The following is a 109,117-nucleotide window of genomic DNA, read 5'->3' on the forward strand; positions in this document are numbered from 1 at the left end:
AAAAGAAAAAATATGGCATTGAAGATGATAACAAATAAAATTTTTTCAATCGAAAAAATTTATTTTGATTATTCAATTTTGAAAAACTGAATACCTCAAAATCAGAAAGAGAGCGGCCAAGCACTTTGAGGGATTGGCCGCCTTGTCCACCCATCCAGCGGGACAGCGGGCGGAGGTCAAGGCCGGGTGTAAACCCGTTCATTTCAGCCTTGACGGTTGCCCGTTGTCCTGCTACTTTTCCGGGAGTGTGGCCACAACTTCGGGACACTTTGTCCACAAGTTGGAGCGTAGGACGAGGAACTGGGGCTTTCATATACGCCCTGTCTGCTGATGAGTCCAGACCTGCGCTTGCGGCTCCACGCCACGCAAGCACAGCCCTGTTTTCCTGCCGCTTCAAATGCCCTTGCCCTCCCCGGCGGCAACGGCATTTTCACGGCAACGCCGGCAGAGCGTATAACACACTACACTTTGCTTCGCAAAGTCGTGTGCCAAATGGGGGCGTTGCCCCCTTTGGAAACCCCCACAAGAAAAGGCGGTACGCTACCCCTCCACGGGGCGCATACCGCCTTTTCTTGTTATCCAGCCCTCCGGCTGTATCGGTTGAGCAAAAGTCCGCGTGGGATTGATGTGGTATCTTTAACTTTGGGAAACTCCAGATTCCCATTTTGAAACGGACTGCCTTGAAACATTAATCTTTTCTGCTAACTGCTCCTGCGTCAGGTCCATTCCTTTCCTTAATGTCAATAATCTTTCTGAAAATTCCATACCCATATCCTCCTTAGATTTGATACCGTAACTGTACCAAACTTCCTGGTTGCATTCTATATAGTCGGCTGTATGACTGCGCAACCAGTGGTTGATATCTGCGGAACCGGGCCTGCACGGCTAAATAGTTACTGATTTTCTGACTGTATTGGCTGTCCGTATTGTAATCTTATCTTTTACACCTGCACTGGCTGTCTTTGACCACCAGTTTGTCTTTTGATAACACTTTCGGTCAAATGACCAGAAGACAACATTTTTATAATGATAGACTTTCTCATATTCCTCTTTAGGATTTCCAATCTCATCATAAAATTCCTCATAAGATAAAGGAGGCATCAGAAATATAATATTATCGTATATTTCTTTATTACCAGTTCCCCACCAGCTAGGAGCGTGATTTAATCGTTCATTTAATTCTTCCTGCAGAATAACAAAAACAGGAATATCTAAACTGAAGTTTTCCTTTATCATTATGGCGATTTTATCCGCAAACACATTTTGCTCTTCAATAACACTTGAAAAAGCAATATTGCCACTATTAAGATATGTCACGACCTCTGCAAATCCAAGTTCTGCAAGTCCCTTTTTTAACTCAGCCATAGATATCTTGTTTTTCCCACTTACATTAATTCCTCTTAAAAAGGCGACATATCTTTTCATAGAACGTTTTCTCCTTAAATTGTTAATACAAATATTAGTCGGGATTCAGATGCAGCCAAACAGTCTGTCGTCTTCATATGGAGTAATTCGCCGGTCTATTCTTCCCAACTATCAAATATATACCCTATTCTATCACAAATCACATCGGAAAGTCATTGTATTTATTCTGCAGCAGTTCACCCTTCCCGTTTGAATCCTGATAATGAGATTAGGCTGCTATTGAGATATATGAACTTGAAGAAGCTCCTCTTGACAGGCTGATTTACTACTTAAGAAATGGGAATAACAAGAATACAATGACTCAGGACTTTTTTCGTCATTATCATCTCATTCTTTTTCCATAATAAAGTTTGTAAGCATAATTCCCTGGCGCGCTACCTGCTGTTCTTTGATTACCTTATATCCTCTTTTTTCAAAGAAAGGTCTTGCTGTGATTGAGGCATGGGTTATTATTTTCCCTTGAACCGCCTGTTCCAACTTATTACAAAGAGCAGTTGCCACACCCTTATTCTGATAATCCTTATGAACGTATAACCGATCAAGGTATCCCGTATTATTCATATCCCCAAAGCCTATAATTCTTTCATCTTCAACTGCTACAACGGTATCATGTTCCTGGAATGACTGATTCCACTTTCCCAAATCCACTCTGCCTGTTGCCCATACATCTAATTGTTCTTTTGTATAATCTTTTGCATTCACTGTATGAACTGTATTATAAAACAGCTCTGCCATCTCTTCACAATCCGATGGCTGGTATGCTCTGATCCTCATCTTCTATCTCCTACAGTACTGATTTTTCAAATTCATACCCGTATTTTAAGAGTATATTAATTAAATTTTATCATAATCATATTGTAAAGTCATTTCTTTTCTGTCTGCAGGAGCGTACTTTTAATTAATTGAAGTAATTTTAAAATTTTCCTACTATTCTTCATTTAGAATTACATAGATAAATGCAAGATATTATATAATATACCGATATTATTGCTAGTAGGCTTGTTTGTAAAGAAGTAATATTCAGAACACTTCCATTTATCAGGATTATATATCAACACTCTCCCGGTGCAATTATGAAATATTAATGAAAAATCCAAAGACTTCATATGTGTTGCGGGTAAGATTTCTTTTTCAATTTCAATAACATATTTAGAGTTTATAAAATCATTTTCTAATATACATATTAGAGGGATACTTATCTTTATATTTTGCCATCCAAATGAATCTAATATATTGTTGTAAAAGCCATCAAAAATAAACTTATTCATACCAATACTGTCTTTCCATAAATATAAAGGTGAATACTGATTGTGGCTGCCTTTTTCCTCACTCTTATTTTCAGTTATGAGATAAGCCTTAAATAATAAATCCTGAAATCCATCTGTTTTCTTTCCATTAACAGCAACTCTTTTTCTAATAGTATTCATATCATAATCTTCTGGTAATAAAATTTTATACTGCATTGCAATCATTTGTCACTCCCTCTTTCTGAAACAATTTTAGTTTTCTTCCAAATATAATTATACATTTCCTTTTTATGAGTGTATAATAGTTGCTGATGATAATTGCTATCATTTTAAATGATGGAGGTGTTGATTGTGGAAAGTTTAGAATTAAGGATATTTCGAGAAGTTGCCTACGTAAAATCTATTACCAAAGCTGCTGAGAATATGGGATATGTACAATCAAATATTACTGCTCACATCAAAAAACTTGAAACTGAATTAAACACAACTCTATTGATACGTAACAATAAAGGAGTCACACTGACACATGACGGGGAAAGGCTATTACTTCAAGCAGAAAAGATAATCTCTTTATTGGATGAGACTTCCCGTTCCTTTAAAAGCAGTGAAAAATCTTTAAAAATCGGTGCTACACAAACAGTAGCAGGTTATCTGCTGCCACAATGTTTAATGAAATATAAAAATAAATTTCCAGATGTATCTATTTCAGTTTATACACTTAATCAAAATATTTTAAGTGCACAATTAGGGAAAGGACAACTGGATTGTCTTATAACTAATCGTTCACAAGATATTATACAGGGGAAACAAGTTTTTCAATATCCAGAAGAATTATTACTTATTGCACCTATCTCATGTCAATACCTTGATGAAGTACTAAGATACCCTATTATAACGAACGGTATTGAATCTTGCCCATACAGAAAAATTCTTTTGAATTGGTGGTATTTACATCAATCCAATTTGCCAGACATAATAGAACTAGACACTGTAGAAGCAATCCTGAAGTTGGTTTCTAACGGTGGTGGTTTTTCTTTGTTGCCTAAAAATGTTCTATGTGGCAGACAGGATATTAGTACTTTTATTATTGAAGAATTGCAATCCACATCAATTCATATGTGGGTTGCAAAAGATAAACATCCCTCTGAATACACTGCACTGAAAGATATTCTGGAAGAAGAATTAGAATCTGGTTAACCCATGCTCAAACTTCCTGCCCTTGTTCCATTCATTTGATATAAAGATTTTCGATATCTCCATCTACAAATCCGATTCCAACCCCACTTCTGCTTTTCAAAATATCCGCATATTCACCATGCTTAAGATATTCCTCTATTATTGAAATCATTTCTTTCAGAACCCTCTCCCATCTACCAGGCTGGTTCCAGGTAAAGGGCATCTCTCTTGTATTAAAATCAGTGATTTCATCGCAAGGCCAGTCATCGTCTTCAATATCAAACTTTCCCGAACCGATTAACTCCATCGACCAGTTTCCATCACCATCATCGTATAAATTAAGACAAAACGCAGCGGTTTCCTCAGGAATCTCCTGTCTCAGAGCATTATTTAACCAAATTGATACTTCATCATACATAACCAATCCCTCACTTTTGTTTTCCAAACCCCATTGCAGCTAAATAGACACCGACCAGCATTTCAGCAATAGACACTCCCATTAGAATCCCCGCGAATATATCCTTTACATTACTTCCCCCTATCAAATAATGAAGAATCAATAATGCGAACCCCATAATAATCAGTATTAAGCCATATAATGACGTCCTCTGATTTTCAAGGGCCTGTGTTCTTTTTATCAGGTCAAGTATTTGAGAATCATCGTAAGTGCGGATGCTGCTCTCTGCTGCTTCCTCGCCATCTAAAAGTTCGGCTATGGTAATATCTAATTCGGCACATAACGATTCAATTACGCTGTAATCCGGCATACATTTTCCAGTTTCCCTTAGTTAAAAATATCACTCATATTTATTTAATCAACCTTACCAATAAAGCGGTAATATATTTCAATTTCCTGTGTACGTTCCCCATTTTCATCTGCCTGGGGCGCATGAATGAGTATCTTCTCAATCATGGCATTCAATAATGGTGCAGTCAGTTCTTTTGGTACAGAATATTCCTTGAATAGCTCAATCCATTTCTCCGCACCCACCATTTCCTGCTCCATCTTCTGTAATTCATCTCTCAGACTTGTTATCTGCTCTTCCAACTCCATCTGTTCCTGCTGATATCGCTGGACAGCATGACGAAGTTCCGTTATCTTCTCATTTGCCCTGTCCTCATACATTTTCATAAACAGACGGTCAACTTCTTTCTGGCGGTTCTCAGCCTTTTTCAGTGCAGATACGGCTTTCTTCTTCGCATGGATTCTTTCTACATTTCCAGCCTTTTGTATCTTCTTCAAGACCTTTTCCTCGTCCTGACGGACAGCTTTCGCCCAGTATTGCAATCGTTCCAGTACCGCTTGATACAACACATCATAGCGAATGTAATGCATAGAACAGTAGCCTTTCCCGAACTGCCCGTAAAAGCTACAGGCAAAATAGCTGTATGGGTTCTTGTTCGCCTTATTTGTGCCATACCGCATTGACCAGCCACAGTCCGCACATTTCACAAGCCCTGCAAATATCTGTGTGGTGCTGTCTTTCCGCTTCCTGCGTCTTGCTTTTATCTGTTCCTGTACTTGATAGAAGACTTCTTTTTCTATGATAGGTTCATGGGTATCCTCTACCCGGAACCATTCACTTTCCGGCTTCCGCACCTTTTTCTTACTCTTGAAAGAAACGGTAGACTGCTTATAATGCACACTGTTTCCGATATAGACCTCATTTTTCAATATGGTCTTGACCTGTGCGATTGTCCATGCGTACCGCTTGCTTTCGGGTTCATCCGCAAAGATATGGGCAAACGTGCCGTATTTCTGGAAATTAATCCATGACGGGGTAGGGACTTCCTCTGAAATCAGTTGCTTTGCGATTTTTGCACCGCCACAGCCCTGTGAGGCAAGCTGGAAAATCTTTTCCACTATCCACCTTGTTTCTTCATCAATCAGAAGTTTTCCTTTGTTTTCAGGGTCTTTCCTATAGCCTAGTGGAGCATAAGCACCATAGTAAGCACCCTCCGCAAATTTGACCTTGAATGCGGATTTGACCTTACGGCTGGTGTCCCTTGCCACCCATTCATTGATGATGTTCTTAAACGGCGCAATCTCACTGTCGCCTTTCTCACTGTCTACACCGTCATCAATGGCAATATAGCGCACATTATGGCTGGGGAAATACAGTTCCGTATACTGACCTGTCAGAATATAGTTCCTGCCGAGCTGGGAAAGGTCTTTCGTAACTACGCAGTTGATTTTTCCTGCTTCAATGTCCGCTATCATGCGCTGGAAATCGGGTCTTTCAAAATTCGTCCCCGACCATCCATCGTCTATGTATTCATCTATGACATTCAGATGATGTTCCCTTGCGTAAGAGCGAAGCATACTCCTTTGTGTGGTGATACTGGAGCTTTCCCCCTGTAACTCATCATCACGGCTCAGTCTGAGATAAAGTGCAGTATTGTAAATCATTTGTTTCATTGTCAGTTATCCTCCTAATCATAACCAACCCATGCTTACAATACCTGCTTGCAGATAAAGTATAACATGGGTCAATTTCAACATTCAATCTATTTCATTGCTATCTGCACAATTTCTTATGTCGCCCGCTTCGCCTTTTCCAGCATGACATCTGTCAGCAGTTCATCCAGCATCTTTCCTTGTTTTGGGAAATGCTCTTTCACGATGATGTGGGTTTTCCCACAGGCAATACGCTTTGTTACAGGGCTTTTTTCCTCTGTGCGCTCTGCTTTCTCTAAGACATCCTCAATAACACAGCCCTCCTTTCGCTTTTGGTGTTCTCAGGCAGTCAGACGGCTTGTGTCAAAAGCCCACGGCATGAAAGCCCTGTATGGTTCTCATACAGCCGTACCCATTGTGTGCGACGCTTCTAACGCTCGGACTGTGGCTGTACGGGAGTATCATTACCTGACAGGACAGGTCATGGCGGGAAAATGGACAAATTTCCCTGTGGACATGATAAGGGGAAACGCTCGCTTACCAGAATAAGGTCATGGCGTATCACTCCAACGGCTCACTGTCTGTCAAAGGTATCTGACTGCTGTATTCAACTATCAAAGGACATGGAAAAGGAACTTCTCCTTTTCATACCGTAACTTCCCACAGAATGCTGTTTTGTTGCGCTTTTAAAGCAGATTTTCTTTTTTCCTTTTCCACTATTAATACGGTTTGCAGGTACGCATTTGGCAATCTTGCAAGAAGAAATTAAAAAATACCGTCATTCTCTTTTTGAGGAACAGCGGTATCAATCATATCTTCTACGGCAGTTGTCATCTGCCTTATGCGTATTCTGTGGGCTTCCTTTAGTTTTGCCTGTTTTAATATATCTTCCAGCAGGTGGGTGCCGTTTTGTTCTTCTATCCTGTGGATGGTTACAAGGCTGGGTGCCGCCTGACGTTTCAGCCATTCCACAGTTCGCTCCATTGTATAGGGTTCTGCCCTCATTTCCAGCCCTATGGGCTTCCTGTCCTTTCCGGTGAACCATTCCCATATAGGGTCTATGGTATCTGTTTTGCAGTCAATAAAACGTATCTGCCTGTTAATGATCGTGAACACCACCTGTTCGGGACTGCGTGTTTCCAGCAGGTCACGGACTGCCTTTTCCGCTTTCTTATCAGTCAGGCGTATCTCAAAGCGGTTCTTGATGTCTGTCTGGATGTGTTTGTTTTTCTGTTCCTTGTCTTTTTGATACAGGCAGAAATACTGGGAACTGCCCCGAGAACCGATATACAGGGTACTTCCTTTGTCCCTGTCTCTTTTTACCTTACTGCTGAGTGCGCCAGCGTGCATGGCTTCCCATTTGCGAGAACGTGTGAGTAGCTCCCCGTTACTGCATTTCTCAATCAGCAGGGGGACATCCAATAACCCCGCCACATCATTGACCGCTAAGTCCAGCCGTTTGATGATACCACCAGCATTGATACAGGCTTGTAGGGAGTCATACCAATCCCTGTTTTGAACCTGTAGGAATGTTTCCAACTGTCGGCATCCCTTTCCCTTTAATTCCAGCAGAAGCCCTTTTGTATCGTCCTGTGAAACCATCAGGGTAATATCTCCGTAAGAATACTGTTCCTTGTAGCCGTAAAAGGCATAGTCCTCATGGAGCAGATAATCCGGTTTGATTTGCAGGATATTTCTTATGGTTTCCCCTGCGTCAGTGGTGGGGAAGCGGACACGGAGATAATCAATCAGGAGGAACAGAGGGGTATCATAGGAAAACAGGAGCAGTGTCGCAAGTAGTTTTTCCTTTAGACTGTCACTGGCATGGGATTTGCCTGTTTCAAGTTCATTGAGGTACTGTCTTGTAATGCCGGACAGATAGGCAAGCCGACCTTGTGAAATGCCATAGGACAGACGTTCTTTTTTTAGATGTTCTTTAAATTCAATATCGTTCATTCTGTATTCCCTCCAATCAAAAAAGCATATGCCATTTTGACATATGCTTTTTTGATTATTTATTTTGTTGTTATCCATAAACTGGATTTTATTGCTTTACATTTTAATATTTTTATTGAATAGTATCGTATACTTTTATAAATGCACTTAATATATATATTAAAAATATGTAATCTAAATCATCTTTACTTTCAATTCTATCCCCTAAATTGCACATTACATCTAACATATGATGAAAATATGAATGATGTTCTAATTCTGCTTTCAAACTAAAAATTTCATAAAGTGCGATTTTGTCATCATCAGACACCTTTTCATCTACTGCTTTAGCCATTGCACTAACACTTTCACGCTTTTTAAATCTTGCTGCACCTGTAATTTTCATACCGTCAAACAGATTTTTCCCATCCCAGTCATCATTCAACCTTTCCCCAAAATATTCCTTTATTAATCTAGGATTTTTCATTATATAGAGATACTCAATTACTTGTTCAGACATATTCCTAATTGTAAAATCAATATATCTATTACTAAATCCATTGTTCTCCAATTTATAAATTGTTTCTATATCTTCCATCAAGCATTCTGATACTACAAACGATAACATCTCTTTTGAATCAAATGATAGTTGTGATTTTACTAGCATCTCTCGAAAGCGTTCGTTTTTTTCTCCAGCTCTTTTTACAAAATTATTATATAGTTCATAAAAATCTTTTTTCATTTTCACACCGCCTTTGTTTTCATTAAAACCACTAATTACATTATAAATTCTAAAGTGCTATCACTTCATCTTCATAAACTATCATTCAAAAAAATGCCTTTCACTTATGACTCGGCCAATTCAAATTTGCTTATCAGATATATTTTATCATAAGCATACCATAAAATCATTTCTTTTCTGCTTGCAGGAGCATACTCGTCAGCCCATAGTTCATCAAGGGTGCTGGCGCATTGCAAAGCAACAAGCCCTTGACAAACCATGCTCTGACAAGTCTTTGATAATCAAGCAGATAAAGGAAATGTATGCTGTAGTTTACAGCAAAACTTTAATTTATCATCAACGTATAAGTTTTGAATAAAAAACAGGTGTCAACTCAACCGTATCAGTTAACACCCATTTTTCATCATCTAAAGTAGCGTTTTACCCCGTAAATTCAAGGGATTTTGTACTTACTGTTACTTGTTTCCAGTTTCCTAGTGCCCCCCTGTTAGATACCGGGGGCTGTCGTGCGGGGCAAGCCCGCACGAAAAGGCGGAACTTGCGGTTTGTGACCGCAAAACCCGCCAGTCGTGTCTTTCCCTGATACGCCAGACACTCTTTATGTACGCTCTGAATAGCTGGCATTGAACCGATAACCGATACCACGGACGGTCAAAATATATCGGGGGTGCTTCGTATCCTTTTCTATCTTTGCCCTCACTCCGCTTACCAAAGACGTAATACTGCTGTTGGTTTCCTGCATGTAATGGTCGCCCCATAAAATCTCATACAGATAGCCATATTTGAACACCATACCTTTATGGCTGGCTAAGAGATAGAGCAGACTAAACTCTCTGTAATTGAAATCTAAAAGTCTGCCGTCCTTTTTAACAGATAACTCCTGTGGATCGACCACAAAATCATCAAAAGTAAGAACAGGTTGATATTTAATTTCTTTTCTAGGTTGAAATTCGTATTGTTTCAACAGATTAACGACTTCATGGAATGCCTTTTCATCTTTATTATCCTTGAATGAGATAACGAGCATTTTCCCCATTTACATCAACCCCTTTTAATTATAAATCTATTCGCACTTTATTAACGTTATGGCTTATTTTCATTGAATTTATAGCCAATACCCCAGACAGTTAAAACATATATGGGTTTATCAGGGTCAGGCTCGATTTTTTTGCGTAGCTTTCTGATGAATGAGGTTAGATTCCTTGTATCTGTAATATAATCATTCCCCCACACATTGTCATAGAGCTGTTCTTTGGTAAATACTTGTCCTTTATGGGAATATAGAAAATATAACAGGTCAAATTCTTTAGCGGTTAAGTACAATGGTGTCCCCGAACAATCTTTGAAAGTTCTTGTGTATGGATTGAGTTGAATTTCATTTGTATCTGTCGTTATCATTCTAGGTTTAATTACAGTTTCTGTAGTTAGCCATTCAAGTGTTTTTTGAAATATCTGTTCTTCTTTATCTGTAAATTCTAGAATTATTATTTTCTCATTATTACCACTCCTTTATATAGATTTATTTTGCGAAAAATTCATTATATGCTCTCTCTTTTATACCCTATTTCCCAAACATTTTATCTGAAAAACAAAAAGCACTAATAGACTTATCGTTATACTGAACAGTGTTATCAATTTTGGAATTCCAAGAGTACCATCAATAATAGGGAATATATTGAGGACGCTGCTCTCACTAATAATTTCAAGTTGACAAAACGTCCAATACCCCAAAACAGACAAATACCCGATAACGTCACTATTTCCTGCCTGTGAAAAAACAAGCCCAAGAGACCCCATAAAAATAGCATATAGCACTGTTACTGAAATGTATTTCCAAAATGGAAATACGCAGTGATATGTTTTCATTACAAAAGCAAATACAAAAATCATAACAGCGGTCAATAGAATACTGCATATCAGACGAATGCTTACACTTTTCATATATGACCATGATTTTGTATAAATAATTTCTTTGATACCTGTTTCTAATTCTCGTTTTGTTACTGGTATCAAAATAATCGCTCCAACCAGAGCAAGAGACTGCCCCAACACTTCCGCTGACTGTATGTTATCTAAGTTTGAAATACCCCTTATGATCGGAATGATGAATAAATAGGCGATACCCAACAATAAACTATTTTTGAAAGTGAGAAGAAAATCTATTCTTAAAAAATCTAAAATGTTTTTGCAGAAAATGTTCATAATTGAATTCTCCACCTCTTTTCTTGCTATATATTAGGATCGACAATCCTACCAGTATCAAAGAAATGACAGCATACAGCCCCCTATTCAAACAAATAAGAGTAAAATCCCGACTTATTATTTCAGAGCCGCCTAATACATTATGGCGTATCATCAATGTGAAGATACTGGTATCTCCGGATAGCCCTGTAACAGCCCCGTCAACGAACCACCATACAAATTGTATTAAAATTGCGACGGGTGTTGATGTTAAAATTGTGAGAAACATTCCCAATGATGTAACAATCATTGCCGTAGGCAACAGCCACCATATCATATATTTAAAAAAGGCAAACAGATCGATTGCAATACTCGTATCCGCTGAATACCTCATTAATGGAATTAAGGACTCAAAGCTCAAAAGAACCACTGGTAACATAACAGCCGTAAGCAAAGCTAAAAACCGAATAGAAATAAATCTTGCTGTTCCTGTTGGTTTACAGTCTATCAATTCATTCATACAATTCCTTCTATCTTTTAACCAGAAAATAACAGCTACAAAAACAGGGTACAGCCCTAATGCTCTTGTTATGTAATCACAAAACAATCTGGCAAAAGCATTACTTACTTTATCGTCATAAATTGTTTTGTTGTATTCATCCATTGCTTCCTCATAGGTCATTTCAGACAAACCATAATATTGTGTCAGATTTTTCATGGAGTAGTTAGAACCTTTCCCAATAATATTTTCTGCTTTCTCCATTAGCGTCTGAAATCTTTCATAAGACACTTGAGGTACGAACTGTTCTGTATCATCCTGTCCAGTATCTATGCCGTCACTGTCCCCCATTTTAAAAGTAAAATTTCCGTTCCCATCCTGATTCGCATTTTCTCCAAAATGTATAATACTACCATTTACAGCGGGGAAGTAATTTTCTGGAAGATGATTGATCTGCTGTTCATTCAATCCTGTTATCTCTGTAATAATATCTAAGATTTCTTTTTGTTCTTTGTCGCTCAAAACAACCTCTTTGTAGTAAGTGAACGGGTAGGTGGAGTAAGAATTTTTTAGATACTCTACTATTAAAATATCTGTACCACCACACATAATTTTTTCTGGTACTTCTTTCTTTTTCATTCCATAACTTTCTGCTCCTCTTTCTGGCTTTTTCAAGAAAGAACCACCTGCTATTTCAGAATAAATAGAAGTATCACTTTCTTTAGCCGAAGATATTTCTTTATTTGTTACCCCATAGAAATTGTCATACCAGCTAAACAACAGAGGCCCAATAAATAAGAGATACACGAAGCTGAAACAAATTCTTTTCAATTCCTTTAAGAAATACATTTATTTCACCCCCTGTTTATAATTCGATATCAAAAAGATATAACTGTCCTCAAGCGTAGGCTCACAAGCAATCCAATCTTTCTGCGGAGTACCACCAGATAAAAATCTACAGGATATATCCGTTCCATTTTGATGAACATTGATAATATGGTACATCTGCTTAAACTTTTCTAATTCATTTTGCATAAGCGTAGTGGTATATACTTTTCTTTCTCCCAATTTTATCAAGTTACCAATCTGTCCCTCAAAGATCACTTCTCCAGAACATAAAACCGCTGTATTAGAACAGGTCGCTTCTATATCGCCCGCTATATGCGTAGATATTAAAATGATTCTGTCCATAGCAAGCTCTGAAAGAAGATTATAAAAACGTAATCTTTCTTCGGGGTCTAGTCCAGCAGTTGGTTCATCGATAATTAAAATCTGGGGATTATTTAACAAAGCCTGCGCAATTCCAAAACGCCGTTTCATACCACCAGATAAATTCTTAAACCGTTTATTTTTTTCCTGTTCCAAATGAACTTGTTCTAATAACTCATTAATACGCCGCCTGCGGATATTTTGGGGGAGTTCTGATAAGACTGCAAGATACTCCAATGCAGAATACACGCTCATATTTGGATATACCGAAAATTCTTGTGGGAGATATCCTATCATTTTACGAACTTCTTTCTTGTCTTTAATATCAATCCCATTCATTTGGATTGTTCCTGATGATGGATTCAACATGGTTGCCAGTATACGCATCAGCGTTGTTTTTCCAGCTCCATTTTCTCCTAACAATCCATACATACCAACTGGAATATGTAATGAAATATCCTTTAACACACTTTGTTTTCCATATTTTTTATTCAAGTGTTTGATTTTGATTTCCATAAAAAAACCTCCTTATATGTTCTATAAGGAGATTATTTCATATGAAAGTCAATTTTTAGAAAAGTTCCAACTATTTTTTTATGTTTATTGTAACGATTGCACCGTGATTGGGGGTATTTTCCAAATATAAACCGCCTCCCAGTTTTTCACAAAGTATTTTACTGATAGAAAGCCCAATACCAAAATTTCCGCCATTCACAGGAGAACTGTAAAAGAAAGACGTTGCAGAGTTTAGTTCTTCCGTTGTAAATCCAATCCCATCGTCTTGTACCTGAAAAGAAAAACAATCTTTTGTTTCCTCTATTGTCAATATGATTTTATCAACAGAAAAACGGAGTGCATTATCAAAAATGTTTTCCATAACTTTTAATAACATATCCTTATCCGTTTCAATGAGCAAAGTTTTAGATAAATCATGTGTTTCAAGCCGTTTGTTATGTTCCGTCGCAAGTATAGAAAATTCTCTTGTGATATCTGTAATCAGTTCTTTGAAATCATAAAATTCTTTTCTGATTTCAATATCTTCCATTTTCTGTATATCTCTGACACACTCCACATATCTTTCTAATCTATTCACTGCTCCTGTCATGTTTTTGACTGTTGTTTGTAAAACTTCGCTTGTAAGACTCTCTCTCTCGATTGATTTCTCTAAATAATCCAGATAACCGTTGATTACAGTAATCGGCGTTCTTAAATCATGGGAAATAGAAGCCGTCAAAGTCTTTCTTTCCTGGAGCATATCCCACGTTTTTCGATTACTTTTATAAATCTCATTTTTCATAAATTCAAACGTGTCACATAATTCACCCAGTTCATCATCAGACGTGTATTGTAACTGAAAATCCAAGTCTTGTTCTGAAATATGAGATATCCCATTTTTTAGATTTTCAAGAGGTGCTTGTAACTTTAACTTGTAATACAATTTTGCAACCAATACAGAAGCGGCTATGACATAGAGAACAGGTAATACTGCCATAAAGATTGTCACGATCCAATAATAGATCTTGTTTTCTTTTGAGAGTTCACCATGTGTATATTCTCGTGGAATGACGGTAATCTCATTATTTGTTTGATATTCACTTGTGTAATCAGTGACTACAATCGGTCTGGTATCTAATATTTTCTGCCGGATATTTGAAAATGTTAATACAGTAATAATTGAAAATACACTTACAACACCAAGACAAATCAGAGCTAACAACACCAGTGATTTTTTTAGTGACATTTTTTGAAATACTTTTTTTATTTTATCCATTTATACCCGACTCCCCATACTGTGGAAATATAGGATTTATCTGTAAATTCAGCAAACTTCAATCTTATTTTTCGTATATGCTCTTTGATAACCGTACTGTCACCGTTGCCATCAATGCCCCAGATGATTTCATATATCTTTTCTCTGTCAAAGACCTGACCTGCATTTATTGACAATAACTTTATAATTTCAAATTCTTTGTTTGATAATTCAACCCGATTGCCTTTAATAAAGAGGCTTCTATCTGAGTAATCAATCATTAACTCTTCTGAAAATTTGCCTTTTGTCTTATTATGATTTCTTTTTTCACGCCGTAAATGCGCTGAAATTCTTGCTAATAATTCATTTATAGAAAAAGGCTTTGTAATATAATCATCTCCACCAACCATAAGCCCGTTTATCTTGTCCTGTTCGGATACCCTTGCAGTGAGAAAGAGTATAGGGCATGATACAAAATTCCGAATGGATGAGCATAAATCAAATCCGTTCATGCCCGCCATATTAATATCTAGTAAAATAATATCTGGACTATGAGATAATTTATCCAGTGCCTCTTTTGCGTTGATTGCGGAATAGACAATGTAACCTTCCAGTTCTAATTGTAACTTTAATATATCCAGTATAGATTGTTCATCATCAACGATTAGTATTTTATATTTTTCACCCACTACATTCACTCCTTATTTGACAATTCGACTATATAGGACTTATAACATATGAAAGTCAATTTTTAGTCAAATGTCGAACATATTATTTCTTTAATAATTATAGCAACAATCCTTGTATAGTGGTATCTTTTTAATCATTGTAAAATTTTACCTACGGCTTAATAACCGAATCATCTTTTGGAATAGAAATCCTAATAAAACATGACAGTTTTGTTAAGTTATCTTACATCAATCAATTTTGTATTATAAACGGATTAAATAATATATTGGTATGCTTATTGGTTTTATACTTAGCAAGCAGGTAATCATGGGTTGTTTTATCAATATCCTTAACTATGTGAAACTCCTGTTTCCCATTTTGAAATCGTTTTGTCCGAGACCCCCAGTTTCTCTGCCAGCCGGGCTTGCGTCATATTTTTCTCTTTCCGTTTTTTAGCCATAAAATTTCCAATCATGATCTGATCCATAAGTAAACTCCTTTTCTATCTGAATGACCCTATTCTAAAATATCAGCCTCAATAATAACACCCCTCCAAAGGAGAATTTGGGTTGAAAAGGGGATTTCTTTATTATAGACAGCGGCTTTTGATGCTTATATCCGTACCTGATTTATTCTTACTCATATTTCTCAATTACTTCACGACCAATTTGAGTAACTAGGATATTGGCCGATGATGTTTCAGCTGGCCGTTCATTGCTATTATATAAAATAGCTTCTGTACTATCTAATGGATATTTTCCCCAAATGGCACTGCATGGTACATACCAGTTATCATCTTCCGAATAGTCTAGGAAAAGCATATACTCTTTTCCGATGCCCATTTTCTTATAACCAGCAACATGATATATTACATTCTTTTCCGCATCATAAGCTTCATTTTCGAAGATGGAGATTGTACTGCCTATTTTAATATCCTGATTACTTTCGTCTTTATATATATTGCTAATCTTTACATTACCAATCATACCCACAAAATAGACATTCCCCTGCCCATCACGCCAGATGACTGGTTCCTCTTCACTCACTTTTTCTGCTTTAACAATAATTCCAATGCTATTTTCTATAGCTTCTAAAGAGTGGTATTCATCAACTTTCGCTTCTACACTCATGTCCATCGGCGCCTCTTCGAACGTTTTATTTTTTTGTGCAATAGGATATACAACATATGCCCAAATGAGCAAAAGTACCACTACGATTATTCCTGCAGTCAGCATTCCTTTTTTCATTCAGTTCCCCTCTTGCTATTTCTATAAGTGCATATACATCGTAATTCTTCTCAACATAATACTCTGTAATGCTCTGTTTATAAATAGAATCACTTATTTTATGCGATATTTTTCAAACGCCTTTTCTCTATCCCAATGTACATCCTTACAAAACAAAACCAGCCAAATAATATATGCCACAATTGCAAGATATTGTGTAATGAACACTGAAACTATCGCCCCAGCCAACATGACCGCGGACCATATGAAGCAGGAATTTCTTATATCCCGGGCAATATATGCCTTATCATACAGCATCTGCTCTTCTTTCGAGAACATATTGAATCCAGAAACAAACTTTGCAGATTTTTCTTTGAATATAGCAAACAGTAAACCGATTACAACAAAAGCAGGCACCATGACAATGCAGCACCAGAAACCAATATTTGTAATAATATTATCTAAAGCCATAATTCCCCTCCCGGACAGATTTTCTATTGTCTTCATAATAATCAAAGCTGTAGATTAGGCCAATTAAATAATCGCCATATTAAACCGATACAGCTTCATCCACACTGATTTTATCCATTTTATACTTCCAGTGATAAACCACGGGCTCACGATTGACCTCGTCAAAGTACTTGTAAATTCGTTCTGTCAGTTCCTGCTTGGTGTTAACACGAATTCCCCTAAGCATCTGTTTCGTCATCTTACTGAAAAAGCTTTTACATCAATTTCACACATCCACATAGGCTTTATCTACATCATGTTCTTATCAATGTAATCAAAATAGGTGGTTCTATTCACTTTTTCTGTATTGCTTTTATACCATTCAAATGACTCTTCTAATCCTGCTGACATCGGTTTTACTTCCTGCATAAGTTTATATTGTTCAGAAACATCAAGATAATATTCGTAGTTATCAAAGCAGAAATACTTCCTTTGTTCCATATCTCCATAGACATATTCGAATTCGGCTTGACTTCCAACAATACGATAACAAAGTTCAACCCATTCACGAATTGATATAGTGTCTCTATTTCCTACATTAAAAATATGTTGAGAGGGTTTATATCTTAATAGTATGTCTATAAATCTGCATAAATCATGAACATGAAAAAACTGTAACCTCATTTCACCATCTTTTGGTAAATAAAACTTTCTACCTGCCAAAGCACAGTCAAATACAAATGCTTCTCGATATACATTGTTCATTGGACCATATAAATATGGTGGTCTGAGAATGTATGCATTTGGATTTCTTTGCAACAAAGCCGCTTCTGCATCAATTTTATCAGTTCCATAACTGCCACAATATTTATTAAAAGCTAATAGAGAATCTTCTTTAAAAGGCTGCATGGTATTCTCTGAATAGACAGCACCTGAGCTGATTAAAATATAATCTTCATAACTGCCTAAAGCATCTAGTAACTTTTCAACATCATTGGAAGTATATGCCGTATCAATAACAATATCAAAATGATAATCACGAAGAACATCACCTAAATCATGTCTGTCTGCCTGGATAAGTTTTACCCCTCTTGATTGTTCCTTACTATTTCTATTAAGTACATATACATCGTAATTCTTCTCAACATAATACTCTGCAATATATCTGCTTATAAATACTGTTCCACCAGTTACAAGTATCGTTTTCATACTCTCCTCCGTCTCCTTGAATAACTATCTTGCTTTTAAGTCCATATTTACCTCAAATGTACATCCACCTGTCCACCAACTAATGCTCTAAATACCCAAGTTGGGAATCACTCATTTAGGGGATTTTAGGCTGAAAAGAAGGCAGCTTTTACTATGAGCCACAATATGAGTATCCATATCATAACTATCGGTATTGCATAGTACCAGTGTCTGGGTCTTCCATCCTGCCACATTCCCCTGGAGGCTTTTCTGTATTTCTCAAAGGTTTCTTTTGGTATCATCTTAATTATCAGTGCAATTAATGCAGGAATAATTATAATATCATCAAGATACCCCAAAACTGGAATACAATCAGGGATCAAATCAATTGGCGAAAGTGCATACCCTATTGTTATTCCAGCCAATCTTTTTACGGCAAACGGAGTTTCCCGGTCTTTCAGACACAAAAATACGGCCGGGATATCTGTTTTCAATTCCGCTGCTTTTTCACTCAATTTCATATATATTCCCCTTCAAATTATAAAGCTATACTATTGATAAGTGTTCTTGAATCATTTGCGCTTACTTGCTTTCTCTGCGAATCCGAATCAATTCGAGTGTATCCTCATAGATCTGGTTTTTCTCTTTTAGATCAATCATAAGCCACCTCTGGCCGTTTCCTTCCTTTGTCGTATGATAGATTTCCTGTATTTCTTCTGATAGCTGTGGTAATATATTTTCGACGCTCTCCTTCTCCTTATTACCAACAACGACTAAAACTGTAAAATATTGTTCCTTGGGATAGATTACGCACAGGCCTTTTCCTGCTTTTCTTAGCTTTATATTCCATCCGCGGGCCCAGACATCCTTGCTATATTCAATTTTGCATAATGCTTTATATTCCTTTTGCATATACTGATAAAACTGTCCAAACAAAGGATTTCCTATATACTCACTTATTTCATGTATATCTGGCGTATAATCAATGTTTTTTATGTCTATCATAACGGTGTCTCTCTCCATTATTTCCCCAAATTCTCTTCTTTCCTAAAAAATGCCGATTCTAACAGCCGATACTCTTCCTCTATACATACATCCAGACATTTTGCTTTATAGAGATCCGAACGTCTCAGCATACTGCATATTTTTTCGCATGGATAATCCGGGCATTGATTACATTTATCAACCTCATGCTCTTTTATACAATCGACCAGCTGGTATGCACACTGCTTATGTGAGGAACATCCTGTGCATTTTATTTCTTCATTTGATACAACGTGGTCTCTCCATCCAACTTTGTGCCATAACTCGGCAGCCTTTTGCAGAGCCTCGTCTGTTTTGGCAAGATACCTTGGGCAGCATAGACAATTGTCTCCGCATAATGTGAACTTTCTAGTGTATGTAACATAGGTATAAGGGATATCCCCCTCAAAATATTGATTGATTTCTTTCTCAAATAATTCCTCGTCAAACTCTGGAAAATACGTATCCCCTTCAACTTCAAGGTCAATTTCCGTAATATACATCTTGTCTGCTAAAGGCAGAGCCTCCTCATAGAGCCTGGCACCTCCAGAGATATAGATATCCTTTCCTTCTGCCATAATAAGTGCTTCATCTAACGATTTAGCTGTCATACAATTCTCTGCATCAAAGTTTTTAGACGCAGATATCACAATTGTTGTTCTATTGGGAAGCGGTCTTTCTATTTCCTCATAAGAACGTCTGCCCATAATCACGACATTTCCAGTTGTCAGCTCTTTGAAACGTTGCTGCTCTCCTTTGATTTTCCAGGGAATGCGGCCCTTGTTCCCTATGACACGATTTTTAGCATATGCAACAACTATATTGATCATTTTTCCTCCACTCAGAACGCTCATGGTATTTTCATACTAATTTTTATTTAAGAAAAGTTTACAGATAATAATGTCTGAACATCTCCTAATCATAACAACCCCATGTTTATAAACTTGCTTATAGGTAAAGTATAACATGGGTCAATTTTAACATTCAATCAAAAAGGCATATGACGTTTTTTACATATGCCTGTAGATTATATATTTTCTTCTTATCTATAAATTGAAATTTATTTCTATTTTTTCATGTACTCGGACTTTACTTTGTCTATTGTTTTCCCACCAATACCAAAATTTTTATCTGGTAATTCTTTAATCGTGATTGAGAAAAATTCTTGTGGTACATGCATTATTTCAGATGATACTTCTGTTAAACGACTAATTAAATTTTCTTTTTGTTCATCTGATAAAACTCCGCTTTCGATTGTTATATATGGCATTTTAATCCTCCTTTCAAATAATGGGACACCGATTATAGTAGTTCCATTATACAGTGCCTTCCTGACAATTACCAGTACTTCATACACTCAGATTACGATGAACACCACACACTCTGCCACTAAAACTCCACCCATTATACAGATGACCCACGGTGCCGTCCCCACCAGCACTGCGGACAGGAGCATCACCGCTGGCACCACATATTTCCTTGGATGGTGCCACAGGTCACTCTCGATTTTCCAATGGCGAAGAGGCCGGAACCATTCCAGGAGGACAGAACCAATGGCACTCTGCAGTGCAAAGATGACTGCGCATAAGATGGTCTCACTGCTTATTTCTCCCCCCTGAATCTTCCAGCTGCATATAAAGATCAGATCTGCCAGGATATTAGAAGTAAAAATGAAAAGGCAATATGGAATACAAAAATGCTTCCTCTGCCCCGGCAGAAAGCGCACCGCCTGTTCCAGGGCCGGATCACAGGAAAGCAGAATACATAAAGGGGTATTCAGAGAAAGGATAGCAAACCCCATGGGCAGGACAGACAGCCCGTTCATCTGTCGGAAAAAGACTGGAAGCAGACAGGCTATAACGCACATTGCTACTGTATTGACCAGGTAATTTTTATGGTCCGTCATATATCTGAAGAAATATTTCCATATAAAATGTCTGCGTCCAGCTTTCCAGCGCTGTCCCGCAATATGCTTTTCTGCGTAAAAACAATAAACATCTGCGCCTTTCAGACAGTAGAACAGACATGCCGCCGTCAGAACTGCCGCCAGAGCACATAGGATGCTCCAGATGATTTCTACAGCCCCCATCTTCGAAATGGAAAATACAACTGCCAGCAGGATGCATGTCTTGGTCACCAGTGTATAACATCCCAATGCCCCAATATACGCGCATATGAACTTCTTGCTTTCAAATGGGAGCATCATCATGTTTTTCAGATATGCCCTGTTGTCAATAGAGGACAGAGCCTGCCACATTACACCTGCAGTAAATGTGGCAGTCATCAGGTACAATATAAGAGGTGCGATTTGAATCTGTATACTGGAAATCGAAAGAGCCCAGAAAATGATAAGGCTGCCTATAAGTGACCTTAAGATCCGCTCATATTTCACACCAAACAGTTTTTTTGCAAATACGTTATACATGTTTTTCATCATGCAGCGCCTCCCGAATCTGTGCAGCCTCTATGTCCTTGTGTTCAAAACATTTACTGATCTTCCCGCCCTCTAACACCAGCACCCGGTCACAGGTAAGCGTAATGCTCTCTAAAATGTGGGAGGAAAATAGGATTGTTCCATACTTCTTATAATCTGCAATCAGTTGATACAGAAACTCCGTACTCGTAAAATCCAGCCCGTTGACCGGTTCATCTAACAAAAGCAGCTCAGGCTTTAATGCAAATGCTGTGATCAGATATGCCTTTTTCTTATTTCCCGTTGACAAATCTTTCAGGAGCATATCTGTATACTCTTCAAAATGAAAACCCGAAATAAGCTCTGAAACATCACACTTTTCTCTGTGATAAGCACAAAATACATAGGACAGATATTCCCGGAATGTAAAATACTGAAAAGAATGATCCTCATCAAAAACGGTATAACGGCGGAGTTTAAAATCTTTATCCCGAAATTTTACAGGACTTACGTTCATCCAGATTCCATCGACCTTATACTGCCCCATCAGACCGGAAAGAATATTGATAAATGTGGTCTTTCCAGCGCCATTTAGGCCAATCAGCCCCACGGATTCATGAGATTTCAAATCGATAGAAAGACCATCCAGGACCGTTTTTTCCCGGCTGTACCATGCCCGCAGATTTTTGACTGTTAATAAAGACGCTTCCATACAAAGTTCCTCCTTTCCGGTATCTTCACCGCTTGTTGAGTCATAGCGGCACTGTGTTTTCATTATGATTTTCGGGGACTATTTCCCTTTACCATTCTGTTCTGTCTTCCACGTTGCATAGGCTGAATATAGGAATACAACGCCAACAACAGCGTAGAGACCAGCCATTGGAAGCATACCGGAAATACCAGATACCATTGCAACAATCAGCCAGACCAAACCTAAAATACTTCGAATATGTACGTGACGCATATCCATACCTCCTTCTATTTACTGTTCTTTGTTTGTTGTTGTCTTTATCATAACTAAAAAAAATGACCAAAACAGAAATGTCCGCAAACGGCAGGTTTTTGTCCACGAAAAACCGCAGGGGTCCATGAAACCGGATTTCCTGCGGTAAAGAAAGCTTTTATGCCGATACTATTCTTTTGTTACTCCATGATAAGACAGTGTCGCCACTGCTCTGAACAGACCGTCTTCATAATCGGTACTCACGGTGCCATCATACTTTGCGGCGGCCGCCTGTGCACTTTTCAGGCCCCATCCATGCAGTCCTTTCTGAGTTTTAGTTGTCTTTAACTGACCATGCTCTGCCTGAATTGTTTCTGCAAAATGGTTTTCTACTTTAATGACCAGCATCTGATGGATGCGCCGTATTGTGAGGGAAATTGTCCGCTGCTCAGGAGGATTAACCTTCTCCGCTGCTTCCAGCGCGTTGTCCAGCAGATTTCCAAGGATGGCACTGAGGTCAGCACTGCGGATATTGGTGTGTCTTGGAAATTCCACCTCTGCCTGCAGACTGATCTGCCGGTCAGCCGCAGCAGCCATCTTACTGTTGATCAGATAATCGATGGTCTCATCCCCAGTCCATACAGTATCTGTCATCTCACGCAAAGGCTCCTGCAGCTCGTCCAGATATGCTGCAGCCTCCTGATACTTTTCGTTTTTCAAAAATTGTCGCAGCACACCGATATGATTATGAAAATCATGAAAGAGCTTGGCATTTACCGAATACGCCTGATTTAATGTGGTGTAATCCCTCTCCAGGAGCTCAGCCTGCTCCGACTTCAGCCTTGCCAGCTCTTTTTCTGCCTCATACTGACGGCTGATATTCAGGACCAGCACCGCCATCATCAGAATGACAGACAGTATCATCCACATGAACATCGTATCCTCTGGAATATCCAGTACTGTTTGGCTGTTCAGAGTAATCACTGCGATAAAACCAGCCATAACTACGGAAGAAACCAGGCGGAATACTTCTTTGTAGGTCAGATCAGGATGTTTGAACACAAACAATGCCAAAACGGCCAGGAACAAATTTAACAGCCACCCTCCTGCCTGTCCAGATAAGGCTGTCTTATCCAGAAAAACTCCAGACCCCCAAGCAACTCCAAGACCTGCGGAAAGCAGAAACTCCCAGAAGGAAACTGCAATCTCATAAAAAATACTAATGCAAAGGCACATTCTGAGCTTTTCTTTCTGACTCTGTCCGGTACAAAATGCAATCACGAAAGCCATCAAGATTCCCTGGTAAAATGGTGTGATATTCATCAATCCTGTGCAGATTACAACTACTATTGTTCCCACAACGCAGAGAACGCCGGCTCTGAGACAGGGCTTTTCTAATTTCAGGCTTCGGCAGATGAGGAACAGACAGATTACGGAGCGCAGAACATAAGCTAAGATATCCAAAAACAGAATCATCCACTTTATCATATGTGTGCCCCCCAATACCCGTTGATCTGATTCTTCACATCCTGCAGATGAGACCGGCTGATGGGAAGCGATCCTCCTTCATCCAGGACTGCCATTGCATCCTTCACCTGCATAATATGTATGATATTGACGATGCAGCCCCGGTCAATAAAAATAAATTCCTCAGATGACAACTCCTCAAATACCTGCTGCAGAGTCTTACGCACTTTAGATTCCCCATGAACTGTCTGTATCCTTGCATATTTTCCATCACGTTCAATATAGAGGATTTCCTTGTAAGGAATCTTCTCGAGTCTTCTGGTGGTCTGAATCGTATAGACCTTTCCTTCCTCTAACTGAAGAAGTTTGACTGCATCTAAAACTGCGGTAGGAAGTCGTCTCTGAATATCATTCTTAGGTACATAACGGAAAATGGACAGTTCAAATGCATCGATTGCATACTCTATGTGGGAGGTAATAAAGATGATCTTCACATTCGGAAGATAGGGCTTGATTTTCTCTGCAAGTTCCATCCCGGTCTTCCCCGGCATCTCAATATCTAACAGAATCAGATCATAAAAAAGCTGATCCTCTGCGATATCCGAAAAAAGGTTGTCGCTCCTTGTATAGGCCGTAATTTTGCCGATAGCTCCTGCTTTCTTTAAACACTCTTCTGTAATCTTAATATTTGCGGAGACAACATCTCTCTCGTCATCACATACTGCTATCTTAAGCATCCTGTTATCACCTCTTCTTCCTTTCGCAACAATTAGCCAGAGGGCTTGCATCCTGTGCACTGCCTGCTGCTCATACTGCTTCCATATTGTCTTTCATTATAAGGCATTTTCCTCTTATACTCAACTTAAGAACGAGAATCCGCCATGCAAGCTCGATTTCGCGGCATTGCCGCTGCATCTCGCTTCGGCTAAACGCCGTATGGTAATTTTTGCACAGTTTGTGCTTAGTGAGCAAGCTCCCACGCATAAACTGTACAAAAATTACCGCATGGCTAAATAGTAACAAAATCTTCAGAAAGATTAAATCATTTTCCACAGTCTGATTCGTTACAGTTATATAGGGGACGCCCTTAGGAGGAATGAATCTTGACGCGTGAAGATGAATTAATACACAGAATTGAACAGGGAGATCCTGATGCAGTTGAGGAATTGGTAAAAATATATTATCCAGAAATCCTGCGTTATTGTCTTTGGCATGCTCCTGACCGTTCTCTTGCAGAGGACGCGGCACAGGAAACATTTTTTAAAGCAGTGCGCTATTTTAACCACTATGTCCACAAAGGAAAGTTCAAGGCATTTTTATATCAGATTGCTGCAAATACCTGTGTTGATATGCGGCGGAAAAGATGGCTTAGCGATTTTTCTTATGAGGAACTGGCACTTGATTTTGCCTGCGCTGAGACAGGATTCGAGGAAATCCATTCCAATCTGTTTTTAAAGCAGGTCGTCTGCCGCCTGCCTGATGACCTGCGTGAGATTGTAATCCTTAGGTTCGGACAGGACCTGACATTAAAGGAAATTGCAAATATCGTCGGTCTACCGCTTCGGACAGTACAATCAAGACTAAATTCGGCTTTAAAACGGCTGAGAAAAGAGTTTGAGAAGGGAGGATTTTATGAATCATAAAACATTTGAAATGCATCTGGAAGCAGCACTGCATCGTTCCACGGACATACCGGCGGATCAGACGCCGGGGCCTGATTTAATAAATTCCAGGAATCAGGGACATATGGATGCTGTAATTTGGGAACTGAAAAAAGAAGTTGTGAAAAAGCGCAGCAGAAAACGAATCGGATTTTCTGACTTTTTACTTTTACAAATAAAAATGACGGGATGGAAAATATGGTTGTTGCAGGGGATGATGTTCCTTGGATTTGTCTTCTTGATCACCGCAATATTGGGACCATATATCTGGCTGGATCATAGGTATACAACAAAACTGTTGTGTTACTTTTCCATCTTGATCTCCATGACTGCACTGCCCTTTCTCCACAGATCAGTCCATTATAAAATGCAGGAGGTGGAGGCAGCGACACGTTTTTCTTCCATGCGCCTGCTGCTGGCAAAAATGCTCCTCCTTGGAATCGGGGATGTTTTTCTGCTGAATATGGTCCTGATTACTGCAGCCTTAAGAACCTCTATTTATACAGGCAGCCTTGTATTATATCTGCTGTTCCCATTTTTACTGGCAAACGGCGGTGCATTGTTCCTGATTGGACATTTGAATGCTGGACATTTTTTACAGGGCAGTCTTGCATTCTATACACTATTGATTACGCTGGTCACTGTGGTGAGATATTTCTCCCCTGCATTTTTCCAGCAGACACTTTCGTCTGGCTGGCTGGCTGCATGTGCCGGGATGACTGTCTTCTGTATCTGGCAGTTACGGTATATTATATATCGCTCTTCCTATTCCGAAATGCAGCTAAACTGACGATAAAACATGATTATAAAAGAAAGGATGGCACAAATGGAATTATACGTAAACAATGTTTCGAAACAATTTAAAGATAAAAGAGCAGTGGATCACGTCACCCTGAACATCACGCCTGGTGTATGGGGATTATTGGGGGCGAACGGTGCCGGAAAGACCACCCTGATGCGCATGATCGCCGGAATCATGAAACCGACATCCGGGCGGATCGAGTACGACGGCATCCCCATCGACAGACTCAAGGATGAATACCGGGATATTTTCGGATATCTGCCCCAGGAATTCGGATTCTATCCGGAATTCACGGTAAAAAATTACCTGGAATATGTCTCTGCCTTAAAGGGGCTTACCGCCAAAGAAAGCAGACGGAGGATTTCCGATCTGTTGGAACAGTTAACCTTAACAAATGTATGTAACAAAAAAATTGCAAAACTGTCCGGTGGAATGAAACGGCGGGTAGGCATTGCCCAGGCACTGTTAAATGACCCGGAAGTCCTGATCCTGGATGAGCCGACCAGCGGCCTTGACCCGGCAGAGCGGGTACGCTTCCGAAACCTGCTTTCTGAATTTGCCAGGGACCATATCGTATTGATTTCCACGCACATTGTGCCCGATGTAGAATATATCGCTACCCGCAACGCTGTCATGAAAGATGGCAGGCTGATTTCCACAGGTACCACAGAGGAACTGGTTAAGCTTGTCGATGGAAAGGTCTGGAGCGCGATGATACCGACCAAATATCTGCCGGAATATGAACAGAAACTCAGAATCGTAAATCTGCGGAATGAGGGCGATGATCAGGTTTCCATCCGTTATCTCTCAGAGCGGCCGCGCACCGAGGATTCTGTCCCTGCTGTCCCGCGTCTGGAAGATTTATATTTATGGCTGTTCCCACAGGACACGTTAGAAAGAGAGGGATAACATTATGAGGATTTTAAAACTGGAATTAAAAAGAATCTTGACGACCAGGACAACATGGATCTTATTGGGAATTGCTTTAATCCTATCTGTGTGCATGGCCTATATTCCGACGACCTTTTACGCAAGTGAATATACCGATGAGAATGGAAATCAGGTCAGGCTGTCAGGGCTTAAGGCCTTTCAGTATCAGAAGTCACAGAAGGCTGGTCTGGAAGGAGAAGTAACCCCCAAAAAAGTCCGGGATGCTCTGGAGGCATACCAGAATTGTTTGAATGAGTATGGGGTAAAGGACACTTATGACTTGCCGGAGGGTGTCTATGGAGAAAGAATTGCACCTTATACGTCGCTGATCCATGGGCTAAAGGAAGCCTTCGCTGACCCGAAGACAGGAATGGCGCCTTCTCTTATGGAAATCGACCTGGAAAAAGCAGAAGACTTTTATTCCAAATGTGACGAACGGATTGTCACCTTGATGGAAGCGGAACAAAGAGACCATCCCGCCGCCCAGGAAAAAGCGGTTTCCATGTATCATAAGGTGGAAAAGCCCTTTACCTTCTACCTTGCCGGGAGTGACTCAAATAGAATGGACTATCAACTGCTGCTTTCTTTCATGATCCTGCTTTTCTGTACCGTAATTGCTGCACCTGTCTTTTCCTCCGAGTATCAGACCGGGGCGGATGATATTCTGCGCTGCACGAAGCACGGGCGTGGACGGCTGGGCATGCTAAAGATCATCTCCGCCATGTGTATCTGCGGAACTGCATTCGCACTCTGTTCTGCTGTATATATTATCATCTCCAACTGCCTGTTTGGATGGGAAGCGGTCAAAACTTCCATACAGATGATTTTTTCCGCCATGAACCTGGCTGATATAAATATGGGACAATTGCAGACTGCCACAGCACTTGCCGGTCTGTTGTGTGTTCTGGCATCTGTCAGCCTGACCCTGTTTCTTTCCTCAAGGACAAAAAATATGGTCATGTCCATCGCCGTGTCACTGCTGTTCTGTTTTCTGCCGGTCATTATTTACGTCGCCATGCCAAATGACCTCGGGACATGGCTCAACTGCATCATTCCTACTGGTGGCTTAGGCATGCAGAGCAGTTTCCTCTATGCGATGGCTGATTTCGAGTTCCTGAATGTGGGGGATTTCGCCTTGTGGACGCCTGATGCATACCTATTCTTCGAAGCGGTGGCAATCCCGTTGCTTATTGGATTGACGATTCATTCATATTCTACACATAAGATAAAATAGGGGGGGATCCAAAAAAGTAAAATAAAGACAGCGAATCTAATCTGTGCCTCTATATGGGGGCGATAAGATTCGCTGTCTCTATTTTAGGAATATCGCGAACGATATATTGACGAACATAATATCTCATAGATTCCTCGTATACCTTATTCTTCTCGCTGATTTCTATCCTCCAGCTGATAAAGATACACATCTTCCATCCCCGGCACGACTTCCCGATACTCATACTCTCCCGGCACCTCATCCGATAGGATCCTCACAACCACATTTTCCCCGGACCGATAGATGTTGCTGACCCGGTATTCCTGTTTTACCTGCTTCAGCTTTTCTGAGGGAATGCTCACTTCGAACACCTTCCCAGCTATTTTCTTCTGTAATTCCTCCGATGGCGCCATATCCAGCAGCCTGCCGTCCTTCATAAGAAGGATTTCTTTTGATATAAATTCAATATCCGAGACAACATGAGTTGCAATCAGAATGATCTTATCCCGACTTAAGTCCGCGATAAAGTTCCTGAGCCTGATGCGTTCCCGCGGGTCCAGGCCGGCAGTCGGCTCGTCCAGTATCAGAACCTTTGGATTATGCAGAAGCGCCTGGAGCAGCAGTACCCTCTGTTTCATGCCGCCGGATAATTCCTTTAGTTTTGTATAACGCATATCCTCTAAGTTCAACAGATGTAACAGTCTGGTCATATTTCCCAGGATCCGTTTTCTGCTCATGCCGCGCAGTGCACCGATATACAGTAGAAACTGCTGTACGGTAAAGGTATCATACAACTGTTGCTGCTGAGGCATATATCCCATGATTTCACGATATTTCTCTTTCATATCCAGGATTTCTTCCCCGTCCAGCAGAATTCGTCCACTGTCCCTCAGCAGATTATCCGTCAGTATGTTCATCAATGTGCTCTTGCCTGCACCATTTGGACCCAGAATCCCGTAGATTCCATTCTCAAATAGAGCGGTAAAATCTGACAGTGCCTGCTTTTCCCCATAGCTTTTATTCAGGTCCTCAATCCAAATCTCCATATGCTCTCCTACCTGCTTCCCCTGCACATCTTATAGAACTGCCTTATACAAAATGCAGGGAGTGCCAGAACAAATATCACGACATAACAAATTATAACAGCAGGACCACTTTGAAGCAGCCGCTGTGTTTCCAGTATTCCATTAAGCGTAAAAAAATGAATTTTGGCAAATCCATACCACTCCAAAATCAATGGGAAAATCACAAGTACTGATGATATAACCATTGTCATAACCGTATCCTTCACCCACATCGAGAGTGCCATGACCGCCAGAATTACAATCATCATTCCCAGAAACTGCCCTGCCTGGATGAAGAGAACATATTCTGCTATCGAGAAATCCCCTGTTATCCAGGACATTGCACTGATTGATTGTATCCTTACATTCCACATATTCATGGGATACCGCTTCTCAATTTCCAGAAATACAGGAATCCGAATTAATACCGCTGTCACGACTGCAAAGAGGCCGGCTGTTAACAGCTTGTTTCCAAGCAGGCTTAAGCGCCCCCGGCTGGTACTGCGCAGCAGTTTCATGACCTTTAAGTCATATTCTCCTCCCAGTGTGACGGAAGCTGCATAGACGGCCGCGATGACACACAGCAGAATCATACTGATTGTATAGCCGGGAGCTGCTTCTCCCAACAGAATCTCATAACCCGTCCCGTAGAGTAATGGCAGGCCTTTGTCAGGATTCTTCTGGTTCCATTCCTGCACATACTCTGCCTGCTGGTATGCCTTCATAAATCCGGAGTAAGTATACATGGCATTGCTCTGTTTTGTCCGTATTTCATCTTCTGTCAAATCACTGCTTTCCGGTGTCATGTGGAAAATACTTTCATATTCCGTCTTTTTATCCTCGAAGTACTGCATTTTTTCTACTGTCAGTCTTCCCTCCTGCTCCAACAGAAAAGAGCGGTAAGTATCCTCCACAAAATCAAATTCTCCAATCCGTCCCCTGCTTAAAAGAACTGCACCACCCAGCAACAGGAAAGCCAGCCACACCGCTTTCTGGCCAATACACAATTTCCAAAGTTCACAGAAAGGCAGTGCGGGCACAATCGTTTTCTGTATTCTGAACCTTTGAAACAGACCACCTTGCTCTTGTTCAGCCCTCTCCCTGGCAGTCCGGCAGAACCGCCTCTGATTTCCTGCATATAACCCAAAAGCTGTTATCAGAATCACTACTGCAAATATGAAAACCGCATTGACCGGATAGTCAAAAAAGTTCAGATTGTGATATTTTTCCACCAGAGGATACACCTTGATGTATTCTGCCAGATTGACAGATCGAAAGAAGTCCAGATAAGAATGTTCCGGCAGAAAGGCTGTCAGTCCATATTGGACCACCCCGAAACCAACTGTCGCAGCCAGGAAGCCTGCAGAACTCTTTACAGACTGTGCCAGAAGCATCGTCAGCAGCGAAATCACAAAGCATACGAGAAATTTTGCCAGCAGATAGACAAGAAGGTATGCACCCACTGTCATTCTATAGGGGCTTTCATAAAACATGGTCACAGATTGGACTGGCCTTGATAAATCGCCGAATCCATACTTCGCAAAACCATAAAGAAAATCCGTACCATAATAAAGCACAACCAGAAAACAGGTGACCACAGCTGCGCTTTGAAGCTTTGCTCTGATTAAGTTCTTCCGTCCCCGGCTGGTTGATCTTAAAAGGATATTCAGCCTGTTTTTCCGTTCCTGAAACACCAGAAAGTACGACAAGGCTATCACAGCAAAGAGCATGCACAGGTCTGTAAATTCTGCTCTGGAAGCAGTTTCTACTCCCTCTGACACCTCCGCCTTTAATTCCAGTCCACGCAGCTTTTCAAACACTGCCGGAGTTTTCCGGGCATTCCTGTAAGCAAAAGTGTGCTCATTGGAAAAGATTACGACTGTCATCTGGTCTGCTTTTTCCTGCATCTCATCCAGATACTCCTCGTACTTCTGGATCTGCTGAAACTCTGACTCCATCCCTTTTAACAGTTCTATCTCCGCAAAAGAGTTCCCCGTATATTCCGGTTCTCTTCCGACCTTTTCCTTCTTCTCCGCCAGCCATGCTTCCTGTTCCTGCACAGGTACGTTTGAGAAATCCTGATATGCAGCCCTGACACTCTCCGCCGCTGGGAAATCCGTTCTCACCCTTTCACGGATCGTCCAGAGATTCAAAAGGAACAGAAGGCTGCAGAAACACCAAAAGAAACGGTTCCCGGCCAGTTTCTTAAGCTCGAACTTTAAAAGCTCCAATCTCCTGCCCCCTTTCTGACTCATAACGGAATTTAGCATTTTTCTTTCCAGGCAGTTAATGCTGTATGTTTCCATCCTTATCCACAGGATTTCCCATAGCGGATATCTGTGGAGCGATTACATCCTTCACTTCATACCGTCCGGCAAGCAGCGCATCCTTGTCAATATAAGCATACCACCTTGCCGTATCTTTCATGATATTGCCGGACTCATCCCTGCCTGTCTCCTCCTCTTTGACATACCAGAAAAAGAGCCCATCCTCTGATTCGCTGCAAAAGTTATAAAACCGTACTCCTTTATCCCTGTTCAGTTGTTCCGGCAGGGCAAGCTCCTTCAAAGGCTTCTTCTCACTTTCCTTTAGGAATACACCGCTGTCAGATATATCCTGCGTATAGGCACCAAAAAGGAATCCCTGTTCAAAACTGCACTGCAAGTTCACTGACCACTCGCTACCGTTAAGTTCTTTTCCAATCTCTTCTTCACTCACACAGAAATCGTCACATTGTCGATCCATATCATAACAGTGAATCTCATCCGTGTTATGTTCTGTATGGTGTATATAATAAAAGGCATTCGCCCCCTTCTTTGGAATGACTGCTCCATATGTATTTCCGCAAATCGGCAGCTTTTTTGATTTCCCAGTGTCATAATCTAAGCGGTAAAAGTCTATTTTTGAATTCTCACCAGCAGAATAAATCTGGTAATCTTTAGTGCCTCCCAGAAACATCAGGCTGCTCCCATTTCCTGTAAAAGTCTCCATCTCCTCTGCATCCAGTGTATCCAAGTCCATCCTGTACAGCTTCCAGACCAGAGCCAGATCAGAAGCACTATCTAAAGCGCTGTTCCCAGACGCATCTTTGTCTATTGCATACGTTGTATAATACAGATTTGAGTGGAACAGCAGGAAATCCTGGATTCCTGAGCCTGCCGGACATGTTCCGATCCGCTTTTTGTTATTTCCATCCAAATCTGACGCATACAGCGCCAGTTCTCCTGCCTCTTCCTTCTTCACCCCATACAGCTTCCCTTTATATGGAAATATGATTTGGTAGTCCTGCAGGGCATTGCACGTACTTTCTTTGTCCAACTGCTTTAGAAGATGGCGGCAGTCCGGCTGATTACAGACAGGTACAGCTACGGCTTTTTCATAGTCAACATAATAGGAAAGACCATCGATTACCCGAAATTCGCCCTCCTTAAATCTGGCCGGACCTGCGAAGTTCATCTGTACATATTCGGAATCAAATGTATCTTTCGCAGAATCCCCGTTCCCAGAACAACCTGAAAGGACGATCACTGCAAGGCACAGTGCAGTTAAAATTTTAAATTGCTTTAACATCATATCCCCCCTCATTCAAATGCCCCCAGCTTCTGATATATTGAAGCTGAAGGCATTTTTGTTTTCCTGTAAAATTTTCCCCAAGCTTTATAATTAATTATATAGCCTGAGCTTATACCCAGTCAATATTTTACTGAATATTGAAGAAATCTCCCGAAAATATCTGGCTATTCATCCCGCAGTGGGCATTTCTACACCTAAAACTCATTCGTCATATAGATATAAGCATCCTCCAGTGTCGCTTCACACGGCTCACACTCGATCCCCGGTCTCCTCTCGCTGATCAGTCTCAACTGCATCCCCCGGTCTGTATACTGCTTTGCGGAAATATGGTACTTTTCTTCCAGCTTCCTTGCCATCCAGTCTTCCTCCACATGGCAGCTCCAGACATGCCCCTTCGCAGCATTCAGCAGATCTCTCACATTTCCTGCAAACAGGAATTCTCCCTTTTTCATGACAGCCAGCTGGTTACAGGTCGCCGCCAGATCTTCTACCACATGGGTGGAAAAAAGGACAGTACGGTCTTCTGCAAAATCCACAAGAAGGTTGCGGATGCGGATACGTTCCTCCGGGTCTAATCCTGTGGTCGGCTCATCCACAATCAGAAAGTCCGGCTCATTTAAGAGTGCCTGCACCAGTCCCACGCGGCGCTTCATACCGCCGGAGAGCTGACGCATCTTCTTTTTCTGATGCTCTGCCAGGCTTGTTTTTTCAAGGTACTTATCGATTCTTTTTTTGCACTCTGTCTTCTCTACCCCTGACAGCTCTCCCATATATTCCAGACATTCCCGCACCGTTAATTGAGGGTACAGGTCGATTTCCTGGGGAAGATAACCGATCTTCTTTTGTATCTTCTCGTAATTCCCTTCGCTGTATAACATACCATCGATTGTCACATTGCCGCCTGTAGGTTTTAAGACGGTCGTCAGCACACGCATCAGTGTCGTCTTTCCGGCACCATTTTCGCCCAGCAGTCCATAGATACCTCCTGGTATCAACAGATCCGCGTGATTGACTGCTGTTACGCCATTTTTAAAAGTTACGGTCAAATCCTGAATTTTTATACTCATCATTTATCCCCTTTTCTTTAATACAACCGGAATCAGCAGGATCAGCAGCACCGCCAGTATCACAGAAAGCGATTTGCCATACATCCAGCTTAAGTCCTTCCATTGATCTGTGTCGCGGAACATGTATGAGAACACATTCCATTTTCCTAAGAAATCGCTGCCCGCCTGGGACACGAGGGTTAACCAGATGCACATTGTGATTCCGATTCCTGCCCACATATTCCGGACAACATTACAAATTGTCATAGAGAAGATTCCCCAAAAGAGCACCGTTCCGGGAATTGCTGCCAGGAACTGCCCAAACGCGGTCCCAGATGTTATTCCCCCCATCACTTCTCCTGGTTTCTGCCAGTAAAACATCCCATATCCTGCAATTGCAATGAAGACCAGATAAATCATCTGAATCAGCAGGCGTCTTAGAATGGCCGTTGTCTGCTTCTTTACCGGAAACAGCCGGAATACGTCTCTTCTCTTATTGTGGAGTTCCACCAGGTAGGTATCTGCACAGAAAATAACTGTCAAAAGTGCAATGGGCGACTCCAGTGCAATTCCTATTTCATCCACAAATGTAATTCCCCGGACAAAACTTAGTATGAGTACGAATGCCGCCGAATACAAAATCTTATAAATTGGCAGACAGATTTTCAATTCTTTTTTCAATATACCCGCCTCCTTTTCCAAATGAAAACTGACAGTGTGATAATCACGCAGGATGTAAGGATCAGGAACATCTGATTCATAAGAACCAGGGGTGGCGGCGCCGTATCAAAAAACTGTCCCGGAAATCTTACTACGATTGCCAAAGGTCTTCCGAAATATCCATAATTTCCATCTGGCCCGATACTTCCCATATTGGAATAAACAATATAGAGAAATAAAAGCGGCGTGGCAGGAAGCGGATTTTTGAACAATAACGCAACAACCGTATACACACAGATAATCATCAACATATTAGGCAGAATATAGATACAGGTAGCTTTTACAAAGCCCAGTATGGTTGAAAAAACGTAGGAACCTGACGCAAGTCCTGCCTCTTTTATGTGAAGGATACATAAGCCTGCAAACACCAGATTCAAAACTGCCAGTACAATCAGAGAAGTGAGGAAACCGCCTCCAATCTTCCCAAGGACATACTGCCATGGCCGTACTGGTTTGGTATGCAGCAGTTCGTAGGTATCTTTCTTCGTATCTCTAAGGAACAAAAATGCAAACAGTACTGTGGAGAAAAAAGCCATATATAAGCCGCCAAAATCAGCAAACTTCCTGGAGAAATAGTATGAAAAAGAATATTTGTTAAGCTTTTCATCCAGATATCCGTTTACTTCCTCCATGCTGCCCTGGTGGTATGCATAATTGTCAAAAATATATTGTGCACCGTTAAAATGATGCTTTTTCAGATATTCACACGCCTCTGGAATGCTCATATTCTGAATAGTACTGATTATTTCGTCTGCATCCTCCTTCGATACCTCCAGTTCTTCAATCAGATCCTTTCTGATGACCTCACCTGCCAGTTCTATCTGCTGTTTTGGGGACGAGGGGATGTACCCCTCCGTAATTCCTCCCTCCAGAGGTGATTCCATATGAATGTCCTGTATCTCCTGGTCTGATTGGAAATAGTGTATTTTCAGGTAAGGTGACAGCATCTGGTAGACACCGATGACCACAACAACCAGCCCCACCCAGAAAATAGGATTCTTTAAATAATTCTTTAACTCTCTTTTGATAATTGCTTTCATGATATCCCGCCTTTCTCTTTGTTAAGTTCAGGATATCCTATAAATCACAACAAAAAAGCAACCAAAATTTTTTCTTTCATAAAAATGGCGGAAAATTGGATTTTACTTCCAATCTCCCGCTCTACAAAAAATGTATTTTGTTCTATTAAAGCACCGTTTATCCTAACATTACACTCCCGCATTTAAAAACCGCCCTGGCTGCAGCACCGCCCTGCTCATGATTCCCGATCAGCAGTGTCCCTCCATGTTTTTCGCAATAGATCCTGCTCAGATACATTCCCATTCCAAAATGCTTTAAGTCATCCTGTGGATTGGAATGATAGAATGCTTTTGTCAGGGCATCCACATCTTTTGTGAATCCCTTCCCATCATCCTCTACAGTAATCACCAGCTCTGTTTCTGTCGAGCCAATCGTAATCTTTGTCTCCCTCTTGGCATATCTGATGGCATTGGAAAACAGATTTTCCACGACTTCCAGAATCAGTTCTGTGTCTACATGTATGCTTTTGTTTTGTTCTTCTGCGGTGACAGTGCAGGTCCTTCCTGTCTCTTTGCAGAGTATTTCCGCTTCCCTGCTGATCTGCTCCTCCAAAATGCCTATTGTGGTCTCTTTCAGTTGCAGGGAACGTTCCTCCAGCCGTTTCATTCTGCGCATCGTTTCGATAAAACGGTCCATTCTTTCAATCTGGAACATCCCGCCGCGCAGCATCTCCATGATTTTTTCCTGGTCCAGTGTCTCATCCGGTACAAATTCCAGAAGCATCTCCTGATAGCCTCTTAAGACAGATAACGGGGAACGGATATCATGTGCGATTGCAGCACGCAGCGCTTTCTCATCTTCTACCGTGCGCCAGAGAGTTTTGTTGTTTTCCTCAAGCTGGGCCCTCATCTTCTCAAATTCCTTACAGAGCTGCCCCAGTTCATCCCTGTTTTCATAAGAAATATGGAAATCCAGTTCATTTTCCGAGATCATTTTCGATGCCTTATCCAGTTCTTCGATCGGGAGTTTTAACTTATTTTTGTAAAATAAGACCACTGCAATACAGCTGCCCAGAATAGAAAGGATCAGTACCGTCCATGTTTCCAGGAAATCGCATATCTCGGAAATATGCCAGTCCATACGGCTCATATCTACGCGGCTTGGCCTTGGGTATGTGATCTCATAATTGTCGTCCCCCCTCTGTTCAGCCTCCTGATATTTTTCAGAGTCGACATACTTTTGCCAGACTACATTCTGGGTCATTACTGCAATCTGTATGACAGCAGTAGCAAGAAAAAAGCTGATTACAAGGCTGACCGCCATATACAGGATAATTGTTTTTTTCAATGATAAATTTCTTAGTTTTTCCATCGGTATCCCATCCCCCAGACTGTCTCAATATATTCATTTTCTGTATGTTTTGCCATCTTCCTGCGGATTCGGCGGACTAACTCCGTAATCACACGGCTGTCCCCTTCTGCGTCATAACCGCAGAGTCTCTCATAGATCCGTTCCTTATCAAAGACCTGTCCCGGATTCATGGAAAGGAACTCGATGATGTCATATTCCAGCTTTGTCAGTTCCAGATAAGCATCCCCCAACTGGACCTTCTTCGAGGAATAGTCAATCATCAGCTCCCCATGAAACTTGAACTCCGATTTGGCCTTATGCCGTTCTTCCCGTTTCAAATGGGCGATGATCCTGGCATCCAGCTCCTTTAAGCTGAACGGCTTTAAGATGTAGTCATCCCCGCCCGAGAGCAGCCCGTTCACCCGGTCCTGTTCTTCCACCTTGGCAGTCAGGAAAATGATGGGGCAGGAAATCTGATCCCGTATCCGTCGGCATACCTCGATGCCGTCTATATGCGGCATATTGATATCCAGTAATATCAGATCCGGGACCAGACTTACCTTTTCTAAAGCCTCTGCTCCATTTTCTGCTGTAATCACGGTAAACTTCCTGATCTCAAAATAACTTCTCAGCATCTTTAACAGTTCTGTGTCATCATCTACAATTAAAATTTTATACTGCATGGTTTTATCACCTCATAACCTGGAATTTGTTTGAAAATTCATTTTTGAGACACACTTTGAGTATACAGGATAAAACACAACAAATAAACAATGGAATCAGGATATCACACGGATTCTCCATCCTTGATCTGAATCACTTCATCCGCCTCCTCTGCCAGATGTCTGCTGTGTGTCACGACAATGACACATTTCCCAAGCTCATGTGCTGTTTTCTTCAAAAGATCAATGATCTCCTGGGCGGTGTTTTCATCCAGGTTTCCAGTCGGTTCATCTGCAAGCAGGACCTTTGCCTCACTGGACAGTGCCCGGGCAATCGCCACTCTCTGCTGCTGTCCGCCGGAGAGCTTTAAGACATTCCGTTTCCAGTCTTCCCGTGGGATATTGACCTCCTCAAGTAATTTTCCCGGGTCTTTCCCACCGCCAAGCCTGACATTTTCCTCCGCCGTCAGATAATCGATCAGATTATAGTTCTGGAATACCAGTGAGACATGGTGTCTTCGATGGTAATTCAGCACCTGATGGCTGATTTCGTTCCCGTGGTATAGGATGCTCCCCTTGACCGGGGTATCCAGCCCGGCAAGCAGGGAAAGAAAGGTGGTCTTCCCGGCACCGCTCGGCCCTACGAGCGTGTAGAATGTTCCCTCCTCAAACTGCATGGAAACATGGTTTAAAATCTGTTTTGTTTTCTGTGATTTATAAGCATAATCCACATCTTTTACTTCTAAGATCATGGTCTGATTCCTCCTTTATGAAGTTAAAATATCTCTTGGGTTCCTCTTTACTACTGAAATTCCGGCGGTCAGAACGGATGTCGTAATCAGCACCACAATTCCCAGGCTGTCAAATGCAATCATCTGGGGAGTGATTTCTACATGAACTCCGGTCACTTCCTGCTCCGGGTCCTGTCCGCTCTTTGCGACCTTCCCTTCATTCAACTCCTCTTCCACTTCTGCCTGCTCGATCTGCTGGGAGACCAGATAATCTGCCGTTATCTTTGAGACGCCCGGGGCCACCGCAAAGGAAAGTGTCACGGCAACGGCTGCGATCATGAATGCTTCCAGCAGGATCTGTCCCAGTATCCTTTGCTTTGGGATTCCCAGGGATAAGAAAATACCGACCTCCTGGGTCCTGTTTTTCAGCCAGAACAGGAAGACAAAAAACAGAATCACAAAGCTTGCCCCGGCGACGACACCGATCATGATCTGACTAATCTTCTGTAAATCTCTGAAATTGGAGGACATGGTCTCCAGATTTCCCTTATTATCAATCAGATCATAGCGCTCCCAGCCGATCTTTACTTTTTTAACGGCCTCTTTGACCGCATCATACTGGTCCACATCTTCTACCATAAAATATGCCTTTTCAAATAGCGGGTCACCTTCTGCACCTTCTGCCTTTTCCGGGAACCTCAGGTCTGTGAAGATCACATTTTCCGAGCGGTAAGTATCCCCTGACATATACGGCGTCATCTTCTGTTTTACCTGATAGATTCCGATGATCTCTGCCGCATGGGCATCCGCGTTCTCCCTGTCGTGGTAATCGTTAAATTCCATCTTATCCCCGATTTTCAGACCATTGTGTGCCGCCAGTTCTTCTGAGATGACACAGACGTTCTGATCCTCTCTCGTAACCATCCGTCCTTCCTTCATCGTGACATTGCCGGACAACACATTAAAATCCATCGTCATATCCCTGTTTCCGATCAGACTCACCCCCAGTTTATCCCCGGTCTGATCCAGATCCGGGTCCTCGATCCTTGAAAAATTCACCGGATTTACTGCCATGGGGGCGGTTGCAATATTATAATCGGAAATGCCCGGAACAGCGGCAAGCTTTTCGATATCCTCTAATCTCAGTGTTTCAAACGAAGAATCTGTATAGCTCATCCAGACAGGGCCGTCGGCAGTCTCCAGTTTTTTCTGGTGGACACCATCCAGACTTCCTTCTTTTTCTCCGATTTTTTCTGTAATACGGTCAAGACGGGTATGTCTGTTCGCCTCGTTCTCTACGAGAAGCAGCCCCGCGCCGACCGCCTGCCGGGTCTTATCCTGAACAGCCACGCTCGCATTGCTGGCTGCCATGCCGGACAGCAGAAAGACGCTGATGACACAGACTACAAGCAGCAGTAACATACTTTTCACAGGCTTTCGGATGACCGAACGCCATGCCAGTTGCATATGATTCATTTTATCATCCCTCCATTTTTGACAAGGTATCCTTCGGATTAGTCCTCAATACCGGAATCAGGGAACAGACCGCCGCGGCCATTACCAACAGGGCGCCTAATCCCAGCAGTGATATGACATCACAAAATTCCAGGGACACCTTAAGCACGATATCAGACGCTGCCGATCCGGTCAGCATGGACTGTAGGAAACCAGCCAGCAGATTTCCAAGAACACAGGCTGCACATACAGCTGCCAGAAATACAAGCAGTGTTTCCAGAAATACCTGCAGGATGAGTTCAGCCTTTTCCCTTCCCAGACTGATCAGTACGGCAATTTCCTTCTGCCTGGTACGCATCCACATACATAGAAGCAGTGATACCACGACTGCACCCGTAAGCAGAGTCAGAACAAGCATCAGCCTTGTCACCTTCGTAATCTGTTCCAGCGGAGCCTTCATCTGCCTGTATAAGGTATCGGAGGCCGTCATTTCGGCCTTTTCCTTCATGATTGTGTGAAGCTTGGTTTCTAATGTTTTAAGCTGCTCCGGGCTCTTTACATAGACTGCCATTTTCTCAAATCCGGTGTCACCAGACAGTTCCCGATACGTGTCATTGTCTATAAAAATCTGATTTTCAATCCGGGCACAGGAAAGGGTGCCGCTTTCTTGTTTTCCTTCACTGCCGGACCGAAAGAGGCCTGTGATCCTGGCTGTCACTGTTTTTCCGTCTGCTGTCTCAAAACCAGCCATGTCCCCCACCTTAAGTCCATTCTGACGGGCCAGCAGTTCATTCATCACGATTCCTTTGCCCGTAGCAGAGGTAATATACTGCCCTTCTGTCAGACGGTATCTCTCTTCTGCAAACGCGCTGTCATTTTCCGGGTCATCGTAAGAAAACAGGGAAACCAGCCGATTCTCCTCTTTTGCAGAATCACTGTTTGTCAGTACTTGAAAGCCGGATGGCCGGGCGGTTCCCCGGGCCATGCGGTTTACAAAAGCCACCTCCTTAAGCGCGCGGATCTGACCTGCCTCCTTTTCTGTGATCCTCTGCTCCTCTTTTAAAATATCCAGGACGATTTTAGATTTTGTCTTTTCCTGCATCGCCGATTTGGAATCTTCTGTTGCCCGCAGAATCATAACGGTACTTAAAATCATACTGTTAACGAGCAGAAGGACCATAAACAGCAGGACCGTTTTTCCTTTTTTCCTTTCCAGATACCGGAAAGCCAACTGATAGAACGTCACGTTTATCCCTCCTGTCCATAGCGCCAGATGATGACCCGGTCTGCCATCAGATTGTGGGAATCTGTGAAGTCGCCATAGATGACCAGCTTGGTACTCTTTTTAATATCAGACAGGGAAGCTGCGCCAAGTTCTGCATTCCCGGATGCCACATCCACGACTGCCGTCTGAAACACACAATCCTCCTGATACTGTACATCCACCTGGTCCGCTATATCCTCATGACCAGCTGCAGCTGATTTTGCCGTCTGCCCGTCGTCGATTGTGGGATTGATCGTGCAGCCGCCGTCCGTGAATTCGATGACACTGCCACTTAAAGAACAGGCGTTGAGCAATTCCTCTGCATTTCCTTTGCTCTCTCCTGCCTGGGCACCATTCCCGGTTTCCGTGGATGCATTCATAGGACTTCCCTGGGTACCGCCAGTTGTATCGCCATTCCCTGCCCCGCATCCGGTCAGTGCCAGTGTACATAAGAATACAAGCACTCCTTTTAACATGTTTGAATTTTTCATATCGCGTTCCACCTTTCTTACTTAAAATAATTTCTTACTTATCATGATTTGTTTCTACCAGCAGGAAGCAGGATGAACGGATTCCTTTTCCTGCTGTGCCCTCATTTTAGGAAAAAACCTATCTAAAAATCCTGTATGCAGGAAAAAATTCTCAACCTTTTTTTAGAGGATTTTTACAGACTTTTTTGTTATACTGATGATACTATCATTAAAACTCATTTATTAAGAAGGAAACGATATCATGAAGATACTGCTTTTAGAAGATGATACGGATTTATGCGGCCTGATTCAGGCGGAATTAAAGAAAAATGGATATGTGGTGGATTCCTGTAATGACGGGGAGACGGCCATGCTGTACACGCTCAATACGGATTACTGCTACGACCTGGCTGTTGTTGACAGAATGCTTCCTATTATTGATGGTCTGACGATCATCAAAGCGATGCGCCAAAAGGGCATCCAGATTCCGGTCATTATCACGACGGGGATGTCAGGCCTGGATGACCGGATCGAAGGTCTGGACGGCGGTGCTGATGATTATCTGGTGAAACCATTTCATGTGGAGGAATTACTGGCAAGAATCCGCGCCCTGACGAGACGGCCCGCCCAGATCAAAGCCTCAGATACCCTGACTTATGCAGACCTGTCATTTGACAAATCGAACCGGATAGTATCAAAAGACGACAGATCACTGGTTTTAACAGCAAAAGAATCGGAATTATTATATGTGCTCATGGAGAAGCCGAAGCAGCTTTTTACAAGAGAACAGCTCGTTTTAAAGATATGGGGAAGCTCGTCCGATGTAGAGCCCGGCAATGTAGACAATTATATCTCGTTTCTCAGAAAGCGTCTCAGGGAACTATTAAGCTGCTGTGAGATAAAAACGGTATATGGTGCGGGATACAGACTGGAGAAGAAAGACCATGCTTAACCGATTATATAAGAAATTACATCTTATCTTTACGGGGGCAGTCATGCTGATCATCACTCTGATCATCGGCATCGTCCTTATGAATGATTTGAAGACAGAGCAAATGAATGAGAACACCCTGTTTCAGAGAATGGCTACCCTGCTGATCTACCAGCTTGAGGATCACGATCAGGACATGGAGGCTTCCATTTCTCCCTATGAAGAAAAGTATTCCATATTCTGTCTGCTCAGGGATTCCGGCGGGCAGCCGGTTTATCAAAGCAGGATTGCCTTTCCTACCAAAGCGGATCTACTTTTAGAGCGTCTTGAAAAGCAGTCCGGCACACAGACAGCTTTGAAATCCAAGACACCGCCAGCTGATGGATTCGGAAAAGCAGCTGCAACAACGCAGCAGGGAGTCTTCGAAATCGAGGGGACTTCCAATGACCGCTACTGGGGAATTCCCGCGCAGATTGCCTCGAAAAGCGGAGATGTTTATGACCTGACGTTATTATATCAGCAGAAAAACGTGTGGGAGCAGTTGAAAGGACATCTTATCTTTTATGCCGTGGTATGGTTTACATCCCTGGCCTGTGTTGTTTTCATCAGCCATCTGCTGTTAAAGAAAGCACTGGAACCAACCGAACGTGCCCTGAAAAGCCAGAAAGAATTTGTTGCATCTGCTTCCCATGAGCTGAAATCCCCCCTGGCAGTGCTTCTGGTGAATCTGGATCTCATCGATGGTCTGGGAATCGATGATTCCCGGCTTAAGAAGGCAGTCAGGACCATGGATAACGAATGTATGCGTATGTCCCGTTTAGTGAAGGATATGCTGCTTCTGGCATCCTCGGACGCAGGAACCTGGACACTGAATCAAAGTTCTGTGGATATCGATACGCTGCTGATCACTCTTTATGAGACATACGAACTACTCTGCCAAAAGAAAGGAATCTCTTTATCGTTGGATCTCTCGGACTGTAGTTATCCTGTTCTTTATACAGACAGAGAACGCCTGATGCAGATCTTAAATATTTATATGGACAATTCTCTCCAGCATTCAAAAAAACAGGCGGATATTCAGATTAAGGCGGAATTCACGGGTAAAACCATTACTTTTTATGTGATAGATCATGGGCAGGGGATTGCGAAGGAAGACAAGCCTTTTATCTTCGACCGATTCTACTGCGCAGATAAGGCTCATGCAGATAAAACTCATTTTGGGCTGGGGCTGAGTATTGCGAAGGAACTGGCTAAAATGCTGCATGGTCAAGTCGGAGTGAAAGATACCGAAGGCGGCGGGGCAACCTTTTTTGTGGCATTCCCGCTCAAAACAAAGTAAGATATGTCCTGAAATGAATAGGATTCCTAATATTTTACAGGAGAAGCCTATATTTCACAAAATCCCAGGAGCCTTTCTCCTGGGATTCTTTTCATACTTTATAAAAAAGTTCCTATTGTTTCGTCCAGTGATGGATGGTATCTGTTCCGGGGCTTATAAGCTCCATCTCTGTATTTCCATCATTGAGGGTATATTCAAACTCTAATGTTCCGCCCGAGACAACCAGGTTCAAAAGCAGCTTTCCCTCTGCATTTTTAACAACACTGTATGTTCCCTTCGTATCACCGTCAGAGCCTTTGATCTTCATCTTTCCATCCTTTTCAAAGACGTATCCATTTCCGCTCTCGTCGGCCCATTCGCCGAGAATCCCTGCCGCACGTTCATCTGCCATATCCAGGAATTCCAGGTCTGCCGGAAGAAGTGAAATATCTTTCCCGCCATTGAGTGAAGCCAGGTTGATGCCGTATCCGGTCGTATCAGTGGTGATTGCATAAAGCTCTTCCTGATCCTGATCCAGTTGAATACGCAGAGTGATATGATTCTCTTCATCAAATCCACATTCAAAAGTGAACTCTTCTCCATTTTTGCTTCCTGTACCGTCTGTTTCTAATACATAGACATCATCATTCTCGATCACGTTCCACTTCTTTGAAATCGCCCTTGTCACAGATTCGCTTGGTGAGATGACACTGTCTCCTGTCTTCTCCTTCATATCATTTGCAAACTGATCCACTTCCTTTGTTGTGGATACACTGGGCTTCTTCTCCTGACCGCATCCTGGGATACACAATACGGCTGCTAAAATTAATGTTAAAATTGCTTTTTTCATAGTCTGTATTCTCCAATGTAAAATTAATATAGACTATCATAACATATATTATTTAAAATTCAAAATAAAAGTTTAAGCATCTTTCGTCTCCACATTATATATGGATAGATACACGGATACCACCGCCAGTACTAACAGGATGATATAAAAAGGAACACTGTTGCTCAGAGTAAAATCTCCGATATTCCCCTGTGTTAGTGCGGCAACAATGACCGCGGTGACAATGACTGCTCTTGAGGATCTCATCTTCATTCCCACCAGCAGTGAAATATAGCTGACACTCACCATCGCCGCCGAACTCAGCATAATATTCAGCCAGAACAATGGATTTCCGATCTGGATGCTGGCTGTTGAGATGTGTGTGTAGGAACTGGTCAGCAGTAAAACGGCATAGATCAGTACCTTCGTCAGGACGATTGCAGTAAAATTAAAGATCCAGACTACCAGAAACTTGGAGAGCAAAATCTTCCGTCGGTCGATCGGATATGAAAACATCAGATGGATCGTCTTGTTTTCATAAGAATTTACGACGCAGGAAGCCAGCATCACCCCGGTAAATATAATGTAGGTCATATGCGTGAACAGTTCCACTGCTGTGTTGAGCATGCTCTTTCCATACAACTCGATGGTTTCGCCCGCATTCAGTTCCCCGGTCATTGCCATGATGAAGATCAGAAGTACCGCTGAGGTGATCGCTGCAATACGGATTTTTTTGCCCAGTCTATTCTTCTTCCATTCCAATTTGATTAATTTCAACATTGTACTTACACCTCCGCCGTTTTTTTCAGAAAATAGTCTTCCAGGGATTCTGTCTTTTTGCTGATAGCGGACATCTCCACGTCGTTTTGTGCCAACATCTTGGAAATCTTTTGTGGTGTTGCTTTCTGATCATAGATGCGGATTTTTCCATTCTCCATGATTTTAAAATTCATAAGTTCCAGCTTTTCTGTCAGTATAAAAGCAGCCCTTTTGGTATCTAAAACGGTCAGCTCGATGTAGTTTAGATTCATTTCCACGATATCTTTCATACTGATTTCCTCCAGCAGTCTACCATGCTGGATGATTCCTACCATATCGGCAGCACTTTCAATCTCCGAGAGGAGATGGCTGGAAATCATAACGGTCATTCCATATTCTCTGCTGAGCATTTTCAATAGATCACGGATTTGTTTCATACCAGCAGGATCGAGTCCGTTGGTCGGTTCATCAAGGATTAAAAGCTCTGGTCTGCACAGAATTGCTCTTGCAATGCCAAGACGCTGCTTCATTCCCAAAGAATAGCTGTTTACCGGTTTGTCAGCGGCTTTTGTCAGATCCAGCATTTTAAGTACTTCGGGGATGCTGTTCTTATGATAGTAGCCCATGTATTCACAGTGGAGCATAAGATTCTCCATTCCTGTCATATGTTCGTAAAAGATCGGAAACTCAATGATGCTTCCCATTCTCTTTAGAACCCCGTAAGATTTAGGAGTTAAAGTTTCTCCGAAAAGTTCAATCGTCCCCGCGGTCGGTTTCCAGAGATTTGTGATCATCTTCATTACTGTTGTTTTTCCTGCACCGTTAGGCCCCAGAAAACCGTAAATCTGTCCCTTTGGAATATGGATGTTGACATTGGAGACCAGTTCCTTTTCTCCGATAGTCTTGGTAAGATCGTTTGTCTGTATCATGTATGGCATGTGATGTGCCCCCTTTCTTACCTGTTATTATATCGGTACAGTTTTTCAAAACTCTTGAATAAATCTTACGAATTTCTTTCTTCCGAAATGATTAATAGGTAATTCTCTTTAATTTTATGGTAAAGACAGTTTTCACATAGGGATCGCTGACCAATGTTACATCCCCGCCTAACTGCTGTGCCAGGTTTTTCGCGATCGTCAGCCCCAGACCATTCCCCTGCATGTCTCTGCTCCGTGAGTCTTCCATCGTATATAACCGCTCGAAAACAGTATCTGCATATGCTTTTTCTATCCCTTTTCCCCTGTCGGCTACGTCGATATATACAAACTCCTCGTCACCGTGCAGGAAAAGCCCCAGGTATTTTCCGTCCGCGCCATACCGGATTGCATTGGAGATCAGGTTGAACAGGATTCTTTGAAGCGCATCCTGATTAGCCTGTGCATAGAGACTCTCTTCCGGGATTTCAATGTCAATCTTGAAATCCTTTTGTGTCAGCAGTTCATAAAAGTCTAAGATATTCTCCCGGCAGGCTTCATTGATGTTTATTCTGCTTAGTTCAATGTCTGTATCTCCTGCCTCCAGTTTTGCCAGTGAGAAAAACTGATTGATCAGCTCCATCACACGGTGGGCCTTAGCCTCCACTTTTTTCAGCATTACCTGGTCCGGATCGCCGTTTAGGCGGATGATTTCCAGATAGCCCAGAATCACCGTCATGGGCGTCTTGATATCATGGGAAACATTCGATAGCATTTTTTTTGAGGAAATCTCTGCACGCCGAAAATCTGCTTTTGCCTTCTGACAGTCCATCAGCAGCCGGTTGATCTGTAACAGCAGTTCCTTCATGGAGGAATGCCCCGTAAAAACCATGACTTTCTCATCGCTGCCGCTGTCAGATATCTCCTCCAGTTTCTTACTGATCTCTTTTACTTCTTTCCTAAATCCCGACCGAAATACATACTGCTGATAAATGATCACACCAATCAGAGCCAGAATCCCCGCAGAAAGCAGGAATATGATCATAGAATCGCTCATGAGACTTCTCCTAACTTATATCCAATCCCCCATACCGTGATAATATACTCCGGTTCACGGGGATTTGCTTCAATCTTATTGCGCAGCCTGCTGATATGGACATTGACCGCATTCTCATCACCCAGATAGGCATCGTTCCAAATCTGAGAGTACAGCTGCGCCTTGGTGTAAACTTTTTTCGGATTCATCATAAGAAGCTTTAAAATATCAAATTCCTTTGCTGTCAGATCAAGCTTCTCACCCGCCTTTGTAACTGTATAATCTGAAAGGTTCATGGCAAGCTCTCCCAAAGTAAGCTCCACGGGCTCCTCCGGTTGGACTGCGGCTGCATACTGGGTGCTTCTGCGGATATTAGCCTTGATCCGCGCCAGTACCTCTGTGACTGAAAACGGCTTTGTTATGTAATCGTCTGCCCCCATCCCCAAACCAAGTGTCTTATCCAGTTCTGTGTCCCTGGCGGATATGATGATGATCGGCACCGTACTTTTTTGACGGATATGCTGCATCACATCCATCCCACTGATTTTGGGAATCATCAGGTCCAGCAGCACAATACAAAAGATGCCGTCCTCAAACTTTTTACACGCCTCTTCTCCGTCTGCCGCGCATACTACCTCAAAATTCTCACATACCAGATAGTCCCGAAGCATCCCACTGATCTCCGGGTCATCCTCTACTAATAAAATTTTCATGAATTACATACTCCTGTTCTTATTTCCCTTTTCTGATCAGCGCGATTACCAGCCATATAGTACTGATTGGTGTAATGATGAAAGCAAAATCGCAGAGAAATTTGACGAGAAATGACTGGCTGCTTCCCCCAACATATCCAAAACCAATGCTTGCCGATAAAATACTGGATACAATTGCAATGATACTGATTAAGACCTGATAACTTCTTTTCATACGATGTCTCTCCCTTCGATTTTATCTGATGAGAAAATTATACGCCCTTTTGCGGCATTCCACAACTCTGTTCATTTATACAAAATTTTCAATATGGATCACCCGATCCACCCAATCGCGGTAAAACAGTTCTTCATGGGAGACGAACAGCACCGTGCCACGGTAATTTATCAGTGCCTCCTTTAATGCCTCCTTCGCCTGCACATCCAGATGATTCGTTGGTTCATCCAGAATCAGAAAATTGCAGGGTGTATGCATCAGCAGACACAGCTTTACTTTTGTCTGCTCTCCGCCGCTCAGGCTGTGTACAGCCTGCATTGCATGCTCTTTTGTCACTCCGGCAAGTGCCAGTTGTTTTCGAATATCCTTTATCGTCAGATTTCGATATTTTTCTGCCATTATTTGGATTGGAGTCTGATTCTCATCCTCCCACTTAAGATCCTGTGAAAAATATCCGATTTTCACCTGGCTCGAAAAATGAAACTTTCCATCCAGCGGCGCAATCTGCCCGATCAGTGTTTTCAGAAGTGTTGATTTTCCAATTCCGTTGAATCCTGTAATTACTACCTTCTGTCCTCCCTTAACCATAAAATCAATCCCGGAAAGGACAGGATAATAATATCCTACTGAAAGTTGTCTGACTGCCAAATGTTCTGTATCTGTCAGCGGCAGCTCCTGAAAATGGAAGGATGGCCTAATCTCTTTTACTTCCAGTGTTTCCAGCCTATCCATCCTGTCCAACTGCTTTTTTCTTCCCCTTGCCATCTTGGACTTTCTTCCAGCCATATTTTTTCGGATAAACTCTTCTGTCTTTTGAATTTCTTTTTGCTGAGCCGTATACTGCCGTATATAGTCTTCCCTGAGAAGTGTCTTCTTCTGCAGAAATTCTTTGTAACTCCCATAATATTTTGTAATCTTTCTGTTATCAATATCCAGTATCCGGTCGGCCGTTTTTTCCAAAAATTCATAATCATGAGAAATTACCAGGAAAGCCTGTTCAAGTTTAGAAAGGTATTCTGAAAGCCATGTAATGTGCTCTTTGTCCAGAAAATTAGTTGGCTCATCCAGCAGAAGGACATCCGGTTTTTCCAGGAGGAGTTTTGCTAAGATCACTTTTGCCCTGTGTCCACCGCTCATCTCTGCAATCGGCTTTTCAAGACCAATTGCAGATAAGCCCAGTCCAATGACCACCTGCTGTATCCGTACTTCTATCGAATAGAAACCGCTCTGCTCTAACTTTTCCTGATACCAAAAAGCAAGTTGCAGTTTGTCTTCCTCTCCGTTTGCTGACTGGACATATAATTGGTTCATTTTTTCTTCCATGTCATAGAGCTCCTGAAAAGCAGTTTTTAAAAAGTCCTGCATACTGATATTCTCTTCAATCTCTGCATACTGGTCCAGATAACCTGCCAAAATTCCCTTCTGCCATACAATCCGCCCTGCATCCGGGACGATCTGCCCGGTGCAGATTTTCATCAATGTGCTCTTTCCTGTTCCATTTTGTCCCACAATACCAATATGTTCCCCTTTATTTACTACGATGTCCACATCTTTAAAAAGCAGATTATCGCCAAATGAATGTGCTAATTGCTTTATTTCTAATAAACTCATATCTATCAAATCCTCTCTCAAATCTATTGATTTATGCTTATTTTGTGCATAAAAAAGCAGAAGACAAAATACGCCTGCGTATCTGCCTTCTGCTAAATTGACACTTTTCTTGTAAAATATCAGAAGGCTATGGACAAAACATTGTTCGCCATAGCCCTCTGATACATAAAATCATACGAGAAAAAGAACCAAAACAGACAGAAATTTCCGGCTGGTCTTGATTGCTTCATCCCGATGAATGTGAAATGTACTCTATTCGCTATACTCTGCACAATGCTTCATCGGTATCAATTGTACAGAGTTTTTTCGTGATCTTGGGTGAATCTTAAGTAAAATTTTCATGGTATTATTGCTCCTTTACGTTCCTGATGATAACAAACATAACGGTTTCTGTCAAGTATGGAACACATCTCCTAAATTAGAAATTACCTCTCGATTTTGCAATTATCTATTTCTTAAAGTCTAAGATTTTTAATTGTACCTCTTGCAAATATATGTTAAACTATGACTAAGAAAAACTGAACTGCATAAACTATTTCAGAACAGTAGGAACGGAGTGATAACATAAATCAACAGCTATAAATAAAACCTCTGCCTTACAACAGAATGATGATCATATTTTCAGATTGTTGGATAGAGGAATTGATGATATGGAGGCTGGCAGAGAGATGCCACTAGAAGATGCTTTTAAAAAAATCAGTAAATTGAGAGATGCCAGAAGGAATGCAAGATAATGAAATTCATATACTACGTGTTCTACGTGAAGAACGTGATTGGCAAAAGATTTTAGAACTAGAACAAGATTATACATACCCTGAGTGATACTTCTTTTAGGCAGATTTTAAGCAGTGTTTCTGCGATGAAACACTGCTTAATTTTTTTATGCTCAGGCTTCTGAAACAATCCCTTTCAATGCCTCCAGTGTATGATCCAGATTCTCCTTATGCCAGTTTTTCTCAAAGTCGCCCATTCCGCCCAGGAGACCTGCCATGCGAAAATCACTGAGTTCCTTCTGCTGGGCAGAAAGACGGATGATATCATGATCTGTCTCTATGAGGATGGTGTAATTCAGTCCACACTCTTCCACTTGAATATTTTTAATCGTGGTAAATGGAATTTCAAAAGCGACTTCTCTTTTCAGACCCAGCGTCATTTTCCCAAAGGGTATTAAAATCAGTGTATCCATGCAGATCTGCAGTATAAAAAACTGATTACTGCATCGCAGGAATCTTATGACCGCATCGCTCAGATTTTCCGGGGCGTAGGATACAATGATCATCTCATTTTCAATCGGTTCAAAACCTGCATCTTGCATGATTTCCCATATTTTTTTCTGTTTTGGCATTTGTGTTGTCTTCCTCCTGTATCTGTCTTTATGAAAACAACTATAAATCAAACTTTAGCTGCATTGGGAATCTTTGCCCAAATGGTTCCTTTTATGCCTGAATGGTGTTCTCATGCCTGAAGGTCATTACCATCATCACTGATATGCCGGTAACGAGGGGACTTCGAGTGATTCTGATAATAGATCCTTTTATCTTCATACATATCGGCATCCGCCTGTTTGATCAGAGATAGTATTTCACGGGAGTGCTGCGACCAGCGGTATCCAAGCGCAATCTTCAGATACGGATTCTCCTGGACAATGCTTTTCAGTCTCCTGACATGTTCCATAAATACGTCTTCCTCCATATGTAAGCTCAGAATTACGAATTCATCCCCTCCGATCCGATAAATATGATCCGCAGGGAATACCTCTTTCATATATCCGGCCGCCGCAGTGATCACCTCATCACCACGTGAGTGTCCATAGGTGTCATTAATCTCCTTCAGCCCGTTGATGTCCAGATAAATCACACCGATCTCATGGTCCATTTTTGAAAACTTCTGTACATCTTCTATATACCGGTTGCGATTATAAAAAGATGTCAGCATATCGTGATAACTTAATTGCGCCAATTGATTCTGTGCAATATCCTGCTGGATCGATAAGTCGATAAAATAACTCAATGTCTGTAGAAATGAAACAATATGCTGTACACGGTCGGCCGGAGGGTTGATCAGTCCAATAAAGCCGCTGATTTCTCCTTTATATTCCAGAGAGGACGCAATCATACAGCGGACATCGTACTGTTTGAACATGTCGTACTCCACTGGCTCTTTTTCTTTCAGATATTCAATATCTTCTATGACCAGACACTTCTGCTTTTCAAATGATTTGATCCAGCGCTGTGTTATCTCATACGGGATACTCTGATATTCTATATTCAGTGCGTGCTTACTGTCCTTATGCCATTCCTGTTCGACCACGAGACTGTGGTCCCGGATGTTAATATAATAGGCACAGTCTGCCAGGAGAAACTTCCCGGCAATCTCCAGTACCTCGCGGATATTCCTCTCCACATTCTGCTTTTTATAAAGAATATGTATACAATCCACGATCATCTGCTCGGCATCCAACAGGTACTGTAGCTGCTGCTTCTTACTCTCACTCTCCGTCAGGTCAAAGGCGATCTCCATCCTTGCCTTCCGGTTATCCCAGATAATCTGCCTGTCTTTCAGCAGATAATGGCGTGAGGTGATCGGATTGGTATGTTCCCAGGTGACATTTTCCCCTTCTTTTAGGATATCATTGTTACAGAACGGGCATGGGCTTTCCCGCCCCTGCAAAATCTTGTAACATTTCTGTCCATAAAAATTTTTAATATTAAACGTGCGCTGCCCGGCCTCATTCAGAAAGAGCAGCTCATAGGTTTCAATATCTGTGATATACAAAAGCTCTGACATTTCATTCATCGGAGCCTGAAGCTGCTTTGCCAGTACCGAAAGGTACTCGCTCTTCCTGCGGTTCTCGTCTTCAATCTTCTGAATCTCCTGCTGGCGTTTGGAAATCCTTGAGGTGAAGAAACCGACAAAGGCAGCCACAAGCAGCCAGACTGCAGTCAGCAGGCCCAGTCCCCACCTGGCGTGCTGAACTCTGCGCTCTGTATAGGCTTCTGCATCATGGACTGCAACATCTGTTTCCGTAAAATAATCCTCACTTAACTGATAAAGCTGTTCCGAATCTCCTCCCTGGCGGACATTCTGGATCTCCTCTTTGATCTGTGCCCACTTCTCCTGAAGAAGTGCCAGCTGATCCTGAAATACCTTATCTTTCAAATAAATCAGATTATTGTCGCCCTCACCCGTCTGAAGCTCCTTGAGGATTCCGTCCAGGCGTCTTATCAAAGCATCATCCGGCTCCCCATTCAATTCTTCTTTTACCAGTTTCTGAGTAGCGCCGCGGACGATACCTGTATAATTAACTACTCTGGCATTCCCCTGTACATTACCAATTGAGTATAACGCAAAAAAGCCTGAAATAATCAATGCAATCGTAAAGATAAAGGGTATGATTTTCTTCTGCATATTCAGATCGCATCCTTTCCATTGGTCTTGATAATCACATGACCTCTTTTATCTATCATACCCGAATTTCGACAAACTGGGAAGGCTTTCGGCAATATTTTCCAATTTAATTCCGGATTCCAAAACATTTCATTGCGGTGTGATTTTAAAAGAGTGGTGCAAGGTATCCCATCTGGATTGCCTTTGTGACCGCCTCGACCGAGGAATCCACATCCAGCTTTTCATAGATATGCTGCAAATGGTTAGATAGGGTCCTCTCACTGATATACAGTTCGGCTGCGATATCCCTGCGCTTCTTCCCGATGCTGACCAGGGACAGGATCTTCTTCTCCATGCTCGTCAGTTCTTCAATGATCAGCGCTTCCTCTGCTGGGAAGCAGGTCTGATTCTGGTTCACTGCCAGCAGGGCATCTACCAGCTGGTCAGGACTGATATTCTTGTTGAGGAAACCGCTTGCTCCCATCTGTCTTGCCTCGTACTTATAAACCGGAAGATCATACCCGGTAAGCATGATGATCTTGGCATCAGGGGCATTCTTCTTGAGTCCTCGTGCTATACTCAGCCCGTCATCCGTACTTAGTTTCCCGAGATTGATATCCATCAGGACAATATCAATTTTTTTACTTTTGATCATTTCAGGCAGATCCAGAAGCTGGGTAATATAGTGAAATTCCTCGATTTCCTCATATTCCTCCAGTGCAATTGCAAGGCTCTTTGCAAAAAGCTTATGGTCGTCAACTAACAAAATGTTGATAAGAAACATCCCCTTTCATCGGTATTTCAATTCTGATCTGCATGCCGCACGGCTGATTCCTACTGACATCCATAGAGCCTCCGAGGGCTTCCGTCTGCTCCCTAACCGACAGGATTCCCTTCTGAGATAAAGCATTGGTCACGGCTTTTGGAGATATTTCAGCCGTCCCATTATCACTCACAGTCAATATAGCCCGCGCTTTCCCGAAAGCCAGGATGATCCAGGCGCAGTCCCCATCTGAATGCTTACAAACGTTAGTCAGCAGTTCCCGGAGTATCCTGTACAGGAGCATATCATAAGGCTCAGGTATAAAGATATCCTGCGGACATTCAAAGGATATTGTAATATGGCGCTGCGGAAATGAGGCGGTTACCTCTTTGATTAACTGTTGGTAGTTCTCCTTCACTGTCAGATTCTTCAGAATCACAGGATGATAATCCTGCATCCTTTCCCGGATGCGCACATTTAAGCCGTCAAGTGCCTCATAAATCATATCCTGAACCTCGGGACGGTATGCTTTACCCAGCATATTCTTAACCGAAAGCAGATCCTGAAGGATATCATCATGAAGAAAATTCGAAAACTCCGCTTTTAACTGCTCCTCTTTCCGTAATTTTTCCAGTGCGGCAGTATAATGATTCTTTATTCCCATATTACTTTTCTTTCTTAGATTCCATCCCAGAATCATATTACAGAGAAAAATAAGAAAAACGAACACATTCCATTCTATTGCAAAAAGCAGGGCTGACCGCTGGTATGCAAGGCTGATCAAACATAAGGCGGCAATACATACTGCAAATACGAACCACCTCTGTCCGCGGTCAAAAACCGTTGATAGTGGAACTCCGCTGCTCTCCTTTAAAACAATTCCATGGATACTGAGTGAAAAAATCAATACGGTCAGATAAACTCCAAAATTTCCAATATGATCTCTGATTCCTAGTGTTGCAAAATAGTAGATCAAAAAGCCCATAACCGTGATTCCCACAGAAATCAGGAGTGCTTTCTTTTCACTTCTTACAACATAACCAACTCTTTCATGGTGGTACAATACAATAAAAAGGAAGGAAAGAATGCTTATCACAAACTGTACCCCATAGCAGGCTGCAAATATCCTTTTCGTTAGAAATACGCTGACAATGGCACTTACACAGGTTATCATCAGCAGTACATCAATCCCCTTTTTATACTTATATGAATATCCCTGGAACAGAAAAACCAGGATAAACCTAACGGATACATATATGATAACCGGACTTAACAGCCGGAAAAACAAATCCGCCAGAAAAGCATTTCTAAACGATAACAGCAGATACCAGCCATCCAGCGCTAACAGGCCACAGAACAGGTATAAGATCCGGTTTCCTGTCACGTTGGCCGATACGATATAAGAGATGTCCATTAAAAGCAGTGCCGCCAGATATATCGGGACCAGACCCCGGATGGAAAGATCAGCCATCCCATTGGCTAAACTGCACAGATAGAGAATTACGAAAAAATGGTTCAACAGAAATACCGGCTTTAACACTTCTCTTTTCAATTGACATCACCTCCTGGTCTCATCTATTTTTATTATATCACGATCCACACCTGCGGTGCTTAACGCTGCTTTGCAGCTATCGTGATTGCCATTCGCCGTTCGCACTGAACAAGCTGCGCTTGCTCCTGCTCACTAACGCTCATTATATCATGATTTACACCCGATCCGCACGGAAAAGTATCTTATCACAGGATCGTACCGTAACAAGGTAATAAATCAGGTAGATCCCTGCTGTTATCCCGACCGCGATGAACACAGGCAGATACAGCAGCAGCGAATTTTCCAGTATATTCTGCATCAGACCTGTTTTATATATCAATGCGGCAAACATGCAGTCTAATAATCCCAATAAAAACGGAATGCTAAAAAACACCAGTATCTGCTTTCGAATCAGTCTTTTGATCGTTTTCTTACGATATCCCAGCTTCTTAAGAATCTCATAATCCGCCCTGGAATCCATGACTGAAGAAAGATTATTAAAGTATAAAATACTTCCTGCTGCGATAAAGAACAACACAACCAGAAATCCGATCAGCAGAAAAGTAGAACTATTCAGGTGCAGCAGTTCGTTGATTCTGTGTGAATTTCCCTGGAGATACGGGCTGGCATCTAAATACACGGAAATCTTATCGTAGAGAGCCTCATTATTTATTACTGCCTCACCATTGATGCTGAAAACATGTGTTACAGGAGACGTTCCACTGCTGATCTGTTCATATAACTGATCGCTGACTACCAGAGTGCCGATACTGTTGGCAAAGGAAATTACATTATTCAGGGAAGTCTCCCTTACTGTAACTAAAACCTTTGTGCCATCAAGCATAAGGGAATACCTGTTTGCTCTGCCCGAATCAACTCTGTCTAAATGTTCATCACCCTGAGCAGCCTGATATTTTATCAGAATACATTCTTTGTCCGATAATGCGGTCAGCCCGCTGCTTATATTTGTCCTGCCCTGTGCATTAAGAAGTGCCTGATAGGAGGCGAAGGACATACACTCAAATCCCGGTTCTCTTAAACTTTCCCCGCCCGCTGTATCATTTTGTGCCGCACCAAGGCTGTATTCCGGTGGCAGGTTCTTTGAAGAAGAGCACACTTTGTATAGATCTGTTCTGGTAAAGCTGACCCCTTTTGTATCCGGCAGTTCTTTTTCTACAATCTGTTTCACCTCGTCTACCTGTTCTTCCTTCTCAACCCTGAATTCGATTTCTGACGGTGCAATTCTTTGTACCGCCGCAATAGGGTAATACAGCGTAAGTGCCATCACACTGGAAACCGTCAGCGCCGCTGCAGAAAGCAGGGTCAGCATGATCAGTGTCTTTGCATTGGAGCGGATACGGTAGATAAAGCTGGGTATCGTTATAATCTTGTCTTTCGTATAGAAACTGGCTTTACGTTTTTTACTTTTTTCCATGATATATGGCAGGAAGGAGGCAATAAAAAGGACTGTCCCTGTTACTACAAGCATCATCGTCAGTAATCCCATCTGGTAGAAGCCGATTTTCACCCAGACGGAAGCTTCCCCACGAATAATATCTAGTGCCAGGGCATACCCTCCTAAAACCATAAAAATTCCTAAAATGGATGGAACCTTATGGAATTTCATTTTTCTTTCCGTACTTTTTTCATACCTGACAAGACTCATCAGGGATGTCCGATACAGAAATCTGCCATTCGATATCATTAATACAATTACAACAGCCGAAATGAACAGCAGCGTTCGCCTTACCGCATCCCAGTTCCAGAAGGGGATTGCCTGGCTGTTGATGGACAGATCAAGCAGCATATTGATTCCGCAGACAAGCCCTTTATGCACAAGGCCTCCGAGGATTATTCCAACAATAAAAGCCCCGCCGCAGACAAATATATTCTCGAATGTAAGCAGTGACAATATTGTAGATTTTCGATAACCTAACAGGGTATAGATTCCCAGCTCTTTTGTCCGTCTGCGCAGAAAAAAGCGGTTGGAATAGGACATATAGAATATTACAAATATCATTAAGAAGACTGCTATCGTCCGGCACATGGTCTCCACTCTTCCGTCTTCCGAGATTTTTTCCAGAATCACTGCATTGGAAGAAAACGAGGCAAAGGAAAAATATACGGTAATGACAAATGCCACGGAAACCAGATACAGGGAATAGAATGAAAATTTCTTTTTCAGATTTTTTGCTGCCATATAAAAAGTGTTCATTAACTCCCCTCCTCCTATCTGTCCATATCCAGTTCTGCGACTTCATCTACGATCTGCTCATAAAATCTACGTCTGTCAGCCTTTTCCCTGTGAAGTTCCCGAAAAATGCAGCCATCCTTAAACAGGAATATCCGGCTTGCAAAACTGGCTGCATATGGATCGTGTGTTACCATTAAGATGGTTGTGTTTAATACCGAATTTGCCTCCTTAAGAGCCTCCAGCAGTTCCGTAGCAGAACTCGAATCCAGAGCCCCGGTGGGTTCGTCAGCGAATAAAAGCCCAGGGTGCTTTACAATCGCTCTGGCAGCGGATACTCTCTGTCTCTGCCCTCCTGAGAGCTCATTCGGATATTTTTCCAATTGCGAGGCAATCCCGAACCTTTTTGCCAGATCTGTTACCATCGTCTCTATCTGATCAGGCGGCAGCTTCTTAAGAGTAAGAGGCACCGAAATATTTTCCCGGATTGTCAGACTGTCCAGTAAAAAGTATTCCTGGAAGATAAATCCAAGATGATCTCTCCGAAAATCTGCCGCCTGGGTATCAGTTAGTGATTTCAGATTTATATTGTTCAGATAAACGTCCCCGCCTGTAGGTTTGTCGATGGTAGATAACACGTTGAGTAACGTCGTTTTTCCGGAGCCTGAAGCCCCCATGATCCCGATAAACTCCCCCTCGCAAACCTGAAAAGAAACCTTATGAAGACTCGGTTTCTGCCCTTTCTTATATATTTTCGTTACGTCCTTCACCTGTAGAACTGTATGCATTTTCCTTTTCTCCCTTCGTCGTTGTACAGGTGCATTATATAATTCTCAAACAAAAAGAACATGAGTAAATCACGCAAATATTTCGCATCATTTCCTCATGCCCTTTTCTATTTCTCTGTCTTTATCTCAGCAACGGCAAATTCCCGGTCAGCTTGTTGACCAGCTTCTTATTTCCACAGATTCCGACTCCGAAGTACGTATGGTCCTTCTCTTCCACTCCTGCAGCCTTTTCTATATATTCCTCATATACATTGCAGCTTTGTGCCACATCCGAAAAATCTACCACCGTCAGTTCAGAAAACTGGGGCTGATAAAGCTGCTCCCGGATCTCTCGGATTCTCTCTTTTGAAGCTTTCAGGACCGGTACCGGAAATGCAATAATTCCCAGATGAATCTTTCCACTTTTATCACAAACATCCGGACCGACTGCTTCCGGGATGTGCTTTCCCAGGGTAATGCCCATGATTCCCGCAGTATTCGCAAGCATTCCCAGCGGCAGTTCCTCATCCAGTACCATCACGCATTTTTGATTTTGTGTTTCCATATGTCTTATACTCCTTTGTTGGTTTGTCGCACATAAGCTTAGCACCTTTCGGCAGAGATTTCTTGTAAGATATGACACCATTTTCCAACCTGGCAGAGTTCAGTAAGGATACCCCCGCCCGAAGGACGGGGCGAGAATGTCCTATGGATATGGGGCATTAGGGATATGGAGCATTGCGCGAAAATACGTTATCTGCCCTCTTCTACTCTGATGCGAAGGCGGAAGACAAAGCTTTCTTTCTCCTTTGTATGGTTGACCCGGATTAGAAATGCGGTGCTTTCCCCGGTAATGCGAAGCCCCTTTCTTTTCGCATATTCTTTCAGCGGCTGTATATCATCCGCAGGGATACAATCCAGCTGATCCAGTTCAATGATCGAAGTGAGGAATCTTCCCGGCGGACAGTAGACTGCCCCGTCAGGAATTCGCAGGCCGCATTTCCTGAGCAGTCCCTGATAGGTCCCAATCCCCGTTTTCAGGGGAATACATGCAGGAGTCTCTTTTGCTCTAAGCATCTCAGGCTCAATCCGCAGGCAGACGACAAACTGTTCCATGTGCTGCATCCAGCATTGTATGTCAGGAGCATGCTCTTCATCCAGCAGATAATAATCATACCGCCCATCTTCCACCTGAATCTCCTTCACATCCGATGAAATGCTGACGCAGGAAGCCAGATGTTCCTGGGTGATGAGAAGAGCCTTCCGTTTTTCAAGCAGTGCCGCAATCTCCTGATCAATCTGTCCGATTGCATTTTCATAGTCATCCATCAACTCCCGAAGACTTTCAAAGTGGTACATTTTGTCAATATCCTGCAGTGAGATACTACATCCCCTCTGTCTGCGGATGAAAAGCAGGTTCACCATATCCTTTAGTGTATAGTCATAATAACCATTCGACGGATTCACAGAAGGCCTTAAGAATCCTTTTGTCCGGTACATGCGGATCGTTTCTGGATTCACCTGTGAAATCCTGGATAATTCATTTATTTTCATAATTTTCCCTCTCTGTATTGACTCTGTACTTAATACAGGGTTTATGATTCCATTATAACAAAGAAAACCTGCTGCTGAAACAACAATATACATTTTTACCGGCAGCAGGATCAAAAGGAGGATCACATGAACAGTAAATACCAGAAACTCTTTACCCCGATGCAGATCGGCAATGTCACGGTAAAGAACCGTTTCGTCATGGCTCCCATGGGACCATTGGGACTCAGCGATGCACTCGGCGGATGGAACGAACGCGGTAAAGAGTACTACACGATGCGTGCAAAGGGCGGCACCGGACTGATTATTACCGGAGTCACCTTTGTCGATGATGAAGTCGAGGAACACGGACTTGGTGCGGTTGCTTCCCCGACACATAATCCAGTAGCTTTCGTCCGTTCCAGCAAGGAAATGACAGAGCGCGTCCACGCGTATGGTGCGAAAATATTCTTACAGATGTCCGGCGGGTTCGGACGAGTGACAATCCCTACCAATATCGGCGAATACCCTCCGGTCGCACCGAGCCCGATTCAGCACAGATGGCTTGACAAAACCTGCCGTGAACTGACCGTTGATGAGATACATAAGATTGTAAAATCTTTTGGAGACGCCGCAGTGAATGCGAAAAGAGGCGGTTTTGACGGATGCCAGATCCATGCCGTACACGAAGGCTATCTGATCGACCAGTTTGCCATTTCATTATTCAACCACAGGACCGATGAATACGGCGGTTCTCTTGAGAACAGACTGCGCTTTGCAAAAGAAATCGTGGAGGAGATTAAAAACCGCTGTGGCGAAGATTTCCCTGTCACCTTGCGTTTTTCCCCGAAAAGCTTTATTAAAGGGCTTCGGGACGGTGCTCTTCCGGGAGAAGAATTTGAAGAGAAGGGGCGCGACATTGAGGAAGGTCTCAAGGCAGCCGAATTACTGGTCGCATACGGCTATGATGCACTGGATGTCGATGTGGGATCTTATGACTCCTGGTGGTGGTCACATCCACCGATGTACCAGAAGAAAGGGCTGTACCGTCCATACGCCAGGATGGTGAAGGATACCGTGAATGTCCCGGTCATCTGCGCCGGAAGAATGGACAACCCGGATATGGCTCTGGAAGCCCTGGAAAACAAGGAGACTGATTTTATCAGCCTTGGACGTCCGCTGCTTGCCGATCCTGATTATGTGAACAAGCTCAGAAGTGGAAAATGCGCTTCCATCCGTCCCTGTATTTCCTGTCAGGAAGGCTGCATGGGAAGAGTCGCTTCCTACTCCGGGCTGAATTGCGCCGTCAATCCACAGGCAGCCAGAGAACAGGATATGGCTTACCGTCCGATACTGAAACCTAAGACCGTGATGATCGTGGGCGGCGGTGTCGCAGGCTGTGAAGCCGCAAGGGTATTAAGCTTACGCGGACACAAACCAGTCTTATTTGAAAAATCAGAACGTCTGGGCGGGAACCTGCTCCCGGGAGGCGCACCTGATTTCAAAGAGGATGATATCGCACTTGCAGACTGGTACGCATATACACTGAATGAACTGGGTGTAGAGGTCCACTTGAATACGGCTGTGACAAGTGACATGGTACGAAATGGAGACTACGATACCGTACTCATCGCAACAGGCTCTGCTCCAAAACTGTTTTCACTTGGAAACGATGAACACACCTATTCTGCTGAGGAAGTCCTGCTTGAAAAAGTCGATGCAGGTGACCGCGTCACCGTGATCGGCGGTGGGCTTGTGGGATGCGAAACTGCGCTCCATCTTGCACAGCGTGGCAAAAAGGTCACCATCGTGGAGGCGCTTGATAAACTGCTTGCCGTGAATGGACCACTCTGCGCATCCAATAAGGAAATGCTGGAACGGCTGATTCCTTTCCATCACGTCGATGTTATTACTGGTGCGAAAGCCGTCTCCTTCAAGGATACCAGCCTGACCCTGGATAATGGGCAGACACTGGAAACAGACAGCGTAATCCTGGCAGTCGGCTATCAGTCAGAAAATTCCTTGTATGAGGAGCTTCAGTTCGAGATACCGGAACTGTACCTGCTCGGCGATGCAAAGAATGTTTCCAATATCATGTATGGAATCTGGGATGCATTCGAGGTTGCGAATAATATTTAAAAAATTGTTGTAAACATAGAAACAAAACCTCTATATATAAGAGGCATGAGTAAATGGTCTTTCAATTCATCATTTACTCATGCCTCTTTATTTTACTTCTTTACTTAATTTCAAGACTTAAATCTCCTGCATAAATATTAACAGATATTTTTCCAAGTATATCATACTGCTCCATATTATCATGCTTCCACTATTTTATTATCTTTTTGAAATAACCGTGTCAATCAGGCCATATTTTAGGGCTTCATCCGCACTCATAAAATGATCCCTCTCTGTATCTAGTTCTATTTCTTCTATCGTACGTCCTGTATTTTCTGCTAAGATGCGGTTTAACCGTTTCTTACTGTTTTGCATATAGTCTGACATAATTTTGATATCACTGGCAGGGCCTTGAATACCATTGCCATGTATAGCAGGCTGATGTATCATAATTTCAGCATTTGGCAGCGCCATTCTCTTTCCCTTTGTTCCACCTGCTAGTAAAAACGCCCCAAAACTCGCTGCAAGTCCAACGCATATCGTTGCTACGTCACATTTGATATACTGCATCGTATCATAGATTGCAAATCCGGCGGTCACAGATCCGCCCGGGCTATTGATATAAAATTGAATCTCTTTATCAGGGTCCTGTGCTTCCAGAAAAAGTAATTGGGCTACGATCAAGCTTGCTGAGGTTTCACTTACTTCTTCTCCTAAAAAAATAATCCGGTCAGCTAAAAGTCTTGAAAAAATATCATAGCTGCGTTCTCCGCGGCTTGTCTGCTCAATCACATAAGGTACTGTACTCATGCTGCATCCACCTCAATCTTTCTTACAGAAATTCTATATGTTACAGAAACTTTATATGTTACATAGCCAGAATAAACGCGGAAATTCAAGGAAATTTTATTTTGCCTGGGCACAAAAACACCTATATCTCTGTACGTTTTAGGCGGATATAAATAAATCTGCTTAAATGCCAGTGAAAATGCCTGCTGTGAATTGTACCCTGCTTCATAAGCAATTTCAGTAATCGGTTTCTTTGTATTAACCAGCTTTTGGGCGGCAATCGTAAGTCTTCGCATTTGCAGATATTTGTAAATCGTATATCCTGTTTCTTCTGTAAAAATTCGATTTAGATGAAATTTGGAATATCCGATATTTTCTGCTATCTTCTCTAAATCAATTTCATTTTCTAAATTATCCTCGATATAGTCAATGACCTTTTTCACAATTTTTTTATGCACGTTCATAGTATATCCCTCCTAATTTTATCTATTATAACAGCTTATGGACAAACTTGTCTTAATAAAAAGTGCTATTCTTGTACATCCCTACAACATTTAATCGACCATTTGGATTTATATAGTAAAGGAGAGGCATAAGTAAAATGCACTGATATTACTGCATTTACTTATGCCTCTCTTAACAAAATACATACTTATTCCAAGTGTGGATGTAGGGAAAATGGCTATACCACGATCTTCCCATCTTCAATCCTTACGATATAGTCTGCCATCTGTGCGATCTCCGGGTTATGCGTGATCATCACAACGGTCTGATGGAACTCCCGGCTGGTGGTCTTTAACAGCCCCACCACGTTATCGCTGGTCCTGGTATCCAGGTTCCCCGTCGGCTCATCCGCGAGCACGATGGCCGGCTTTGATGCCAGTGCCCTGGCGATTGCCACTCTCTGCTGCTGTCCGCCTGACAGATTATTCGGAAGACTGTCCAGCTTGCCATCCAGTCCCAGCATTTTGGCAACATTCATGATAAACTTTTTATCCGGCTTCTGTCCGTCCAGTGTAATCGGGAAAATAATATTCTCCCATACGTTCAGGGTCGGAATCAGGTTGTAATTCTGGAAGATGAATCCAATTCTTTTGCGCCTGAATACTGTAAGCTGCTCATCGCTCAGCTTTGATAATTCTTCTCCTGCAATCGTCACCTTTCCACTAGTAGGGCGGTCCAGACCGCCCAGCATATTCAACAGTGTGGACTTTCCGCTTCCACTCGTCCCCACGATCGCAACAAATGTTCCGCGCTCAATCTGCAGATCCACGCCATCCAGAGCGCGTACCTCTGTTTCCCCTTTCCCATAATATTTTTTCAGTCCTCTGGTCTGTAAGATTGTACTCATTCTCATATCCTCCTGATTTTCTATCAACATATTCATTGCATCTTCTGATTTGACATTTCCTTCCCGCTTCTCACCGGAGATTCCCATTTTTCAATAGTTCGGCGATTATTCGGCAACCCGCAGCTTTTCCACGATGCTGCCCTTATTAAACATTTTCAGTGCTATGACCGGCACAATTGCAGCCACGATAATCAACAGGACGGATACAAGCAATGCCGGAACCAGAGTAAACTGGAAGGTAAAATACCACATACTTCCCAACAGAATCTTTACCATCGTATATCCCAGCACCACGGACAGGAGCAGACCGATCCCGCAGGCGCCCAGTGCATAGTAGACACTCTCACATATCATCATTCTGGTGAGCTGCTTATCTGTCATTCCCAGACTCTGCATAGTGGCAAATTCGTGACGACGGGCCAGAATCGTGGTAATCACGGTATTGAGCAGGTTGAGTACCCCGGCGATTCCGAAGATTGCCCCGATCAATCCGCCGACGAAGTGAATCATCGTGCGCGTCGTCTCGGCACTTTCACGCGCCTTCTCAGCAGATGCATAATTGATGCTGGGATCTACTTCTTTCATATACTTTTTCAGGAAGGCAGTCATATTTAATCGTTCTGATTCTTCCACATCAAAGGAATACTTATAGACTACGGGTTCCTCATATAACTCCTGATAGACACTGGTCGGGAAATAAAGGAAAAGGCCATCGCCTCCGACCAGATTCGTGCCATTGCTGGTATACCCAATCTCTTCATCATCTCCGTTTAACGCTGCCTTGGCCAATACAGGCAGTTTCTTTACCGGCTGTCCATCCTGATATACGGTAATGATATCCCCCACATCTACAAAGTTTGCATCCTTTCCAATACTCATATCTTTACGGTCAACTCCTACTCCAACCAGTACACCTTCACCGTTTAACATTTTTTCATAAAGTGTATGAGGATCGTGCTCCCCCTCCTGTATATCCATTCGTGCTATGGAAGATTCCTCCATACCGTATACATTACACATCGGCCGCTTATCATCTCCCAGCGAAAACCAGTAATATTCTTCTGTCGCCGCATATGTCAGACCAGTTCTTTCATCCACATAAGGATCTTTTGTGGGATGAATCCCAAAATCATAGGTTACATTTGTATCTTCTATGGTATTTTTATATACTGCAGAAGCATCCTTGACACCCGGCTGTGCCTTGATTGCCTCCATCGTTTCCTGGCTCAGTGCCTGTGTGCGCATGGTAAATCCTTTTTGTCCGTTGGTGCTGACAGCGTTGACAACTGCAAAGTCCGTACGGATGTTGTAGTTTACCTGTTTCTCCACATCCAGACTGAGTGCTGCGATACCGACGCAGTTAAGTAATGTCACACAGAGCATTAAGGATACGATGATAAATGCAGTACGGCGTTTATTCCGCCCCAGATTAGACATTGCCAGACGGGGAATACTGGCCCCTGTTGTACTTCTCTTTTTCGTGCGTTTTCCTGCTGCATTCTCTACATACCGAAACGCCTCAATCGGAGGAATACTGGCTGCCACACGCACTGGTTTCCTGGTACTTAAGAAGACTGTAAAAGCTGCAAAAACTGCGGAAGCTATAAAAATCACCGGTGATGGCGAAACGCTGACAGAAATATTCTCATATTCTACAGATAAGACATTCATGACCACCGGAAGTGCAGCCTTTCCAACCAGATATCCGACTGCCAATCCCATTGGAATCCCGATACAGGAAAGCCACAATGCCTGCCTGTTGATTAAGTGTCTGACCTGCTTTTTGCTCATGCCTACTGTTCTGTAAAGACCGTAGCGCTTGATTTCCTGCATCACGGCAATATCAAATACGTTATAGATTAACAGGTAACCGCAGAAGGTAAATAATACAATAAATGCTGCTCCTGTTGCGATGGTATTTTTGTCCAGCGCTGGATTGGTCATACCATTGATGACTCCTGGCACGTAATTATCCGCGTTTTGATCTTCTGGTTCTCCGCCTACACTGCGTATCCAGTCATACATTTTATCATTCAGGCCGACTATGCTTTTCGCCGTAAAATCGGAGAAATAGGTTCCTGCAATCTCCCTGTCCTGGGGATAGGTAAAATCAAATATTTCCGGATGGGCTTCTGTAAAGGCCTCCCCCGCAACCATCACGCTGGTCTGGTCATTGTATGCCGGATACCAGCCTGAGACGACCAGTGGAAGGCTGTATTGCTGCTCATGTACAGTGAATTCGACTGTAACCTCTGCTCCCACCTTAGGTTTTGCACCCAGTTCCCGGATCGCCAGGTCAGAAGCGACGATTTCATCTGCCGCAGCAGGCATTTTCCCGTGGCTTGGATTACAGAAGGTCAGCTCCGCCTGCGTCTCATCCATAACATCCAGTTCCACATTGTGTCTTACCGTATTCGTCAGAAATCCGACCGGCATCCGCAGTCCGTATTTTTCTATAAAATCTGCATCCTTTAATGCCGTAAACTGTTCCTTTGTCATATTGCGCAGGTCACCGTCCGACCTGCTTCCTTTCTGCATCTGCATGGTCAGCTTCATAGAATCCATGGCCCCCATGCCTGTCGTTGTCACCGTTGTGAACAGAATCGTAGTGAGCATAATTGCCAGCACCGCGATCAGATTCCGCATCCTGCTGGCTTTAAAACTCCGCTGCGCCAGAAGATTCAACATTTTTGTTTTTATTTTATTTGCGCTCATACCGCTACCTCCTTGCTTCTCTCAATAACAGGATAACAAGGCAATGTCACATTTGAGGCACATTCAATGTCACAATTTTGTGACGTTGCTTAACAACGCCAAAAAAGCAGGATATTTTTCATAAAATTTCTGAAAAATATCCTGCTATATAAAATCCACTACAATTCTTTTGGGAATCTATGCATCCATATTCAGCCGTCGTGTAATGCTCTCCTGTTCTGTAACGTGAACAGAGAAAATAGGAAGCATGACTGCCAGTATTATAAGCACCGCCATCAATACATGTGCGGGTGCCAGTGTAAAATGGTACGTAAACCACACATCTGGTTCACTTCGATTGAGGTACTGCACCAGCGGTCCTGCAGCAATCGCTGATATACCATAAACCAAAACTCCAGCCATGACCGTAAATAGTACATTCTCCAAAATCAGTAGTTTCAAAAGCTCCCCGCGGCTCATGCCCAGACTTCGGTAAACCGCGAACTCTTTACTACGTGCCAGAGTCCTGTGCAGAATCAAGTTGATGAATCCTAAAATCGCAATCAGAAATAGGATGGCGCTCAGGATGATTTTGGGTCCGAGCATTGTCCATACAGACATTCTCCCGCCGTCGTAATAAAGCTGTCTGTCAATGGTAAAATAGTTATACCCCTTCTCTTCCTGATAGGAATCTACGATCCGTGCCACTTCTTTTTCCTGCCCATTCGGTGCACTGATCAGCAATTCTACTGGTGAACGGCCAGGATACTGTTTCTGGAAATTGGCCATTGAAATATAACATTCCAGATAAAATGCGGCATCCGGTTTCACGAACATAGAATTATATGGCCGACGGGCAGTCCCCATGACTGTATAATCGGCTTCATCCACGGAAAGAACAGACCCTTCCTTCGGGAGAGGCTGGTCGTAATCATCTGCCTGATTCATCGTATTCTTATTCATACCGGACACATAGGCAAAGGGCGCATGTTCGAACATTTCCTGGTCATAGTGTCCTGACAGGTCGAACATTTCATTTGTCATCACCCACATGTATTCCTCTTCCACGCCATAGACCGCGGCCGATATCGTATGATCTTCTTTCAACTCACGGAAAGCTTCCTCAAATCCCACATATTGCAGATAATCCTGATAATACTCCATGTTCCGCTCATAGTAGTCCACTATTTCCTTCCAGAGAAAGTCCGTAAGCTTGATTTTTGTCTCCGCATAATAGACCCGGCTGATATTCTGATTCCCCACTGCTTTACTAAGCCGTTCGTACAGCTCCGGCGTCAGGCTGTGGTCATCTGGATCATAGAAAACATTATATTTCTGCCCATCCCCTTTGACCAGATAATCAAAAGAAAATTTATTCGATACAAATTTTTCCAGATCCCGACTGATATACTGCACTGCTACTACACCTGCAAACACCGCAGATACCAGAAGTGCTGCCAAAGCAAATGCCATACGGCCCTTCTGGCGGGCCACTCCTTTCCAGGCGATGAGAAATAGAGAATTGGGATGATATGTATGCCCGGAAATCTCTTTGTCTCTTTTTGGGTGACGCGTTGGATGTCCTGTATAATGTAAGGCAAGTAAAGGAGTCATATGGCTGGCCTTTAAAGCCGGCCAGAAGGCTGCCAGAAAGACCGTCACCCATGTTCCCAGCAGGGAAAGTACAAAATCATACCAGGGAAGGACCAGACTCATCCCCGGTAAATCATTACCTGTCAGCACAAAGGTAGCGGACACCCACTGCGTTAGTCCGTATCCTAAAAGCCACCCCAGCGGCACACTGAATAAGACAAGAATTCCCACCCAGTGATAGACCACGCACCTCATCTGCAACGGCGTCATACCGATTGTCTTCATACGCCCATAGAACTGGATGTCCAGCTCCAGCATCATCTGGAAGATAGAAAAGAACATCAGAAAACCGCATAAAAAAACAATAGGGCAGTTTTTCAGAATGGAGGCTGTATGACTTGTGATGCGTTCTGCATTCTCCTCCTGGAAAACCGAATTCACCGTGTACTGCTGCGGATCTGTCACACCGATTTCTCTGGCAAGCTTCTCTGCCTTCTCCTCGATGTGCCAGGTACGCCAAAGATTCACTCCGGCTGTAATGCTGGCGGTATTTGCCGGCTGCGGGAACTGGTCTGCCAGTTCATCCGACACCCACATAAGATAGGAATACATATTGGAATCCCAGGTACCTACCAGTGTAAACTCCTGCTTTACAGGTTCTTCTCCCTGTTCCGGGACAAAAGAAAGGGTAATGGAATCCCCTACCCTGCTGGACCCTCCCAGTGCATAGGCGGCCTGGACCTCCATGGCAATCTCGTCTGACTTCTCAGGCAGTCTTCCGCGGGTTGGGACTGCTTCTACCGTAGGTGCATATCCTTTAGAATACGAAGCGAGCTGATAGGAAGCGCCTCCCTCTGATACCGTCCCGACAGACTGATACCAGGGTGCCTCCTTCACATCCTTAAGCTCTGAGAGCCTTTCCGCCTGCTGCTTTGTCAGTCCGGTAAAAAGTATATCCGCCTGGGTATTGGACATTCCGCGGATCTGATATTCATAGCCTGCCCCTTCTGTTGAGACAAGAAACAGGACAAAAGAAAAAATCCCTGTTACCAGGACCGCCATCAGAATGGTCAGGACACTGCGGACTTTGTGGAACCGGATTTCGCGTATCGCCAACTTTCGGCAGAGCTTCGTATTGATATGTTCAAACATACTGTCCTGTCCCCCTTACTCCTGAATCCGTCCGTCTTCCATACGGACCACCCGGTCGGCAAGCTGTGCCAGTTCCAGATTATGCGTAATCATGACCAGCGTCTGTTTGAATGTATCTACACATTCTTTCAACAGCCCGGCTATGTTCTGGCTGTTTTTAGAATCCAGGCTTCCTGTCGGCTCATCCGCCAGAATCACAGATGGTTTGGCTGCCAGAGCCCTTGCGATTGCCACTCTCTGCTGCTGACCGCCGGAAAGCTGATAGGGATAATCTCCCAGGCGTTCCTTCAGATGAAGGGTATGTATGACCTCTTCCACAAAAGCCTTGTCCACGCGTCGTCCATCCAGATCTACCGGGAACACGATATTTTCATAAATATTCAGTGTAGGGACCAGGTTATAGTTCTGAAAAATGATGCCCAGCTTCTTTCGCCTGAATATCGACAACTCCCGGTCCTTCATTCCGGTAATCACCGTGCCATCTATGGTAACCGTACCGCTGGTAGGTGTATCCAGCCCGCCTAGCATGTTGATCAGCGTAGTCTTTCCACTTCCGCTGGTCCCCACTACCGCATTGAATGTGGATTTTTCTATGGTAAGGTTCACGTCATTTAAGGCATGGATTTCACTTGCACCGTCCTTAAAGATTTTGGTCAGATGCTGTGTTTCTATTACATTCATAAATAAGTTCTCCCTTGATGTCTAATTTTTAAGCCGGCAAGTATACGGAAAATGTCGTTCCCTGCCCGGGCGTTGATTTAACACTGATATAGCCTTTTTCATAGGTGATGATCTCACGGGACAGATAAAGCCCGATTCCAACGCCTTCCTCCCGTGATACGTCCTCTGACCGGTAAAAGCGTTTGAAAATATCGTGGTGATGTTCCTTTGCAATTCCAATTCCCGTGTCTGTGATATCGATTCGGACATAGTATTCCCAGGCCTGTGCCCGCACAGATACCGTCCCTCCTGGCGGAGTGTATTTCACCGCATTATCTAAAAGATTGCCCAGTGCCTCGGCCGTCCATTTCGGATCATGCTGTGCTTCCAGATCCGGGGGACAGTCGGCTGACAGTTCGATCTGCTTCTCCTCCGCTTTCATCAGGACCACATTCATGGCCTGCATCACCGTATCCTGGACCGGACATTTCACTGCATCAAGCTTCACGATTCCGGTCTCCAGCCGGGACATCTTGATCATGGACTGCAGGAGGAAATCCAGCTTTTCCACCTGACCGTCCAGAAGATCGAAAAACTCATTTTTCTGCTTTGGATCCAGCTCATGCTGCCGCAGAATATTCGTATAAATCTTCACATTGGCAATCGGTGTTTTCACCTGATGGGAAATGTCGGAAATAATCTCCTGAATCTCCTGTTTTGCCTGGATGCTGTCGTTCTGTTTGTCATGCATAACCTCATAATACCGATAAAGAGTCTCCATGATACGTGTATCTGCCCCATTGTCACAGACGTTGACTGAGGGCATTTCGGCCTCTCCCCGGCCCAACTGTTCTATGGTATCACATACGGCATCAGAAAATTGAAGAGTCTTGCGGCGCAGATACTGTGTCCATGCCATACTAATCAGAAAAAGAAGCACCACGCCTGCGAAAATCAGATGACGTGGTGCAGGATCCGGCAGGTAATACCACAGGCCGGCATAAATGAGTACTATCAGAAAAAAAGAAAAAAACGCCGGGATCCATGTCCTGATTTTTAATTCAGATAGCCAAGTCATGCTCTCCCTCCGATCCAGGCATATCCCATTCCGCGGATTGTCTTGATATAGGTATGGTTTTCATCCTCTATTTTATTCCTCAGCCGATTGATGTTCACTGTGAGGGCGTGGTCATCAATGTAATGTTCCACACTGTCAAATACCTTCTCCAAAATCCTCTGTCTGCTAACAATATTTCCTGCATTAGCGATTAAAAGACGCAGAATCTTATATTCATTTGGCGTGATCGCAATCTTTTCGCCCCCACGCAGGGCAACCATATTCTCCAAATCCAAAAGCAGGTTCCCGTCATCAAACGCAGCTTCTGCCGACGGAATCCTCTGTCCGCGTCTTAACAAAATCCCGATCTTCTTTACCAGCACACTTGTACTGAACGGCTTGGTAATATAATCTTCTGCCCCAAGGTCCAGTCCGTTTAATACATCCGCTTCCAGGTCATTTGCCGTCAGAAATACGATGGGAAGTTCCGGGTGTAATGTCTTCATATCCCGGCAGAGGTCGAATCCATTCCCGTCCGGCAGATTCACATCCAGGATGACCAGCGAGAAGCTCTCCGATGCCGTCAGGTACTGTGCCTTTCGGCAGTTATAGGCCGCAACCGAAGCATAGCCAGCCGCATCCAGTTCAAAACAAAGCCCGGCATTTAATGCCAGATCATCTTCTACTACTAATATACGTTCCATTATGATCCTCTCGAACAATTTTATTTTTCCTGGGGGTAGCCTTTCCCCTCATAGACATAATATTCCTGATGATTTTTCATGTAGCTGTCAATCTCCTCTCTGGCCAGATCCGGCATATCCGTAATGAGCCCGGATGCTCCCATCTGAAGATAATTCTCCATATCATCGTAATTATTAGCGGTCCAAATATATACTGGAAGCCAACTGTCTCTGGCCTTCTCCATAAAGCTGTTGCTTGCAAGCCCTTCTTCTATGGCGAGGAAATCAATCTTGTATTCCCAGACAGCATCCTCGATTTTCCCTGCACCGCCGTAAATACAGTAGCCTACCCACCATTTCGGACGCTCTGCCTTTAACAGATACACACTATCATAGTCCAGTGACATAAAAATACACTGATTTTGGGCTTTACACTTTTCTACGATTTCGATTGCCTTGTTTACAAGCTCTTCCTTATTATCTGCTGTAGGTTTTAGTTCCACCAACAGGCCAATCTGATTTTCCGTCTTCTGTGCGGCCAGGATCATCTCCTCAAAAGTAGGAATATCCCCCGTCTTTCCATTGGAGGTGACTGTCAGCTCCTTGAGTTGGGCTGTAGTCAAATCCTCCACCTTGTCGGACACACCGGCCAGCCTCTGCAGTCCTTCATCATGAACCACCATGGGAATACCGTCACTGGAAAGCTGAATATCGATCTCGGCATAATCCGCTCCAAGGCCAGAGGCAGTCTCCACGGCTTTTATCGTATTTTCTGCCTCATACATACAGCCTCTGTGTCCAATTGCCCAGGGCTTATGGAGCAGCGGCGCTTCATTAAAATATCCAATCACTGCCGCTGCTGTAAGCAAAAGAAGAAATCCTGCCCAAAGCTTTTTATGCTTTCTGGAATTCCAGAACTTCTTTCCGATTGCCGCAAGGAACCTTCCGCCTCCTGCTGCTGTCCGGGCTGTTCGCTTTAAGACTTCATTTCCCTTCTCCGGTCCTGAAATGGACGGAAGTTCTCCATATTTTTCCAGAATCCCAAGCATCAGCAGGTATACCAACGCCATTGCCACACACTGGAGAAGGGTAAAGAAAAGCCAGTACAAGAGACCTGTCCGATAAGACTGGGAACGCAGGAAATATTTTAATATTGATAAATTAAAATCCTGGTTTTGAATCAGTCTTCCCTGCAGCAAATCTAAAAGCCAGCTCTCCGCGAAAAACCACAAAATAAATACGGACCAGAGTTTTAATTTGTCAGTCAGGCTGATTAAACGGTACCACTTAAAATTCTGCCTCACAGCTTTTATGAAGTTCATATTTTTCAATATCATAGCAAGCGGCACCAGGGCCAATGCCATAAATAATATGAGAGATCCCGCACGGATTGCATAGACACCGAGACTACCTATATTGGTTCGCTGTAGCTCCCCGATGACAAATCGTGGAATCTCTACCTTCGGGACAAGGGAATTTAAATACCCCACATGGACTAGCGGCAGGAACAGCACAAAATATACAGCCGCCAGAAGGATAGAAATGTGCTTCAATTCCTTCCTGTTCCCCCAAGCTCCCTTTAAAATCTCCTCGAGTCCGGCCCTCTCCCCTATCCTTGACCAGTACACGGCATGGATCAGGCAGCTAATCTCATAGTAGCACCATAACGCAGCCGCAAGAAATAGCACCAGAGTCAAAATCAAGCCCAAAGGCGACAGTATACTGAAGAACATTCCCTCATTGAATACAGGAGTATCACCCAGTACCCAGGTCGTGAAAATCCAATCTAAAATGGGGCCGATCACAAAGAACGTCATAAACTTGAAAAATACTTCCACCTTTAGTACTGCAAGACATCCCTGCCCCCATACATATATTTTACTCTTGTCCATCCATATTCCGTCCTTTCGTGGGCTGGAAAATCCTCCACCTGTTACTCTATCTGTAGCTGTATACAGCATAACCCCCAGTACATCCCAGTGTCAAGTTTTTATAGCCCTCATTGAATGAATACTATTCATTGACAAAATCATGGACTTGCGTATACTGCTGTTAAAAGGAGGCGAAATACATGCGGATTACGAAAGAACCCGAAGAGCGAAAGCAGGAAATCATAGAAACTGCCATGCGTCTTTTTCACGAAAAAGGATATGAAAAGACTTCTATTGCAGATATTGCCAAGGCGATTGGAGTGGCACAAGGATTATGTTACCGTTACTTTCCATCAAAAGAAGCACTTTTCGACTGTACAATAGACCAATATGCCCAGGTATTGGCTGACAGACTTTCCCTTCCGGCGGATATTCCGGATATGCCGCTAAAGCAGCTCTTGAAGGCTATGCCTGCAGATGTGGAAACTGACGATTCGGATTTCTACCAGGTCTTTCATGAAGCCGACAACAAAAAGTTTCACGACCAGCTTTCTCTTAAGGTCTGTGAAAAGCTCGTGCCTGCAGTTATTCGATTACTTGAAAAAGCCCGTGAGAACGGTGAGATTACAATCGATGATATCGAAACCGCCGCCTATTTCTGTGTATATGGACAACTGGGTATTCTGCTAAATAATCACGGTTCTGCTGAAGAAAAAGCAAAACGTATTTATGATTTTTTAATCTATGCATTAAGGCTTTAAATGAAGTTTCGAAGAAGCCCCTGTTTTCGACAGGGGTATTTATAAACTTTACCAATGAATAATGTTCATTCATTGGTAACTTACAACGATAAGGAGGACTTTTTAATGTTCAACGATATTAATTTTATAGAAGGGAATACCAAGCACTGCCTGATGGCAATGACACTGCCTATGATCGCTGCCATGTTTTTAAATATGGCCTATAACCTGGTAGACAGCCTCTGGATTGGAAACCTTTTAGGGGAAACAGCTTATGCAGCTCTTACGAACTCGACCCCTGTCATTCTGATTCTCACCTCTATTGCCATGGGGGCCGCAAATGGCGTCTCCATCCTGATCTCACAGGCAGTAGGTGCTAAGAATCAGAAACGGATCGACAGCCTGATCGTCTCCTCTCTGATTACCTCTATTCTATTCGCCCTTGTAATAACTATAGGACTCGAACTACTGCTTCCCGCTATCCTTTATGGCCTGAACACACCGGCAGAGACCTATTCTATGGCCTACAGCTATCTGTCTATTTATGTATTGGGGTATCTTGCCGTATATCTGTACCTCTATTTTACTGCTGTACTTAGAAGTTTTGGAAATTCGATGTTCCAGGCGGCAGCTATGCTGGTATCCACGGTACTCAACGCTATACTCGATCCTGTCTTTATTAAAAATATGGGATTTAAAGGGGCTGCTATAGCAACCCTTTTGTCACAGTTTATCTGTCTTATATTTATGCTGGTCTATTTAAGGAAAAAGCGATTATTCGGAATCCGTATATCGCTGTACAAAAAAGAGGATATTCTCCTTCTGATCCAAAAGGCGGTTCCCTCCATCGTACAGCAGAGCATCCCTGCTGTCAGTACTACCTTTTTGACTGCCCTTGTCAGCACATACAGCATTACAGCAATCGCCGCCTACGGAATTACCGGAAAATTGGAAACCATACTCTTTTATCCTGCGATGGCGCTGAATATGGTGCTTACTACGGTGATTGGACAATGCGTCGGTGGGAAACGCTTTGACCGTGCAAAGGACTATTTGAAGTGTGCTTTGTGTTTTGGTTGCGGCCTGCTTGTTATTCTATCTGCTGTGATCATATTCTTTTCCAGACAGTTGTCCGGCTTTTTCATCCAGAGTACTGAGGCTGCCTCCATTGTTAGAACCTATTTTCTCATTGTCAGTATCGGCTATGTCCTGAACACAGTCACGAACTGCTTTCTTGGCCTATTGAACGGCTTTGGAAAGCCTGCAAAGAGCATGTTCCTGATGATTTTTTATTATATGATCGTTCGTATGCCCCTTGCTTATCTGCTCTCCCATCTCGGATTTGGGCTCAATGGAATCTGGACTGCCATTTTAGTCAGTCATATTGTTGCAGCAATTGCTGCTGCCTTCACAGGAACCTTACATATGAAAAGGACTGTGGAGAACACAAAATTATAAAGGAGGTTTTTTTATGATCCAAGAGAAAGTAACAACATCATCCCCTGTTATATGTCAGACGGTCAATCTGACAAAAAGGTACAGAAACACAATGGCGCTGAACGGAATCAATCTAACGGTACACAAAGGAGATATCTATGGTCTGATTGGAGAAAATGGAGCTGGGAAAACAACCCTGATCAAACTTCTCGCAGGATTGCAGACTCCAACAAGCGGTACAATCCAGGTATTAGGGACAGACTTACCAAAGGACATACAACGTATGCAGAAATACATTGGTTACATGATTGAGGCTCCGGCAGTCTACACAGATATGACCGCAGAGCAGAATCTGGAAGTACGGCGCCTGCAGAAAGGACTTCGGGATAAAAAATGTGTCTCTGATATCCTTGAATTGGTCCACCTGACAAACAGCCGCAAAAAAGTAAAAAACTATTCTTTGGGCATGAAACAGCGTCTTGCCCTGGCATTAGCACTTTTGGGAAATCCAGAATTATTGATTCTTGATGAACCTGTAAACGGGCTGGATCCTTCTGGCATTATAGCACTGAGGGAAATGCTGCTTCGAATGAACAGGGAAAAAAATGTAACTATCATCATATCGAGTCACATTCTAGGGGAATTACATAAGCTTGCCACCTGTTATGGTTTTCTCCATGACGGTAGCTTAATAGAACAAGTAACGGCTGAAGAGCTGGATGAAAAAGCACAGGACATTGAGACATATTTTACGAACATGACAGGAGGTGGATACTTTGGGTAATCTCTTAAACGCTGAATTATATAAAATAATACATCGCAGTACAATAGGCATATGCCTGGTTTTTACCGTGGTCATTGAATTTGTGAATGGTTTCCTGCATGGAGGGAATCAGATTGGAACGCTGACCTTACTAATAGAAATCATCGGTCTCGTATCCTGTGCTTTGTTCGCCGGACTCTTTACCTGCGCCGATTTCAGCAGCAGAACTATATTCCATGCTGTCACATCAGGAAAGAATCGGATAAGTGTCTGGTTCAGCCGCTATCTGACCTTTTTGATAACCAGCTTCATCCTCTTACTTGTAAATCAGTTCGCGGTGTTTGCCAGCTTTCTCCTATTTCATGGAATAGACAGGATACTCACAATAAATGAACTTCTATCCATTGCCTTATACACTGTCTCAGGCATCATTTATGACCTCTGTCTGGTAAGTTTCTTCTTTTTCGTTGCCATGCAAGTAAGAGAAAGCGGAGTTTCCATAGCTGTCTCAGTGGTTTTAACTGGTATCATGATATCGAGCTCCGGTATTTTATGGGTAGACAGAATATTTCCTTTGCCAAATCCCAGGTCAATCCTGGATAGTATTCCAATCAGCAGTCTGTGTCCAGTGCTTCTGCTTACTCTTTTGTTGATATTAAGTAATGTGCTGCTTTTTCAAAAACGAGATATTTTATCATAGAAAGTTTCCCATATTATAAGAAGTCCCACACCACATTTTGCCGTGATGTGAGACTTCTTAATTTACTATCTTCAAGACAATCCCCTAAGATTTTCCGATTTTTATTTATTTGCCCTGACAACATGACAGGGATTCCCATATGCGATCACATTGTCTGGAATATCTTTTGTAACAACGCTTCCTGCTCCTATCACTACATTATTACCGATAGTCACACCAGGCATAATGATGGCACCTCCGCCGATCCATACATTATCTCCAATGATGACCGGAGCAGTCTGAGTCTTACAGAATTCAAAGGAGCCATCCTCTTTTGGCTCCCCAAAACGCTCGGCTGCATTCGTGGGATGAAATGCAGTATAGATCTGCACATTAGGTGCAATCAAAGCGTTATTTCCAATCACGATTCTATTATCATCTAAAAAGGTACAGTTCATATTCACTTCGCAATTATTTCCAAAGTAGATATTATTTCCATAATCAACAAAAAACGGGGCGGTGATCCACAAGTTTGTTCCCCGTCCTCCGAGCAGTTCCTGTAATATATGATTCTTCTTTTCTATGTCAGCAGAATCTGTACTGTTATAATCTCTGATCAGATCCTTCGCCTTATGCCATTGCGTCAAAAGCTCTTCGTCGCCACAGTCGTAAAGCTGGCCTGCCAGCATCTTTTCTCTTTCTGTCATTTTATTAAATTTCCTTTCCGTTTTCATATTAGAGTTTATATTTTTTATCCCTGATACAGCTCATATCAATGAAAATCCTTCTTTCTATCGATTCTCCTGAATCCACTGTACTGCAAAATCTACGATGTCCCTCTGTCTCATGAGACAGATACTGCTGTTGCCCAGGCTCACTCTCACTGGTTTGTACTGTATTTCAAAAGCAGCACCAATCTCTTCAAAATCTTCCCCGTCAACATAGAGCGTCTGATAGGCCTTCCACTCCCTTTTCCCATCGACCATGACTGCGCTGTGCTCTATCGTATCATGCTTCCCCGGGTATTCTGCTCTTACATCCGCCAGATGAAGGGAGGTGTTTTTATCATATCCAACACCGATCAGAAGCACATACCCGTCTAGCTCATATAGCTTTCCTATAGGAGAACCCTCTCCAAAAATATTCGAAAGATCATGATTCACTGTCAGATATTCTGCTTGTTTTCCCAAGGCCACTACAGAACGGGCAGGATGGTCGCTTCTTAAAGCCCCGGGCCATTTTCTAAACATCTCCGCTACTGCGCCCATTGTATTGGTCGGCGTGATATCTTTATTGTACGCCGGCCAATGCTCACGTATGACAGGCCACCATTCCTTTGGTTCTTCCCAGTGCACTCCTGTCTCCGGGTCCAGGTTCTTCCAGGACTGAGACGGCATCATAAGCGTTCCATTTTCCCCAACACATTCAATCAATGCCTCGATAACGGTCTGCGCCCCTCCACACACAAATCCCAGGCTGCTGAGTGAAGTATGTACCATGATTGTCTGTCCATCCCGCACCCCGACTTGTTTCAATGCATGAATAAAATCGTCTTTTACCAAAATTTTTCTTTCCACCTGATTCCCCCTATGCGCAATGATGACCGAAGAACGATTTCTCCTTATTATCATTACCGCAAATCAAAAATTATCGTAACATCGCTTTCTTTAAATCTGATACAAACTGTGTCTGCTGTTTTTTCAGAAACGCTTTTAAAAATGGTTTCATCACGATTTTTTTCACTGTCACATTCTCTGTAAAATCTATTTCTGTCTCATTCCCTATCGAAGTAAAAATACCGACCCAATGTCCTTTCATATTGGAATTCTCCATATCGAACTCCCACCGTTTGTATGGCTCAACAACAGTAGTTGTAATAGTTGTTGGATATCCCTCTTTTGTATACTCAATGAACTGTTTTTCATTAACGATTTCCGTCCTGCTCAGATCACTGCGCCATGAGTAATCTTCTACTGCTAAAACAACATCCCATACACTCTGAATGTCACTTTGAATAATATCTTTTATGTTTGATATTGCCATTTTAAGCCCTCTCTATTCTTATTTTGGTATCGTGATTGAAAATTCGATCCGGTTACCAGCTTTTCTGACCGTTATCTGTCCGCCATGAAGTTCTATAATTTTTTTGACAATCGGAAGCCCCAATCCTGTACCCGAAGTTTCACTTCTGGCCTCATCTGATTTATAAAATCTGTCAAACAGTTTCTTCTCATCTAATCTCTCCGGGTCTTCGATTTCATTAGACAGAAAAATAAAAACTTGTTCGTCCTGCTCTTTCACTGACATGATGACCTCAGAACCTTTTACTGCATATTTTTTAGCGTTATTCAACAGGTTCTCCATTGCCCGCATGAATTTCTCCGAGTCTATATTGGCAGTGATTGGCTTATCTTCCGTCTCAAGTTTCCATGATAACTGATTATTTCTATAAATTCTGCTGTATTCACTGTCTATAAAATAGAACAAACCACTGAGATCAACATTTTTTTTCGATATCTGATAGTCAGCCTGATTTAATTTTGTATACTCAAACAATTGATCAACCATCGTATTGATATCGGCGAGCCTTCGGTTTACCACCTCTATATATTCTTTACATTTGACCGGTTCTGTAAATATATGTTCCTGAATCAGTTCACCATAACCGATCACTGATGTGAGCGGTGTCCTCAAGTCGTGGGAAATATCGGCTATCAACTGCAGGCGCTCCTCGTTCTGCCGATTTTGCTCATCAATTTTTTCTTTTAATGTGACCGACATCCTGCTGATGCTCTGGCTAAGTTCGGACAGCTCATCTTCGCTTTTTACAGCTAATTCCTTTCCAAATCCGTGCTCTTCCATTTCTTTAACTTCCGCAGTGATGTATTCTAAATATTTGATTTTTCTTTTGACCATCAGTTGAAAAGAAATCACAAAAATCCCAATTAAGGCCATCATATACAGAATCACAAAAAAACTGAATAAAAGGACTTTCTCCGGCTGAGTCATCATATTCTGTATCTTTTCCGGTACATTGCCCACCATCAGCGCTTTTCCAGTCAAGAAAATCAACAGGCAGACGACCGCGATAGAAACCAGTACCGAAAGTATCAGATAACTGCCTAATCCATTTTTTACATATTTGGAAAAGCAGATGACAATGGCAATAAAAACAAGGATACTGATGATATTCCCTACATTTAAAATATAATATGCCGCTGTGTGAAAAGACTCTCCCTTTACAATCTTGAGATAGGATATTAGATAACTTGCCTCTGCATGAATGAAAAAAAATGCTGCTATAGCAACGATTACCCCAAGAATATGTGTTGCCTTAATCTTTATTTTCATATTTTATAACCCGCTCCCCATACGGTCTTAATGTATTGAAATTCCTGTGCTCCGCCTTCGAGTTTATCACGCAGATTAGAAATATGCATAATAACCGTGCTGTCATTATCAAAAAATTCCTCCTGCCAGACATATTCGTAGATTCGCTTTATACTCATCACCATCCCCTTGTTTTTCAACAGATATGCCAGAATCGAGAACTCCTTTGGTGTAAGCTTTATCTCCGCGCCTCTAAGCCAGACCTGTCTTGTGGCTTCATTGAGCTCCAGTTCTTTATACTGCAATGTAGTAGCCCCATTCCCATCATTATACTGCCGATATCGGCGCAGCTGTGCCTTGACTCTGGCAACCATTTCTATCGGATTGAAGGGCTTTGTTATATAATCATCCGCACCGACAGACAGCCCCTGGACCTTGTCCATATCTTGAACCTTTGCAGACATAAAAATGATCGGCACCTTGGACTGCTCCCGGATCTTAATACAGGCATCCATGCCGTTCAGCCCTGGCATCATGATATCCAGCAGGATCAGGTCAATCTTATATTGCTCCAGAATTTCCAGGGCTTTGATGGCATTTTCACACTTAATATACGGTATGGAAGCATTTTCCAAATAGATCCCGATCATATTCCTGATATCTGCATCGTCATCCACAATCAGGACGCATCCCTCATTCATCTGTCCTTCCTCCAAATTCATTATTTTGTCAAATATGTAAATTAACCCTTTTTCATTTCCAGCACAAATGCAGGCGGAAAATTCAAAAGCTCATATGTTGTCTTTTCTAATTCAAACCAATGTAAAAACATACTCTTTTTGAACATTGTATACTGAAACGTTATGAACCGGCCGGACTCCCCTATCGTGGTCTTTATTGCTGCTAAAATACTCTGTGAGGCCGCCTTTGGCAGCGATGCAAACGGCAGCCCGGAGATGATGTAATCCGCCTTCTGCTGATGATATTTCTTTAAGTACAGCCCAATATCGGAGGCATCACCATGCACAACATGGACATTCTTCTTAAACTGATATCTTTGATGGAGCTTACGCCAGAACTCCTGGTTCTGCTCAATCAAAATAAAAACAACATCTTCACCTTTTTGGGCAATGACTTCATCTGTGAACACACCTGTTCCCGGCCCAAATTCAACAATACATCTGCAGTTCTCAAACTGAATCGGTGCTACCATCTTTTTTGCCAGCCTCTTGCTGCTTGGTGCCACAGCACCGACCTTCCTGGGACTTTTTAAGTATTCTAATATAAACATATCCTTCTCCTTATTACTATTTGATGTTTTAAATAATAACAAGGAACTGTAAAATCTCCCTCAAAAAAGTATAAAGGTTTCTTTATATTTTACAGTGAAAGGTCTGTGAATAATATAACCAGTCGAAAATAATTACTTTTTAATAATAACATAATCTTCAAAAATAAACCTGTACAAGTTGAAAAAAGAGGCCTATTATTAAGAAAAAAAGGGGATGACAGTATGCAACAGTACTTTGTTGACCTAAGTGAAGAGACAAGAATCCTTCTGGTACTCTTCATCATTCTGTTTGCAGGTTTTCTTATAACCAGAATAACGAATCGATTGAATCTGCCCAAGGTGAGCGGCTATATACTGGCAGGCATCCTGATTGGTCCCGGCTGTCTGAACATGATACCTGCTGATATCTTCAGTCATATGGAATTTGTCAGCGACCTAGCTCTGGCTTTTATTGCTTTCGGTGTTGGCAAGTATTTTAAAAAGGATGTGATTCAAAAGACTGGTATCCGCATCATTATCATTACTTTATTCGAAGCCCTGACCGCTGGTATATTAGTTGCCTTATCTATGAGGATCATCTTTCACCTGGACTGGGATTTTTCTCTTATACTTGGAGCAATCGCCACGGCCACCGCTCCGGCCAGTACCATGATGACCATTAATCAGTACAAAGCAAAAGGAGAATTCGTCAACATTCTGCTTCAGGTAGCAGCTCTCGACGACGTAGTCTGCCTGTTGACGTTCAGTGCTGTTGCAGCCATTGCAGGCGGACATGATATGGGCCATAAGGCAGATGCTGCGGAGATCGTCATGCCCATCTTCCTCAACCTGTTTGCATTATTACTTGGATTCTTCTGTGGATATGTTCTGAGCCGTCTTTTGATACCTGCAAGAAGTAAGGATAACCGTCTCATCCTGGCAATCGCTATGCTCTTAGGCTTATCTGCTATCTGTACAGCTTTTGATATTTCACCACTTCTCTCCTGTATGGTCTTCGGTGCCTCCTATATTAACCTTACGAAAGATAAGAAGCTGTATCGTCAGTTGAATAATTTTACTCCGCCAATCATGTCCATTTTCTTTATTGTATCCGGTATTAATCTGGACATAAGTGCACTTGCTACGGTTGGAGTCGTAGGTGCTGTCTATTTTGTGATTCGTATTGCTGGAAAATACCTTGGCTGTTATATCAGTTGTCTTCTTGTGAAAACAGATCAAAAAATCCGAAATTATATGGGGCTCGCTCTTATTCCTCAGGCCGGTGTGGCAATTGGACTCGCATTTCTGGGCAGACGGCTGCTTCCCGGTACCACCGGGAAACTGCTTATGACGATCATTCTATCATCCTCTGTACTGTATGAAATGGTTGGCCCCGTCTGCGCGAAGATAGCGCTCATATATTCTGGCTGTATCCCCCGAAAACCGAGCACGGGCTCTAATGAAAAATCGATATCAAAACCCAGAATTGAAGGAACAAAGGAAAACGATGATGGAACAATGATTATGAAGCATTTGGAAGAAATGCAGGCGGGCCTGGAAGACCCAGATGATTTTGATATGGAGGGTGAATCTACTTGTAAAAAGCCGAAAGCAGCAAAAGAAAAGGAACATGAATAAGTAATTATAGATGGGACTGTTACAAAATGAAATTTTCTATACAAGAGAGAAAGAGAAATTCATTTTGTAACGGTCTCTCATTTTTTGTAATGGTCCCATGAAAAAATTATTCAACCTCAAAATTTTCAGAACTGAAATTACTGTAAAACCTCCCTTTTTGGGCCGTGAAGCGTAATACACAATAATCCGGGTCGGTTACCCCTTTCGGATAATACATGGTATCCCCTTCCTGCCATAGCATCTCTTTACAAGCTGGATCTTCAAGCACTTCCATCGTACCCGTCAGCATGACTCCTTTAAAATATCTCTTATCACAAAAATAAAGACATGCTTTCGGGTTATTTCTAAATTGTCGTACCCGCATAGATGAAGTATTGGTATGAAAATAGATAACCTTAATTCCTTCTCTTTTTCGTGGTGCCAGCATTGCCTTCGTATTCGGCATTCCCTCTTCATCCACAGAACTTATAAATACCACGCTTTGCTTATCGAGAATTGTGCCTATTGTTTTCACCGGATTTCTCATCACTTACCTCCTACATGCTTTTTATGCAGCGTCCATACCTGCTTATTTCTATTATAAGGTCAAATAGGGGATGCGTAAATTAGGCACTTTTTTGTAACTATAATAATCCCTTTTCTTTTAGGATATCCTGCCGGTTGTCCTCAACCATGATTTCAATTCCAATACTCTGCATAATCGCAATTGCCTCAAACGTCTTTTTCCCCCGGTCAGTAAGGAAGTACTCGGATTTTAGCGGATATCCGTCACTCATCGTTTTATCAACCATTCCGAATTCCAAAAGCTCATTCAAATGTTGAATCAACATCTTCTGACTGATACCATTAATGGATCTTTTCAAGGCAGAAAGAGAATGGCTTCCCTTACTGAGCTGCCATATGATAATAGGTTTCCATTTCCCTTTGATAATATCATGTGTCATTTCCAAGGGGCATGTGTATTCTTCTCTCACCTTCATCTTTTGCGACCTCTTCTTTCCTCTTTATCTTATCTGGCAAACGATTCCCTGTTCTCCTCCGTTGACAGCTTATATACTGCATTCAATGTTTTCTCTTTCTCTGATCCCTGGTCTGTAAATAATTGTACTTCATACGGAATTGATTCATGCTGCAGACACAGATCCAGGAAGCACAAGAATATTCCCATATCAATCTGATTAAAGTATGACACCTTATCTACAGGCATAATCCCTCTCTTGCCTGGCTTCTTGTAACGGTAAACATTGAGGGCAGCATCTTTATGTTCTACAATCCAGGGTTGTGTATTGCATGCACTGGGCGCAAATCTTATAATGTCACTTACACCATCCACTGTTTCTCCGAGCCAGATCTCATCAACGGATTTCCGCTTACTTTTATACATGTCTTTGCGAAATTTTTTCTCGTCATCAATTTTTGAGATTGCAATCATAATCACAAAATCAAGACCTTCATAGGAAGCCTCACTTGTCTTTCCGATACCGAACCAGAGTGTGCCAATATTCTGCGATACGAGATATAAATCCAATTGTTCTCCTATGTATCCAATGTTCTGTAAATAATGGTCTTTCTTCTCGCTGTATAGTAAGATACAGAGCTGCTGTCCACGCTTACAGGAGGTCTCAACCACGGGTACCACCCTGATTGCTGTCTTGATCTCAGGACATAATGGCATTAATGTCTGATAAACCGCTTCAATTTGTTCAACTTCATCTACAGAGATACTTTCGTTTCCAATATTGCGAAACAGATGGAACGACTTTCTTTTAAATATCATATTATATAATTCATTATTCATGCGCATTCATTTCTCCTGTCTCATAGAATAAGTTTACCTCCAGGTTATAGTTCATTCTAACATTTGTAAGCCAATAAAGCATCTTTAATTTTAAAATTGTGAGGTTATGTATCCGAATCTGTGATCTAGACAATTCAGCCGGCAAGTCCCAAATCCTTTTTTTAACCTCATCAAAGAAGTAGTAAAACGGATACCGAATATCCACTTTGACTACTTTATTACTTCGTTCCTATATAATTCATTCCATTTTTCCGCTGTCAGCCGAGGCGTATGCCACGTTTCCACACCATTATCTTCTGATGGTATGATTCTGTTGGATACATATTGTATGCCTCCATTCTCTAACGGTCGAACTACCACCTCATGAGCATATACTTTCGAAACTCCCTTGTAAGGAAAGACTACATGAACCATGAGTGCGATTGTTCCATCTTGTATAAAAGTTTAGCTTTACAACTTCATATTCCATATTATACAGGCAGTTAGCCTGTGAGGTTATAAAAAAGCAGAATAAAGTAACTACTCGTTACTGTTCACTCGCAAGCTTAACACTTGCTGTCAAGCTATGCGCTAGTATATCAATCGAGTATGCTTCTTCTATACCCCGCATAAGTTGCAGCAAAATACAGGACATATATCAAGAAAAACATTCCCAGCCCCATCAGTATGGATTCCCAGAACATCATAGGAGTAATGATATCCATAAGTATCTTTCTCACACACAGTGAGATAAAAATAGAAAGTGGAACCGGAAGTAACACAGGAATTCCGAAGTAAAGGACCAACTGACGCAGAATCAGTCTGCTAATCTTACGTTCGGTTACACCGAGTTTTGACAGAATACTATAGCGGAATCTATGCTTGGATGCCTCACTTAACTGCTGTACAGTCAAGATGGTTGCCGCTGTGCAGATGAAAATCAATCCTGCATAGTACAGGCTGAATCCCAGCATGATAATCGCGCCGCGGCTGTTATCCAGCGCACGCCCTTTGGTATCCGTGGACAAGACTTCCCTTAAATCTGCAGAAGTAACATTTCCGACGTAATTCAATAAATACTCATAGTCTTCCGTTGTTGTTTCTGCCTTCGTATCCATAACAAGAGTAGTATATGCCTGCGGCAGTTCTCTGGCTGTCTCATCCGGCAGCACAATGATATAACCCACACCGATTGTTCCACCCTGAGATAAAGGTTCGTCATAGGCTGCCTGCCTTTCCAAAGTGATGCCATTTACCGTGTAAGGCAGACTTTTCTTCGTATCTGCAACGGTTTTGACCTGTGGGTAAGCGTGCAGGATGTAGTGTTCCTTCTTAAGTTTCACAGGTTCGTACCCCAGCATCTTACGAAGCCTTGCATAGTCACTATATGCGATGGCATAATCCTCCTCACCATAGGAATCCTGCTCCAAAGTATGATAGAGCGCCTTCTGGCCACAGTTTAGAACAGACACTTGTAAACTTTCCTTTATCCCCCGGGTCTTCTGGAAATACTCTAGTACCTCCCCGAAGATTTCATCATCTCTGGATGATATCTGTGCATCAAAGGTACACCGGTTAAGCGCTGACCTTTCAAAAAATGTGTTGAAAAGAGATGCGCTCTGAATGCAGGCCAGAGTGAGCATCAAAAGCATGGCGAGAGTTCCGATAGTGACACTCATAGTTTTCATCTTTGCGGAAAGATTTCGGTAAATAAACAGATTATCTCCAGTATACTTCCGTTCCTTTTTATCCAGAAAAACTTTAACCAGCACAGCTCCAAGTGTGATATATACACCGTAAAGCCCAGCTATGAGAAGCGCCAGACCAGCTATGAGAAGCAGCGGATTCAACAACTCTATCCAATTAAAAATAGTATACAGGCATCCACAGCCCAGAAGCAGTGCCAAGAACGATAACCCGCTCCATACCAGATGTCCCTTCTTTTTAGAAATCACGGCCGTCTCGTTCTGCTTTTCGGCGTAGATCAAATCATAAATCTTTACTTTCTTCAGCCTTCTGCGCATACGAAGTACAGAGAAAGCGTAAATCAGAACAACATAAAGAAGCGTGAGCAAAAAAGCCTGAAGGGAGAACTCAGTCTGTACAGAGTATTTTACTTCAAAAATGTTCTTGATTATCATATTGAGAATCTGATAGAGAAAACTTCCCACCACCAGACCGGCCAATAGGGCGGCAGCTCCCATAATGACATTCTCAAACAAGACCAGCCGGGAAATTTTTCGGTTGCTGATGCCCAGAAGCATATACGTCCCCAGCTCTTTACTTCTTTTTTCCAGCATAAACCGGTTCATATAATGTACCAGCCATTCCGTAACACCGACCACAATGATGGAAATGAAACCGATCATCATCGACAGACCGTCCATCATCACCCCCAGGCTTCTGATGTCTTTAGAGAATGCCACCATATTAAAAGCATACATCAGAGAAAACGCAATCGTGACTGTGAGAAGATACACACTGTAATCCCTCATAGAACGCCTGGCATTACGCAGTGCTAATTTACCGAGCATTGGACACATCACCTCCCAGCAAAGTCACCACATCCATGATTTCATTGAAAAACTCTCTCCGCTTTTTCTCACCCTTTATCAATTCACTGAAAATCTTCCCATCGCGTAAGAATAAAATCCGGCTGCAATAGCTGGCCGTAAAAATATCATGAGTGACCATAAGAATCGTGGCCTGCATCTCCTGATTCATCTGGGTAAAACATTCCAGAAGCATTCCGGCAGATTTCGAATCCAGTGCGCCTGTGGGCTCATCGGCCAGAATCAGGCTCGGGTGGGCAATCAGGGCTCTGGCACAGGCACATCTCTGCCGCTGACCGCCAGACACCTCATAAGGAAATTTGTCGAGAATATCCCGAATTCCCAGGCGGATGGCTACCTGTTCCACCTCTTTTGAAATCTTTTTTGGGGAAGCCCCCTGTATGACAGGAGCCAAAGCAATATTTTCTTCAATTGTCAATGTATCCAGGAGGTTAAAATCCTGGAACACAAAGCCCAGGTTTCTCTGACGGAATTGGGCCAGCTCCTCTTCCTTAAGCTGGGTGATGTCTACATCACCCAGGTAAATGTGTCCCGCTGTAACAGTATCAATCGTCGAGATACAGTTGAGAAGCGTCGTCTTGCCGCTTCCTGATGCCCCCATGATTCCCAGGAATTCACCTTTTTCCACTGAGAAGCTTACCTGGTCAAGGGCCTTCGTAATCAGAGTCTTCGTTCCATAATATTTTTCCAGTTCTTCGATTCTAAGTAATGTATTCAAATTCATACTCCTTTCCTTCTTCTGCCCTAATCATAACAAAAGCGGTGTCTCTTTGGTACTTACAAAGTTGTAAGTACCAAAGGACGCCGCAGTCAGTCCCGTCGGTCCGGGTGATTATAGGTTCCAGTGGGAAATCCTATGGTCATCTTTGTTCCCTCGTGAAATACAGATTCCGCCTGGATGTCAAGTCCCAGTTTCATACAAAGCTTCCGGCACAGATACAGCCCCATACCGGTGGACTTCCGATTGTCCCGGATGCCTCCGGTAAATCCCTTGTCAAAAATACGGGGCAGATCCTCCGGCGCAATCCCTCTACCATTGTCTTCAATGACCAGAAAGACACCGTTCTTTTCCCGTCTGGCGGATATTTTGATCCAGGCGCCCTCGCTTCTGTGATATTTGATCGAGTTGGAAAGAATCTGGTTCACGATATAAGTGAGCCACTTTTCGTCCGTACAGACGGTATCCGCCGTCTCCTCTACCTTGAGGCTGATCTTCTCTTCCAAAAGCCAGGTCCTGTTTGACATAAGCGCAGGTGTCAATGCATCAAAAAGGGGAAATTCTTTGACAAAGTAATCCTTTTCCACGTTCTCGCTTCTGGCATAATAAAGAGCCTGTTCCACCAGATAATCAATATGGGACAGTTCCTTTTGTATCCGCTTGTTTTCCCCGCCCGGATGATTCCTTAAAATCAGATTTATTGCAGTAATAGGAGTCTTGATCTCGTGTATCCACTCCTCGATATACTCCTTGTACTGCCGCTGGGTGTTCTTAAGGCAGTTGACATGTTCCAGCATGGATTTGGATGCAGTATGCAGAATGTCTCGACAAAGCTTCTCCTCAGCGTTCTGTGGTCTTTCCAGCGTTTCATATATCAGATACTTCTGGTCCAGTTGATCCAGCTTTTGAGAAATCTGTATGGTCCTTTTTCTGAACCTGTAATACCTACCTCCCCAGACCGCGGCCAGAATGACTATCCATACAATCAGTATAGGCAGGACAGCAAAGAAACTATTGCCCATCAGTACCAGATAAATACTCAGGGCAATCATACAGAACAGATTTAAAAACGCAATCATTGCTTATCCTCCTGCACCATCACCCCTTTTTTGGGAATTGTTTTGATAAAATTCTCCAGACCCAGCTCTCTTAAGCGTCGGCGGAGACGGGACAAATTAACGTTTAAGATATTTTCATCCACATAGAACTTGTTCTCCCACAGATATTCAATCAGAGAATCCTTGGTCACTACATGACCTTTATTCAGGAACAGATAATAGAGAATCTTCACCTCGTTTTTAGACAACTCCATTGTCTTTTCCTGATAAGAAATCTGTCCCATCAGCACATTGAGGGAGACCCCAAAGGCATGGATCGATTCCGAGGGAGCCTGGTTCTTCCTGACCAATATCCGGTTGATGCGTGCCAGCAGAACAGGCAGGCTGCAGGGCTTTCGAATAAAATCATCTCCACCCATCAGGATTCCGGTAAGCTCATCCTCCTCGCTGACTCTGCCGGTGAGAAAGATGACCGGTACACTGGACACGCTACGGATCTCTCTGCAGAGCTTTAAGCCATCACAGGCCTCCAGACCGATATCCAGCAGAATCAGATCCACTGGGGCTGCCTCCAGCAGAGCCCTAATTTCTGCAGTCAGTTCTTCCTGGGAACAGGAAAAATGGTCCGGGCAGACTGACGGATGCCCATTCGCCTCAAGATAATCAGACAGCTCCTGACGGATATTGGGGTTATCTTCTATAATGAGTAACATAAATCTTCTCCAATCCAGCTTAATTTTTCATATTTGGGGAAATATGATTCCTATAACATTTGATTCCAGCTTTTACATCTGGCTCCAAAATCAACTTCCTGAATAAATAATTTCCTTTAATCAGATCATTCCCGTAAAATTGAATGTCTTTTTTGCGTCTCTGCGGTGCAATCTCAGTATCATACCCTATCACTTCCTGCTTTCCAGATAAAATTGGAACTCCATTGTCTGCATATATCTTAGATCTGCCATTCATACAAAAACCGGCTTTTGCCATCATATGCCCCATTTTCCCGGGCATGAACTCCAGTTTCCCCACACTATTCACATAGACGACTGGAACATCAAATGCCTTCGCGTAAGCTTCACAAAAAAATTGTTCGTTTTTATCTCACGATCTGCTTTCCTTGAATCTGCAGGGCATCCATGTGGAAATACTATTAAACTAACTTCTTCATCCTTTATATTATTATAAAAGTGTTTCCTTTTTGCATCATAGCAGATTGCAACAGCAACATTTCCAAAGGGTGTGGATATAATACTGTCAAACCATCCTCTTTTTAATACCGCTGCTTCCCCCTCACTTTTGGAAACAACACCATATATTTTTTCTGAATCAGCAATTAAATACCTGTTATAATAGTCACCATTTTCAAAATCTAAATATCCAACTCCAATATATGTCCTGTACTTCTGGGCCATTTCCTTTGCCCAGGCAGATGTAGCTTTTCCACAATCATCCGCGTACTTCCACGCTTCCTGACTTGCCATATAGCTGCATATTGCCATTTCCGGCAATAAGATAATGTCGGGGCTTTCCAGGGATGCAATTAGATTCTCTATATATACCTTTCTCTGAGGTATGCCCTTTATATCATTGTTTAACTCCATTGCAAATATTCTCATTTAAATTCCCCCTCTGCACAGTAAGTATACCATGTTATGAACGAAAATTCAGTATGCAATATTTTCTCATCCTCAAAGTCTACAGCCATGTCTCCTTTATCAAGCTGATCCGTTCTCAGCCGCTCGAATGCAGCCTGTGTCATCCTGCGAAGCCGGATATATTCTGACAAGGAAATCCCGGTAATGCAGGCAAACATCCGCTTAAAGTAGAACGTGGAATAACAGGCTATAAGAGCCGCTTCGTCCACAGAAATCTCCTTATCCAGATTTTCTTCAATATAATCAATTGCCTTACTCAAACTTTGTAACCTTTCCATTGAATTATTATTCATTTGACGTTCAGGTAATAACATATAGTTTCCATTGCTATAACATATTTTTGCAAATTCCTCTATATTTGAATTTAACTGCCTTATTGGTTCAGTATAATCATTTATATGGTGTCCAAAATGATATTATTGTATCTGCACAAAGAGCTTTATCTTCGGGCAATCCCACAATTTTATAATAGTATTTCGCATCATTGTCATACTCTAATCTCATTTCATCCTTACGATTTTGCGAAAGATTATCAAACTTTATTTGTACTTTCCTTTTTTCCCACAACAAATACGATTCTAAAATTTCCAAAACATAGTCTTTCATTATTTTCCTCCTATAAATTCAAACTATTGAATCCTTTGCGTTATAATTTTATCATATAAGAATTCTTCTGTGATGATAGAAAACCACATTTTTCTGATTTTAAACAATTCTCCTTGTTTATAGGAGATATTCTACATCAAACAGGGCTTCTCTGTAATCATGATGGGAAAGCACTCATTAACTTATAATTCTTGGAACTGTTTTACAAGTAAACTCGCCTGCTGATATAAGTAAATCCCCACACCCCACTTCTGTCTTTCTGACATTGAAGTAGGGTGCGGGGATTTACTTGATGAGATTAAACGATGGATTTTTTCCACTCGTTTACTTCATTCAGTAATAAGGATTGAATGGAAGGGTTATTTTGTGGGCAGACCAAAAACAAAAATGCACTGTTCCGGCATTTTTGATAGTGTTCGCCCTTTAACCAAAAGTCATACCCCATAGAGCATCTGGGATTACAGTCGTTTGGATCTGCCAGCCGCTTACAGATTGGGGCTTTCTGAATGGCACTAATCATCTCATCTGGCAACGTTTCCAAAATCTTTTCGTATTCATTGACATGAACCCCATAGATACGAACGAGCATTCCCTTCTTTCGGAACACATAATTCGCTACGGTTTTCTTGTTATAAATATAAGAAACCATGTAACCACTTTTAGCTGTCTTAATCTCAATCTTACAGCCAAGATCTATTAATTTATCATGTAACTCCTTCACAAACTCCTGATTCTCCACGGGAACCGAAGCAATAAAATCATCAAATCCTATTTTCTTATCCATATCCTTGTCCTCCTGCTTTTGTCTATTTTTCCTCGTCTATGACCGGTATCCATATCTGGCTCAGATATTGTTCATCAAAAGAATTGCCATCGCTGTACCATTCCAGTTCCGGGCAGTCTGCATGTTGAAATGGATATTTCATAATCCACTCCTGTTGTAGGTATTTCCAGCCATTTTGAATTGCCTCTGGTACTGGCCCCCTACAGTCAAATACTGCCCACAAAGCCTCTGGTATCCACATCTCACAGTCCACATTTAGTACATCCTCATCTGTCATGACCATAATGGAATATTGCAGTTTATCTACACGGGACTTCTCGCTGTGAAACAGGCCGAACAGACCTTTTGGCGCCCCCTTATCTATGGAGACCAATTGAGAGAAGAACCCGTTTTTTTGACAATCACTCCAAAACTCAGGAATCTTTTGATGCTGTTCACCAGCAGAGCAGATAATACTCTTTCCCACCAGGCGAAAAGCCGGCTTTTGTTCCAACCTCCAGGAGTATTGCTGCCTGATAGAAACCTGCATTTTAGGCACTACTCGCAGCTTGACATCCTTTTCCCGCGCTTCCTTCGGTGTTATACCATGAAACTGTTGAAATGCTTTCGTAAAAGAGGTGGGGGAATCATATCCATATTGATAGCTGATATCGATCACCTTCTTTTCCGTACTTTTCAGATCATAGCCTGCTAACGTAAGCTTCCTGAATCGGATATATTCGGAAAAGCTGATGTCATTCATGTACGAAAATACCTTTTGAAAAAAACCAAAGGAACATCCGGCAATCTGTGAAACCTCTTTTGGGTCAATCGGCTCCTGTTTTCGCTGCAGATGATTTTCTACATAATCTAAGATCATCTGCAATTTTTCGTTCCACTCCATTTCTTAGCCCCTTTCCTCTCGTATTTTTTAATTATAACTGATTTCCCTGAACAATGCCTCTCTTTTTGAGTTCTGTTTGGATAAGTAAAGCAGTATTGAAACTATTGTTCAATACTGCCCTTTATCATTTCATATGAAATTTATGTTACTGCCAGATTGGGTTATGTAATACAATTTTCATAAGACATCTGTCATCCCCGGTCTTAATGCTTTTTAGCAATTCTACATCCACCTCACAGGAAAATGCCTTTTCAAAAAGAACTTTGCTGTAACCCGTCGTACACTGGCACCATGTTTTTGTCTCTAATTTCTCTACTTCCGCAAGCATCGGACAGGGGCAAAAATGAAATTGCAGATAAAGTTCCCCGTCTTCACAAAAAAGTCCTGCAGCTTTTGCTTTTTCTGAATCTGCGAACTCCTCTAAACTCTTAGCAGTAGACCGTAATTCCCTGACGAGTGCAAGTTTTTCATCCATTCCGTATCCGCATTGACAGCTCATCCGTATTTCCTTTACTGTCTCATCTCCGAATCTGCTTTCCAAACGGCGCATTGAGGACTTCACCCACTCCTCATTATTCTCTTCCTCTACCTTCTGTTCACTCCCATATACCACTTCCCTGGCTGTCACTGCATCGCTTCTTACTTTCACACAATCATAAATTACATTTTCTTGTATTTTTCTGATATCAAACATAATTTCCTCCCTGATTTTGATTATTGTTCCTTCTTAAGTATAGGGAGAAAATGATCCTGCTGACTTCTGAATTCTTGCTCTTATACAATCGGGATACATAAATCCATAACAACCCTGTGATTTTCCCGCTCAATGTGATGATAAATATTCAGGCCATAGCTCCGTGCCATATGGTAACCGCTTTGCGGCAGCCAGACATTAAAAATTCCCTGCAGGGTCTCAAAAATATCCTGAATTTCTCCATCGAAATGATACACGATCCATCTGCCGCCCTTGATCCGCATAAGATTGTCCAAATCACAATCCTCTTCCACTGTCATGCAGATATCACAGATACACTGCGAGGGATCTGTAATAGCCGGATCATGGAAATAACGTTCCACCAAGATGGTTCCCTTCTGCAAATAGGACTGATACAGATCTAAAAACTGATACCAATGCTTCTCAAGCTCTACATAGCTTCCTATGAACCGCTCATAGATTACAAGAAAGTCAGGAAGCTCCTGAATCTCGATTCTGGCATCATACTCTTCTGCCGTTTTGAAATAGGCAGTACGCTTTGGCGGAAAGGGAACCTCCATATCAGTAGTCGGTATGGAATGTCTGAATTCTGTTGGCGAAACATCATGATGCTTTTTGAATACAGAACTATAATTAGAAGAACTATATCCGTAATCCAATCCAATGTCTGTAATTGCTTTTTTCGGATTTAATTTCATATCTACCGCACTCTGATCCACCTTGCAGCGTTTTACGAATGCGTAGACCGATTCGCCTGTCACTGCTTTGAAAATACGTGAAAAATGGTACTTCGATATAAAAAACTGGGCAGCCACAGACTCCAGCGATAAATCCTCATCTAAATGCTGCATGATATAGTCAATACTCTCATTGACCAGCTGATATTTATCCATAGGGCTCCATTCTTTTCTTTGAATCCTTTCTGACTATTTTCCAAAAATCTCTTTTGCCTGCCTCATATTTTCTATAATTGATACGTTAAATGGGCATCTCGTTTCGCAAGCACCACACTGGATACATTCTCCTGCATAGTGACCAAGCAACTCATAATGTTCTCTGACTGTCTCTGGGACCTCTCCCTGTGCAACGGCAAGGTTCAAGAATTTCATTATAGATGCAACATCCAATTTTTTCGGACATGGTGCGCAATGACTGCAGTACATACAGTGCCCTTCCCAACTGATATTGGGGAAGTCGGCAAATGCCTCTGCATAATCTTTCTCGCTCTCGGGTGCGTCCTCATAGGAAGCACTTGTTCGAAGCTGCTCCACAGAATGTGCACCGACAAGAACAGATACAGCAGCCGGGCGGGTCAAAGCATAGTGAATACACTGATTCGGTGTCAGGGCTTTTCCTGCCGGAGACAGTGATGCATCTAATAAATCCCCGCCGCCGAATGCCTTCATTACCGTAATTCCTACTCCAAGAGCCTGACAGGTCTCATAAAGCTCCTGCCGTTGTGGATTCATATTGACCAAAGGGTTCTGGTAATTTTCTTCGTTCCATAATTCTTCCACATCTTCACTGGCAGGTTGAAGATCATAACATGGATTAATGCTGAACATCAGTACCTCAATCAAACCACTTTTCACTGCCCTAAGTGCGACTTCAGGGTTATGGCTGCTCAGTCCAATATGGTGGATGACACCTCTTTTCTTTAATTCCAATGCATATGCCATGACCGGACCATCTAGGATTTCCTCCCAATCCTTCACAGAATCACAATAATGAATCATACCTATGTCCAGATAATCTGTCTGAAGAAGTGACATCATCTCCTCAAAGCCTTCTCTCACTTCCTCTATTTTTCTGCTTCTTTTATATTGACCATGTTTCCAAACAGAGCAAAGGTGGGCCTGAATGATGAATTTCTCCCGTATGCCTGTTAAAGCCTGCCCTACGCTGGACCGTAGCTTCGGATCAGAGGCATATAAATCAAAAAAGTTGATTCCCAACTCTTCTGCTGCATCAAAAAGCCTCCTCGTATTCTTATACTCATCTTCTGAAAAACCCTCACAGCCCATTCCTATCTCACTGATTTTAAGCCCTGTATTTCCTAATTCCCGGTATTGCATTTGACCTACCTCCCTATTTTTCAATTCCTGTTCTTACTGACGCATTGTTTTACTGACACCTTGTTGTCTTCCAATTTCATACCCTGATTTTACATTACTACTATTATCATAGTACTCCTTGGTAGTTCCTACAAGTCAATGTTTTTTATCCTGTCAAAAAATAGGGTGGCGGATAGGATGTGTCTTAACAAGCAGCTCTTCTACTTCATACTTTCCTGAAAGATTTCAAGTATATCATCTTGATTCAATACTTTATATCCTCCATCCATAACCAGTGTCGCTTTTACCAGTCCCTCTAACATATCTTCCGTCACGCCCAGCTCTTTGATGCTCATGACTACCCCAATCTCCTTCATCCATGCTTCCATCGCAGCTAGACCAGCTTCCGCGATTTCTTTATCACTTTTTCCAGCCGGATTTATGTTCCACACATTTTCTGCGAATCTTTTGAACTTCGCAAGTCCGTATGGCATAATATGACGATAATAGGGCAATGAAACTGCAGAAAGTGTCATGCCGTGTGTTGCATCGGTATAGGCTCCCACAGCCTGGCCCAGCATGTGCACCATCCAGTCCGTCGATTTTCCCATTGCTACCAGGGTGTTCAGCGCCCAGGTCGCAGTCCACATAATATTACTCCTTGCCTCATAATCCTGTGGGTTGAGGATCGCGATCCGGGAACTGTGAATCAAAGACCGCATCAGACCTTCCATAATGTAATCGGATGTCGTATCATCTTCTCCCGAAAAATACTGCTCTGTAATGTGGTTCATAATATCGTAGAATCCAGCCACCATCTGATATTCCGGCAGAGTATATGTGAATACTGGATTCAGTATTGAAAATTTTGGAAATACATTACCACCAAAGACATGACCGATCTTCAGCCTGCTCTCGTGGTTGGTGATGACTGCGCCGCCATTCATCTCTGAACCAGTCCCCACCATTGTAAGAACGCAGCCGACAGGGATGATTTTTGTATCTGTATCAACATCTTCGAATTTCAGATAATATTTTTCCCACGGATCTTCCTTACAGTGTGCAGAGATAGATACGGCCTTTGCATAGTCACAGCAGGAGCCGCCGCCCACTGCCAAAATTAAATCCACATTTCCCTCTTTTGCAAGTTTTGCGCCCTCATATAATTTCTCTACCGTCGGGTTCGGCATGACACCGCCGTCCTCAATAATCTCTTTTCCGTTGGCTTTTAAAATTTCTACAACTTTATCATAGATGCCATTCCTTTTGATGGAACCCCCTCCATATACGAGCTGAACATTCTTTCCATATTTGGGGAGCTCCTCATTGAGATAACTCAACGAATCCTCTCCAAAATACAGTTTTGTAGGGTTTGAAAACACAAAATTTCCTAACATACTTTATATCTCCTTTCTAATCATATCAAACTTTTTTTAATTTGGCAGACAATGTAATCCAGATAGGAAATCCTCGGTCCTGCATCTTCCAGATTTTAGATGATTGCTTTACGGGAAGTGGACTCTAACATGGATTGATATTCCTTCCTTTATTGTTCTTTGGATATAGTATAATCTTCTATAGTAAAAATAGCCAATACTTATATTATATTATTATCTATAGTTAAAACCTATTCTATTTCTTGATATATTAATGGGAATAGTGATACATTATTCCACCGTCTCAATAGACTCCACAATACTCATTTTAGAAATAGACCGAAGCGGCACAGCCGTTGCCATCAAGCAGGCCGCAACCGAAAGGAACGCTGCCTCTATGATTGGAATATAAGGCACAGCCACCAACTGTAAGGTATCCGAAGCACCCGCATTTACAAAAATGGTGCAGATATAGCCTATTCCCCCGCCGATAACTGACGCAAAAATCCCGTAATACGCCCCCTCCCAGAGAAATGTTTTGTAAAGGCTTACTCTACTCATGCCGATGGCCCGCTGCATCCCGATTTCCGATACCCGAGTATGGATGTTGCTGTAAACGGTGTTAATAATGTTCAGAATTCCAATCAGACCAATCAGGATAATCAGCCCCCAGCAGAGCATATGAATCTGTTCAAAGCTTTCTGCAAGCTGTGCATCACTTAAGAGATAGGAAAGCCAGTGACTGCCCGGATTGGAATCACACCATCCTTCCAGCCACGCTTCAAACTGATCTCTGTCGGCATCCTGATTAAGAACGGGATATACCTCGCAATACAGTTTCTCTCCTGTCAGTCTTTCATATGTCTCATCGCTCACTATGACCTGTACACCATTTACGAAGCCATCATTATTAATTGTAACAGGATTTGAGGCAATTCCTGCCACGATCAATTCCACACCATTTACGCGGATAACGTCTCCTTTTTTCAGGATTGTATGTTCGGCAGTCTCTCCTTGATAAGAAATCGCAATCGGATTTTTAATAATGCACGCCTTTCCTGAGAGCAGTTGACGGATATCCTCCTTTGTCAAGTCCTCAGCCCTTAAAGCTAACTGCGCATCGTCAAGCCCTGCTATGCTAAGTATCTCCCCGGGCTTTAAGGCAAAATCAAGCTCCGCCGGAACCTTGCCTGATTCATCCTGCATATAGACCGACAGCTTTGTCGTGAACAGCTCTTCTACTGCCTCATTATTCCGAATCTCTTTCACACTTTCCGGCTGGATTCCTGACGTTTCATTCGTCACCGCATAATCGCCCAGATGCATCTCTTTCACACTGCTGCTGGTATCGAGCAGTGCAGTAAAGCTTTGCAGTGCAACAAAAACAGTGATGCTCATGACAAGGGAAAGGATCGTAATCACGGTCCTGCCCCGTCCTCGTTTTAAATTTAGCCTTGCATAATAGGCTTCAAAACTGCGGATTCTCCGTCTTTTTCGTATATGGCGTTTTACCTTCACTGCCGATCCGGACATGGCAATCGTCGGTGATACCCGGGACGCATATCGTGCCACAGGAAATGCTGCAAGTATCGCGAATCCCAAAGTGACCGCAGCACTTACGAGGAGATAAACTGCATTCCCGCTTCCGGCCATGCGGATTGCTGCATTTAATTCACTGGAACTGTCTGCCATAAACAAATCAGGATTGAGGAACCCTGTTGCCGCAGTCAGTATCCCCTTTGCAGAAAGTACACCAAGAAATAGCCCAATAGGGATTCCGATTCCACAAAGCAAAAGGAGCTGCAGTGCAACAATCCGGTAGATCTGCCCTCTCTCGCCGCCGATTGCACGAAGAGTTCCATATTCCCGGATTCGCTTTGTAACTGCAATTTTCAAAATATTATAGATGACCAGCCCTGCCGCTATCAGAACCAGAATTCCCACCAGAATACAGGCCACCGCCATGAAGGAAAATCCATTTCCAGAATCAGAGGCATCCTTTTCCCTGTAGGAAATTCCAAGTGCATCCAGAAGAATCCAGTTATACTGAATACAGTTTTCGTTTATGTGAAGTGTCCCGGCAAGGTCATCGACCGTCTCCTGGAAGTGTCTGATATCCTGTACTTTAAAAGCTGTAGAATAGAGCCGGTACTGATCCGGCAAAACCCTTTCTGCACTCCCCGCACCCGCAACTGCCATAACTGTTCCTGTCGCATAGCCGGCATAATTGGCTTCTAAGATGCCGGAAACTGTAAATTGGGCGGAATAATCATAAGAATCCGATCCGTCCAGCCGCGAGAATGCGAGGTTGAGTGAAATAGTACTTCCCACCTTTATCTCTTCGGAGAAATACTTGAGCACATCTTCGGGAAGTGCAATTTCACTTGGTGCAGCGGGCAGATGTCCTTCTTTTAATTTACCAATCAAAGGGTATTGATCCAATGCAGTGTCTAAATACTCATGTACTAACATGGTCAGTCCGCTGTTTTCCAGCCTCTGGATTCCAAGATTGATATAACTGCCTGCATCTATGACTCTGGAATCGGACGACAGGCTCTCCATCTGTTCCTTTCTTAACTCATGAAATGTAACATGACGGTCTCCGTTCAAAGACGAAGCCTGATTCACTCTCATGTTCTGAAGAATTCCAAGGGACTGGCCCACCGCGGCTGACATCACGCTGGAAAGAATCACAGCCAGCAGAATCAGAGCTGCCATCACCTTCTGCGCTTTTAACTCTTTTATGGCAAGTGCTAGATAGGACTTCATGATCTATTCACCTCCGCAAGTACTCCGTCCGTCATCGTAAACTGGCGGTCTGCCATTCTGGCAATTCGGGAATCATGTGTGATTACAACAAGCGTCTTATTCATCTTCTTTTGGATGTCACACAGCATCTGCATGACCTCACTGCCGCTTTTACTGTCCAGGTTCCCTGTCGGTTCATCGGCACAGATGATGTCCGGCATTGCAATCAATGCCCGGGCAATTGCGACCCGCTGCTGCTGTCCGCCGGATAATTCATGGGGCAGGTGTGAAAGCCGGTCTTTAAGTCCCAGGAAATCCGCCAGTTCTCTTAAATACTCCTCATCCGCCTGTTTCCTGTCCAGCAATAGCGGCATCATGATATTTTCACGAGCTGTCAGAACGGGAAGCAGATTGAACTGTTGAAAAATAAACCCAATCTTCCTACGGCGAAATGCCGACAGCATCTTATCACTTCCCTTGTGAATATCGGTTTCATCGTACAAAACACTGCCTTGGGTCGGCTGATCCAGCCCACTGATGATGTGTAGCAATGTACTTTTCCCACTCCCGGACGGACCGGATATGGAGATAAAGTCTCCCTGGTGGATGGTCATAAAAGCCTGGTCAAGCGCGACCACCCTGTTCTCTTTTTCCCCATAGATCTTCGAAATACCATTTACATAAATATTCATAAAAAAACACTCTCCTTTTTCAGTTGTTAAGGAGAGTGTAAAAAAGAATTCTCAAAAATCGCTCAAGATTTACTCTGTTTTTATCATTGCTTTCGCTTCTGCCCCCGTCGGAGTGTTATAGATTTCCAGATGACCTCCATGCTTCTGGCATAATAGACTGGAGATATACAGTCCCATCCCAAAATGCCCCGCCTCTTCACTGCCCTTTTGAAAGGGAAGAATACCGTTCCTTATTAGAGATAATGGAAACCCTGCACCATCATCTCTCACAGTTATCTCTAAGTACGTATCTTTCACATTGCATGTGATCCGAATCGTCTGTTCTGCAAACCGCAAGGCATTGGACACTAAATTTCCCACGATCTGCATCAGAATAGATGGATCTACAGACAGAATCTGCACCACCTCCGCTGCTTCAAAATAAATCTGTTTCTCGCTGTCCGAACCAATAAGCCGAACTGCGTCTTCAAGTTCTAAAGTCAATTGATTCCACTCTATCTTTTTTAGATTGAGAGAGATCTGTTCCAACCGCTGGACACTGCTCATTGTCTCCACATATTCCTCGATTCTGTCAGTATATTCCTCTATCCGCACCAGATTCTCCACAATCTGTTCCGGCTTCGCCTTTTCATTTTTCATGCCCTGACGCACCAACTTGACAGAACCCTTTAAAACGGTAATAGGATTGCGCAGCTCATGGGAAAAGGCGGCATTCAGCCGTTTCTGTTCTTCTGACTGTTTCCAGAGCCTTCTGTTATTTTCAAGCAGAGTCTGACGCATCGTCTCAAAAGCAGTGCAGAGCCTGCCCAGTTCATCATCTGACTTTGCCTCTATTGTAAAATCCAGATCATTTGCAATAATACAATTTGCACCATCTGCCAGCATAGCAACGGATTCTTTCAGTTTGACGCGATAAAACAATACAGCCGTCATAAATGAGGACCCCACAAAAATCAGGACCGGCAAGCCGATCTGCAGGACTTCCAAAAGCCTGACCGTAAGCAGCCCCTCTTCTGTCGGAGCAGGCAGAACGGAAATCTGTCCCGTCCCATTTTCAATAATAACTCCCTGCGGTGCAACGGTCGATTTTAATTCAATACAGGTCATAATTACCAGGATGGAAAGTACCGCCGCACAAAAAACACTGATACAAGTCAACATAAACAGGGACTTTTTCAAACTCATCCGTCTTATCCAACCCATTTATAGCCCACCCCCCAGACCGTATCTATATAACTGTGAAGTGTCACAGCCGCGAATTTGCTCCGTATTTTCCTTATATGCTCCATAATCGTATCACTGCTGCCGTCTCCTTCCAGCCCCCACACACTCTCATAGATCCTTTCGCGTTCAAACACCTGTCCCGGATTTTCAGAAAGCAGCTCAACGATATCAAACTCCTTTCGGGATAGAGATACCTTTGTCTGATAGATCGTGACCTCTCTTTTCGAATAGTCGATCACCATATCCGTAAAAAAATTCAAAAGGCTCTCTTCCTGCCTCCGGTTCTCTCGGCGTAAGTGGGCTGCAACCCGCGCGCCCAGTTCGTCTATATCAAAGGGCTTTACAATATAATCATCAGCTCCCACATGGAATCCTTTGATCTTGTCCGCAGTCTCACCCCGTGCCGTCAGAAACAGGATTGGACAGGAAATGTGTTCCCTGATCTTTTCACAGACCGTAAAACCATCCAATCCCTTCATATTAATATCCAGAAGCACAAGATCTGGGTGAGTGGAAACCTTCTGTAAGGCCTCCTCACCATTCAGGGCAGTGTACACCTGATAATCAGACATTTCGAAATAGCTTCTTAGCATATCGACGATGCCCTTTTCGTCGTCCACCACCAGGATTTTCTCGTTCATATCGTCACCTCCGAATATATCGTAAACCTTAAATCTCAAGATTTTCTCAAGGATGATGTTTTCATTGCTTTTCCTTATGTGCTGTAATGATCGTATAACTATATGCATTTACTGTTAAGATACAGTGGTCTATATTCACGTACCAATTTTTCCCATTCCGTGTAATAGTGGCATTAGCAGAATTGATTTTAGTTTGACACCAACAGACCACGTCATCGGTATCTAAAGACAAATTCCTTTTAATACGTTCTACGCCTAGTTCGGTTGTATGTAATTTATCTATATTTTCTAGTAATTCATGCTCCGCTTTCATGATACGATTAGCCCCTTCCTTTTGAAAATACTCAATTATTCCACTCTGTCGCCTCCTTAGGCATAGGGGCTTCATAATATCCAAACTTATGGAAATTATACCACTCCATAATCTTAGCTTCTGGCGCAGCTTTCAGGGCCAGAAGTACCTCTTTGGCAAATTCTAAAGCGGCCGTACCGTTTGCTGTAATAATATTTCGGTCGCTTACCGCCTGCTGCATCCTGTATAGATGCTCTCCTGTATACCTCTCTCCTGCCCACTGCTTCAGATTATCCAAATCATTACTTGTATGGCTCACATCGTTTAACACGCCGGCTGTTCCGAGAAATCCTGAAGCATCACAGATACCACCCAATATTTTTTTCTCTGCAAGGCATTTCCTTACCAGAGGTTTGATTTGTGCTGCTTCCTCATTTCTCCATGACATACCTCCAACTAAAATGAGTGCTTCATAGTCGGATGGGAGGTCATGGATACTGTAATCAGGCATTACACAAAGTCCACCGATAGATGTGACCATGTCTGTTGTCAGAGACACTGTCTTAACCTCATACTGCCCGTTTCCCAACATATAGAGAGCCGATGACAGATATGCCGCCTCCCAATCCGCAAACTGCTCTAATAATATAAATAAAACTTGTTTTTTCATCACTTTTCTTCCTTTCTGTCTCCACTCATCTCTATTTTGATTTTTTATAAGGCTGAAAGATCTGATCGTTCATAGCGATTATGCCCCGGCAATTGCTTTTTGTATTTCCAACACCTTATTGCTTCCTCCAAAGGTCTCCCCTTATTATCGGCAAAAAAATCCCGGATATAGGTGTTGTACTCAAATTGTCTGTCAATTTTCAATTTTCCTTTTTTCTTATCTTCAAGAATCTGATAATAGGCACTGATTGCTTCCTTATAGGTCTTTCCGGAATTACCTTTTAGCCATTTTTGAAAAGCTACATTAAAAGAAAAACTGTTTCCAATATGCTCTTTGAAAAAGGCTCTATGACGTTCAGAACAGACAAAATCAGCTTCTATTTCAGTATCTTCGGTAATTGAAGAAATAATTGCAGCCTTTTTCTTTCCTGCCCCGGCAGATAATATTCTGCCCGTTTCGAGAAAATAAGCAATCCGATCCGCTATTTCTAATTTTCCCCCAGAGACAGGCAAGCCATTTTTTCTGCAAAAATCTATCAATTCCTCTTTCAGATAATAAAAATCTCGAAATGTTTTGCTGTCTAAATGTTTATCTAAGACTGGTCTTTCAATCATTTGCATTCCCGCCCTCAAGCTCTAACTTTTGCCACGTTCATTAAACTGGGATTTTATTTATTATCAAGACAAGATACAACAAAATCAATCGGTACGTCCATTCTGGTCGCTGTTTCCTCTGCTGACAAACCTTGTTCAACAAAGCGAAGAACAACCGCATCTAACTTTTCTCCAACTTCAACAATGTGCTTGTCAGGGTCATAAAATCGAACCACTCGCTGCCCCCAGCGATGTTCAAACAATTCGTGAACATAACTTATATTAAAAGATTTCAGATGATTGCAAAAAGCGTCCATATCATCTTCCTCAAAATAAAGTTCGCCTGCGTTGTTGGGTAAAACAACTTTATCCGTTCTGATAAAGGACTTCCATGTATCAAGCGTTTGCAAGACAACTCCGCCATCCAATGTAACATTTGCGCCAAAGTCGGCAACTACATTAAGCCCTAAAACATCGTGATAAAATTGTTTGCTCTTTTCCATATCCTTTACAGCTATCAATGTGCTTGTATATTTCATATTCGTCTCCTCAAATTTAAATTTTCCCACCCGGCAAACTGGGATTTAATTGTTTAGCAATTTTGTCAAATCTTCAATAGAAGCATCCATTTTCACAGACACCTCTTCTATTGTCATACCGGAAGCAAGAAAACGATTTATCACCATTTTCATATCTTCACCAACCTCTATGATATATCCGTCTAAATCATAAAATCTAATAACGCGTTGCCCCCACTCATGCTCAATAACGTTCCCGAGATACTCGATGTTCGGGTATTTTTTAAGTTTATTTAAGAAAGCGTCAAAGTCCTGTTCTTCAAAGCATATTTCAATATTGTTGGATTTTTTCATTATGCTTTCTTTGGGTAAATTAACCAACCAATTAAAGTCTTGCTGTAAAGACAGACCGCAAGTAAAAGATATATTGATTCCATAATCCTGATATAATTCCAGTCCGAATAAATCCTCATAAAATTTTCTGGCAGTATTGATGTCTGCGACCGATAATACTATACAAGTATGTTTCATATAAGTTTCCCCTCTCAGTTTCCAATTTGTTGTTTTTAGTTCCTTTGTTTTTCATACTTTATTGTTGAAATCGTATCTTATCTTTATCTGTTGGAATACCGTTTGATATGGTTTTCCACCCATTCTCTTGATATATTTCATATTGCTCAAAAGCACAGGGAAGACCATTGGCGGTTTTAATATCCTCACCATCCATAAGCTGAAAGTGTAAGTGGGGAGCATAGGAGTTTCCAGAATGTCCAACTCTACCAATTAATTCTCCTTTTTTTACATTTTGCCCGATTGAAACTTGAATAGAACTATTTTGTAAATGACATAATGCAGCATAAACACCATCATCATATTTTATAATAATGTAATTTCCTGCTACTAATTGTTCATCATCTTTTTCTGGGTCAAAATAATGAGCATTTTTGTAAGCATTTAGTGTATCTGAAAATATATTTGTCCGTGAGCGTTCTTTATAACCATCTTTCGCTTGTACCACTATACCATTACAGGGTGCATATACTTCTTGTCCCCAACAATAATATTCCTCCAAGGGAACTCCCAGAAAAAGATAATGAGAAAATCCCACCTTATATGCAGGCAATCCATTCCTTTCCCAATCCACTTGGATAAAATCATATGCATATCTTGTACCTAATTTGTTTGTTCCATGACTTGGTATTTTTGTTCCTGGAGTATTGGGGGCTAGCCATGTTCCTCTTAACGGGAACTCTACAATTATCGGATTACACATTTCAATCATATTATTTTCTCTACTTTCATTATTCACATTAGTAATTTTCTAGCTGAGAAGTTGGGATTTTTTATCTGCAATCACTTTCCTTACGATGTCCTACTCCTTTTTTGTAATCTTCCAATACTCTCTCGTGAAATGTTGCTTGCGTAACATCACCGGCATTTCTGTATGTATCAATGGCTATTTTCATCAATGGTTCGGGCAATTTATCCAGATTATTTATCTCTATCCACGGAAGAGCACGAGATTTATGAGTATCCCCAATTAAGAACATATAGCCAATCAATTCGTTATTTCTAAATACAAAATAGAACTGCGGTCTTTCTCCTGCAATGGATTTATCCATGATCCGCTGCATTGTTTTGATTCAAGTCCAATGTTCGTAAAACTAGGATTTATTTGTGAATTACTTTTCTCATGCCAGAGCCGCAAAAATCATGAGGGATTAACTTAAAGCCCATTTTTTGATAGAATGTTTCTTTTCCTTTTTCTGCGATTAGCTGTATGCTGGAACGCCCGTTGACTGGTGTTTCATCATCAACATATTTGATTAGCATATTGATTATTTGACTTCCAACGCCATTTTTTTGATAGGCGGGATGGACTATAATATCAATAATCATATAATACAGACCATCTCCTATCAATCTTCCCATGCCAACAGTTTGGTCATTTTCAACTGCAATTACTGTATATAAGCTACTGTTAAGAGCTTTTTGAGCCTGTTGCTCTGAAAAATTTAACCAATCGACGCTTTTTCTTAACCTATAATAATCTTCGTAGCATAACATATTTTCTTTGTATTCCATGTATTATCCCCAAATTCTATTGTTCAAGCTTGGTAAACTGGAGTTTACCGCGTCCTTTTCAGATAAACCATATCAATCAGTTGTTTCCCATCTTCAAATATTGGGTGGTCATAGTTATCAATAAAAAAGTTTTTTATTCGATGTGACTCTGTAAAACCACATTTATTATAAAAGGTTAAAGAAGAGGGAACATCACCTGTCCCAACAAGCATAGTCCTACAATGAGTATAATGGGAAAATAGAAATTCTATCAAGCTTTTCCCATAGCCTTTACGCTGACAATCGGGTAAAACAGCAATATTTTTCAGCTCATAAACACCATCACCTTCTTGCGTGACTACACATTCGGCTTTTATGCCGGCGTCATCCAAAACGAACATTTCACCACGCTCAAGGTACTTATCTATCATATCTTCCTGCTCGTCAGCCAACAACAGCAAGTCTATATACTCTTTTTTTCCTTCCATAACTTGTTTTATAATCACTACTTATTTTCCTCCAAATTTAAATTTTTCCATCCGACAAGCTGGCATTTGTGCAATATCGCTCTATTCATTTTCTATAGCCATAAACCGTTGAAGTTTTTCTTGTATATTGTCGGTTCCTCTTATACCCATCATCGGAATATAAATTTTTTCTTGTAAAAGCTGGTAAGAAATTCTTTCTACAAATAGTCCCATTCCATTGGTTTCTGCATTGTTATCAGATGTCGTTTCTACACCACAATTAGGAGATCGATTTGCTCCAATAATACCGAGAATTTCAAATCCATATTTTTTATATTCTATGATTTGTTGTACTACATAATCAGCCAGCCTTGTTAGTTTTATATTCGAGCTGTCACTTTTCATTGCCGAACGTATTCGTGTATTCTCTACCACTACAGGACTATCAATACCATGAATATTTCCCCTATCAAGTCCTAAGCAGCAAAACTCTGGACAGGGCATTTGTATAATACCAACATTCGCATTTAAGAAAAAATCAATAACATCTCTAAATGCTGCCGGATAAACCGCCGTTCCATCAGAAATAGAGTTTTGGTTTAAAAGACAATGTGCGATAAAAATAACTTTTTTACTTCTTCCATCATTAAACACATTACACCCCCACAAATTCTAATTCGTAATATATAAGTGAGGGTTTTAACAGCCTTCACTTTTCTTTTATACTGAAGGTGATTGGCTAACGGAATTTCCAATTGGGATACCACGCCCGGAGACAAATGTGT

The 109,117-nt window shown here is 42.4% G+C and carries 115 protein-coding genes and 4 pseudogenes; 13 read left to right on the plus strand and 106 right to left on the minus strand.

What is annotated here, in order from left to right; genetic code table 11:
• The 5 genes from HGO97_RS23815 to HGO97_RS15330 all read right to left on the minus strand — a co-directional run.
• Positions 1–397: hypothetical protein (locus HGO97_RS23815; RefSeq protein WP_246597474.1), on the minus strand; the 397-nt coding region annotated here is incomplete at its 3' end.
• A gap of 239 nt (positions 398–636) precedes the next feature.
• Positions 637–765 carry a helix-turn-helix transcriptional regulator gene (locus HGO97_RS15315; protein ID WP_330654272.1) on the minus strand — a complete coding sequence of 43 codons (129 nt, stop codon included), beginning with the start codon at positions 763–765 and terminating at the stop codon, positions 637–639.
• 120 nt (positions 766–885) lie between these two features.
• Positions 886–1,425 (minus strand): DUF1697 domain-containing protein, encoded by a 540-nt coding sequence (locus HGO97_RS15320; protein ID WP_216243422.1) that lies wholly within the window; start codon positions 1,423–1,425, stop codon positions 886–888.
• Between the two features lie 327 nt (positions 1,426–1,752).
• Entirely contained in the window at positions 1,753–2,199 is a 447-nt protein-coding gene (locus HGO97_RS15325; protein ID WP_216243425.1) for a GNAT family N-acetyltransferase, read from the minus strand.
• 170 nt (positions 2,200–2,369) lie between these two features.
• The gene (locus HGO97_RS15330; protein ID WP_216243427.1) at positions 2,370–2,897 is read right to left on the minus strand and encodes a DUF4865 family protein; all 528 of its coding nucleotides are present in this window, start codon (positions 2,895–2,897) and stop codon (positions 2,370–2,372) included.
• Between the two features lie 126 nt (positions 2,898–3,023).
• Between HGO97_RS15330 and HGO97_RS15335 the strand changes: the two genes are divergently transcribed.
• The gene (locus HGO97_RS15335; RefSeq protein ID WP_216243429.1) at positions 3,024–3,869 is read left to right on the plus strand and encodes a LysR family transcriptional regulator; all 846 of its coding nucleotides are present in this window, start codon (positions 3,024–3,026) and stop codon (positions 3,867–3,869) included.
• Positions 3,870–3,900: 31 nt separating this feature from the next.
• Here the strand turns inward: HGO97_RS15335 and HGO97_RS15340 are convergent, their stop codons facing one another.
• From HGO97_RS15340 to HGO97_RS15465, 27 genes and pseudogenes are all read right to left on the minus strand, one after another.
• Positions 3,901–4,293 (minus strand): hypothetical protein, encoded by a 393-nt coding sequence (locus HGO97_RS15340; protein ID WP_216243431.1) that lies wholly within the window; start codon positions 4,291–4,293, stop codon positions 3,901–3,903.
• Entirely contained in the window at positions 4,277–4,615 is a 339-nt protein-coding gene (locus HGO97_RS15345; RefSeq protein WP_216243433.1) for an XRE family transcriptional regulator, read from the minus strand. Before HGO97_RS15345 ends, HGO97_RS15340 begins: the two co-directional genes overlap by 17 nt.
• 44 nt (positions 4,616–4,659) lie before the next feature.
• Positions 4,660–6,267 (minus strand): recombinase family protein, encoded by a 1,608-nt coding sequence (locus HGO97_RS15350; RefSeq protein WP_216243434.1) that lies wholly within the window; start codon positions 6,265–6,267, stop codon positions 4,660–4,662.
• A 744-nt stretch (positions 6,268–7,011) separates the two neighbouring features.
• Positions 7,012–8,202 carry a replication initiation factor domain-containing protein gene (locus HGO97_RS15355; protein WP_216243436.1) on the minus strand — a complete coding sequence of 397 codons (1,191 nt, stop codon included), beginning with the start codon at positions 8,200–8,202 and terminating at the stop codon, positions 7,012–7,014.
• Between the two features lie 112 nt (positions 8,203–8,314).
• Positions 8,315–8,923, minus strand: coding sequence for a hypothetical protein (locus HGO97_RS15360; protein WP_216243439.1), 609 nt, complete (start codon positions 8,921–8,923; stop codon positions 8,315–8,317).
• A 598-nt stretch (positions 8,924–9,521) separates the two neighbouring features.
• Positions 9,522–9,959 (minus strand): winged helix-turn-helix domain-containing protein, encoded by a 438-nt coding sequence (locus HGO97_RS15365; protein ID WP_216243441.1) that lies wholly within the window; start codon positions 9,957–9,959, stop codon positions 9,522–9,524.
• A 47-nt stretch (positions 9,960–10,006) separates the two neighbouring features.
• The gene (locus tag HGO97_RS15370) at positions 10,007–10,321 is read right to left on the minus strand and encodes a winged helix-turn-helix domain-containing protein (RefSeq protein ID WP_216243443.1); all 315 of its coding nucleotides are present in this window, start codon (positions 10,319–10,321) and stop codon (positions 10,007–10,009) included.
• Between the two features lie 156 nt (positions 10,322–10,477).
• Positions 10,478–11,125: a hypothetical protein gene (locus HGO97_RS15375; protein ID WP_216243445.1), complete on the minus strand. Its 648-nt coding sequence runs from the start codon at positions 11,123–11,125 to the stop codon at positions 10,478–10,480.
• On the minus strand, positions 11,058–12,452 hold the full coding sequence (locus tag HGO97_RS15380) for an ABC transporter permease (RefSeq protein ID WP_216243447.1): 1,395 nt from the start codon (positions 12,450–12,452) through the stop codon (positions 11,058–11,060). The genes HGO97_RS15375 and HGO97_RS15380 overlap by 68 nt, the downstream gene beginning before the upstream one ends.
• Positions 12,453–13,328: an ABC transporter ATP-binding protein gene (locus HGO97_RS15385; RefSeq protein ID WP_216243449.1), complete on the minus strand. Its 876-nt coding sequence runs from the start codon at positions 13,326–13,328 to the stop codon at positions 12,453–12,455.
• 70 nt (positions 13,329–13,398) lie between these two features.
• Positions 13,399–14,583 (minus strand): HAMP domain-containing sensor histidine kinase, encoded by a 1,185-nt coding sequence (locus HGO97_RS15390; RefSeq protein ID WP_216243451.1) that lies wholly within the window; start codon positions 14,581–14,583, stop codon positions 13,399–13,401.
• Entirely contained in the window at positions 14,571–15,251 is a 681-nt protein-coding gene (locus HGO97_RS15395) for a response regulator transcription factor (RefSeq protein WP_216243453.1), read from the minus strand. The genes HGO97_RS15390 and HGO97_RS15395 overlap by 13 nt, the downstream gene beginning before the upstream one ends.
• Positions 15,252–15,589: 338 nt before the next feature.
• Positions 15,590–15,718, minus strand: a pseudogene (locus tag HGO97_RS15400) (helix-turn-helix domain-containing protein); the annotation flags it as partial.
• Positions 15,719–15,866: 148 nt separating this feature from the next.
• On the minus strand, positions 15,867–16,478 hold the full coding sequence (locus tag HGO97_RS15405) for a hypothetical protein (RefSeq protein WP_216243457.1): 612 nt from the start codon (positions 16,476–16,478) through the stop codon (positions 15,867–15,869).
• A 93-nt stretch (positions 16,479–16,571) separates the two neighbouring features.
• On the minus strand, positions 16,572–16,928 hold the full coding sequence (locus HGO97_RS15410; RefSeq protein ID WP_216243459.1) for a DUF3784 domain-containing protein: 357 nt from the start codon (positions 16,926–16,928) through the stop codon (positions 16,572–16,574).
• 79 nt (positions 16,929–17,007) lie between these two features.
• A pseudogene (locus HGO97_RS15415) lies at positions 17,008–17,184 on the minus strand (IS630 family transposase); the annotation flags it as partial.
• Between the two features lie 32 nt (positions 17,185–17,216).
• Positions 17,217–18,116, minus strand: coding sequence for an NAD-dependent epimerase/dehydratase family protein (locus HGO97_RS15420; protein WP_216243461.1), 900 nt, complete (start codon positions 18,114–18,116; stop codon positions 17,217–17,219).
• 125 nt (positions 18,117–18,241) lie between these two features.
• Entirely contained in the window at positions 18,242–18,616 is a 375-nt protein-coding gene (locus tag HGO97_RS15425) for a YkvA family protein (protein ID WP_216243463.1), read from the minus strand.
• Positions 18,617–18,677: 61 nt separating this feature from the next.
• Positions 18,678–19,100: a DUF3788 domain-containing protein gene (locus HGO97_RS15430; RefSeq protein WP_216243465.1), complete on the minus strand. Its 423-nt coding sequence runs from the start codon at positions 19,098–19,100 to the stop codon at positions 18,678–18,680.
• 17 nt (positions 19,101–19,117) lie between these two features.
• Positions 19,118–19,468, minus strand: a pseudogene (locus HGO97_RS24535) (DUF3795 domain-containing protein); the annotation flags it as partial.
• Between the two features lie 15 nt (positions 19,469–19,483).
• A pseudogene (locus HGO97_RS24540) lies at positions 19,484–19,948 on the minus strand (dihydrofolate reductase); the annotation flags it as partial.
• 236 nt (positions 19,949–20,184) lie between these two features.
• Complete coding sequence (gene dmpI, locus HGO97_RS15440; RefSeq protein ID WP_216243469.1) at positions 20,185–20,388, minus strand: 4-oxalocrotonate tautomerase DmpI; 204 nt, start codon at positions 20,386–20,388, stop codon at positions 20,185–20,187.
• An 87-nt stretch (positions 20,389–20,475) separates the two neighbouring features.
• Complete coding sequence (locus HGO97_RS15445) at positions 20,476–21,555, minus strand: hypothetical protein (RefSeq protein ID WP_216243471.1); 1,080 nt, start codon at positions 21,553–21,555, stop codon at positions 20,476–20,478.
• The gene (locus HGO97_RS15450; RefSeq protein ID WP_216243473.1) at positions 21,536–22,243 is read right to left on the minus strand and encodes an ATP-binding cassette domain-containing protein; all 708 of its coding nucleotides are present in this window, start codon (positions 22,241–22,243) and stop codon (positions 21,536–21,538) included. Before HGO97_RS15450 ends, HGO97_RS15445 begins: the two co-directional genes overlap by 20 nt.
• Before the next feature lie 78 nt (positions 22,244–22,321).
• On the minus strand, positions 22,322–22,495 hold the full coding sequence (locus HGO97_RS15455; protein WP_216243483.1) for a hypothetical protein: 174 nt from the start codon (positions 22,493–22,495) through the stop codon (positions 22,322–22,324).
• Positions 22,496–22,663: 168 nt separating this feature from the next.
• A complete protein-coding gene (locus HGO97_RS15460; protein WP_216243492.1) occupies positions 22,664–23,962 on the minus strand; it encodes a sensor histidine kinase in 1,299 nt (432 codons plus the stop codon).
• Positions 23,959–24,678, minus strand: coding sequence for a LytR/AlgR family response regulator transcription factor (locus HGO97_RS15465; RefSeq protein ID WP_216243494.1), 720 nt, complete (start codon positions 24,676–24,678; stop codon positions 23,959–23,961). The genes HGO97_RS15460 and HGO97_RS15465 overlap by 4 nt, the downstream gene beginning before the upstream one ends.
• Before the next feature lie 366 nt (positions 24,679–25,044).
• On the opposite strand from HGO97_RS15465, the gene HGO97_RS15470 reads away from it, so the two are divergent.
• From HGO97_RS15470 to HGO97_RS15485, 4 genes are read left to right on the plus strand one after another with little or no spacing between them, the layout of a single operon-like run.
• A complete protein-coding gene (locus tag HGO97_RS15470) occupies positions 25,045–25,584 on the plus strand; it encodes an RNA polymerase sigma factor (RefSeq protein ID WP_216243496.1) in 540 nt (179 codons plus the stop codon).
• Positions 25,574–26,392: a hypothetical protein gene (locus HGO97_RS15475; protein ID WP_216243497.1), complete on the plus strand. Its 819-nt coding sequence runs from the start codon at positions 25,574–25,576 to the stop codon at positions 26,390–26,392. Before HGO97_RS15470 ends, HGO97_RS15475 begins: the two co-directional genes overlap by 11 nt.
• A 36-nt stretch (positions 26,393–26,428) precedes the next feature.
• Complete coding sequence (locus tag HGO97_RS15480) at positions 26,429–27,313, plus strand: ABC transporter ATP-binding protein (RefSeq protein WP_216243499.1); 885 nt, start codon at positions 26,429–26,431, stop codon at positions 27,311–27,313.
• 4 nt (positions 27,314–27,317) lie between these two features.
• Complete coding sequence (locus HGO97_RS15485; RefSeq protein ID WP_216243501.1) at positions 27,318–28,568, plus strand: ABC transporter permease; 1,251 nt, start codon at positions 27,318–27,320, stop codon at positions 28,566–28,568.
• Positions 28,569–28,711: 143 nt separating this feature from the next.
• Here HGO97_RS15485 and HGO97_RS15490 read toward each other — a convergent pair whose 3' ends face one another.
• From HGO97_RS15490 to HGO97_RS15545, 12 genes are all read right to left on the minus strand, one after another.
• Complete coding sequence (locus HGO97_RS15490) at positions 28,712–29,593, minus strand: ATP-binding cassette domain-containing protein (protein WP_216243503.1); 882 nt, start codon at positions 29,591–29,593, stop codon at positions 28,712–28,714.
• A gap of 8 nt (positions 29,594–29,601) precedes the next feature.
• Complete coding sequence (locus HGO97_RS15495; RefSeq protein WP_216243504.1) at positions 29,602–31,866, minus strand: ABC transporter permease subunit; 2,265 nt, start codon at positions 31,864–31,866, stop codon at positions 29,602–29,604.
• Between the two features lie 31 nt (positions 31,867–31,897).
• Entirely contained in the window at positions 31,898–33,184 is a 1,287-nt protein-coding gene (locus HGO97_RS15500; protein WP_216243506.1) for a hypothetical protein, read from the minus strand.
• A gap of 194 nt (positions 33,185–33,378) precedes the next feature.
• Complete coding sequence (locus HGO97_RS15505; RefSeq protein WP_216243650.1) at positions 33,379–34,251, minus strand: ABC transporter ATP-binding protein; 873 nt, start codon at positions 34,249–34,251, stop codon at positions 33,379–33,381.
• A 3-nt stretch (positions 34,252–34,254) separates the two neighbouring features.
• The gene (locus tag HGO97_RS15510) at positions 34,255–34,911 is read right to left on the minus strand and encodes a hypothetical protein (protein WP_216243508.1); all 657 of its coding nucleotides are present in this window, start codon (positions 34,909–34,911) and stop codon (positions 34,255–34,257) included.
• A complete protein-coding gene (locus HGO97_RS15515) occupies positions 34,908–35,990 on the minus strand; it encodes an ABC transporter permease subunit (RefSeq protein ID WP_216243510.1) in 1,083 nt (360 codons plus the stop codon). The genes HGO97_RS15510 and HGO97_RS15515 overlap by 4 nt, the downstream gene beginning before the upstream one ends.
• 157 nt (positions 35,991–36,147) lie before the next feature.
• A complete protein-coding gene (locus HGO97_RS15520) occupies positions 36,148–37,341 on the minus strand; it encodes a HAMP domain-containing sensor histidine kinase (RefSeq protein ID WP_216243511.1) in 1,194 nt (397 codons plus the stop codon).
• Entirely contained in the window at positions 37,329–38,003 is a 675-nt protein-coding gene (locus HGO97_RS15525; protein ID WP_216243513.1) for a response regulator transcription factor, read from the minus strand. The genes HGO97_RS15520 and HGO97_RS15525 overlap by 13 nt, the downstream gene beginning before the upstream one ends.
• Before the next feature lie 104 nt (positions 38,004–38,107).
• A complete protein-coding gene (locus tag HGO97_RS15530; RefSeq protein ID WP_216243516.1) occupies positions 38,108–38,734 on the minus strand; it encodes an ABC transporter ATP-binding protein in 627 nt (208 codons plus the stop codon).
• A gap of 15 nt (positions 38,735–38,749) precedes the next feature.
• On the minus strand, positions 38,750–40,189 hold the full coding sequence (locus tag HGO97_RS15535; protein WP_216243518.1) for an ABC transporter permease: 1,440 nt from the start codon (positions 40,187–40,189) through the stop codon (positions 38,750–38,752).
• A gap of 4 nt (positions 40,190–40,193) precedes the next feature.
• Positions 40,194–41,414 carry an ABC transporter permease gene (locus tag HGO97_RS15540; RefSeq protein ID WP_216243521.1) on the minus strand — a complete coding sequence of 407 codons (1,221 nt, stop codon included), beginning with the start codon at positions 41,412–41,414 and terminating at the stop codon, positions 40,194–40,196.
• Between the two features lie 2 nt (positions 41,415–41,416).
• Positions 41,417–41,923: a ribonuclease H family protein gene (locus HGO97_RS15545; RefSeq protein WP_216243523.1), complete on the minus strand. Its 507-nt coding sequence runs from the start codon at positions 41,921–41,923 to the stop codon at positions 41,417–41,419.
• Between the two features lie 238 nt (positions 41,924–42,161).
• Here HGO97_RS15545 and HGO97_RS15550 point away from each other — a divergent pair, with 238 nt between their 5' ends.
• Both HGO97_RS15550 and HGO97_RS15555 read left to right on the plus strand, forming a co-directional pair.
• Positions 42,162–42,854 carry a response regulator transcription factor gene (locus tag HGO97_RS15550; protein WP_456298622.1) on the plus strand — a complete coding sequence of 231 codons (693 nt, stop codon included), beginning with the start codon at positions 42,162–42,164 and terminating at the stop codon, positions 42,852–42,854.
• Positions 42,847–44,172 carry a sensor histidine kinase gene (locus tag HGO97_RS15555; protein ID WP_216243527.1) on the plus strand — a complete coding sequence of 442 codons (1,326 nt, stop codon included), beginning with the start codon at positions 42,847–42,849 and terminating at the stop codon, positions 44,170–44,172. The genes HGO97_RS15550 and HGO97_RS15555 overlap by 8 nt, the downstream gene beginning before the upstream one ends.
• A 112-nt stretch (positions 44,173–44,284) precedes the next feature.
• Here the strand turns inward: HGO97_RS15555 and HGO97_RS15560 are convergent, their stop codons facing one another.
• The 15 genes from HGO97_RS15560 to HGO97_RS15630 all read right to left on the minus strand — a co-directional run bounded on the left by HGO97_RS15560 (position 44,285) and on the right by HGO97_RS15630 (position 60,420).
• Positions 44,285–45,001, minus strand: a complete 717-nt coding sequence (locus tag HGO97_RS15560; RefSeq protein ID WP_216243529.1) for a hypothetical protein — start codon at positions 44,999–45,001, stop codon at positions 44,285–44,287.
• Positions 45,002–45,073: 72 nt separating this feature from the next.
• Positions 45,074–45,760 (minus strand): ABC transporter permease, encoded by a 687-nt coding sequence (locus HGO97_RS15565; RefSeq protein ID WP_216243532.1) that lies wholly within the window; start codon positions 45,758–45,760, stop codon positions 45,074–45,076.
• Between the two features lie 5 nt (positions 45,761–45,765).
• The gene (locus HGO97_RS15570) at positions 45,766–46,677 is read right to left on the minus strand and encodes an ABC transporter ATP-binding protein (protein ID WP_216243534.1); all 912 of its coding nucleotides are present in this window, start codon (positions 46,675–46,677) and stop codon (positions 45,766–45,768) included.
• Between the two features lie 91 nt (positions 46,678–46,768).
• Positions 46,769–47,710 carry a sensor histidine kinase gene (locus HGO97_RS15575; protein WP_216243536.1) on the minus strand — a complete coding sequence of 314 codons (942 nt, stop codon included), beginning with the start codon at positions 47,708–47,710 and terminating at the stop codon, positions 46,769–46,771.
• Positions 47,707–48,402, minus strand: coding sequence for a response regulator transcription factor (locus HGO97_RS15580; RefSeq protein ID WP_216243539.1), 696 nt, complete (start codon positions 48,400–48,402; stop codon positions 47,707–47,709). The genes HGO97_RS15575 and HGO97_RS15580 overlap by 4 nt, the downstream gene beginning before the upstream one ends.
• A 19-nt stretch (positions 48,403–48,421) precedes the next feature.
• Positions 48,422–48,616 (minus strand): hypothetical protein, encoded by a 195-nt coding sequence (locus HGO97_RS15585; protein ID WP_216243541.1) that lies wholly within the window; start codon positions 48,614–48,616, stop codon positions 48,422–48,424.
• A gap of 75 nt (positions 48,617–48,691) precedes the next feature.
• On the minus strand, positions 48,692–50,227 hold the full coding sequence (gene abc-f / locus HGO97_RS15590; protein ID WP_216243543.1) for a ribosomal protection-like ABC-F family protein: 1,536 nt from the start codon (positions 50,225–50,227) through the stop codon (positions 48,692–48,694).
• Positions 50,228–51,113: 886 nt separating this feature from the next.
• A complete protein-coding gene (locus tag HGO97_RS15595) occupies positions 51,114–51,572 on the minus strand; it encodes a hypothetical protein (protein WP_216243545.1) in 459 nt (152 codons plus the stop codon).
• 110 nt (positions 51,573–51,682) lie between these two features.
• Positions 51,683–53,635, minus strand: a complete 1,953-nt coding sequence (locus tag HGO97_RS15600) for a sensor domain-containing diguanylate cyclase (protein WP_216243548.1) — start codon at positions 53,633–53,635, stop codon at positions 51,683–51,685.
• 145 nt (positions 53,636–53,780) lie between these two features.
• On the minus strand, positions 53,781–54,380 hold the full coding sequence (locus HGO97_RS15605; protein ID WP_330654274.1) for a response regulator transcription factor: 600 nt from the start codon (positions 54,378–54,380) through the stop codon (positions 53,781–53,783).
• A complete protein-coding gene (locus tag HGO97_RS15610; RefSeq protein WP_216243551.1) occupies positions 54,370–55,929 on the minus strand; it encodes a sensor histidine kinase in 1,560 nt (519 codons plus the stop codon). The genes HGO97_RS15605 and HGO97_RS15610 overlap by 11 nt, the downstream gene beginning before the upstream one ends.
• A 154-nt stretch (positions 55,930–56,083) precedes the next feature.
• Positions 56,084–58,123: an FtsX-like permease family protein gene (locus tag HGO97_RS15615; protein ID WP_216243552.1), complete on the minus strand. Its 2,040-nt coding sequence runs from the start codon at positions 58,121–58,123 to the stop codon at positions 56,084–56,086.
• Between the two features lie 14 nt (positions 58,124–58,137).
• Positions 58,138–58,887 carry an ABC transporter ATP-binding protein gene (locus HGO97_RS15620; RefSeq protein ID WP_216243554.1) on the minus strand — a complete coding sequence of 250 codons (750 nt, stop codon included), beginning with the start codon at positions 58,885–58,887 and terminating at the stop codon, positions 58,138–58,140.
• Between the two features lie 121 nt (positions 58,888–59,008).
• The gene (locus HGO97_RS15625; protein WP_216243556.1) at positions 59,009–59,431 is read right to left on the minus strand and encodes a DUF2000 domain-containing protein; all 423 of its coding nucleotides are present in this window, start codon (positions 59,429–59,431) and stop codon (positions 59,009–59,011) included.
• 188 nt (positions 59,432–59,619) lie between these two features.
• Entirely contained in the window at positions 59,620–60,420 is an 801-nt protein-coding gene (locus tag HGO97_RS15630) for a MerR family transcriptional regulator (protein ID WP_216243557.1), read from the minus strand.
• Positions 60,421–60,546: 126 nt separating this feature from the next.
• Here HGO97_RS15630 and HGO97_RS15635 point away from each other — a divergent pair, with 126 nt between their 5' ends.
• On the plus strand, positions 60,547–62,535 hold the full coding sequence (locus HGO97_RS15635) for an FAD-dependent oxidoreductase (RefSeq protein ID WP_216243558.1): 1,989 nt from the start codon (positions 60,547–60,549) through the stop codon (positions 62,533–62,535).
• A gap of 198 nt (positions 62,536–62,733) precedes the next feature.
• On the opposite strand, the gene HGO97_RS15640 is transcribed toward HGO97_RS15635, so the two are convergent.
• The 9 genes from HGO97_RS15640 to HGO97_RS15680 form a co-directional block, all read right to left on the minus strand.
• On the minus strand, positions 62,734–63,324 hold the full coding sequence (locus tag HGO97_RS15640) for an ATP-dependent Clp protease proteolytic subunit (protein ID WP_216243560.1): 591 nt from the start codon (positions 63,322–63,324) through the stop codon (positions 62,734–62,736).
• The gene (locus HGO97_RS15645; protein ID WP_216243561.1) at positions 63,321–63,767 is read right to left on the minus strand and encodes a helix-turn-helix transcriptional regulator; all 447 of its coding nucleotides are present in this window, start codon (positions 63,765–63,767) and stop codon (positions 63,321–63,323) included. The genes HGO97_RS15640 and HGO97_RS15645 overlap by 4 nt, the downstream gene beginning before the upstream one ends.
• A 218-nt stretch (positions 63,768–63,985) precedes the next feature.
• Positions 63,986–64,654, minus strand: coding sequence for an ABC transporter ATP-binding protein (locus HGO97_RS15650; RefSeq protein WP_216243563.1), 669 nt, complete (start codon positions 64,652–64,654; stop codon positions 63,986–63,988).
• A gap of 105 nt (positions 64,655–64,759) precedes the next feature.
• Positions 64,760–67,369 carry an ABC transporter permease gene (locus tag HGO97_RS15655; RefSeq protein ID WP_216243565.1) on the minus strand — a complete coding sequence of 870 codons (2,610 nt, stop codon included), beginning with the start codon at positions 67,367–67,369 and terminating at the stop codon, positions 64,760–64,762.
• Between the two features lie 177 nt (positions 67,370–67,546).
• On the minus strand, positions 67,547–70,093 hold the full coding sequence (locus HGO97_RS15660; RefSeq protein WP_216243567.1) for an ABC transporter permease: 2,547 nt from the start codon (positions 70,091–70,093) through the stop codon (positions 67,547–67,549).
• 15 nt (positions 70,094–70,108) lie between these two features.
• The gene (locus tag HGO97_RS15665) at positions 70,109–70,774 is read right to left on the minus strand and encodes an ABC transporter ATP-binding protein (RefSeq protein WP_216243570.1); all 666 of its coding nucleotides are present in this window, start codon (positions 70,772–70,774) and stop codon (positions 70,109–70,111) included.
• A 28-nt stretch (positions 70,775–70,802) separates the two neighbouring features.
• Positions 70,803–71,831 carry a sensor histidine kinase gene (locus HGO97_RS15670; protein ID WP_168866359.1) on the minus strand — a complete coding sequence of 343 codons (1,029 nt, stop codon included), beginning with the start codon at positions 71,829–71,831 and terminating at the stop codon, positions 70,803–70,805.
• Positions 71,828–72,514, minus strand: coding sequence for a response regulator transcription factor (locus HGO97_RS15675; protein ID WP_168866358.1), 687 nt, complete (start codon positions 72,512–72,514; stop codon positions 71,828–71,830). Before HGO97_RS15675 ends, HGO97_RS15670 begins: the two co-directional genes overlap by 4 nt.
• 20 nt (positions 72,515–72,534) lie before the next feature.
• Positions 72,535–74,385, minus strand: a complete 1,851-nt coding sequence (locus HGO97_RS15680) for a glycerophosphodiester phosphodiesterase family protein (protein WP_216243571.1) — start codon at positions 74,383–74,385, stop codon at positions 72,535–72,537.
• Positions 74,386–74,564: 179 nt separating this feature from the next.
• Here HGO97_RS15680 and HGO97_RS15685 point away from each other — a divergent pair, with 179 nt between their 5' ends.
• The 4 genes from HGO97_RS15685 to HGO97_RS15700 all read left to right on the plus strand — a co-directional run bounded on the left by HGO97_RS15685 (position 74,565) and on the right by HGO97_RS15700 (position 78,004).
• Entirely contained in the window at positions 74,565–75,125 is a 561-nt protein-coding gene (locus HGO97_RS15685; protein ID WP_216243574.1) for a TetR/AcrR family transcriptional regulator, read from the plus strand.
• Between the two features lie 105 nt (positions 75,126–75,230).
• Positions 75,231–76,562, plus strand: coding sequence for an MATE family efflux transporter (locus tag HGO97_RS15690; protein WP_216243576.1), 1,332 nt, complete (start codon positions 75,231–75,233; stop codon positions 76,560–76,562).
• A 13-nt stretch (positions 76,563–76,575) separates the two neighbouring features.
• Positions 76,576–77,325, plus strand: coding sequence for an ABC transporter ATP-binding protein (locus HGO97_RS15695; protein ID WP_216243578.1), 750 nt, complete (start codon positions 76,576–76,578; stop codon positions 77,323–77,325).
• Positions 77,318–78,004, plus strand: coding sequence for a hypothetical protein (locus HGO97_RS15700; protein WP_216243581.1), 687 nt, complete (start codon positions 77,318–77,320; stop codon positions 78,002–78,004). Before HGO97_RS15695 ends, HGO97_RS15700 begins: the two co-directional genes overlap by 8 nt.
• Positions 78,005–78,105: 101 nt before the next feature.
• On the opposite strand, the gene HGO97_RS15705 is transcribed toward HGO97_RS15700, so the two are convergent.
• The 6 genes from HGO97_RS15705 to HGO97_RS15730 all read right to left on the minus strand — a co-directional run bounded on the left by HGO97_RS15705 (position 78,106) and on the right by HGO97_RS15730 (position 82,604).
• A complete protein-coding gene (locus tag HGO97_RS15705; protein WP_216243584.1) occupies positions 78,106–78,690 on the minus strand; it encodes a sugar O-acetyltransferase in 585 nt (194 codons plus the stop codon).
• Between the two features lie 84 nt (positions 78,691–78,774).
• A complete protein-coding gene (locus tag HGO97_RS15710; protein ID WP_330654276.1) occupies positions 78,775–79,560 on the minus strand; it encodes an aminoglycoside N(3)-acetyltransferase in 786 nt (261 codons plus the stop codon).
• 70 nt (positions 79,561–79,630) lie between these two features.
• Positions 79,631–80,026 carry an SRPBCC family protein gene (locus HGO97_RS15715; RefSeq protein ID WP_216243588.1) on the minus strand — a complete coding sequence of 132 codons (396 nt, stop codon included), beginning with the start codon at positions 80,024–80,026 and terminating at the stop codon, positions 79,631–79,633.
• A gap of 18 nt (positions 80,027–80,044) precedes the next feature.
• A complete protein-coding gene (locus HGO97_RS15720; RefSeq protein WP_216243590.1) occupies positions 80,045–81,334 on the minus strand; it encodes a sensor histidine kinase in 1,290 nt (429 codons plus the stop codon).
• The gene (locus tag HGO97_RS15725) at positions 81,331–82,014 is read right to left on the minus strand and encodes a response regulator transcription factor (RefSeq protein WP_216243592.1); all 684 of its coding nucleotides are present in this window, start codon (positions 82,012–82,014) and stop codon (positions 81,331–81,333) included. Before HGO97_RS15725 ends, HGO97_RS15720 begins: the two co-directional genes overlap by 4 nt.
• A 41-nt stretch (positions 82,015–82,055) precedes the next feature.
• Positions 82,056–82,604, minus strand: coding sequence for a class I SAM-dependent methyltransferase (locus HGO97_RS15730; protein WP_216243594.1), 549 nt, complete (start codon positions 82,602–82,604; stop codon positions 82,056–82,058).
• Between the two features lie 222 nt (positions 82,605–82,826).
• Here HGO97_RS15730 and HGO97_RS15735 point away from each other — a divergent pair, with 222 nt between their 5' ends.
• On the plus strand, positions 82,827–84,221 hold the full coding sequence (locus HGO97_RS15735; protein ID WP_216243597.1) for a cation:proton antiporter: 1,395 nt from the start codon (positions 82,827–82,829) through the stop codon (positions 84,219–84,221).
• Between the two features lie 106 nt (positions 84,222–84,327).
• On the opposite strand, the gene HGO97_RS15740 is transcribed toward HGO97_RS15735, so the two are convergent.
• The 32 genes from HGO97_RS15740 to HGO97_RS15885 all read right to left on the minus strand — a co-directional run bounded on the left by HGO97_RS15740 (position 84,328) and on the right by HGO97_RS15885 (position 108,986).
• A complete protein-coding gene (locus HGO97_RS15740; RefSeq protein ID WP_216243599.1) occupies positions 84,328–84,747 on the minus strand; it encodes a pyridoxamine 5'-phosphate oxidase family protein in 420 nt (139 codons plus the stop codon).
• Between the two features lie 97 nt (positions 84,748–84,844).
• A complete protein-coding gene (locus HGO97_RS15745) occupies positions 84,845–85,201 on the minus strand; it encodes a winged helix-turn-helix transcriptional regulator (RefSeq protein ID WP_216243601.1) in 357 nt (118 codons plus the stop codon).
• A 29-nt stretch (positions 85,202–85,230) separates the two neighbouring features.
• Positions 85,231–86,019, minus strand: coding sequence for a nitroreductase family protein (locus HGO97_RS15750; protein ID WP_216243603.1), 789 nt, complete (start codon positions 86,017–86,019; stop codon positions 85,231–85,233).
• A 210-nt stretch (positions 86,020–86,229) separates the two neighbouring features.
• On the minus strand, positions 86,230–86,457 hold the full coding sequence (locus tag HGO97_RS24415; RefSeq protein ID WP_334299584.1) for a DUF6070 family protein: 228 nt from the start codon (positions 86,455–86,457) through the stop codon (positions 86,230–86,232).
• 140 nt (positions 86,458–86,597) lie between these two features.
• Positions 86,598–88,532 carry an ABC transporter permease gene (locus HGO97_RS15755; RefSeq protein WP_216243604.1) on the minus strand — a complete coding sequence of 645 codons (1,935 nt, stop codon included), beginning with the start codon at positions 88,530–88,532 and terminating at the stop codon, positions 86,598–86,600.
• Positions 88,522–89,289 carry an ABC transporter ATP-binding protein gene (locus HGO97_RS15760; RefSeq protein WP_216243651.1) on the minus strand — a complete coding sequence of 256 codons (768 nt, stop codon included), beginning with the start codon at positions 89,287–89,289 and terminating at the stop codon, positions 88,522–88,524. Before HGO97_RS15760 ends, HGO97_RS15755 begins: the two co-directional genes overlap by 11 nt.
• A gap of 92 nt (positions 89,290–89,381) precedes the next feature.
• Complete coding sequence (locus HGO97_RS15765; RefSeq protein WP_216243606.1) at positions 89,382–90,368, minus strand: sensor histidine kinase; 987 nt, start codon at positions 90,366–90,368, stop codon at positions 89,382–89,384.
• A complete protein-coding gene (locus HGO97_RS15770; RefSeq protein ID WP_216243608.1) occupies positions 90,365–91,060 on the minus strand; it encodes a response regulator transcription factor in 696 nt (231 codons plus the stop codon). The genes HGO97_RS15765 and HGO97_RS15770 overlap by 4 nt, the downstream gene beginning before the upstream one ends.
• 19 nt (positions 91,061–91,079) lie before the next feature.
• On the minus strand, positions 91,080–91,316 hold the full coding sequence (locus tag HGO97_RS23835) for a hypothetical protein (protein ID WP_246597476.1): 237 nt from the start codon (positions 91,314–91,316) through the stop codon (positions 91,080–91,082).
• Positions 91,317–91,384: 68 nt separating this feature from the next.
• The gene (locus tag HGO97_RS15775) at positions 91,385–91,966 is read right to left on the minus strand and encodes a carbon-nitrogen hydrolase family protein (protein ID WP_246597477.1); all 582 of its coding nucleotides are present in this window, start codon (positions 91,964–91,966) and stop codon (positions 91,385–91,387) included.
• Entirely contained in the window at positions 91,963–92,265 is a 303-nt protein-coding gene (locus HGO97_RS24255) for an AraC family transcriptional regulator (RefSeq protein ID WP_330654277.1), read from the minus strand. Before HGO97_RS24255 ends, HGO97_RS15775 begins: the two co-directional genes overlap by 4 nt.
• Positions 92,266–92,395: 130 nt before the next feature.
• Complete coding sequence (locus HGO97_RS15785; protein ID WP_216243612.1) at positions 92,396–92,611, minus strand: hypothetical protein; 216 nt, start codon at positions 92,609–92,611, stop codon at positions 92,396–92,398.
• Between the two features lie 298 nt (positions 92,612–92,909).
• Positions 92,910–93,395 carry a hypothetical protein gene (locus tag HGO97_RS15790; protein ID WP_216243613.1) on the minus strand — a complete coding sequence of 162 codons (486 nt, stop codon included), beginning with the start codon at positions 93,393–93,395 and terminating at the stop codon, positions 92,910–92,912.
• 22 nt (positions 93,396–93,417) lie between these two features.
• Positions 93,418–94,278 (minus strand): AraC family transcriptional regulator, encoded by an 861-nt coding sequence (locus HGO97_RS15795; protein ID WP_216243615.1) that lies wholly within the window; start codon positions 94,276–94,278, stop codon positions 93,418–93,420.
• A 145-nt stretch (positions 94,279–94,423) separates the two neighbouring features.
• Positions 94,424–94,972 carry a DUF6144 family protein gene (locus HGO97_RS15800; RefSeq protein WP_216243616.1) on the minus strand — a complete coding sequence of 183 codons (549 nt, stop codon included), beginning with the start codon at positions 94,970–94,972 and terminating at the stop codon, positions 94,424–94,426.
• Positions 94,973–95,052: 80 nt separating this feature from the next.
• A complete protein-coding gene (locus HGO97_RS15805) occupies positions 95,053–95,886 on the minus strand; it encodes an AraC family transcriptional regulator (RefSeq protein WP_216243619.1) in 834 nt (277 codons plus the stop codon).
• 33 nt (positions 95,887–95,919) lie between these two features.
• Positions 95,920–97,068 (minus strand): aldo/keto reductase, encoded by a 1,149-nt coding sequence (locus HGO97_RS15810; protein WP_216243621.1) that lies wholly within the window; start codon positions 97,066–97,068, stop codon positions 95,920–95,922.
• A gap of 200 nt (positions 97,069–97,268) precedes the next feature.
• Entirely contained in the window at positions 97,269–98,444 is a 1,176-nt protein-coding gene (locus HGO97_RS15815; protein WP_216243623.1) for an iron-containing alcohol dehydrogenase, read from the minus strand.
• 270 nt (positions 98,445–98,714) lie between these two features.
• The gene (locus tag HGO97_RS15820) at positions 98,715–101,192 is read right to left on the minus strand and encodes an ABC transporter permease (protein WP_216243625.1); all 2,478 of its coding nucleotides are present in this window, start codon (positions 101,190–101,192) and stop codon (positions 98,715–98,717) included.
• Complete coding sequence (locus tag HGO97_RS15825) at positions 101,189–101,863, minus strand: ABC transporter ATP-binding protein (RefSeq protein WP_216243627.1); 675 nt, start codon at positions 101,861–101,863, stop codon at positions 101,189–101,191. Before HGO97_RS15825 ends, HGO97_RS15820 begins: the two co-directional genes overlap by 4 nt.
• A 69-nt stretch (positions 101,864–101,932) precedes the next feature.
• Positions 101,933–103,066, minus strand: a complete 1,134-nt coding sequence (locus HGO97_RS15830; RefSeq protein WP_216243628.1) for a sensor histidine kinase — start codon at positions 103,064–103,066, stop codon at positions 101,933–101,935.
• Positions 103,054–103,728 carry a response regulator transcription factor gene (locus HGO97_RS15835; RefSeq protein ID WP_216243630.1) on the minus strand — a complete coding sequence of 225 codons (675 nt, stop codon included), beginning with the start codon at positions 103,726–103,728 and terminating at the stop codon, positions 103,054–103,056. The genes HGO97_RS15830 and HGO97_RS15835 overlap by 13 nt, the downstream gene beginning before the upstream one ends.
• A 61-nt stretch (positions 103,729–103,789) precedes the next feature.
• On the minus strand, positions 103,790–104,041 hold the full coding sequence (locus tag HGO97_RS15840; RefSeq protein ID WP_216243632.1) for a DUF3781 domain-containing protein: 252 nt from the start codon (positions 104,039–104,041) through the stop codon (positions 103,790–103,792).
• Positions 104,042–104,072: 31 nt separating this feature from the next.
• The gene (locus tag HGO97_RS15845) at positions 104,073–104,690 is read right to left on the minus strand and encodes a type 1 glutamine amidotransferase family protein (protein ID WP_216243634.1); all 618 of its coding nucleotides are present in this window, start codon (positions 104,688–104,690) and stop codon (positions 104,073–104,075) included.
• 44 nt (positions 104,691–104,734) lie between these two features.
• The gene (locus HGO97_RS15850) at positions 104,735–105,304 is read right to left on the minus strand and encodes a DUF6434 domain-containing protein (protein ID WP_216243636.1); all 570 of its coding nucleotides are present in this window, start codon (positions 105,302–105,304) and stop codon (positions 104,735–104,737) included.
• A 53-nt stretch (positions 105,305–105,357) separates the two neighbouring features.
• Entirely contained in the window at positions 105,358–105,822 is a 465-nt protein-coding gene (locus tag HGO97_RS15855; RefSeq protein WP_216243638.1) for a VOC family protein, read from the minus strand.
• A gap of 45 nt (positions 105,823–105,867) precedes the next feature.
• Entirely contained in the window at positions 105,868–106,332 is a 465-nt protein-coding gene (locus HGO97_RS15860) for a VOC family protein (RefSeq protein ID WP_216243639.1), read from the minus strand.
• Between the two features lie 58 nt (positions 106,333–106,390).
• Positions 106,391–107,110, minus strand: a complete 720-nt coding sequence (locus HGO97_RS15865; protein WP_330654278.1) for a M23 family metallopeptidase — start codon at positions 107,108–107,110, stop codon at positions 106,391–106,393.
• A 34-nt stretch (positions 107,111–107,144) separates the two neighbouring features.
• Entirely contained in the window at positions 107,145–107,423 is a 279-nt protein-coding gene (locus tag HGO97_RS15870) for a hypothetical protein (protein ID WP_216243641.1), read from the minus strand.
• 49 nt (positions 107,424–107,472) lie between these two features.
• Entirely contained in the window at positions 107,473–107,886 is a 414-nt protein-coding gene (locus tag HGO97_RS15875) for a GNAT family N-acetyltransferase (protein ID WP_216243643.1), read from the minus strand.
• A 44-nt stretch (positions 107,887–107,930) separates the two neighbouring features.
• Positions 107,931–108,353 carry a GNAT family N-acetyltransferase gene (locus HGO97_RS15880; RefSeq protein ID WP_216243645.1) on the minus strand — a complete coding sequence of 141 codons (423 nt, stop codon included), beginning with the start codon at positions 108,351–108,353 and terminating at the stop codon, positions 107,931–107,933.
• A gap of 81 nt (positions 108,354–108,434) precedes the next feature.
• Entirely contained in the window at positions 108,435–108,986 is a 552-nt protein-coding gene (locus tag HGO97_RS15885) for a CD3072 family TudS-related putative desulfidase (protein ID WP_216243647.1), read from the minus strand.
• Between the last annotated feature and the right edge of the window lie 131 nt (positions 108,987–109,117).

This window comes from Faecalicatena faecalis (genome assembly GCF_012524165.2).
Taxonomy (GTDB): Bacteria; Bacillota; Clostridia; order Lachnospirales; family Lachnospiraceae; genus Faecalicatena_A; species Faecalicatena_A faecalis.

Bases quoted from the DNA above. Each gene is read 5' to 3' on its own strand.
- HGO97_RS15680 (WP_216243571.1), bottom strand. From the start codon at position 74,385: ATGGACAAGAGTAAAATATATGTATGGGGGCAGGGATGTCTTGCAGTA.
- HGO97_RS15825 (WP_216243627.1), bottom strand. From the start codon at position 101,863: ATGAATATTTATGTAAATGGTATTTCGAAGATCTATGGGGAAAAAGAG.
- HGO97_RS15460 (WP_216243492.1), bottom strand. From the start codon at position 23,962: ATGATAAAGTGGATGATTCTGTTTTTGGATATCTTAGCTTATGTTCTG.
- HGO97_RS15820 (WP_216243625.1), bottom strand. From the start codon at position 101,192: ATGAAGTCCTATCTAGCACTTGCCATAAAAGAGTTAAAAGCGCAGAAG.
- HGO97_RS15650 (WP_216243563.1), bottom strand. From the start codon at position 64,654: ATGAGTACAATCTTACAGACCAGAGGACTGAAAAAATATTATGGGAAA.
- HGO97_RS15500 (WP_216243506.1), bottom strand. From the start codon at position 33,184: ATGATGTTAAAGCAATTTAAAATTTTAACTGCACTGTGCCTTGCAGTG.
- HGO97_RS15745 (WP_216243601.1), bottom strand. From the start codon at position 85,201: ATGAAGGTGAGAGAAGAATACACATGCCCCTTGGAAATGACACATGAT.
- HGO97_RS15490 (WP_216243503.1), bottom strand. From the start codon at position 29,593: ATGGAGATTTGGATTGAGGACCTGAATAAAAGCTATGGGGAAAAGCAG.
- HGO97_RS15630 (WP_216243557.1), bottom strand. From the start codon at position 60,420: ATGAAAATAAATGAATTATCCAGGATTTCACAGGTGAATCCAGAAACG.
- HGO97_RS15480 (WP_216243499.1), top strand. From the start codon at position 26,429: ATGGAATTATACGTAAACAATGTTTCGAAACAATTTAAAGATAAAAGA.
- HGO97_RS15875 (WP_216243643.1), bottom strand. From the start codon at position 107,886: ATGGAATACAAAGAAAATATGTTATGCTACGAAGATTATTATAGGTTA.
- HGO97_RS15425 (WP_216243463.1), bottom strand. From the start codon at position 18,616: ATGAAATTGAGTGAAAAAGCAGCGGAATTGAAAACAGATATCCCGGCC.
- HGO97_RS15615 (WP_216243552.1), bottom strand. From the start codon at position 58,123: ATGAACACTTTTTATATGGCAGCAAAAAATCTGAAAAAGAAATTTTCA.
- HGO97_RS15545 (WP_216243523.1), bottom strand. From the start codon at position 41,923: ATGAAAAATTCAAACATGTTAAAAGGAGTGCTTGTATTCTTATGTACA.
- HGO97_RS15860 (WP_216243639.1), bottom strand. From the start codon at position 106,332: ATGAAACATACTTGTATAGTATTATCGGTCGCAGACATCAATACTGCC.
- HGO97_RS15330 (WP_216243427.1), bottom strand. From the start codon at position 2,897: ATGATTGCAATGCAGTATAAAATTTTATTACCAGAAGATTATGATATG.
- HGO97_RS15695 (WP_216243578.1), top strand. From the start codon at position 76,576: ATGATCCAAGAGAAAGTAACAACATCATCCCCTGTTATATGTCAGACG.
- HGO97_RS15675 (WP_168866358.1), bottom strand. From the start codon at position 72,514: ATGGAACGTATATTAGTAGTAGAAGATGATCTGGCATTAAATGCCGGG.
- HGO97_RS15450 (WP_216243473.1), bottom strand. From the start codon at position 22,243: ATGGAAGCGTCTTTATTAACAGTCAAAAATCTGCGGGCATGGTACAGC.
- HGO97_RS15445 (WP_216243471.1), bottom strand. From the start codon at position 21,555: ATGATGAAAAACATGTATAACGTATTTGCAAAAAAACTGTTTGGTGTG.
- HGO97_RS15520 (WP_216243511.1), bottom strand. From the start codon at position 37,341: ATGGAAAAACTAAGAAATTTATCATTGAAAAAAACAATTATCCTGTAT.
- HGO97_RS15455 (WP_216243483.1), bottom strand. From the start codon at position 22,495: ATGCGTCACGTACATATTCGAAGTATTTTAGGTTTGGTCTGGCTGATT.
- HGO97_RS15870 (WP_216243641.1), bottom strand. From the start codon at position 107,423: ATGGATAAATCCATTGCAGGAGAAAGACCGCAGTTCTATTTTGTATTT.
- HGO97_RS15565 (WP_216243532.1), bottom strand. From the start codon at position 45,760: ATGTTGAAATTAATCAAATTGGAATGGAAGAAGAATAGACTGGGCAAA.
- HGO97_RS15385 (WP_216243449.1), bottom strand. From the start codon at position 13,328: ATGGAAATCAAAATCAAACACTTGAATAAAAAATATGGAAAACAAAGT.
- HGO97_RS15735 (WP_216243597.1), top strand. From the start codon at position 82,827: ATGCAACAGTACTTTGTTGACCTAAGTGAAGAGACAAGAATCCTTCTG.
- HGO97_RS23835 (WP_246597476.1), bottom strand. From the start codon at position 91,316: ATGAATGGCAGATCTAAGATATATGCAGACAATGGAGTTCCAATTTTA.
- HGO97_RS15555 (WP_216243527.1), top strand. From the start codon at position 42,847: ATGCTTAACCGATTATATAAGAAATTACATCTTATCTTTACGGGGGCA.
- HGO97_RS15770 (WP_216243608.1), bottom strand. From the start codon at position 91,060: ATGTTACTCATTATAGAAGATAACCCCAATATCCGTCAGGAGCTGTCT.
- HGO97_RS15740 (WP_216243599.1), bottom strand. From the start codon at position 84,747: ATGAGAAATCCGGTGAAAACAATAGGCACAATTCTCGATAAGCAAAGC.
- HGO97_RS15795 (WP_216243615.1), bottom strand. From the start codon at position 94,278: ATGGAGTGGAACGAAAAATTGCAGATGATCTTAGATTATGTAGAAAAT.
- HGO97_RS15815 (WP_216243623.1), bottom strand. From the start codon at position 98,444: ATGTTAGGAAATTTTGTGTTTTCAAACCCTACAAAACTGTATTTTGGA.
- HGO97_RS15585 (WP_216243541.1), bottom strand. From the start codon at position 48,616: ATGAAAAGAAGTTATCAGGTCTTAATCAGTATCATTGCAATTGTATCC.
- HGO97_RS15495 (WP_216243504.1), bottom strand. From the start codon at position 31,866: ATGAGTCAGAAAGGGGGCAGGAGATTGGAGCTTTTAAAGTTCGAGCTT.
- HGO97_RS15505 (WP_216243650.1), bottom strand. From the start codon at position 34,251: ATGAGTATAAAAATTCAGGATTTGACCGTAACTTTTAAAAATGGCGTA.
- HGO97_RS15845 (WP_216243634.1), bottom strand. From the start codon at position 104,690: ATGAAAAAACAAGTTTTATTTATATTATTAGAGCAGTTTGCGGATTGG.
- HGO97_RS15705 (WP_216243584.1), bottom strand. From the start codon at position 78,690: ATGACAGAAAGAGAAAAGATGCTGGCAGGCCAGCTTTACGACTGTGGC.
- HGO97_RS15485 (WP_216243501.1), top strand. From the start codon at position 27,318: ATGAGGATTTTAAAACTGGAATTAAAAAGAATCTTGACGACCAGGACA.
- HGO97_RS15595 (WP_216243545.1), bottom strand. From the start codon at position 51,572: ATGCCAAAACAGAAAAAAATATGGGAAATCATGCAAGATGCAGGTTTT.
- HGO97_RS15660 (WP_216243567.1), bottom strand. From the start codon at position 70,093: ATGTTTGAACATATCAATACGAAGCTCTGCCGAAAGTTGGCGATACGC.
- HGO97_RS15410 (WP_216243459.1), bottom strand. From the start codon at position 16,928: ATGGCTTTAGATAATATTATTACAAATATTGGTTTCTGGTGCTGCATT.
- HGO97_RS15655 (WP_216243565.1), bottom strand. From the start codon at position 67,369: ATGAGCGCAAATAAAATAAAAACAAAAATGTTGAATCTTCTGGCGCAG.
- HGO97_RS15765 (WP_216243606.1), bottom strand. From the start codon at position 90,368: ATGATTGCGTTTTTAAATCTGTTCTGTATGATTGCCCTGAGTATTTAT.
- HGO97_RS15790 (WP_216243613.1), bottom strand. From the start codon at position 93,395: ATGGATAAGAAAATAGGATTTGATGATTTTATTGCTTCGGTTCCCGTG.
- HGO97_RS15430 (WP_216243465.1), bottom strand. From the start codon at position 19,100: ATGATAGACATAAAAAACATTGATTATACGCCAGATATACATGAAATA.
- HGO97_RS15690 (WP_216243576.1), top strand. From the start codon at position 75,231: ATGTTCAACGATATTAATTTTATAGAAGGGAATACCAAGCACTGCCTG.
- HGO97_RS15525 (WP_216243513.1), bottom strand. From the start codon at position 38,003: ATGCAGTATAAAATTTTAATTGTAGATGATGACACAGAACTGTTAAAG.
- HGO97_RS15625 (WP_216243556.1), bottom strand. From the start codon at position 59,431: ATGGAAACACAAAATCAAAAATGCGTGATGGTACTGGATGAGGAACTG.
- HGO97_RS15805 (WP_216243619.1), bottom strand. From the start codon at position 95,886: ATGGATAAATATCAGCTGGTCAATGAGAGTATTGACTATATCATGCAG.
- HGO97_RS15645 (WP_216243561.1), bottom strand. From the start codon at position 63,767: ATGAACGTGCATAAAAAAATTGTGAAAAAGGTCATTGACTATATCGAG.
- HGO97_RS15715 (WP_216243588.1), bottom strand. From the start codon at position 80,026: ATGGCAATATCAAACATAAAAGATATTATTCAAAGTGACATTCAGAGT.
- HGO97_RS15635 (WP_216243558.1), top strand. From the start codon at position 60,547: ATGAACAGTAAATACCAGAAACTCTTTACCCCGATGCAGATCGGCAAT.
- HGO97_RS15390 (WP_216243451.1), bottom strand. From the start codon at position 14,583: ATGGATAAAATAAAAAAAGTATTTCAAAAAATGTCACTAAAAAAATCA.
- HGO97_RS15405 (WP_216243457.1), bottom strand. From the start codon at position 16,478: ATGAAAAAAGGAATGCTGACTGCAGGAATAATCGTAGTGGTACTTTTG.
- HGO97_RS15800 (WP_216243616.1), bottom strand. From the start codon at position 94,972: ATGTTTGATATCAGAAAAATACAAGAAAATGTAATTTATGATTGTGTG.
- HGO97_RS15535 (WP_216243518.1), bottom strand. From the start codon at position 40,189: ATGAATCATATGCAACTGGCATGGCGTTCGGTCATCCGAAAGCCTGTG.
- HGO97_RS15840 (WP_216243632.1), bottom strand. From the start codon at position 104,041: ATGAAAGCGGAGCATGAATTACTAGAAAATATAGATAAATTACATACA.
- HGO97_RS15475 (WP_216243497.1), top strand. From the start codon at position 25,574: ATGAATCATAAAACATTTGAAATGCATCTGGAAGCAGCACTGCATCGT.
- HGO97_RS15580 (WP_216243539.1), bottom strand. From the start codon at position 48,402: ATGAAAATTTTATTAGTAGAGGATGACCCGGAGATCAGTGGGATGCTT.
- HGO97_RS15665 (WP_216243570.1), bottom strand. From the start codon at position 70,774: ATGAATGTAATAGAAACACAGCATCTGACCAAAATCTTTAAGGACGGT.
- HGO97_RS15750 (WP_216243603.1), bottom strand. From the start codon at position 86,019: ATGAATAATGAATTATATAATATGATATTTAAAAGAAAGTCGTTCCAT.
- HGO97_RS15350 (WP_216243434.1), bottom strand. From the start codon at position 6,267: ATGAAACAAATGATTTACAATACTGCACTTTATCTCAGACTGAGCCGT.
- HGO97_RS15570 (WP_216243534.1), bottom strand. From the start codon at position 46,677: ATGCCATACATGATACAGACAAACGATCTTACCAAGACTATCGGAGAA.
- HGO97_RS15370 (WP_216243443.1), bottom strand. From the start codon at position 10,321: ATGATAACGACAGATACAAATGAAATTCAACTCAATCCATACACAAGA.
- HGO97_RS15720 (WP_216243590.1), bottom strand. From the start codon at position 81,334: ATGAAAATAAAGATTAAGGCAACACATATTCTTGGGGTAATCGTTGCT.
- HGO97_RS15375 (WP_216243445.1), bottom strand. From the start codon at position 11,125: ATGAACATTTTCTGCAAAAACATTTTAGATTTTTTAAGAATAGATTTT.
- HGO97_RS15530 (WP_216243516.1), bottom strand. From the start codon at position 38,734: ATGATCTTAGAAGTAAAAGATGTGGATTATGCTTATAAATCACAGAAA.
- HGO97_RS15345 (WP_216243433.1), bottom strand. From the start codon at position 4,615: ATGCCGGATTACAGCGTAATTGAATCGTTATGTGCCGAATTAGATATT.
- abc-f (WP_216243543.1), bottom strand. From the start codon at position 50,227: ATGAGTTTATTAGAAATAAAGCAATTAGCACATTCATTTGGCGATAAT.
- HGO97_RS15420 (WP_216243461.1), bottom strand. From the start codon at position 18,116: ATGAAAACGATACTTGTAACTGGTGGAACAGTATTTATAAGCAGATAT.
- HGO97_RS15365 (WP_216243441.1), bottom strand. From the start codon at position 9,959: ATGGGGAAAATGCTCGTTATCTCATTCAAGGATAATAAAGATGAAAAG.
- HGO97_RS15515 (WP_216243510.1), bottom strand. From the start codon at position 35,990: ATGAAAGCAATTATCAAAAGAGAGTTAAAGAATTATTTAAAGAATCCT.
- HGO97_RS15320 (WP_216243422.1), bottom strand. From the start codon at position 1,425: ATGAAAAGATATGTCGCCTTTTTAAGAGGAATTAATGTAAGTGGGAAA.
- HGO97_RS15785 (WP_216243612.1), bottom strand. From the start codon at position 92,611: ATGAAAGACTATGTTTTGGAAATTTTAGAATCGTATTTGTTGTGGGAA.
- HGO97_RS15620 (WP_216243554.1), bottom strand. From the start codon at position 58,887: ATGCATACAGTTCTACAGGTGAAGGACGTAACGAAAATATATAAGAAA.
- HGO97_RS15640 (WP_216243560.1), bottom strand. From the start codon at position 63,324: ATGAGTACAGTACCTTATGTGATTGAGCAGACAAGCCGCGGAGAACGC.
- HGO97_RS15600 (WP_216243548.1), bottom strand. From the start codon at position 53,635: ATGCAGAAGAAAATCATACCCTTTATCTTTACGATTGCATTGATTATT.
- HGO97_RS15360 (WP_216243439.1), bottom strand. From the start codon at position 8,923: ATGAAAAAAGATTTTTATGAACTATATAATAATTTTGTAAAAAGAGCT.
- HGO97_RS15880 (WP_216243645.1), bottom strand. From the start codon at position 108,353: ATGGAAGGAAAAAAAGAGTATATAGACTTGCTGTTGTTGGCTGACGAG.
- HGO97_RS15355 (WP_216243436.1), bottom strand. From the start codon at position 8,202: ATGAACGATATTGAATTTAAAGAACATCTAAAAAAAGAACGTCTGTCC.
- HGO97_RS15855 (WP_216243638.1), bottom strand. From the start codon at position 105,822: ATGAAATATACAAGCACATTGATAGCTGTAAAGGATATGGAAAAGAGC.
- HGO97_RS15670 (WP_168866359.1), bottom strand. From the start codon at position 71,831: ATGACTTGGCTATCTGAATTAAAAATCAGGACATGGATCCCGGCGTTT.
- HGO97_RS15575 (WP_216243536.1), bottom strand. From the start codon at position 47,710: ATGAGCGATTCTATGATCATATTCCTGCTTTCTGCGGGGATTCTGGCT.
- HGO97_RS15810 (WP_216243621.1), bottom strand. From the start codon at position 97,068: ATGCAATACCGGGAATTAGGAAATACAGGGCTTAAAATCAGTGAGATA.
- HGO97_RS15850 (WP_216243636.1), bottom strand. From the start codon at position 105,304: ATGATTGAAAGACCAGTCTTAGATAAACATTTAGACAGCAAAACATTT.
- HGO97_RS15685 (WP_216243574.1), top strand. From the start codon at position 74,565: ATGCGGATTACGAAAGAACCCGAAGAGCGAAAGCAGGAAATCATAGAA.
- HGO97_RS15835 (WP_216243630.1), bottom strand. From the start codon at position 103,728: ATGAACGAGAAAATCCTGGTGGTGGACGACGAAAAGGGCATCGTCGAT.
- HGO97_RS15830 (WP_216243628.1), bottom strand. From the start codon at position 103,066: ATGGGTTGGATAAGACGGATGAGTTTGAAAAAGTCCCTGTTTATGTTG.
- HGO97_RS15465 (WP_216243494.1), bottom strand. From the start codon at position 24,678: ATGCTTAAGATAGCAGTATGTGATGACGAGAGAGATGTTGTCTCCGCA.
- HGO97_RS15730 (WP_216243594.1), bottom strand. From the start codon at position 82,604: ATGTTTATATTAGAATACTTAAAAAGTCCCAGGAAGGTCGGTGCTGTG.
- HGO97_RS15325 (WP_216243425.1), bottom strand. From the start codon at position 2,199: ATGAGGATCAGAGCATACCAGCCATCGGATTGTGAAGAGATGGCAGAG.
- HGO97_RS15380 (WP_216243447.1), bottom strand. From the start codon at position 12,452: ATGTATTTCTTAAAGGAATTGAAAAGAATTTGTTTCAGCTTCGTGTAT.
- HGO97_RS15775 (WP_246597477.1), bottom strand. From the start codon at position 91,966: ATGAGAATATTTGCAATGGAGTTAAACAATGATATAAAGGGCATACCT.
- HGO97_RS15315 (WP_330654272.1), bottom strand. From the start codon at position 765: ATGGAATTTTCAGAAAGATTATTGACATTAAGGAAAGGAATGGACCTG.
- HGO97_RS15755 (WP_216243604.1), bottom strand. From the start codon at position 88,532: ATGCTCGGTAAATTAGCACTGCGTAATGCCAGGCGTTCTATGAGGGAT.
- HGO97_RS15560 (WP_216243529.1), bottom strand. From the start codon at position 45,001: ATGAAAAAAGCAATTTTAACATTAATTTTAGCAGCCGTATTGTGTATC.
- dmpI (WP_216243469.1), bottom strand. From the start codon at position 20,388: ATGCCATATATAACAATCGAAAGCGGAGTTTTATCAGATGAACAAAAA.
- HGO97_RS15725 (WP_216243592.1), bottom strand. From the start codon at position 82,014: ATGAATGAGGGATGCGTCCTGATTGTGGATGACGATGCAGATATCAGG.